The sequence below is a fragment of the Peribacillus glennii genome (genome assembly GCF_003429105.1).
In the GTDB taxonomy this organism is placed as follows: Bacteria; Bacillota; Bacilli; order Bacillales; family DSM-1321; genus Peribacillus; species Peribacillus glennii.
The window spans coordinates 57,672-173,014 of the sequence record NZ_QVTD01000010.1; the positions used below are offsets into that span (position 1 = coordinate 57,672).

At 43.6% G+C, this 115,343-nt stretch carries 111 protein-coding genes, 3 pseudogenes and 1 riboswitch (2 of these 115 cut by a window edge); of the genes and pseudogenes, 46 read left to right on the forward strand and 68 right to left on the reverse strand.

The features are described 5' to 3' along the window. The 5 genes from D0466_RS14405 to D0466_RS14425 all read right to left on the reverse strand — a co-directional run. Positions 1–104: the beginning of a YwhD family protein gene (locus D0466_RS14405; protein WP_117323264.1), read on the reverse strand. 418 nt of this gene lie to the left of the window's left edge; only the first 104 of its 522 coding nucleotides appear in the window; its start codon is at positions 102–104; its stop codon lies beyond the left edge, outside the window. A gap of 33 nt (positions 105–137) precedes the next feature. Beyond that, complete coding sequence (locus tag D0466_RS14410; protein WP_117323265.1) at positions 138–800, reverse strand: site-2 protease family protein; 663 nt, start codon at positions 798–800, stop codon at positions 138–140. A gap of 248 nt (positions 801–1,048) precedes the next feature. Then, positions 1,049–1,576, reverse strand: a complete 528-nt coding sequence (locus tag D0466_RS14415) for a YwgA family protein (protein ID WP_117323266.1) — start codon at positions 1,574–1,576, stop codon at positions 1,049–1,051. Positions 1,577–1,634: 58 nt separating this feature from the next. Then, positions 1,635–2,939 carry an HD domain-containing protein gene (locus D0466_RS14420; RefSeq protein WP_117323267.1) on the reverse strand — a complete coding sequence of 435 codons (1,305 nt, stop codon included), beginning with the start codon at positions 2,937–2,939 and terminating at the stop codon, positions 1,635–1,637. 258 nt (positions 2,940–3,197) lie between these two features. Next, positions 3,198–3,419 (reverse strand): DUF1450 domain-containing protein, encoded by a 222-nt coding sequence (locus D0466_RS14425; RefSeq protein WP_117323268.1) that lies wholly within the window; start codon positions 3,417–3,419, stop codon positions 3,198–3,200. Between the two features lie 340 nt (positions 3,420–3,759). Here D0466_RS14425 and D0466_RS14430 point away from each other — a divergent pair, with 340 nt between their 5' ends. Then, the gene (locus D0466_RS14430; RefSeq protein ID WP_117323269.1) at positions 3,760–4,527 is read left to right on the forward strand and encodes an RsfA family transcriptional regulator; all 768 of its coding nucleotides are present in this window, start codon (positions 3,760–3,762) and stop codon (positions 4,525–4,527) included. Positions 4,528–4,856: 329 nt separating this feature from the next. Here the strand turns inward: D0466_RS14430 and D0466_RS14435 are convergent, their stop codons facing one another. Further along, complete coding sequence (locus D0466_RS14435) at positions 4,857–5,693, reverse strand: lipoate--protein ligase family protein (protein WP_117323270.1); 837 nt, start codon at positions 5,691–5,693, stop codon at positions 4,857–4,859. Between the two features lie 47 nt (positions 5,694–5,740). On the opposite strand from D0466_RS14435, the gene D0466_RS21915 reads away from it, so the two are divergent. Beyond that, entirely contained in the window at positions 5,741–5,944 is a 204-nt protein-coding gene (locus tag D0466_RS21915; RefSeq protein WP_158555910.1) for a hypothetical protein, read from the forward strand. A 22-nt stretch (positions 5,945–5,966) separates the two neighbouring features. Here the strand turns inward: D0466_RS21915 and pta are convergent, their stop codons facing one another. Continuing rightward, positions 5,967–6,944 carry a phosphate acetyltransferase gene (pta, locus tag D0466_RS14440; protein WP_117323271.1) on the reverse strand — a complete coding sequence of 326 codons (978 nt, stop codon included), beginning with the start codon at positions 6,942–6,944 and terminating at the stop codon, positions 5,967–5,969. 404 nt (positions 6,945–7,348) lie between these two features. Between pta and hemQ the strand changes: the two genes are divergently transcribed. Next, positions 7,349–8,092 carry a hydrogen peroxide-dependent heme synthase gene (gene hemQ / locus D0466_RS14445; protein ID WP_117323272.1) on the forward strand — a complete coding sequence of 248 codons (744 nt, stop codon included), beginning with the start codon at positions 7,349–7,351 and terminating at the stop codon, positions 8,090–8,092. Between the two features lie 307 nt (positions 8,093–8,399). Further along, the gene (gene gerQ / locus D0466_RS14450) at positions 8,400–8,918 is read left to right on the forward strand and encodes a spore coat protein GerQ (RefSeq protein WP_117323273.1); all 519 of its coding nucleotides are present in this window, start codon (positions 8,400–8,402) and stop codon (positions 8,916–8,918) included. Between the two features lie 82 nt (positions 8,919–9,000). On the opposite strand, the gene D0466_RS14455 is transcribed toward gerQ, so the two are convergent. The 3 genes from D0466_RS14455 to D0466_RS14470 all read right to left on the reverse strand — a co-directional run bounded on the left by D0466_RS14455 (position 9,001) and on the right by D0466_RS14470 (position 10,818). Then, positions 9,001–9,369 (reverse strand): DUF423 domain-containing protein, encoded by a 369-nt coding sequence (locus D0466_RS14455; protein ID WP_117323274.1) that lies wholly within the window; start codon positions 9,367–9,369, stop codon positions 9,001–9,003. Between the two features lie 68 nt (positions 9,370–9,437). Then, on the reverse strand, positions 9,438–9,752 hold the full coding sequence (locus D0466_RS14460; protein WP_117323275.1) for a YwdI family protein: 315 nt from the start codon (positions 9,750–9,752) through the stop codon (positions 9,438–9,440). A gap of 385 nt (positions 9,753–10,137) precedes the next feature. Beyond that, the gene (locus D0466_RS14470) at positions 10,138–10,818 is read right to left on the reverse strand and encodes a uracil-DNA glycosylase (protein WP_117323276.1); all 681 of its coding nucleotides are present in this window, start codon (positions 10,816–10,818) and stop codon (positions 10,138–10,140) included. 222 nt (positions 10,819–11,040) lie between these two features. Here D0466_RS14470 and D0466_RS14475 point away from each other — a divergent pair, with 222 nt between their 5' ends. Both D0466_RS14475 and D0466_RS14480 read left to right on the forward strand, forming a co-directional pair. Then, positions 11,041–12,486: a phospholipase D family protein gene (locus D0466_RS14475; protein WP_117323277.1), complete on the forward strand. Its 1,446-nt coding sequence runs from the start codon at positions 11,041–11,043 to the stop codon at positions 12,484–12,486. 138 nt (positions 12,487–12,624) lie between these two features. Then, positions 12,625–12,960 carry a general stress protein gene (locus D0466_RS14480; RefSeq protein WP_117323278.1) on the forward strand — a complete coding sequence of 112 codons (336 nt, stop codon included), beginning with the start codon at positions 12,625–12,627 and terminating at the stop codon, positions 12,958–12,960. 269 nt (positions 12,961–13,229) lie between these two features. On the opposite strand, the gene D0466_RS14485 is transcribed toward D0466_RS14480, so the two are convergent. The 4 genes from D0466_RS14485 to mobA all read right to left on the reverse strand — a co-directional run bounded on the left by D0466_RS14485 (position 13,230) and on the right by mobA (position 15,667). Beyond that, positions 13,230–14,249 (reverse strand): MoeB/ThiF family adenylyltransferase, encoded by a 1,020-nt coding sequence (locus D0466_RS14485; RefSeq protein WP_117323279.1) that lies wholly within the window; start codon positions 14,247–14,249, stop codon positions 13,230–13,232. A gap of 28 nt (positions 14,250–14,277) precedes the next feature. Beyond that, complete coding sequence (gene moaD / locus D0466_RS14490) at positions 14,278–14,511, reverse strand: molybdopterin converting factor subunit 1 (RefSeq protein WP_117323280.1); 234 nt, start codon at positions 14,509–14,511, stop codon at positions 14,278–14,280. Next, entirely contained in the window at positions 14,504–14,968 is a 465-nt protein-coding gene (locus tag D0466_RS14495) for a molybdenum cofactor biosynthesis protein MoaE (RefSeq protein WP_117323281.1), read from the reverse strand. The genes moaD and D0466_RS14495 overlap by 8 nt, the downstream gene beginning before the upstream one ends. Before the next feature lie 84 nt (positions 14,969–15,052). After that, the gene (mobA, locus tag D0466_RS14500; RefSeq protein ID WP_158555911.1) at positions 15,053–15,667 is read right to left on the reverse strand and encodes a molybdenum cofactor guanylyltransferase; all 615 of its coding nucleotides are present in this window, start codon (positions 15,665–15,667) and stop codon (positions 15,053–15,055) included. A gap of 232 nt (positions 15,668–15,899) precedes the next feature. Between mobA and pdxK the strand changes: the two genes are divergently transcribed. Continuing rightward, the gene (gene pdxK / locus D0466_RS14505) at positions 15,900–16,742 is read left to right on the forward strand and encodes a pyridoxine/pyridoxal/pyridoxamine kinase (RefSeq protein WP_199484565.1); all 843 of its coding nucleotides are present in this window, start codon (positions 15,900–15,902) and stop codon (positions 16,740–16,742) included. A gap of 67 nt (positions 16,743–16,809) precedes the next feature. On the opposite strand, the gene D0466_RS23345 is transcribed toward pdxK, so the two are convergent. Further along, positions 16,810–16,938, reverse strand: coding sequence for a hypothetical protein (locus tag D0466_RS23345; protein ID WP_267897393.1), 129 nt, complete (start codon positions 16,936–16,938; stop codon positions 16,810–16,812). Positions 16,939–17,055: 117 nt separating this feature from the next. On the opposite strand from D0466_RS23345, the gene D0466_RS14510 reads away from it, so the two are divergent. Next, positions 17,056–17,403 carry a YojF family protein gene (locus D0466_RS14510; RefSeq protein ID WP_117323283.1) on the forward strand — a complete coding sequence of 116 codons (348 nt, stop codon included), beginning with the start codon at positions 17,056–17,058 and terminating at the stop codon, positions 17,401–17,403. Positions 17,404–17,420: 17 nt separating this feature from the next. Continuing rightward, positions 17,421–18,095 carry a bacillithiol biosynthesis deacetylase BshB2 gene (gene bshB2 / locus D0466_RS14515; RefSeq protein ID WP_117323284.1) on the forward strand — a complete coding sequence of 225 codons (675 nt, stop codon included), beginning with the start codon at positions 17,421–17,423 and terminating at the stop codon, positions 18,093–18,095. A 425-nt stretch (positions 18,096–18,520) separates the two neighbouring features. Here bshB2 and D0466_RS14520 read toward each other — a convergent pair whose 3' ends face one another. Together D0466_RS14520 and D0466_RS14525 are read right to left on the reverse strand one after the other, a co-directional pair. After that, positions 18,521–19,606 carry a PQQ-dependent sugar dehydrogenase gene (locus tag D0466_RS14520; protein ID WP_117323417.1) on the reverse strand — a complete coding sequence of 362 codons (1,086 nt, stop codon included), beginning with the start codon at positions 19,604–19,606 and terminating at the stop codon, positions 18,521–18,523. Positions 19,607–19,675: 69 nt separating this feature from the next. Next, positions 19,676–20,548, reverse strand: coding sequence for a Cof-type HAD-IIB family hydrolase (locus D0466_RS14525; protein ID WP_117323285.1), 873 nt, complete (start codon positions 20,546–20,548; stop codon positions 19,676–19,678). A 275-nt stretch (positions 20,549–20,823) separates the two neighbouring features. Between D0466_RS14525 and D0466_RS14530 the strand changes: the two genes are divergently transcribed. Further along, on the forward strand, positions 20,824–21,801 hold the full coding sequence (locus D0466_RS14530) for an aldo/keto reductase (RefSeq protein ID WP_117323286.1): 978 nt from the start codon (positions 20,824–20,826) through the stop codon (positions 21,799–21,801). A gap of 45 nt (positions 21,802–21,846) precedes the next feature. Here the strand turns inward: D0466_RS14530 and D0466_RS14535 are convergent, their stop codons facing one another. From D0466_RS14535 to D0466_RS14600, 14 genes are all read right to left on the reverse strand, one after another. Beyond that, positions 21,847–22,950, reverse strand: coding sequence for a PRK06851 family protein (locus D0466_RS14535; RefSeq protein WP_117323287.1), 1,104 nt, complete (start codon positions 22,948–22,950; stop codon positions 21,847–21,849). A 147-nt stretch (positions 22,951–23,097) separates the two neighbouring features. Next, on the reverse strand, positions 23,098–23,577 hold the full coding sequence (gene ybaK / locus D0466_RS14540) for a Cys-tRNA(Pro) deacylase (RefSeq protein ID WP_117323288.1): 480 nt from the start codon (positions 23,575–23,577) through the stop codon (positions 23,098–23,100). A gap of 65 nt (positions 23,578–23,642) precedes the next feature. Then, a complete protein-coding gene (locus D0466_RS14545) occupies positions 23,643–24,341 on the reverse strand; it encodes an ATP-binding protein (protein ID WP_117323289.1) in 699 nt (232 codons plus the stop codon). Next, the gene (locus D0466_RS14550) at positions 24,338–24,832 is read right to left on the reverse strand and encodes an ECF transporter S component (RefSeq protein ID WP_117323290.1); all 495 of its coding nucleotides are present in this window, start codon (positions 24,830–24,832) and stop codon (positions 24,338–24,340) included. The genes D0466_RS14545 and D0466_RS14550 overlap by 4 nt, the downstream gene beginning before the upstream one ends. 3 nt (positions 24,833–24,835) lie before the next feature. Further along, a complete protein-coding gene (locus D0466_RS14555; protein ID WP_117323291.1) occupies positions 24,836–25,417 on the reverse strand; it encodes a cob(I)yrinic acid a,c-diamide adenosyltransferase in 582 nt (193 codons plus the stop codon). 12 nt (positions 25,418–25,429) lie between these two features. Then, a complete protein-coding gene (locus D0466_RS14560) occupies positions 25,430–25,870 on the reverse strand; it encodes a bifunctional adenosylcobinamide kinase/adenosylcobinamide-phosphate guanylyltransferase (RefSeq protein WP_117323292.1) in 441 nt (146 codons plus the stop codon). Then, entirely contained in the window at positions 25,822–26,439 is a 618-nt protein-coding gene (locus tag D0466_RS14565) for a histidine phosphatase family protein (protein WP_117323293.1), read from the reverse strand. Before D0466_RS14565 ends, D0466_RS14560 begins: the two co-directional genes overlap by 49 nt. After that, positions 26,397–27,182, reverse strand: coding sequence for an adenosylcobinamide-GDP ribazoletransferase (gene cobS / locus D0466_RS14570; RefSeq protein ID WP_117323294.1), 786 nt, complete (start codon positions 27,180–27,182; stop codon positions 26,397–26,399). The genes D0466_RS14565 and cobS overlap by 43 nt, the downstream gene beginning before the upstream one ends. After that, positions 27,179–28,693 (reverse strand): cobyric acid synthase, encoded by a 1,515-nt coding sequence (locus D0466_RS14575; protein ID WP_117323295.1) that lies wholly within the window; start codon positions 28,691–28,693, stop codon positions 27,179–27,181. Before D0466_RS14575 ends, cobS begins: the two co-directional genes overlap by 4 nt. Further along, positions 28,690–29,274, reverse strand: a complete 585-nt coding sequence (locus D0466_RS14580) for a bifunctional adenosylcobinamide kinase/adenosylcobinamide-phosphate guanylyltransferase (RefSeq protein ID WP_117323296.1) — start codon at positions 29,272–29,274, stop codon at positions 28,690–28,692. The genes D0466_RS14575 and D0466_RS14580 overlap by 4 nt, the downstream gene beginning before the upstream one ends. 145 nt (positions 29,275–29,419) lie before the next feature. Further along, entirely contained in the window at positions 29,420–30,391 is a 972-nt protein-coding gene (cbiB, locus tag D0466_RS14585) for an adenosylcobinamide-phosphate synthase CbiB (RefSeq protein WP_117323418.1), read from the reverse strand. After that, entirely contained in the window at positions 30,391–31,869 is a 1,479-nt protein-coding gene (locus D0466_RS14590) for an adenosylcobinamide amidohydrolase (protein WP_117323297.1), read from the reverse strand. The genes cbiB and D0466_RS14590 overlap by 1 nt, the downstream gene beginning before the upstream one ends. Further along, positions 31,866–32,924, reverse strand: a complete 1,059-nt coding sequence (locus D0466_RS14595) for a FecCD family ABC transporter permease (RefSeq protein WP_117323298.1) — start codon at positions 32,922–32,924, stop codon at positions 31,866–31,868. The genes D0466_RS14590 and D0466_RS14595 overlap by 4 nt, the downstream gene beginning before the upstream one ends. After that, a complete protein-coding gene (locus tag D0466_RS14600; protein ID WP_117323299.1) occupies positions 32,887–33,855 on the reverse strand; it encodes an ABC transporter substrate-binding protein in 969 nt (322 codons plus the stop codon). The genes D0466_RS14595 and D0466_RS14600 overlap by 38 nt, the downstream gene beginning before the upstream one ends. A 178-nt stretch (positions 33,856–34,033) precedes the next feature. Continuing rightward, positions 34,034–34,217: riboswitch (cobalamin riboswitch) on the reverse strand. Between the two features lie 308 nt (positions 34,218–34,525). On the opposite strand from D0466_RS14600, the gene D0466_RS14605 reads away from it, so the two are divergent. Then, entirely contained in the window at positions 34,526–34,849 is a 324-nt protein-coding gene (locus D0466_RS14605) for an ArsR/SmtB family transcription factor (protein ID WP_117323300.1), read from the forward strand. 3 nt (positions 34,850–34,852) lie between these two features. After that, on the forward strand, positions 34,853–35,341 hold the full coding sequence (locus D0466_RS14610; RefSeq protein WP_117323301.1) for an SRPBCC family protein: 489 nt from the start codon (positions 34,853–34,855) through the stop codon (positions 35,339–35,341). A 112-nt stretch (positions 35,342–35,453) separates the two neighbouring features. Here D0466_RS14610 and D0466_RS14615 read toward each other — a convergent pair whose 3' ends face one another. Next, positions 35,454–37,649, reverse strand: coding sequence for a DNA topoisomerase III (locus tag D0466_RS14615; RefSeq protein WP_117323302.1), 2,196 nt, complete (start codon positions 37,647–37,649; stop codon positions 35,454–35,456). Between the two features lie 385 nt (positions 37,650–38,034). Between D0466_RS14615 and D0466_RS14620 the strand changes: the two genes are divergently transcribed. Then, the gene (locus D0466_RS14620; RefSeq protein WP_117323303.1) at positions 38,035–39,591 is read left to right on the forward strand and encodes an ABC-F family ATP-binding cassette domain-containing protein; all 1,557 of its coding nucleotides are present in this window, start codon (positions 38,035–38,037) and stop codon (positions 39,589–39,591) included. Between the two features lie 290 nt (positions 39,592–39,881). Here the strand turns inward: D0466_RS14620 and D0466_RS14625 are convergent, their stop codons facing one another. Continuing rightward, positions 39,882–41,075 carry a class I SAM-dependent methyltransferase gene (locus D0466_RS14625; RefSeq protein ID WP_233522659.1) on the reverse strand — a complete coding sequence of 398 codons (1,194 nt, stop codon included), beginning with the start codon at positions 41,073–41,075 and terminating at the stop codon, positions 39,882–39,884. A gap of 184 nt (positions 41,076–41,259) precedes the next feature. Between D0466_RS14625 and D0466_RS14630 the strand changes: the two genes are divergently transcribed. Together D0466_RS14630 and D0466_RS14635 are read left to right on the forward strand one after the other, a co-directional pair. Next, positions 41,260–41,709 carry a MarR family winged helix-turn-helix transcriptional regulator gene (locus D0466_RS14630; protein WP_117323304.1) on the forward strand — a complete coding sequence of 150 codons (450 nt, stop codon included), beginning with the start codon at positions 41,260–41,262 and terminating at the stop codon, positions 41,707–41,709. 155 nt (positions 41,710–41,864) lie between these two features. Continuing rightward, positions 41,865–42,905: a serine hydrolase domain-containing protein gene (locus D0466_RS14635; RefSeq protein ID WP_117323305.1), complete on the forward strand. Its 1,041-nt coding sequence runs from the start codon at positions 41,865–41,867 to the stop codon at positions 42,903–42,905. 65 nt (positions 42,906–42,970) lie between these two features. Here the strand turns inward: D0466_RS14635 and D0466_RS14640 are convergent, their stop codons facing one another. The 8 genes from D0466_RS14640 to D0466_RS14680 form a co-directional block, all read right to left on the reverse strand. Beyond that, positions 42,971–43,603 (reverse strand): response regulator transcription factor, encoded by a 633-nt coding sequence (locus tag D0466_RS14640; protein ID WP_117323306.1) that lies wholly within the window; start codon positions 43,601–43,603, stop codon positions 42,971–42,973. Then, a complete protein-coding gene (locus D0466_RS14645) occupies positions 43,596–44,639 on the reverse strand; it encodes a sensor histidine kinase (protein WP_117323307.1) in 1,044 nt (347 codons plus the stop codon). Before D0466_RS14645 ends, D0466_RS14640 begins: the two co-directional genes overlap by 8 nt. Beyond that, the gene (gene liaF / locus D0466_RS14650) at positions 44,636–45,379 is read right to left on the reverse strand and encodes a cell wall-active antibiotics response protein LiaF (RefSeq protein ID WP_117323308.1); all 744 of its coding nucleotides are present in this window, start codon (positions 45,377–45,379) and stop codon (positions 44,636–44,638) included. The genes D0466_RS14645 and liaF overlap by 4 nt, the downstream gene beginning before the upstream one ends. A 210-nt stretch (positions 45,380–45,589) precedes the next feature. After that, positions 45,590–46,240, reverse strand: a complete 651-nt coding sequence (locus tag D0466_RS14655) for a PspA/IM30 family protein (protein ID WP_117323309.1) — start codon at positions 46,238–46,240, stop codon at positions 45,590–45,592. A gap of 21 nt (positions 46,241–46,261) precedes the next feature. Next, the gene (locus D0466_RS14660; RefSeq protein ID WP_117323310.1) at positions 46,262–46,606 is read right to left on the reverse strand and encodes a lmo0954 family membrane protein; all 345 of its coding nucleotides are present in this window, start codon (positions 46,604–46,606) and stop codon (positions 46,262–46,264) included. Positions 46,607–46,866: 260 nt separating this feature from the next. Beyond that, positions 46,867–48,438, reverse strand: a complete 1,572-nt coding sequence (locus tag D0466_RS14665) for a DEAD/DEAH box helicase (RefSeq protein WP_117323311.1) — start codon at positions 48,436–48,438, stop codon at positions 46,867–46,869. Between the two features lie 803 nt (positions 48,439–49,241). Continuing rightward, a complete protein-coding gene (locus tag D0466_RS14675) occupies positions 49,242–49,829 on the reverse strand; it encodes a hypothetical protein (protein ID WP_117323313.1) in 588 nt (195 codons plus the stop codon). A gap of 8 nt (positions 49,830–49,837) precedes the next feature. Next, positions 49,838–51,037 carry a ParM/StbA family protein gene (locus D0466_RS14680; RefSeq protein ID WP_117323314.1) on the reverse strand — a complete coding sequence of 400 codons (1,200 nt, stop codon included), beginning with the start codon at positions 51,035–51,037 and terminating at the stop codon, positions 49,838–49,840. Between the two features lie 504 nt (positions 51,038–51,541). Here D0466_RS14680 and D0466_RS14685 point away from each other — a divergent pair. The 10 genes from D0466_RS14685 (at position 51,542) to D0466_RS14730 (ending at position 63,580) form a co-directional block, all read left to right on the forward strand. After that, positions 51,542–53,080 carry an FAD-dependent oxidoreductase gene (locus D0466_RS14685; protein ID WP_117323315.1) on the forward strand — a complete coding sequence of 513 codons (1,539 nt, stop codon included), beginning with the start codon at positions 51,542–51,544 and terminating at the stop codon, positions 53,078–53,080. Between the two features lie 397 nt (positions 53,081–53,477). Next, the gene (locus D0466_RS14690) at positions 53,478–54,155 is read left to right on the forward strand and encodes an SIMPL domain-containing protein (RefSeq protein WP_117323316.1); all 678 of its coding nucleotides are present in this window, start codon (positions 53,478–53,480) and stop codon (positions 54,153–54,155) included. A gap of 187 nt (positions 54,156–54,342) precedes the next feature. After that, complete coding sequence (locus D0466_RS14695; RefSeq protein WP_199484566.1) at positions 54,343–55,116, forward strand: transporter substrate-binding domain-containing protein; 774 nt, start codon at positions 54,343–54,345, stop codon at positions 55,114–55,116. Positions 55,117–55,145: 29 nt separating this feature from the next. Next, positions 55,146–55,811, forward strand: a complete 666-nt coding sequence (locus tag D0466_RS14700) for an amino acid ABC transporter permease (protein WP_117323318.1) — start codon at positions 55,146–55,148, stop codon at positions 55,809–55,811. Positions 55,812–55,841: 30 nt separating this feature from the next. After that, positions 55,842–56,570, forward strand: a complete 729-nt coding sequence (locus D0466_RS14705) for an amino acid ABC transporter ATP-binding protein (RefSeq protein ID WP_117323420.1) — start codon at positions 55,842–55,844, stop codon at positions 56,568–56,570. A gap of 170 nt (positions 56,571–56,740) precedes the next feature. Next, complete coding sequence (locus D0466_RS14710; protein WP_117323319.1) at positions 56,741–57,004, forward strand: zinc ribbon domain-containing protein; 264 nt, start codon at positions 56,741–56,743, stop codon at positions 57,002–57,004. A gap of 188 nt (positions 57,005–57,192) precedes the next feature. Further along, positions 57,193–58,848, forward strand: coding sequence for a glutamine--tRNA ligase/YqeY domain fusion protein (locus tag D0466_RS14715; RefSeq protein ID WP_117323320.1), 1,656 nt, complete (start codon positions 57,193–57,195; stop codon positions 58,846–58,848). 270 nt (positions 58,849–59,118) lie between these two features. After that, a complete protein-coding gene (locus tag D0466_RS14720; protein WP_117323321.1) occupies positions 59,119–60,900 on the forward strand; it encodes a sensor histidine kinase in 1,782 nt (593 codons plus the stop codon). After that, positions 60,878–61,621, forward strand: coding sequence for a LytR/AlgR family response regulator transcription factor (locus D0466_RS14725; protein ID WP_117323322.1), 744 nt, complete (start codon positions 60,878–60,880; stop codon positions 61,619–61,621). Before D0466_RS14720 ends, D0466_RS14725 begins: the two co-directional genes overlap by 23 nt. 156 nt (positions 61,622–61,777) lie before the next feature. Further along, positions 61,778–63,580: a carbon starvation CstA family protein gene (locus tag D0466_RS14730; RefSeq protein WP_117323323.1), complete on the forward strand. Its 1,803-nt coding sequence runs from the start codon at positions 61,778–61,780 to the stop codon at positions 63,578–63,580. Positions 63,581–63,622: 42 nt separating this feature from the next. Here D0466_RS14730 and D0466_RS14735 read toward each other — a convergent pair whose 3' ends face one another. Continuing rightward, positions 63,623–64,057: an Lrp/AsnC family transcriptional regulator gene (locus D0466_RS14735; RefSeq protein ID WP_117323324.1), complete on the reverse strand. Its 435-nt coding sequence runs from the start codon at positions 64,055–64,057 to the stop codon at positions 63,623–63,625. Between the two features lie 360 nt (positions 64,058–64,417). Here D0466_RS14735 and D0466_RS23485 point away from each other — a divergent pair, with 360 nt between their 5' ends. Both D0466_RS23485 and D0466_RS14745 read left to right on the forward strand, forming a co-directional pair. Then, positions 64,418–64,588 (forward strand): hypothetical protein, encoded by a 171-nt coding sequence (locus D0466_RS23485; RefSeq protein WP_325048731.1) that lies wholly within the window; start codon positions 64,418–64,420, stop codon positions 64,586–64,588. Then, positions 64,585–65,148, forward strand: a complete 564-nt coding sequence (locus D0466_RS14745) for a cysteine hydrolase family protein (RefSeq protein WP_117323325.1) — start codon at positions 64,585–64,587, stop codon at positions 65,146–65,148. The genes D0466_RS23485 and D0466_RS14745 overlap by 4 nt, the downstream gene beginning before the upstream one ends. 35 nt (positions 65,149–65,183) lie before the next feature. Here D0466_RS14745 and msrB read toward each other — a convergent pair whose 3' ends face one another. The 3 genes from msrB to gnd all read right to left on the reverse strand — a co-directional run bounded on the left by msrB (position 65,184) and on the right by gnd (position 68,545). Next, the gene (msrB, locus tag D0466_RS14750; RefSeq protein WP_267897397.1) at positions 65,184–66,143 is read right to left on the reverse strand and encodes a peptide-methionine (R)-S-oxide reductase MsrB; all 960 of its coding nucleotides are present in this window, start codon (positions 66,141–66,143) and stop codon (positions 65,184–65,186) included. 62 nt (positions 66,144–66,205) lie between these two features. Continuing rightward, positions 66,206–67,387 (reverse strand): NupC/NupG family nucleoside CNT transporter, encoded by a 1,182-nt coding sequence (locus D0466_RS14755; RefSeq protein ID WP_117323326.1) that lies wholly within the window; start codon positions 67,385–67,387, stop codon positions 66,206–66,208. 264 nt (positions 67,388–67,651) lie between these two features. Continuing rightward, on the reverse strand, positions 67,652–68,545 hold the full coding sequence (gene gnd, locus D0466_RS14760; protein ID WP_117323327.1) for a phosphogluconate dehydrogenase (NAD(+)-dependent, decarboxylating): 894 nt from the start codon (positions 68,543–68,545) through the stop codon (positions 67,652–67,654). Between the two features lie 142 nt (positions 68,546–68,687). Between gnd and D0466_RS14765 the strand changes: the two genes are divergently transcribed. After that, positions 68,688–69,533: a MurR/RpiR family transcriptional regulator gene (locus tag D0466_RS14765; protein ID WP_117323328.1), complete on the forward strand. Its 846-nt coding sequence runs from the start codon at positions 68,688–68,690 to the stop codon at positions 69,531–69,533. Between the two features lie 263 nt (positions 69,534–69,796). Here the strand turns inward: D0466_RS14765 and D0466_RS14770 are convergent, their stop codons facing one another. The 3 genes from D0466_RS14770 to D0466_RS14780 form a co-directional block, all read right to left on the reverse strand. Next, the gene (locus tag D0466_RS14770) at positions 69,797–70,525 is read right to left on the reverse strand and encodes an amino acid ABC transporter ATP-binding protein (protein ID WP_117323329.1); all 729 of its coding nucleotides are present in this window, start codon (positions 70,523–70,525) and stop codon (positions 69,797–69,799) included. Beyond that, entirely contained in the window at positions 70,522–71,166 is a 645-nt protein-coding gene (locus D0466_RS14775; protein WP_117323330.1) for an amino acid ABC transporter permease, read from the reverse strand. Before D0466_RS14775 ends, D0466_RS14770 begins: the two co-directional genes overlap by 4 nt. Positions 71,167–71,227: 61 nt before the next feature. Further along, entirely contained in the window at positions 71,228–72,010 is a 783-nt protein-coding gene (locus D0466_RS14780) for a transporter substrate-binding domain-containing protein (protein WP_199484567.1), read from the reverse strand. Between the two features lie 326 nt (positions 72,011–72,336). Between D0466_RS14780 and D0466_RS14785 the strand changes: the two genes are divergently transcribed. Then, complete coding sequence (locus tag D0466_RS14785; RefSeq protein WP_117323423.1) at positions 72,337–72,669, forward strand: DUF485 domain-containing protein; 333 nt, start codon at positions 72,337–72,339, stop codon at positions 72,667–72,669. A gap of 13 nt (positions 72,670–72,682) precedes the next feature. Continuing rightward, a complete protein-coding gene (locus D0466_RS14790) occupies positions 72,683–74,224 on the forward strand; it encodes a solute symporter family protein (RefSeq protein WP_117323331.1) in 1,542 nt (513 codons plus the stop codon). A gap of 84 nt (positions 74,225–74,308) precedes the next feature. Here the strand turns inward: D0466_RS14790 and D0466_RS14795 are convergent, their stop codons facing one another. From D0466_RS14795 to D0466_RS22250, 7 genes are all read right to left on the reverse strand, one after another. Beyond that, positions 74,309–75,355, reverse strand: a complete 1,047-nt coding sequence (locus tag D0466_RS14795; RefSeq protein WP_117323332.1) for a class I SAM-dependent methyltransferase — start codon at positions 75,353–75,355, stop codon at positions 74,309–74,311. Between the two features lie 210 nt (positions 75,356–75,565). Then, positions 75,566–75,997, reverse strand: coding sequence for a threonine/serine exporter family protein (locus D0466_RS14800; protein WP_117323333.1), 432 nt, complete (start codon positions 75,995–75,997; stop codon positions 75,566–75,568). Positions 75,998–76,016: 19 nt separating this feature from the next. After that, positions 76,017–76,766 carry a threonine/serine exporter family protein gene (locus tag D0466_RS14805; protein WP_117323334.1) on the reverse strand — a complete coding sequence of 250 codons (750 nt, stop codon included), beginning with the start codon at positions 76,764–76,766 and terminating at the stop codon, positions 76,017–76,019. Positions 76,767–77,000: 234 nt separating this feature from the next. Further along, positions 77,001–78,200, reverse strand: a complete 1,200-nt coding sequence (locus tag D0466_RS14810; RefSeq protein WP_117323335.1) for a class I SAM-dependent rRNA methyltransferase — start codon at positions 78,198–78,200, stop codon at positions 77,001–77,003. Positions 78,201–78,351: 151 nt separating this feature from the next. After that, on the reverse strand, positions 78,352–79,371 hold the full coding sequence (locus D0466_RS14815) for a PTS transporter subunit IIC (protein WP_117323336.1): 1,020 nt from the start codon (positions 79,369–79,371) through the stop codon (positions 78,352–78,354). Positions 79,372–79,925: 554 nt separating this feature from the next. Beyond that, positions 79,926–80,126 carry a hypothetical protein gene (locus D0466_RS21925; RefSeq protein ID WP_142919936.1) on the reverse strand — a complete coding sequence of 67 codons (201 nt, stop codon included), beginning with the start codon at positions 80,124–80,126 and terminating at the stop codon, positions 79,926–79,928. Beyond that, positions 80,123–80,263: a hypothetical protein gene (locus D0466_RS22250; protein WP_158555912.1), complete on the reverse strand. Its 141-nt coding sequence runs from the start codon at positions 80,261–80,263 to the stop codon at positions 80,123–80,125. Before D0466_RS22250 ends, D0466_RS21925 begins: the two co-directional genes overlap by 4 nt. Positions 80,264–80,428: 165 nt before the next feature. On the opposite strand from D0466_RS22250, the gene D0466_RS14825 reads away from it, so the two are divergent. Together D0466_RS14825 and D0466_RS14830 are read left to right on the forward strand one after the other, a co-directional pair. Then, a complete protein-coding gene (locus D0466_RS14825) occupies positions 80,429–80,890 on the forward strand; it encodes a DUF3052 domain-containing protein (protein WP_117323338.1) in 462 nt (153 codons plus the stop codon). A 62-nt stretch (positions 80,891–80,952) separates the two neighbouring features. Beyond that, positions 80,953–81,615 carry an NAD-dependent epimerase/dehydratase family protein gene (locus D0466_RS14830; RefSeq protein WP_117323339.1) on the forward strand — a complete coding sequence of 221 codons (663 nt, stop codon included), beginning with the start codon at positions 80,953–80,955 and terminating at the stop codon, positions 81,613–81,615. Positions 81,616–81,671: 56 nt separating this feature from the next. Here D0466_RS14830 and D0466_RS14835 read toward each other — a convergent pair whose 3' ends face one another. The 4 genes from D0466_RS14835 to D0466_RS14850 all read right to left on the reverse strand — a co-directional run bounded on the left by D0466_RS14835 (position 81,672) and on the right by D0466_RS14850 (position 85,482). Next, entirely contained in the window at positions 81,672–83,888 is a 2,217-nt protein-coding gene (locus D0466_RS14835) for a sensor histidine kinase (protein ID WP_117323340.1), read from the reverse strand. Continuing rightward, positions 83,866–84,558, reverse strand: coding sequence for a response regulator transcription factor (locus D0466_RS14840; RefSeq protein WP_117323341.1), 693 nt, complete (start codon positions 84,556–84,558; stop codon positions 83,866–83,868). Before D0466_RS14840 ends, D0466_RS14835 begins: the two co-directional genes overlap by 23 nt. 175 nt (positions 84,559–84,733) lie before the next feature. Then, positions 84,734–85,066, reverse strand: a complete 333-nt coding sequence (locus D0466_RS14845) for an ArsR/SmtB family transcription factor (RefSeq protein WP_117323342.1) — start codon at positions 85,064–85,066, stop codon at positions 84,734–84,736. Continuing rightward, the gene (locus D0466_RS14850; protein WP_117323343.1) at positions 85,066–85,482 is read right to left on the reverse strand and encodes an SRPBCC family protein; all 417 of its coding nucleotides are present in this window, start codon (positions 85,480–85,482) and stop codon (positions 85,066–85,068) included. Before D0466_RS14850 ends, D0466_RS14845 begins: the two co-directional genes overlap by 1 nt. Positions 85,483–85,942: 460 nt before the next feature. Here D0466_RS14850 and D0466_RS14855 point away from each other — a divergent pair, with 460 nt between their 5' ends. The 5 genes and pseudogenes from D0466_RS14855 (at position 85,943) to D0466_RS14870 (ending at position 91,668) form a co-directional block, all read left to right on the forward strand. After that, the gene (locus tag D0466_RS14855; protein WP_117323344.1) at positions 85,943–86,857 is read left to right on the forward strand and encodes a DMT family transporter; all 915 of its coding nucleotides are present in this window, start codon (positions 85,943–85,945) and stop codon (positions 86,855–86,857) included. Between the two features lie 387 nt (positions 86,858–87,244). Further along, a pseudogene (locus tag D0466_RS22255) lies at positions 87,245–87,427 on the forward strand (hypothetical protein); the annotation flags it as partial. Between the two features lie 265 nt (positions 87,428–87,692). Continuing rightward, positions 87,693–88,814 carry a 5-methyltetrahydropteroyltriglutamate--homocysteine S-methyltransferase gene (locus D0466_RS14860; RefSeq protein ID WP_117323345.1) on the forward strand — a complete coding sequence of 374 codons (1,122 nt, stop codon included), beginning with the start codon at positions 87,693–87,695 and terminating at the stop codon, positions 88,812–88,814. A 146-nt stretch (positions 88,815–88,960) separates the two neighbouring features. Next, positions 88,961–89,896, forward strand: a complete 936-nt coding sequence (locus D0466_RS14865) for an aldo/keto reductase (RefSeq protein WP_117323346.1) — start codon at positions 88,961–88,963, stop codon at positions 89,894–89,896. Positions 89,897–90,063: 167 nt separating this feature from the next. Beyond that, positions 90,064–91,668, forward strand: coding sequence for a PhoX family protein (locus tag D0466_RS14870; RefSeq protein WP_117323347.1), 1,605 nt, complete (start codon positions 90,064–90,066; stop codon positions 91,666–91,668). Positions 91,669–91,732: 64 nt separating this feature from the next. Here the strand turns inward: D0466_RS14870 and D0466_RS14875 are convergent, their stop codons facing one another. Further along, positions 91,733–92,464 carry a class I SAM-dependent methyltransferase gene (locus tag D0466_RS14875; RefSeq protein ID WP_117323348.1) on the reverse strand — a complete coding sequence of 244 codons (732 nt, stop codon included), beginning with the start codon at positions 92,462–92,464 and terminating at the stop codon, positions 91,733–91,735. Positions 92,465–92,654: 190 nt separating this feature from the next. On the opposite strand from D0466_RS14875, the gene D0466_RS14880 reads away from it, so the two are divergent. Further along, on the forward strand, positions 92,655–92,921 hold the full coding sequence (locus tag D0466_RS14880) for a hypothetical protein (protein ID WP_233522660.1): 267 nt from the start codon (positions 92,655–92,657) through the stop codon (positions 92,919–92,921). Between the two features lie 42 nt (positions 92,922–92,963). Here the strand turns inward: D0466_RS14880 and D0466_RS14885 are convergent, their stop codons facing one another. The 4 genes from D0466_RS14885 to D0466_RS14900 all read right to left on the reverse strand — a co-directional run bounded on the left by D0466_RS14885 (position 92,964) and on the right by D0466_RS14900 (position 100,479). Further along, positions 92,964–93,305 (reverse strand): MGMT family protein, encoded by a 342-nt coding sequence (locus tag D0466_RS14885; RefSeq protein WP_117323425.1) that lies wholly within the window; start codon positions 93,303–93,305, stop codon positions 92,964–92,966. A 148-nt stretch (positions 93,306–93,453) separates the two neighbouring features. Next, positions 93,454–95,151: a triple tyrosine motif-containing protein gene (locus D0466_RS14890; RefSeq protein ID WP_117323349.1), complete on the reverse strand. Its 1,698-nt coding sequence runs from the start codon at positions 95,149–95,151 to the stop codon at positions 93,454–93,456. 198 nt (positions 95,152–95,349) lie between these two features. Next, a complete protein-coding gene (locus D0466_RS14895; RefSeq protein ID WP_117323350.1) occupies positions 95,350–99,294 on the reverse strand; it encodes a 5'-nucleotidase C-terminal domain-containing protein in 3,945 nt (1,314 codons plus the stop codon). A 282-nt stretch (positions 99,295–99,576) separates the two neighbouring features. Further along, positions 99,577–100,479, reverse strand: a complete 903-nt coding sequence (locus D0466_RS14900; protein ID WP_117323351.1) for a LysR family transcriptional regulator — start codon at positions 100,477–100,479, stop codon at positions 99,577–99,579. Positions 100,480–100,673: 194 nt separating this feature from the next. Here D0466_RS14900 and gdhA point away from each other — a divergent pair, with 194 nt between their 5' ends. Then, the gene (gdhA, locus tag D0466_RS14905; protein WP_117323352.1) at positions 100,674–102,056 is read left to right on the forward strand and encodes an NADP-specific glutamate dehydrogenase; all 1,383 of its coding nucleotides are present in this window, start codon (positions 100,674–100,676) and stop codon (positions 102,054–102,056) included. Positions 102,057–102,356: 300 nt separating this feature from the next. On the opposite strand, the gene D0466_RS14910 is transcribed toward gdhA, so the two are convergent. After that, on the reverse strand, positions 102,357–104,405 hold the full coding sequence (locus D0466_RS14910; RefSeq protein ID WP_117323353.1) for a catalase: 2,049 nt from the start codon (positions 104,403–104,405) through the stop codon (positions 102,357–102,359). A 369-nt stretch (positions 104,406–104,774) separates the two neighbouring features. On the opposite strand from D0466_RS14910, the pseudogene D0466_RS23350 reads away from it, so the two are divergent. Next, a pseudogene (locus tag D0466_RS23350) lies at positions 104,775–104,828 on the forward strand (twin-arginine translocation signal domain-containing protein); the annotation flags it as partial. Positions 104,829–104,910: 82 nt separating this feature from the next. After that, positions 104,911–105,021 (forward strand): hypothetical protein, encoded by a 111-nt coding sequence (locus D0466_RS23010; protein ID WP_233522664.1) that lies wholly within the window; start codon positions 104,911–104,913, stop codon positions 105,019–105,021. Between the two features lie 84 nt (positions 105,022–105,105). On the opposite strand, the gene htpG is transcribed toward D0466_RS23010, so the two are convergent. Further along, on the reverse strand, positions 105,106–106,986 hold the full coding sequence (htpG, locus tag D0466_RS14920; protein WP_117323355.1) for a molecular chaperone HtpG: 1,881 nt from the start codon (positions 106,984–106,986) through the stop codon (positions 105,106–105,108). Positions 106,987–107,263: 277 nt separating this feature from the next. Here htpG and D0466_RS14925 point away from each other — a divergent pair, with 277 nt between their 5' ends. Next, positions 107,264–107,668: a MarR family winged helix-turn-helix transcriptional regulator gene (locus D0466_RS14925; protein WP_117323426.1), complete on the forward strand. Its 405-nt coding sequence runs from the start codon at positions 107,264–107,266 to the stop codon at positions 107,666–107,668. Further along, positions 107,661–108,872: an MFS transporter gene (locus D0466_RS14930; RefSeq protein ID WP_117323356.1), complete on the forward strand. Its 1,212-nt coding sequence runs from the start codon at positions 107,661–107,663 to the stop codon at positions 108,870–108,872. The genes D0466_RS14925 and D0466_RS14930 overlap by 8 nt, the downstream gene beginning before the upstream one ends. Before the next feature lie 278 nt (positions 108,873–109,150). On the opposite strand, the pseudogene D0466_RS14935 reads toward D0466_RS14930, so the two are convergent. Further along, positions 109,151–110,555: pseudogene (locus D0466_RS14935) on the reverse strand (polysaccharide pyruvyl transferase family protein). Between the two features lie 716 nt (positions 110,556–111,271). Here D0466_RS14935 and D0466_RS14945 point away from each other — a divergent pair. From D0466_RS14945 to D0466_RS14955, 3 genes are read left to right on the forward strand one after another with little or no spacing between them, the layout of a single operon-like run. After that, the gene (locus D0466_RS14945; RefSeq protein WP_117323358.1) at positions 111,272–112,003 is read left to right on the forward strand and encodes a GntR family transcriptional regulator; all 732 of its coding nucleotides are present in this window, start codon (positions 111,272–111,274) and stop codon (positions 112,001–112,003) included. Further along, positions 111,996–113,540 (forward strand): gluconokinase, encoded by a 1,545-nt coding sequence (gntK, locus tag D0466_RS14950; RefSeq protein WP_117323359.1) that lies wholly within the window; start codon positions 111,996–111,998, stop codon positions 113,538–113,540. The genes D0466_RS14945 and gntK overlap by 8 nt, the downstream gene beginning before the upstream one ends. A gap of 18 nt (positions 113,541–113,558) precedes the next feature. Then, entirely contained in the window at positions 113,559–114,905 is a 1,347-nt protein-coding gene (locus D0466_RS14955; protein WP_117323360.1) for a GntP family permease, read from the forward strand. Between the two features lie 223 nt (positions 114,906–115,128). On the opposite strand, the gene D0466_RS14960 is transcribed toward D0466_RS14955, so the two are convergent. Next, positions 115,129–115,343, reverse strand: partial view of a (2Fe-2S)-binding protein gene (locus tag D0466_RS14960; RefSeq protein WP_117323427.1) — the 3' portion only. It continues 262 nt past the right edge of the window; 215 of the gene's 477 nt are visible here — the last part of the coding sequence; the start codon falls outside the window, past its right edge; it ends in the stop codon at positions 115,129–115,131.

Sequence of the window (115,343 nt, forward strand, 5' to 3'; positions counted from 1 at the left end):
ATATTGTCGAGTGTCAGTACACCCGCACCAAAACCGCCGTGCCCTTCTGTCGGATCATTTTTTATAATATTGAAGCCCAGTTTTTGTTTAGGCTTATCTTCCATCTCGTTTTCCTCCTTTATTTTCAAAGGGTAACCTTACCTGAATAACCCGGCAAAAAAATCATTCATCCCATGTATGACCGTTGGCAGGATAACCTGAAATATCGGCTGGATTGTATACTGGTCCAACGGTGTAATCACCAGTATCAAAAAGATCAGCGCCCCGTAAGCTTCAAATTGAATCATTTTTGCCCGGATATTTGTCGGTGCCAAGTCCTGCAGGATGTGATATCCATCCAGCGGAGGCAAAGGCAGCAAATTAAAAACAAAGAGTACAATGTTGATTTGGATCAACATATTGAAAAAGGTGTATGCAGGTCCGGAGGCATCCTGCCCGGCCCCAACGAGGCTGTACCAAATGATAAACCCTATGGCTGCGATAAGCAAATTGCTAAGGGGGCCTGCGAAAGAAACTAGGATGCCGGCAAGCCTGGGCCTTTTGAAATTAAATCGATTTACCGGTACCGGCCTTGCCCATCCAAAACCAGCAATCAGCAACAGCAAGGTTCCAAGCGGGTCTATATGGCTGACCGGGTTTAATGTGACCCGTCCCTGCTCCTTTGCGGTCGGGTCGCCGAATTTATAGGCAACATAGGCATGGGAAAATTCGTGTATCGTGAAAGCAATCAGTAACACCGCTACAACATATGGTATTTCTTCCAATTCATATGCTAAAAATTGATCAAAAAAGTTCTCCACTTTCCTTCTCCCCAATCTCTTGTTACCAATAGTATACAGGAAAACCTAACAGAAGTTAAAACAGATGATATTTCTTATCTGGATCCCCGTCACCTTCTGCTAGTCACATATCTTCTCTAAAAGAATCATCATGCCGAGGCCGGGAAACGTTGGAGTGACAAATAAGCGCGGCGGCAATAATGCAAACATCGATTAGTTACCGATAAGTACGAAAAACGCTTGGAAATGTTATGTTCCAAGCGTTTTTTCTATCCTTGAATATTCGGTTGATCAGCCGCAGCTTTCTCCCTTAGCTGCCTGATATACTCATAGGCTTCATCTATTTCTTCATGTGTGTATTTTTGTTTGCTTTTTAATGTGAAAATCTTTTCCGCTACTTCTTCTTTTTCCAGCGTATCAAAATAAAGGACTGTCGATACGAGCTCCAAAAAACGCGCATTTTGCCCATTCATATCCAGGAGGCAGTTTTTTAACGCGGGCATGTCCAAATCATGCATGGATAGAAAGTCTTCTCCGGGGCCGGTAATAGAATAGCAATACTGGTAATAGCCCGCCTTTTTCTCCTTGACTTCATTCAGGTACCCCATATTGCACAGTTCTTCGATCCGAAGCGTCAACTCTTCGGAATATGGCCCATAAAAATGGAAGGTGAACTTTTCCTGGAAAGGGAATGATAGCTTCTTGGCGATATAAATAATCTTCTGCAGTTTTTTCCTCCCCGCTATTTCGCCAGCAGCCGAAATGGCATTGATAATCTTTGCATGATCCTTGAACAAAGCATTTCACTCCTCACCCAATTTCATCCTTTTTTGCCTGTTAATAAAATTTTCTTCATTATTCAAGCTCTAACAGCTTGCGTATCTGTCTTTTGATATTTCTTTTCGATGGGCCCTCACGCAGCAGGTCTTCGGGAAAGTATAGCTTGTGGTCCGTTCTTCTTTTGCCGGATATCGCATCGACGATTTCTGATTCCCGTGACAATTCACGGATATCCCCGTTGTTCTTAAGCAAGTGGATTGGAAGCCGTTCTTCTTCTTCACCCGGTCGGTAAAAATCATATGGCAAGTCTGATGAGGAATCCACCACCAGATAATATTCCGGATCGATTCCGGCCTTTTTAAAGAGACTGTTCAGTTCCATTAATTTATTCATCTGGTCATTGGAAGGATGAAATTCCGTATATTTGAACAGCTTACGGTTTACGAAACGATCACAAAGGTCGCTCAGGATTGGATCGCTCTCTTCTTCCCACATCTGAAAGTAATAGAGCATCATCGATTCATCCATTTTCAAGTAATCCTCTAAGCTTACATCCCCCGCAAAAAGCGAATAAAAATGTCGCGGCTCATGTTTAAATTGATATCCGGATTCATATAAACGCTTGGCGCGATGCAATATTTTCGTAAGGATGACTTCCGCGCTGCGGGTTACCGGATGAAAATAAACCTGCCAGTACATTTGATAGCGGCTCATTATGTAGTCCTCTACTGCATGCATCCCGCTATGTTTAATGACCACCTGGTCCTCGCGCGGCCTCATGACCCGCAAGATCCGTTCCATATCAAAATGACCATAGCTAACTCCCGTAAAATAGGCATCCCTTTGCAAATAGTCCATCCGGTCTGCATCGATCTGGCTTGAAATCAAGCTGACCACCAGTTTGTTTTCATAGGTTTTAGCGATCACTTCAGCAACCATTTTCGGGAAAAGTGTGTCTACCTTGCTAAGGACACGGTTGACTTCCGTATCCCCCAAAATGATCTGCCGGGTAAAATGCTCATGGTCCAAATCGAAAACCTTTTCGAAAGAATGTGAGAATGGGCCGTGCCCTAAATCATGCAGCAGGGCCGCGCATAAGGAAAGAAGCCGCTCCTGTCCGTCCCATTCGGGCCTTCCGGCAAAAAAATCGTCGATGATGCGGCGGACAATTTCATAAACACCGAGCGAGTGGTTCAGCCTGCTGTGTTCCGCGCCATGGAAGGTCAAAAAAGTGGTCCCCAGCTGGCGGATACGGCGCAAACGCTGAAATTCCCTGGTCCCTATTAAATCCCATATCACCCTGTCCCGCACATGGACGTATCGGTGGACCGGGTCTTTAAATACTTTTTCTTCACTAAGCTTTTCAGCGGAATATCCCATGCACTACCCTCTTTTATAAAATGGTCAACTCGTAATCTGTATATTTTTGGTTCGTACATTGACGTCTATATAGATTCTATTATAGCTCGTTTCCCGAAAAAATTCATATTTTGCGGAAGGTGTTTTCAGAGCGAAACATGAAAAAATTAAGTGTAATCAACAAGAAACGACGGATTTTGACAATAAAAAAATATTTTTGCCCAGGTGGATGAAAATAAAAATCACCGCTGCATATTGGATGGATGCCGGTGATTACATTTATTTAATCTTTTTATCAATCTTTTCAATTAATTCATCTTCCGTCGGAGCGGCAACTGGACGGTTATTCACAAACGCGAAAGATTTCTTCCGGCCGGGGCCGCAATATGATTGGCAGCCAATATCTATTACCGCGTCCGGATCGAGCTTTTCCAAACGGGGGATAAGTGTCTTGATATTCGTTGCCTGGCAGTCGTCACATACCCTGAATTCATTTGACATTCAGAGAGTCACCAACCTTTCTTTTCTTTATGATGAACGATGGATCCATCGCCTGACTCTAAAGCACTAAAGCGTATTTTACATTTTCGGGCAGCGGATTTCAAGAGCGGATCCATGGCAAAATCAACGGCAAATCGTCCTATCTGTATCTCTTAGAAAAAAACTATTATCCTTTTAACTTTTTTGTATAAAAAGGCGGCAACCTGTCCAAGATGTAACTAGAACACTTAGTTTAACCACACATTTGCCACCAGTTATGGCCGGCAATGGGATTTCTGAAGCAATATCCACTTACTAAGCTATGAATTTTTACTAAATGAAAGGAAAGGGAGTAGGTATGATGAAAGTCCGTCAAGACGCTTGGACAGAGGAAGATGATTTACTTTTGGCAGAGACTGTACTGCGGCATGTCCGTGAAGGCAGCACACAATTAAACGCGTTTGAGGAGGTTGGGGACAAGCTCAACCGAACATCGGCAGCATGCGGCTTCCGCTGGAATGCGGTCGTACGCCATAATTATGAGAAAGCTCTCCAACTGGCCAAAAAACAACGAAAACAGCGCCAAAGAATTTTAGGGAAGGACCAGGGAGGCAAGAAAAAACTGCTTTACACCCCTCCATCCCCGACCATTCAGGATATTGTTGTTACGCCTCAGGAAATAGTCGAGCCAGATCCTGTAATAGATACTGAATTTGCAACTGAGTATGATAATAATGAAACTGCGATTATCCATGTGCCTGAACCCCTTGAATTTGCCGCATTGCCGGAACCGGCAATCATAGCCGCAAACCCGGCAGGAAACCTGACACTAGAGATGGTGATAAGCTATCTTCAATCTATGAATAATAGTTCCCTTCATGCCGAAGTGCTAAAATCCGAGAACGAAAGATTGAAGCTGGAAATCGCGGACCTGAGAAAGCGCAACTCGGAGCTTGAGAAAAAGGTTTCCTATTTGGAAGAGAATACAGGCATGATCCAGGAAGATTACGAGACATTGATGAAAATCATGAATAGAGCAAGAAAATTGGTCCTGTTGGAGGATGATGAGCGCCCGGCTACTAAATTTAAAATGGACCGCAATGGAAATTTGGAGAAGTTAGCCGAATAGCGGGATCATAAGTTAGCACAGCTTCTCCCCTTGTTAGAAAACGCACCGATTGGTAAACCTTGAATAAGTAAGGCAGAGGCGCAGCCGGACCTACCGCACAAGGAAGGCTTCGGCAGCTTTACATCACACGAAACAAAGCGGTAGCTTTTGTGAGGATGTGGGTCATGCAGGCGAACATAAGGATATGGCGCGCATAGACTCGTGTTCTGACTTATGCAGATTGAAAGTCATATATTTTCTTTTCGCCAAAAAAATCTGTTTAACCCGGACTCCGGATTTAACAGATTTTTTTCTGTTTCGCGCATTACCTTCTTGTGAATCTTTTTTATTTAAAGGCCGGCCTTTTCGTTCCTCGCCACTACCCTTGCGTAATAAGACTCATAGAGAGGGAGCTCCTGCGGCGACAGTTGGCCGGACGTTATGTTGCCGCTCACCTTTTTAAGGGTCTGTAAAAAGCGGAGCATGGCATCCTGGACCGTAAGCGGTTTATTCAGCAGTTCCGACAAAGAAGCCATTACCTCCGGCTGTATGTCGGGATACGAAAATTTACTCTTAACCTGCCCTATGGCTTCTCCGTAAAATTCTTTTACGAGTGCCGCCCTCTGCGGTCCGCTTCCGGTCACACACAGATATATTTGGACCGCTACCCCGCCGCGGATCCTCCTCTGCGAAATTCCGGCGAATTTTTTTCCGCCAATGCTCAGATCATAGCTTCCAGGGCAATAAGATCCGATAATTTCCCTGGCATCGATTTCAACAGGAAAATCGGCAAACATCAGCTTGACCAATTCCCACATCGAATCATAGCCTCGGTTTATATCGATTTTTCCCGCCGTTTCCGGGAAGACCAGCGACAGATTTAACACCCCTTCGTCAAGGACAACCGCAAGGCCGCCTGAATTTCTCACAATCACCTGGTACCCTTTATCCTCCAGAAATGAAATCCCCTTATCCAACAGGGGAAGTTTGCTGTCCTGGATCCCGAGCACCACTGTACGGTGATGAACCCACGCCCTGCCGGCGGCCGGGGAATCTCCAGCTCCGACTGAAGCGCAAAGCGTATCATCCATCGCAAAAGACTGCAAGGCATGAAACCGGGGACCTAACGTTGTTTGATCGATAATGCGCCATTCGGGCTGCATTAATAAAGAATCTATATCGTGCATATATTCTCGTCCTTTTTAACAAAATCAATAACTTGATTATAACATATATGCATGCTGGAAATCCCGGGCAGAGGCAGGATTGCCTGGTTATAAGCGGTTCGCCCCTGCATCTGGATGCATTACAGCCGTTAGATCATCTTCCCGTTGGCGGTCGTGTTCATTTTAGCGACATAAGCCATAAGACCAAGTGTGAGCCAAAACGAAGGCTTCGCGAGCATTCAATTGCCCAGAAAAAAACTGCCCCGGCTTAAGCAGCGGGGCAGTTTGGTGTTCTTATTGTTGAAGTGCCTGGGCAGCAGTGATCAATGCCAGTTTATACACATCTTCGGCATTGCAGCCCCGGGAAAGATCATTGACCGGACGCTTTAAGCCCTGCAGGATTGGTCCTACAGCTTCAAAGTTCCCCAGGCGCTGTGCAATTTTGTAGCCAATATTGCCGGCTTCAAGGCTTGGGAAAACAAAGACATTTGCATCTCCCTGGATCAGCGCTCCCGGTGCTTTTTTCTCGGCTACGGAAGGAACAAATGCGGCATCAAACTGGAACTCTCCGTCCAAAATCAGCATTGGATCCATTTTCCTTGCTTCTTCCACAGCCTGTGTAACCCGTTCGGTTTCCGGCGATTTAGCGGAACCTTTCGTAGAGAAGCTCAGCATGGCGACGCGAGGTTCAATATCGAACATTTGCGCAGTTCGTGCACTTTCCACCGCAATTTCGGCAAGGTCTGTGCTATTCGGTGCGATATTGATTGCACAATCAGCAAAAACATACTTTTCATCCTCGCGAACCATGATGAAAACACCGGATGTTTTGCGTACGCCTTCCTTTGTTTTAATGATCTGAAGGGCGGGACGAACCGTATCAGCCGTAGAGTGGGCGGCGCCGCTTACGAGGCCGTTCGCTTTGTTGGTGTGCACAAGCATCGTGCCAAAGTAATTTTCATCCAGCAGGATCCTTCTTGCCTCTTCTTCGGTAGCCTTCCCCTTGCGCCGTTCCACGAATGATGCCACAAGCTCGTCCATCATGAGATAATTATTAGGGTCATAGATTTCCGCGCCTTCAAGGGAAACGCCTAAAGAGTTTGCCTTTTCCTGCACTTGTTCAATATTGCCGATCAAAATTGGCACCAAAAGCCCATCCTCCGCCAGCCTGCCCGCCGCTGTGAGGATACGCTCATCCAATCCCTCTGGAAAAACAATCCGCAAATTGTTGCCATTAATTTTCACTTTTAACGATTCAAATAAATCACTCATGTAATATCCTCCTTCATGATTCGTAACATCCATTCACAACTTCATGGCAAAACCGAAATAAACATGCTCTTATCATTGATTTCCTTATTAGGATACCTGTTCAACCTAAAGTTTTCTATTGATGAGGAAATTGTCACCGTTTTCAACACCGATGTTTTTTTATTCTGAAAATAATAACACCCTGTGATTCTTTTACATGTTTTCCTTTTAGCCGTTTCGGTAAACCCATAATTTAGTATGGCGGTCAACCTCACGCCTTATGTTTAAATTTTCACTTCCGGGATATGATGGGAAAATATGAACATTTATTGAACAAATGGTATATGGAATCGCCAGGAAATATCCTTTATAAAAAACTATGGTATAGTTATGGGTGAACGTAACGACATTTAGGAGTGATCGCAATGAGTGAAGCAGCACAAACACTTGATGGCTGGTATTGCCTCCACGATTTCCGCCTGATTGATTGGACAGCCTGGAAAACACTGTCAAGCGATGAGCGCCAGGCGGCTATCTCGGAGTTTAACGGTTTATTGGACAAATGGAATACGATACAAAGCCAAAAAGAAGGCAGCCATGCCCTTTATTCAATCGTCGGGCAAAAGGCTGATTTCATGCTGATGTTTGTCCGCCCTACAATGGAAGAACTAAACGAAATTGAAATGGAATTCAATAAATCGAAGCTTGCGGAATACTTGGTTCCGGCCCATTCCTATGTTTCAGTGGTTGAATTGAGCAATTACCTGCCGGCTGGTGAGGATCCGTACCAAAATCCACAAATCCAGGCCCGGCTGTACCCAATTCTTCCGACAGCAAAGCACGTCTGCTTCTATCCAATGGACAAGCGCCGCCAGGGCGATGACAACTGGTACATGCTGCCTATGGAAGACCGCCGCAGCATGATGCGTTCACACGGTATGATCGGACGCCAATATGCCGGAAAGGTAAAGCAAATCATCACCGGCTCTGTCGGCTTTGACGATTATGAATGGGGCGTTACATTGTTTGCGGACGATGTGCTCCAATTCAAGAAGCTTGTATATGAAATGCGCTTTGACGAAGTCAGTGCACGCTATGGAGAATTCGGCTCCTTCTTCGTTGGAAATATATTGCCCCAGGAGCGCATCTCTTCATATTTTCACGTATAAAACGGAAGCTCCCGCCCAGGGGGCTTTTTTTTCGGACAATACAATTAAGACTAAATCCGCCACACCCTTATGTCTTCACAAATGAGTTTCAAATCTTAGAACTCACTTTACCCCTTACTTTACCTTTTCAAAGATTCGCTAATCGGATTATATTCTAGGGCCGTTACGGTGTGCCCTGTTTCCTTCCAACTGTTTGGCATAAATCAGAACAATCAACCATACATATGAAATAGTGCTAAGAAGCGTTTTATCCCAAACTGGCAGGAGGGTTCCTGCTACTTACTACTAATGAGTTGGAGGGAGATTGATGAGTCAGCAAAACAAACAGAATTCCTACGGAGGTTACGGGTACAATGCACCCTATTATCCTTATGCAAATGTAAATCCTGCACTGCGTAACGATCGACAGCAGTACGCTCAGTATCCTGCAGGTTATCCCGGGACCACCGCAGGTTACCAGCAGGGCCAAGGCCCGCAAACCGGCCAGCCGGCACCCGGACAGCAAGCCGCAGCGCCAGGTGCTCAACCCGGAGCCGGAATGCTTCCAGCCGAAGAATCTTACATTGAAAATATCCTCCGCCTAAATAGAGGGAAGCTTGCAACCGTTTATGCAACGTTTGAAGGAAGCCGGGAATGGAATTCCAAGGTATTCAAGGGCATCATTGAAGCCGCGGGGCGGGACCATCTGATCCTTAGCGACCCGCAAACCGGCATGCGTTATCTGCTCACTATGGTTTCTGTTGATTATGTGACATTTGATGAAGAAATCGAATATGAATATCCATACGCCGGCGGAGGCGGGCTGGCCGCTTATCCCCCAAGATAGGCAGCAACAATGGCAGGTCACGGCCCGATAAAAAAGAGGATGGCTTAGGGAAACGGAACAATCCCTGAAAGCCATCGTCTTTTTACAAATGCTTATTTACGGCTATTATCAGCAAAACCCATGCCGCCAGGAAGGATACTCCCCCTAAAGGAGTTATCGCACCCAACACCTTGATTTGGGTGACGCTCAATACATAAAGGCTTCCTGAGAATAATAGGATGCCAATGAGCATCAACCAGCCTGACCATGACAAAAGTGATCCTGCCATTTTAGCTGCTAGAATGCCAACCACCAGCAAACCGGTTGCATGGAACATTTGATAGGTAACCCCCGTTTTCCATGTTTCCAAATATTTATCCGGGATGCGCCCCTCCAGGCCATGTGCTCCGAATGCACCTAAAGCAACCGCGACGAAAGCGTTTATTGCCCCCAAAATAATGAACAGCTTCAAATCAGATACTCCTCTCTGTATATGTATTTCGATGAATGGCCGGCAAGAGGCAGCCATAAAACAACTAATTAAAAGTCAAATAAAGAATCACCATTCGCGTCGTCCATCTTCACAGGTTTTGATTGCGGTACCGATGAAATCACAGGCTGCACGGGAACGGTTGACTGGTTAAAGGCCGGCTGGCTGTATGCAGGAGACTGAACGTTCGTGGACAAGCTGCCCGCTGAATAAGTCTCGGCTGTACCTGTTTCTTCAAGCAAAATATCACATAATGCCTGGATTGCTGTAACATATCCCCGCAACTTTTCATGCGATTCCGTGTTTTTAGCCTTATGCAACAATTCATCCATTTTATCTATTACTTTTTCCGACGAAATATCCACTCTCACACCTCACTAGAGTTTTTGCTTTAACAAAAAAACTCCCTTTTACTAGCTTATCAAAAAAATGCCTGTGAAACAAAATGCAGCTAAAAGAAGTTTATATCGATGGTAAAAAACGAATCAGATGCCTCACGGTTTTCGTAAAGCCTTTTCCTCATACTTCATGCATTGCTGTCCGGATGAACGGTACACGTCCTGTGAAGGGAGAATGGCTGTTTTAAAATTGAACGCCTTGCAGCCCTTAGGAAAATTTTTATCCCAGGTAACGAAAAAGTATTTACACTTCATGCAATTTATTTTCTTTTCCACCTTGATGATCCCCGCTCATTTCATAATATGTCATTCTTAATTGTTTCATGTGGAACATTGTCGATGTTTTGGAATCTTAAATATCGGAAATCTGCCAATCGATCTCCTTTTCTCCCCAAGCCTTCAAGCAAGAATTTATTTGTGAAAAAGGCCTGCTCCCAAAGAAGCCCCTCCGCGCCGAAAGAGGGCTGGGATGGACAGAGGCAATGATATGGTGCCGACTTGTATCTATCAATGGAATTTTATTTTGTGCAGGCTTTCCCCACAATACAAACACCATCGGCTTCTCCCTTTCACTTAAACGAGTGATGATTTTATCCGTAAATGTTTCCCACCCTTTTCCGCGGTGTGAATTGGCTTCCCCCGCACGCACTGTCAATACCGTATTAAGCAGCAGCACTCCCTGCTCGGCCCATTCCACTAAAAAACCATTATTCGGCAATCTATATCCAAGGTCGTCATGAAGTTCTTTGAATATATTTTTCAATGATGGCGGCAAAACTACGCCAGGTTTAACGGAAAAGCTCAGGCCATGTGCCTGGTTTGACCCGTGATACGGATCTTGTCCCAATATCACGGCCTTCACCTTGCCATAAGGTGTATAGTGCAGTGCATTAAAGATATCATCGGAAGCCGGATAGATTGTATGCTTGCTGTACTCTTCTTTCAGGAAGCCGCGAAGCTCTTTATAATATTCCTTTGAAAATTCATCAGCCAGCAATGGCTTCCAGTCATTATTCAAAATCTCCCTGTCCATGATACAGTCCTCCTCCCAATTGTGCTCTGTACACAATTATACGAAAAATACACTTTATCTGATATTGGTTTATACCTCTCCTCTCTTCCCTTTACACAAATTTTATCTAAAAAGGATAAGTGTGCCTCCACTTGAAAATGATTGCTGGCTTGCAAGGTTTCTTGCTCCCGCAATTTTGGATATATAAAAAGGGAAGGCCCATTCCAGTTTAGGAGGTTTACGATGAAAAAAGATAACAAGAAATGGAATGCAAGAAAACTCATATATATAACGGCCCTGCTTTTCATAATAGTCTCGCTCGTAATTGTCTATAACCAATATAAACCGTTGCCTGGGGGTGTTTCTTATGAAGGAAAGGTGTATCGGGCCAACGATATCCAATTCTTATATGACCTTTCCTATAAAGATGAAAAAGGGAAGATGGTGCATGAACGGAAGATCTTTAACCAGATTTACAAAGCAATAGAGGAGGCAGAACAATTTGTAGTCGTCGATATGTTTCTTTTTAATGGCTACTATGATGAAAAAAGACGGTACCCGCATATCAGTGAAACCTTGACCAATAAACTAATAGCCCGGAAGAAAAAGGATCCGGACATACAAGTCATTTTTATCACAGATGAAATCAATACGTCATACAACTCGTATAAGTCTAAGGAAATCGAAAAACTAAAGAAACACGGAATCCAAGTCGTTATCACGGACCTGGACCGGCTTCGTGATTCCAATCCGTTGTACTCAGGTTTGTACCGCACGTTTTTCCAATGGTTTGGTGAAGGCGGCTATGGCTGGATCCGCAACCCTATGGCGGAAAATGCACCAAAAGTTACCCTTCGATCCTATCTGCGCCTTTTCAATGTGAAAGCAAATCATCGAAAAGTCCTGGCCACTGAGAAAACAGCACTCATATCATCAGCCAATCCCCACGATGCGAGCGGTTATCACTCCAATATCGCCTTTCAGACGGATGGCAATTTTATTGGAGATTTAGTGGAGGCTGAAGAGGCTGTCGGCAAATTTTCCAAAGGGCCGGACAAGTTTCCGGGATATAAAGAAAAAGCTGAACCAAAAGGACCTGTAACAGTCCAGCTCGTGACCGAAGGCAAGATATATAAACATATCCTAAAAACCATCCGTGAGACAAAAACAGGAGATCACATCTGGCTTGGCATGTTTTATATTGCAGACCGCACAGTCGTGGAGGAGCTAACGCGGGCTGCCCGGCGCGGAGTGAAAATCAACATGGTGCTCGACCCAAACCAAAACGCATTTGGAGCGGACAAAATAGGGCTTCCGAATTTGCCTGTTGCTGCCGAGCTACAGGAATTGGGCGAAGAAAACATAGAAATCCGCTGGTACAAAACCGAAAAAGAACAATTCCATACAAAACTGATGCTCGTTCAAAAACCCGAAAAGAGCATTATCATAGGCGGCTCGGCCAATTATACGGAGCGTAATCTGGACGATTATAACCTCGAAGCTAACATTGAAATCCATGCTCCCCGCACCACAAAGATTTCCAAGGACGTAGAAGCTTATTTTACCCGCATTTGGACGAACAAGGATGGAACATTTACGGCTGATTACCAAGAATACCAGGACAAGCTTCCCGCCATGAAATATGCACTGTACCGTTTACAAAAAACCTTCCGGTTTACAACCTATTAACGAGTGTCATACCAATGATTTACAGGCACGGTAAAAAAAATGATGTTTTACTGCCGTTGATACAGGTTAAATAACAAATATAGCTGTCCCATCATCCCAACAACTTGAGTGAACCAATTATTTTAAGGAGGAATCAGTATGTATCAAGTTCATGTAGTTCAAAATGGAGTTCAAGCCAAGGAGAAAATCGATCATTTAATGTCATCCGGGTTTGACCAAAATGATATTTATTTATTTGCCCATGACAAAGACCGCTCAGAGCATCTGACAGAAAATACTGATACAGGAGAAGTTGGATTGAAGGAACAAGGGTTGCTCGATGCAATGGGAAATATGTTTAAATCCCGCGGTGATGAACTCCGTTCAAAAATGAGTTCCCTGGGATTGACTGACTCAGAAGCCGAACAATATGAAAAGGAACTGGATAATGGAAAAGTCGTGCTGGTGGCAAGCAATGAAACAAAAGTAAATTAAACTTTACATTGTCCTTACTGGACCATTATATGAGTAATATGCGTTATGCATTTTAGCATCCTGTTTAACAAACATAGCAAAAGAGGCTGTCCCCATAAGGGGTCTGACCCACAGAGACAACTATATTTAGAACTTGATTAAGGTTCAGTTCTAGATATAGTGTCGTGGGACCTGACCCCTTTGCTTGGGACAGCCTCTCTTTTTACAATCGCCGCCGGTGGCATTTACATAGCTCGAGCTGCGGTTTATGTGATGTAATTCCCTTCATTTCAGCCTAAAATCCGCTGGTACATTGCTTTGGCGTGGGACATATCCTTCGTACCATGAATGAGTGCACGCCCATCCTGGAAAATGACCATCCTCTCGCCTTCTTTCTCAACGGATAAAAGAAAGGGATTCGATTTCACGACATAGCCGCTTCCGTTAAGGTCATTCCCCAGTTTATCCAACTGCAGCCTCCTGGGCTTAGGCGGCCGTACCTGGACAGTATCCCTTCCGCACAGAACGGTTGTTTTCGTTGCATTTTCCGGTGTCAAAAACGGGTACGTCGGGGCATCGCCGCAGGATAGGCAGTCTGGTTTCTTTGCTTTTCCCACTTTCATGCTCTGGTATTGGTTCCTCCAAAGATCGAATGTCGTGAATCCCTGGCGAACGGCATCAAAATCCTCGACCAGGATTTTTAAGGCCTCAGCTGCTTGATGGGCAACGACCACCTGCACTGCCGGGGAAATGATCCCGCCCGTATCGCAGGTCATCCCCTGGATCGGGATGGATCTTAGCAGGCAATTCAGGCAGGGAGTCACTCCCGGAATGATGGTAAAGGTCATTCCGACACTGCCGACGCAAGCCCCATAAATCCATGGAATCCTGTGCTTTTGCGATAGGTCATTAATGACCATCCTCGTCTCGAAATTGTCTGTCGCGTCAATAATCAAGGAAACCCCTTCCAAAAGCGGCTCAAGCGACTGGGCTGTGCCGTCCATGATTAGTGCTTCGATTTCCACTTCCCTGTTGATATCGTTGCAATGCATTTTGGCGGCTTCAGCTTTCGGAAGCTTATCACGGACGTCTTTTTCCGTATATAATTGCTGCCGCTGCAAATTGCTTTCTTCCACATAATCGCGATCCACAACCGTAAGCTTCCCGATTCCTGCTCTCGTCAAAAATTCCGCATTGGCAGAGCCAAGTGCACCAGCACCTATTAACAGGACATGCTTGCTGCGGATTTTTTCTTGTCCGCGGTCGCCAATAGGATGAAACAGGGTTTGCCGCGAATAACGTTCATTCATGATCATCTCTCCAATCCGATTGCTATGGTCACCCACCGCTGACAGGCGGAATAAACGCAACCGTATCTCCTTCTGAGACAATTGTTTCGTCATTGGCAAATTCTTCATTCACGGCCGTCATGACGGAATCCAATGTCGCTATTCCTAAGTCAGCCGCAATCTTATCTTTCACCTGAGCAACGGTGAATCCGTTCCCTTCTATTGAGATCTCTTCTTGGCCTGCTTCATCCTTCAAGTGTGCAAAAAAGAGTACTTTAACCATTTAAATCCTCCTCTTCAGGCTTTCCGGTTGGATAGCCCACCGTTTCGAGCTGATTGCCTATCCACTTTTCCCCGTCTTCCCAATGCTCCTTCTTCCAAATTGGCACGATTTCCTTGATTCTTTCAATAGCATAGCGATTGGCTTCATACGCATCATTTCGATGCGGCGTACTAACCGCGATGACCACTGCGACATCGGTGATACCCAGCTTGCCGACTCTATGGGTAATGGCAATTTTTGTGTCCGGCCAGCGTTCTTCTATTTCTTTGCCGATTTGTTCAAGCTTTTTTACGGCCATCGACTCATAAGCTTCATATATAAGGAAAAGCGTCTTTTTTCCTTTCGTAAATTCCCTCACAGTGCCGATAAATGTCGTAATGGCACCTGCTTCCCTCGCCACAACCTTATCGATAACAGCCTGGACTTGGATGGGATCCTTTGATAGTTCAAAATTCATGGTTTCACCCTTTCTGGGGGACAGTCCCCCGCTACGGTAACGCTTTAAACCAACGGGGGACTGACCCCCACAATACATATCCTATCATATTTGAGGATTGAAATGAGATTCGATCTTCTTGGCCTCTTCGTATTCTTGGGGATTATTCATGTTATAGAATAGATAAGAAAAGAGCTTGTGATTTTTCGTATATAACTGAAATTCTGTATGCTTCATTATTTTAGCGTTCAATTTTTCGAGAAAATGGACCATTTTCAGCTCTCTTGCTTCCAAACAGCTTGTCAGAATCGGTAAACATGTTTTTCGATAAATGGCAAAAAGAGGATGGAGCTGTCCGTCTATTTCGGGAACGAGTGCATCATAATTTTCCAGATTGCCTAGCATTTCTTCCATTACTGCCGCTTTAATAAATGGCATATCACACGCAGAAACGAAGACAGTATCCGTTTTGGAAGCAGTAAGTCCGGCATGCAGCCCTCCAAGCGGGCCCATTCCGTGATATTGGTCCGGTACCATCGGGAGTCCCAAAAATGAATATTCATCAGGTGAGTTTGAAATTAACAGCACATGTCCGGCAATCTTATTTAACTCTGTGGCTATGTTTTCAATGCTCGCTTTTTGAAACATCGGCAGCATGGCTTTATTCGTGCCCATCCTGCTGGATTTCCCTCCTGCGAGAAGCAAAGCCGTTACATCCATTCCAGTCACCTTCTCTATTTTTATTATACACTGGTTTTCACATTGTTTTTTTACTGTACACATTACCATTCTTCTTCGCAAGAAAACCCTATTAATTTATCGTTAAACACCTTATCTGGCCGCAATCTGTTCGGTTTTACATCAAAAGGATAGTGTTATATGATTAATACGGTTCAATTTAGTGAAAATAATAAATAGTCAAAAAATTCTTTTTTCCTTAGGAGGTTATTCTATGATAATGAAAAAAGCATTGAGTCTTGCCGGATCTGACTCCAGCGGCGGAGCAGGCATTCAAGCTGACCTTAAAACCTTCCAGGAGCTTGGCGTATACGGAATGACGGCGCTGACGACCATTGTGTCAATGGATCCAAAAGACGGCTGGTCCCACCATGTATACCCCCAATCCATTGATACAGTAAAAGCCCAATTGGAAACCATTCTTTCTGTCGGCATCGATGCCATGAAGACTGGCATGCTTGGTTCCGTTGAGATCATTGAACTTGCAGCCAGAAAAATTGACGAACTCGGTCTCCAGAATGTCGTGATCGATCCGGTAATGGTTTGTAAAGGTGAGGACGAGGTTCTGCATCCTGAAACTGCTGTTGCCCTTCGCGATGTTCTTGTTCCCCGCGCTGCCGTTGTGACACCGAATCTCTTTGAGGCGTGGCAGCTGTCGGGAATCGGCCCGATCCGCAATGTTGAAGATATGAAAGAAGCCGCTGTAAAGATTCATGAATCCGGTGCAAAATATGTCTTGGTCAAAGGCGGAAGCAAGCTTGAGCATGATCAGGCAATCGACCTTTTATATGATGGGGAAACGTTTGAGATTCTTGAATCAGAACGGATTGAAACCACCTATACACATGGCGCGGGCTGCACATATTCCGCAGCAATCACGGCGGAATTGGCTAAGGGCAAGCCTGTCCGTGAAGCCATTTATACAGCAAAGGATTTCATCACAGAAGCGATCCGCCATTCCTGGAAATTGAATGAATATGTTGGCCCGACCATGCACGGGGCATACCGAAAGTTCGGGGCAGGCAGGCTGGAAGCTGCTGAACAAACATCCAAATAAACATTAGTTGCGTGTCGAATGGCCAGCCTTTGTAAAGATAAAGCCGTAGGCATGGTCTGTAATCGAGCTATCTAACTAAAAGCTGACCTTCAAATAGAATTGCAGTACCCGGAATTTGGGCATCTTTATAAGGCAGGCCATTTGCCCAAACCGACCGGGATCCCGCATTCTGTTTTTGAAGGCAGCTTTTTTTCATGTGCATGTCCCGCCAACGAAATGCTGGATTCCAATCCAACTCTTCGCTTTTTGGCTGGCTTTTTAGTAAGATATTATATAGATTGTGTGATCGTCCGTTTGAGAGGAGGAAGTTTTGATGAAACCAATTGACCGTGTTGAGGTCCAGCAGAAAATTGATGCGCTTGCCGGAAGTGATGTGTATTTGCATTTGGAAACGACAAATGGTGCTTATGCCACCCACAATGATGAATCGTTCTTCTCAGCAGGTGCGTATATCCGAAATGCCATGATCCGTTATGAACATGGCAAGATCGTTGGTGACGGCCCCTACCGAGCCGGCTTGAAGCTTGAAATCGGCTGGGTGTATGGAGAAGGCCTGACCCACTTTGAAATAGATGACCAAGGCAGACTATTGATGGCTGGATTGGATTTTAACGGAAAACTCGCGGTGGCCATGCAAATCAGCGCGAGCCCTTTTGAATAGGAAGGAGCAAAGCCGGTATGGAAAAAGAACGTCATGTATTAGTGATTTTCCCTCATCCCGATGATGAGGCTTTTGGAGTTTCAGGTACGATTGCATCCTATGTAGAAAACGGGACACCCGTAACCTATGCTTGTTTGACACTGGGCGAAATGGGCCGGAATTTAGGAAACCCACCGTTTGCAACCAGGGAATCCCTGCCGAAAATACGCAGGCAAGAGCTGGTAGATGCAGCCAACATTATGGGCATACAGGATTTAAGAATGCTCGGATTTCGTGATAAAACCGTGGAATTTGAAGACGACGAAGAGCTGACAAAGAAGATGTCGTCTTTTATTGAAGAGTTAAATCCTTCTCTTATCATCACGTTCTACCCAGGCTATAGCGTTCACCCTGACCATGAAGCGACAGGCAGGGCAGTAGTCCGTGCTGTCGGGCGAATCGCCCCGGATGCCCGCCCTAAGTTGCATTGTGTTGCGTTTTCCAATAACAGCCTCGAAGAGCTGGGCGAGCCGGACATTATCAATGATATATCGGCAGTAAAGGATAAAAAAATTGCAACGATAAGGGCGCATCGATCACAAACGGAATCGATGATGGCTTCCTGGTCGGAAAATGCGCAAAACACGGATCCAGCCATCCTGCGTTGGATTGAAAAGGAGCGCTTCTGGTCTTATAAATGGCCAAAGCAATAATTCTACTCGCCTATTGGCGAGTTTTCTTTTTTTCCAAAAAACACCTTGCAATTTCAAGGTGAACGTCATGTTTGTTTCTTATCCATAATCCTAGCACACCTTAAATCAATCCAATCCAGAGATAATTCGGCCGAATTGTGCCGATAATTCAACCGAACTAAATTGTGACCCAGATGGGATTTGATCATTCAACCCAAGCAAATCATTATTCAACCAAATATCAAAATAATCAGCCACACCTACCGGAAATCCAGCCGGACTCGAAGGTATTCAAGCCGACATCCATGTAACCCAACCCAAAAAGTATAAAAAAATCCGCCTGCGGGAAGCAAGCGGATAAAAGGGGGATTACTATGGAAAAATCATCATGGTTATAGTATGGCCCGTAACTTTTTTTATATACATCTTTTTAAAAATATTTTTTATTATTGTGCAGGCAGCGGAAGCCTGTAAAGTTTATCATCGTCTTGATCCGGGTTTCCCCGGCCGTCGGTGTTGTTGCTGACAAAATACAGATAGCCCCCATCAATCAGGACATCCCTTATTCTGCCTGCACCGGTAAACACATCAAATTCTTCTCTTTTACCCAGATCAAACCCTTTGACCGCTTCCCCTCTAAGGGCTGCCGCATAAATGATTCCCTTCTCGAAAGCAATCCCCGATGGCGCCCATGTATTGGTTCCGGAGTGGAACAATGGTCTTTCCATTCCGTTCTTCTTTTCATCACCAATGATCAAAGGCCAGCCATAATTATGTCCGGTGATGATTTTATTGAGTTCATCATGGCCTGAGGGTCCATGTTCACTGCTGTATAATTGCCCCTTTTCATCCCATGCAAGTCCTTGAGGATTGCGGTGGCCAAGGGAATACACATAAGAGTTGGGGAATGGATTATCCCCGGGAATACTGCCGTCCAGGTTCAGCCGCAGTATTTTTCCGCCCAATGAGCTTTTGTCCTGGGCGATTTCGTCTTGATGGGCATCCCCGGCTGTGGCATATAATTTGCCGTCAGGCCCGATCTTTAGCCTTCCTCCATGATGGTATTGGCCGCTCGGGATTCCATCGAGCAGGACCTTTTCCTCTGTCCATTGATCATCCTTATACCCGAGAAGCACAATCCTGTTCAGTGACTCGCCGTTTTCATCGTATGTATAGTAAGCAAAGGCTTGATTTGTTGTTTTAAAATCCCGAGCCAAAACAAATCCAAGCAAGCCTGCCTCCGGGTTTGCCGAGAGTTTTTTCTTCAGGTTCACTTTTTCCCTTGCCATCTTGCCTTTGTCCCATTTTACAATGTTCCCGGTCCTTTCAGACAAATAAATGGTTTCCCCGGTTTTTTGAATCGACCATGAAACTTTCAGCTTGGTCAACAGTACCTCTGCCTGTTCCTGCTTAGCGGGTTGACCAGATGTTTCAGCTGGCTGGGGACTGGTTTTCTCCTGATCCTTGTTTATATTTACGGAACATCCGCTGGCGATGATCATAGCAAATGACAGAATCAAATATCGCTTGATCACAAAAACTCACTCCCTTTTAGGTGGAAGCGGTATGTGGCTAGATCTTATAGAAGTTGAACAGCCGCCTCATTTTTTCAGATTTTCATTCAGCGCTTCAATGATGGCCTTGGCCACGCCATTTTCATCGTTCGTATCCGTGATGAAATCGCATATTCCCTTAATTTCTGAAGGTGCATTGCCCATCGCGACCGACCGTCCTACACGTTCAAGCATCGAAACATCATTGAAATTGTCCCCCATCGCCATCGTCTCGCTTAATGAGCCGCCTCTGGCTTGTACGTACTTTTCGAGAGCAATTCCTTTTTGTGCATCCTGGCTTGTCACTTCAAGGTTTTCACGGGCCGAAGCACTAACGGCAAGCGGAGTGTTCTCCTTTAAGAAACTTGCGATTTGGCCGAGTTTATCATATTGATTGCTAAAAACCAAAAACTTATAAAATTCGAGTTCCGCCTTGGCAAAAAGCGCGTCATAGTTATCTATTGATTTAATATTGCTGACTTTGATCCGCTCCTTAGCTTGCTCGGTCACTTTCAGAGGGTCCAAGTCAGGATTTGCCGTCAAGAGAATATCAATGATAGATGCCAGGGATTTAGCATAATTTTTTGTGTAAGTACCATCGTTTGTATAAATTTCAAAATAAATGTCTGTTTCTTCTAAATACTTTATGACTGATTTTACCGTTTCAGATGCTATTGGATTCGATGTGGCAACTGCTCCGTCTGTTGTATATACCACTGCACCGTTGACACAAATCACCGGGCATTCTATTGCAGCTTCATCCAGGGCGAACCGCGCCTCCTGATACGACCTGCCGGTGGCAATGATTACTTCCACCCCTTCAGACTGGGCGCGTGCAATTGCCTCCTTATTTTCCTGGCTTACCTTTTGGTCTTTGTTTAACAATGTCCCATCCATATCACTCGCAATAAATTTAACCAACCATAGCACCTCTTATTTCTTCGTTTCCAGTTCCATAAGAAAACAATAGTTCTGTACTTACATATTTTAACCTAACCGGATATAAGGCTAAACCTGCCATTCCTGGATCCCTTCTATAGAAAAATGAACACAGCCTTGGCATTCAGGCAGCCATAAATATTATTTTAGTATTATACTCGTGAAAAAAACAATTTTTTGGCACTTTGGTATAATACCTTTGATAAAGCAAAAATTGTAGTAATCGCATTAAAAAATAACGGAAGAGGGTATAAGCTATGCGTATAATGCCTTTAGAAAAACGGGATATCACTTCCAGCCGGTTAGTATTGGGCTGCATGGGATTTGGAGGAAATTGGGATAAGAGCCCGGTAACCAAAGAACAGGTATTAGCTGCTGAACAAGCAATAGAGGCGGCCCTTGCTTCAGGAATCACCATGTTTGACCATGCCGATATATACAAAAGAGGAAAAGCCGAAGAAGTCTTTGGCACCATAGTAAAAGACCGTCCAAGCTTGAGGGAGAATATGGTCATCCAGAGTAAATGTGGAATTCGTTTTGCTGATGAACATGGACCGGGCAGATATGATTTTTCAAAAGAACATATCTTGCACTCTGTTGATGGAATTTTACAAAGGTTGGCTACGGATTACTTGGATATTCTTTTATTGCACCGCCCAGACCCTTTGATGGATCCTGAGGAAGTTGCGGAAGCCTTTGATGTGCTGGTCCGTTCAGGAAAAGTAAGGCAGTTTGGCGTTTCAAATATGGATAAGGGGCAAATTACGCTTTTGCAAGCATATAGTGATGTTCCCATTATTGTGAATCAGCTGGAAATGAGCCTCCACAAGCTTGATTGGGTTGATCAAGGCGTATTAGTCAATCAACCGGCAGGAAATGCCAGTCATTTTGCAGATGGATTACTGGAGTATAGCATGATAAACGATATACAAATTCAGGCATGGTCGCCTTTGGCCAAAGGGATCTTTACAGGACAAGAGCTTGATCATGCTACAGAGGCTGAAGTGAAAACAAAAGAGTTAGTAGAAAATATGGCCTGCGAAAAAGAAACCACGAAAGAAGCAATCGTGCTAGGCTGGTTAATGCGCCACCCGGCAAAGATACAGCCGGTGATCGGTACGACAAATGCGGAACGGATTAAGAACTGCGAGGATGCCATTCGCCAGTCCGAACTGATGACCAGGGAAGAGTGGTATTCCCTTTATGTAAGTTCACGAGGAAATAAATTACCATAATGAAAGAAGAGCCGGCCAACTGTATAACAGGTTGCCGGCCTACTCTTACTTCGAAGAAACTCCTGCCAATTGTTCAATGACTGCCATGATTTCTGCCTGAATTTGTTCGACTTTTTCAAAATCCATTGCTTTGATGTAGATGGCCTCAAGCTCGTCATGCAAGCTTTTAGCCTGGGCCAGGTGTGATGTAGCCTCATTCATTTTCATTCTGTATCTGCTGGAAATATCTTTTATTTCCAAAGCATATTTCTCATCCGTACCAGGTGTAATGGCTGCTTTATACATATCAATGATTTCATCGCCTTCACGGCTTGGGAAATATTCATGAGGGGCTGTGCTGTCAAAGATGGCCAGGCCAATCTCCCGGACAATCACCATGTCGAGGCTGTTCGGGTCGAAACCACAGTGATAGATTTCCACATCAAAGCCCCGTTGTTCAGCAGCAGCGGCCAATTTTTTTAACATCGTCGATTTTCCAGACCCCGGCCGCCCCTTAATAAAATAGCGTTTCGCTAAATCCTCGGTAAGATTTGGAACGAAATCTACAGCCCCATTTGGTGTGGCTGCACCAAGGAAACGATGATGTATATTGGCGGTTTTATTAAGGAACATATCGCCAAAAAATGCTTCCTTTAACTTTTCAGTCAGCTGGTTCACTTTATTGAAATCCATGTTTTCGATATAAATCTTTTCCCATTCATCATGAATCACAAGTGCTTCCGCAAATGTAGAGTAGGCTGTTTGAAAGGCACTGCTGATTTCTTTCGTAAGTTTGACTATAGCTTCTTTTTCCCCTGCCAGAACACCTGAGTCCCACGCCTCTCCTAAGTTTACATACTCTTCAATAGCGCCCGGTGCTTTTGGTTCAATGACATGGGGTGCCGTGCCATCGACAATACCGATTTTAAACTTCGGGATAATCACCCCGTCTATGGATTGATTATCAGATGAACAATGAAGCAATTCAATGTCAAAGCCCTTGTCTGCCCACTCCTGGGCGACCTTTTTCATTAGAGTCGATTTTCCTGTACCAGGACCGCCTTTTAAGATAAACAATTTATCAAGTCCCTGAAGATTCGATTCATATAAGCTATGGAAACCGTGCGCAGTATTTCCGCCTGCATAATAATTTTTGATTTTCCCCTTCAAGTTGCCCACACTCCCTTTGCATGGTAAGTATCCCTTCATCGAATAATGTATGCTGATGCCCCTTTATGGGTGAATGCCTAATGGAATAATACTCCGGTAGACTGCTTGTAATATCCAAAAAAAAGAGCCTTTCAAGGAGGCCCAAAATCATTTCGTTATCTCTAAAACAACCGCTTCAGTTGCTACTATCAACGCGTCCAGTTTCAACTCTATCTGAATGCCAATCTTGCCGCCGCTGACAATAATTGTATCGGCCGTCCTGGCACTGTGATCTATGAAGGTGGGATATAGTTTTTTCATCCCTATCGGCGAACAACCGCCGCGAATATAGCCTGTCCATTTTTGCAGGTCCTTGACTGGCAGCATTTCCACCTTTTTCTCACCTGCTGCTTTTGCGGCTTTTTTTAAATCAAGCTCCGCTTCCACAGGTATGACGAAAACATAGACGCTTGCAGCCTGTGTTCCGTGCGCCACCAGCGTTTTAAAAACCGTTTCCGGTGCTCTGCCGATTTTCGCTGCCACCGAAGCCCCATCAATTTTCCCATCTTTATTATCATAGCTCATCATGCTGTATTCAATTTTCCTTGCATCAAGAATCCTCATCGCATTTGTTTTTCCGGCTGCCATGGCTATTAATCCTCCAGCGGTTTTGTTCCATTTTACCATATCGGTCGAATGGAAAAGCCGGTTCCTTACCAATATACCCCGTGAAATAAGGGCCCGGTCAATTCTTGGATCATCACTTCCTTAGCTGCCGGATAAGAGATGATAAAACATGTCGACGGGCCGGAAGATTTGTGGACATCTAAATCTGCCGCGAAGCATTTTGATTTGATGCCTGGAACCAATTGCCCGAGTTCATAGGCAATCCCTTTTGAACCAACTGGAAGGACCGTGATTCCGCCTAGTTCGCATAGCCGTTTGTACACGGAAAGGGGAGCGATTGATTCCGGTTGTTCACCTACCTCCTGGCCAACCAGAGGTTTTCCGATCACCGCAAACTTCATTCCTTCAGGATTGATCTGTCGAAATTCAGGCATTTGGCTGCTGACCCCTATTACATTCAATCCCAGGGCGGATTGGAGGAGATCCATGTTGCTTTCCGTACTTCCTGAAACAGGGAGATCCATTTTCAATTCCTTTAACCCTTGCTGTACGCCTTGGATTAATCCGGTCCATGCCTCTTCCCCGGAAAAGTTCTGCAGGACGACAGAAACCGGCACAGCACCCGTCGCCATACATTCCATTATCGCGACACGAAATGCATAATAGCCGACAACATCATAGGGAACTTTCACTGCATCATGTTCCTTCAAGCCGAATCCGCCGCTATTGTCACTGGCAACCACGAGATACTGATTGTTGAGTGGAATAATCAACGGGTCTCTCATCGATTTACCTGCTTATAGGGAAAATACTTTGCCATAATTGGAGAAAGCCTTGGCGTCAGCATAAAAGCCAACACTACATTAATGAGCGTACCCGCTAGAATAGCCGGGAGCAAGGCCATATAAAATTCCAGGCTGATTAACACGGCAAACGGGAGGGGTGCAATTACCGCGTTTCCTGCAAAGAAAAATAAGGATGCCCCCAATCGGTTGCCCGCCACATAAAGTTTGCCATATCCCCAGGCTAACACTGCCATTTCAAACAGGATTAAGAAATGAAAAGATCCAAGCGGCATTCCCCCAATCATGGCTGAAATGATATGACCCGTTCCGGCTATAGTTGCACCAGCCACCGGGCCCAATAACACCGCCCCAAGCAGCGCAGGAAAGCTGTCCAATGCAATACTGCCCACGATTGCCGGGATTTTAATACATGCTCCTACTGCCGAAAGAGCGATGAACAGCGCACTCCAGCTGAGCCTTACTACAGACATGCCTTAATCCCCTTTTCTCTTTCCATCTCGAAATACTTTCGCGCTTCTCACATATTCAACATCCTTGACGCCCAGCCGGAAATTGACCACCCGCGCCAATGCAAAGAAATAATCGGATAACCGGTTCAAATATTGAAGGGCTACAGGCGAAACGGTTTCATCCGCTTTCATAAGTGACACTGCCAAACGTTCTGCCCGCCGTGTTACAGTGCGCGCAATGTGGATGGAGGCTGCCGGTTTCGTCCCTCCCGGCAAAATAAACCTTTCGAGCTCAGGCGCCTCCTCTATAAAAGCATCTATCCGGCTTTCCAATTGAGAGACGGCATCTTCAGCCAGCTTAAGAGGGCGCTTTTCAGAAACGGAAGCGAGGTCGCCTCCACAATCGAACAGTTCATGCTGGATGCGTTCCAAATCTTCCAATACATCCTCAAACAAAGTTGAATCAAGCTCAAGCATGGCCTGGCCGACAAAGCAATTGATTTCATCAACGGTTCCATAGGCCTCGACCCGGACGTCATCCTTATCGACCCTGCCCCCGATAATGCTGGTTTTTCCTTTATCCCCTGTACGCGTATAAATTCTCATTCCAAATCCTCCTCATTTGATTTGCTTGTTTAAACCGTACCAAATTACATCAACTCTGTCTGCTTTTGAAGAGATATCTTGATAAATCCAACCAGTTATATCGCGCCATATTCTTTCCTCTTTCTCCATCGGAACAATGCCTTTCGTTATGTCGGTACCGATAATGACCAATAAGCGCTGCTGTTCGTCGTTTTCCCAGGCCAGCCAATCCTCTATCAGGCTGTTCAATACCCGCCTGCATGTGCCAGTATCTCTATGCAAGCAATTCACCTTAATGAATTGCTCCATTCCTTCTATTACAATGGCATTGCAATGCGGAAAATTGCTATCCTTGGGAAGGCCATCAGGATGATAGGCGGAAATCCATTGATCAAAACCTATATCTTTTGCTTTATAGTGTTCTCTTACCCACCTGGATTTGCCGTTATAAGCGCCTCCTGTAACAAAGTGCAACGCCTTCCCCTCCTCAAGTCCTCCGCTTTGAAAGTCAGCTTCCAGCCCCCGCCATGAGGGGTATTCCATTCCCAAAATACTTTTTCAACCGGGGCATATTTCATTAATAAATATCTGATCACGCCGCCATGTGTCACGATGGCAGAATGCCTGATCCCATTTGAAAACATATCCCCTTTCATATGTTCCCACGCGCTTTCTATCCGTCCGGCAAACTCCTTAAAGCTTTCACCGCCCGGCGGAGTCTCTATAAACGGGGCATTAAGCCAGCTTTTGTAATGGCTATCATCCTTCAGGTCCTCATACGTCTTCCCTTCCCAGTTGCCAAAGTGTAGTTCCCTGAACTCCGTATTTTCAACTGCTGGCCTGTCTGGAAATAACAATGCCGCTGTTTCCGTACATCTTTTTAAATCACTCGAATAAAGACGTTCAGGTTTAATGGCTGCCGGGGCCAGCTGTTTTCTGGCATTTGGTGTCAATGGTGAATCGGACCAGCCCAGATAAGCCTTTCTCTCATTGGCTTCCGTCAAACCGTGACGAAATAATGCAATAACCAGACCGTCATCCACAGCATCAATTCAACTCCTTCAACAGAGGCCCCGGCCACATCGCCTGTAATGCCCCCAAACCATTTCACCATTTTTCTTTTTAAAAACAACACGGAAACAATGACCATGATAACTAACACTGCATATAAGTAAAAGTGTTTTAGAAAAACAAAGGCAAGCGCACCCAAAACCAGATAAACATAATAAATAAAGGTACTGTCCTTCCCGGCCGCAGCCTGAAAAAACGCAGCCAGCCCTTCATTTTTCGCCAAACGTACTTGCATTAACAGAAAACCCATTGCCGTTTTCCCTAAAAACGGGACAAAGGCAACCAGACTGTATGACCAGGGAGTAATGTTTTCGACAATTTCATAGAGAAAAAACATCCGGCAGGACAGGAGCACAATCACAGATATGACGCCAAACGCACCGGTCCTTGGATCCTGCATAATTTCCAGCCGCTTGTGGATGTCCCTGTAGGAGAAATAAGCATCGCTTGCATCGATCCAGCCATCAAGGTGCAGACCGCCTGTTATCATAATCGTCAGCAGCCAGAGGAAAAATGCTCCGGCCAGCGGGGATAAAGAGGTCCATTCCACCATAATATATAAAGTTGTTGTGTATAATGCGCCTTGCAGGAAACCAAGGATTGGGATGGTCTGAATAGCCTTCTTGATATACGCTTTTTCCATCGGCAGCTGTTTTTTAATGGGAACGATCGTAAAAAACTGAAGGTTGATGAGAAATCCGGTCCATATTTTCATGGTTTCCGGCTCCAATCAGCCATGATTTCTTTTACTTTGTCCCATTTTAAAAATGGGCGAATCTGTTCCACAACGTCATCGAATTTTTTGAGTTTCATTGTATTCATAACGGTAGTTTCAAACAGTGGCAAATCCTTCTCCTTACGCAAACGGTTCAACCACATGGTCCTCCACTCATCGTTATGAAAGAGGTGATGCATATAAGTGCCGATTAGCCTTCCATTCTCGGCATAATACCCTTCCTCTTCTCCTGTATCGAGGATCAAAAAGGGCAGCTTTTTATTTTTCTCATCCCAGATGGAATGTCCTAAATGGATTTCATATCCTTCAAACTGTGCAGTTTCTTTTAAATCAGTTAATGGATGCGGAGCTCCTTTTGTACGGATTGTCTTTTTTTTCGTTGAAAATACCGTTTTTGCAGGTAACAGGCCTAATCCTTTTTCTTTGGTGCCTTTCTTGCCTGTGTCTGTACCTTCCGGGTCTATTAATTCTTCAGAAAGCATCTGAAATCCTCCGCAAATTCCGATAAGCGTCCCGCCGCTTTGAAAATAGTCTTGTACCTTTTCTGCCAAACCGATTTTCTTCAAATATCGTAAATCGGAAATGGTGCTTTTCGTGCCGGGAATGATGAGGGCATCCGGATTGCCCAGGGATGAGGCATCTTCCACCCAGCGTACCGAAACGTCTTGTTCGTATAAAAATGGTTCCATATCCGTATAGTTTGATAGTAAGGGCAGCTTCACTACAGCAAGGTCGATGGAGGCTTTTTTATCAGCTGAGAACCGGTCTGCCAATGAAAGGGAGTCTTCTCCTTCAATCATATGTCCGCTGACATAGGGAATCACCCCTAATACGGGAATTCCTGTCTTCTCTTCTATCCAGGAAACACCGTCCTTAAACAGCCTGATATCTCCCCTGAATTTGTTGACAATGATGCCTTTGACGCGGTTCCTTTCAGAGGGTTCGAGCAGTTCCAGCGTTCCTATGATACTGGCAAAAATGCCTCCCCGTTCGATATCGGCTACGAGAATGACCGGCACATCCGCAACCTCGGCTACCTTCATATTGACAAGCTCCCGGTCTTTTAAGTTGATTTCCACCGGCGATCCGGCCCCCTCCATGACAAGGGCTTCATAGATTTCTCCAAGCTTGGCAAGCGAAAGCTTAATAGCCTCTAAACCTTCTTCATAAAAACTCTCCCTATAAGACATACCTGAAAGTGTGCGGTTTGGCTTTCCGAACAAGACAATCTCCGAGGATTGGTCCGATCTCGGTTTTAATAGAATCGGGTTCATCCATACGGATGCCTCTGTATTAGCCGCTTCAGCCTGGATGCCCTGTGCCCTGCCGATTTCAAATCCATCCACGGTGACATATGAATTATTGGACATATTCTGGGACTTGAAGGGGGCGACTTTCACTCCTTCATTCGCCAGAAGCCTGCAAAAAACGGTCGTTATAAAGCTTTTTCCGGCATCCGAAGAAGTACCCTGGACCATAATTCCTTTCATTCCGCTCCCCCCTTCATGGGTAATGCACAGCCCGCCTCCAGTAAATACGCGCTGTCTGACATGGCCACAATTTCCTGATGAAGGCTTCCAATCATTTTTGCATAAGCCCTTGTTGCCCCATCGTCCAGCATTGGAGCATGAAGCACCTCGTTGCTGACAATGATGACGCATGCGGCCTGCTTCCTAATTTTACTGATTCCACTCATGATCGATTCCTTTACAGATTCCAGGAAATCTGCGCGCTTCCATTCATCGAATCCTCCCATCGGGGGAAACATTTCATTATTCAGCAAGGTTGTAAGGCAATCCAGCAAGACGATGCTGTTCGGGCTTATGGATGGCACAGCCCTCTCTATGGCGACAGGGTACTCCAAAGTGAACCAGTGATAATTGCTGTTTTCCCTGTCTGTTTTATGACGGGCTATCCTCTCGTTCATTTCCCGGTCTCCTGAAATCCCGCAGGCAATATACACGAGAGGATCCCCATTTTTATTTGATAGAGTAATAGCAAGCTCCTCAGCAAAGCTGCTTTTCCCGCTCCTTACTCCTCCTGATACAAAAATAAGGGATGAGTGCGCCATTGTGGCAGTACCTCCATCAATTTTTCATGAAATGGCCCAATTCGGGGGGCCAGTCCTCACCACTTTAGCGCTTTACCATACCGGGGGTCAGACCCCCACCACTTTAACGCTTTATCGTATCGGGGGACTGACCCCCGTTGACAAATTATTTAATAGAGAATGGAACCAATAAAGCAATGGGGATTCCACTTACCCATAACAGCAGCAGAAAACTTAGAGATGAACGCTGCATTAACGAGATTGACTGTATTATGTGTTTGGATGTTAGTGGTGATAGAGGCTCTCCCATCTTCGCCCTGTCAGAAATGAGTCCTTTATAATAATTTATGCCTCCGAGCTGGATGCCTAGAATCGCTGCTGTGGCAGCTTCACACCAGCCGCTGTTCGGGCTTGGATGCTTAGGTGCGTCACGCAGGGTGATTTGCCAAATGGTTTTCAAGCTGCTTTCCCTTGCTTTCATGCTGATCAGCATCATCAATGCGGTAAGCCTGCTCGGTATCCAATTCACCAAATCATCCAGCCTGGCAGAGGCCCAGCCAAAATCCCGGTACTTTTCGTTCCGGTATCCGACCATAGAGTCACATGTGTTGATTGCCCTGTAGGCTAGGGCAAAGGAAGCTCCCCCAATTGCGCCCCAGAAAAGAGGAGCGGTAATGCCATCACTTGTATTTTCCGCGACGGTTTCAACCGTGCCGCGTACGATTTCAGCTTCGCCAAGTTGATCCGTGTCACGCCCGACTATATACGAAAGCCTTAAGCGGGCTTCACCTAAATCACCTTTACTTAACGGTTCGTACACCTCTATCGCCGCTTCTTTTAAGCTTTTCTGGGCAAGGGCGGACGCTATCAAAATGGCTTCCCATATCACACCGGCAACGGGGTGCAGAGAATAAGCCCCATACACCGTGACAGCCGTAATAAGGGCTGCGGTCAATACCACGGTGCCTGTCATGACCATGCCCTTCAGTTTTTGATGGCTTCCGTTATTCCACCTTCTATCAAAAGCTGCAATCATTGCACCCATCCATCTGACCGGATGAGGCCAGCTTTTAGGGTCTCCCACCAGCAAATCCAATACATACGCTAAGGTTACAGCTGCTAAATGATAGAGCAGGATCATACTTGATACCTGCGCTTATATTTTTCAAGACTTTTGGTTACACATTCGTAAATCCCTTTGCTTATAAGATTCCCAAGCGGCGTGATGGGCCCTGCATACTGAATGCTTTTGCCCCTTTGGGAAGCAGCGATCAATAAACTATCAGTCGATGTACCTGTCGCCAATGTGGCGGTAACCGGATCCTTGACTCCCAAGTCGAACAAGGCCTTTACTTTCGCTTCGGTTGCAGTTATCATGCTTTGGACGAAAGCCGTTTCGGACAACAGGCCTCCTGCAAATACCCAAGCATTAATCGTGCCTGGAGTTGGTTTATAGCTGGTTCTTCTGCTGCTCGTCGCATCGACGGCATTTCCGGTGCCTGCGGTCACTACAATGAAGGCCTCAATACCATCTTCTTCATAAAACCGGTAGGCGGCATCCTGCAAGTTCACAGCTGTCATCATCCCTACCGTCTCTTCAGGAGTAAACCCATTGGCCTTAAGATATTCCTTCATTTCAGAGGCATGGTCGGTACAGTCATAGCTGTGGTCCACATGCCTGTTAATGAACGTATGGTGCCAGCCAAATCCTGATCCCGTCACCCCTGAGGATAACGTTTTTAAGAGGATCGGCGTTTGCAGCTTGATGAATTGGCCGGTAACTTTTAGATTTTGTTCATTAATCTGTATGTTTTTTTCACTTCGCGGCAGCTCTTCCGGCAACAGCACCATTTGCGGTTTCGGAACGGTAGGATGGGCCAGCTTTTCAATGCTGGTATGAAACACCGATTCAATCCTTTCTTGCTTCAGGACTTCAATCGGGGTCCCGATCCGATTAATTCGGCCATTCTCAAGCAGCAATAAGCGATCGCAAAAAAGCCCGGCCAGATTTAAGTCATGAAAAATAGAAACAACAGTTAATTGCCGTTCCCGAGACCACTGCTTCAATTGGTCAAGCAGTTCCTTTTGGAAGGACAGGTCGAGGTGGTTGGTCGGTTCATCAAGCAGCAAAATTTGCGGCTCCTGTGCGAGAGCTTGTGCCAGGAATACACGCTGCCTTTCACCGCCGGAAAGCTCATGTAAATGATGGTCTTCAAAAGAAGAAATACCGGTTTGCTCCATGGCCGTTTTTACCATTTCTTCATCCCTGGGGCTAAAGCTTTGCAGCCAGCCTCTTTGGTGGGCATAGCGGCCAAGGGAAACGGTTTCCTTCACCGTGTAGGAAAAAGCCTGGGCAGAATGCTGGGGAAGCACCGCTATCGACTTTGCCAATTCCTTAGCTGTATATTTGTTAATGTCCTTCCCTTTGATCATAATTTCTCCCTGTTCAAAAGGCATGACACCGCTGATCATCTTCAACAAGGTGGTTTTCCCGCTCCCATTTGGCCCTAACACGCCGAAAAGCTCACCCTTTTGCACTTCAAAGGAAATCCCATCCAATACATTTTCCTCTTTATAGCCGCCGGCAACATTTGTGATTTTCAAAAGTTCGGTCATCTCCGTCCACCTCTTTTTCGAACTAAAATCGCAGCAAACACCGGAGCGCCGATAAGTGCGGTAATCACTCCGATCGGCAATTCAGTGGGTGATATCACGGTCCTTGCCACAAGGTCCGCCAGGATCAAAAAGCCTGCTCCCGTCAATATGGACAGGGGAAGAAGGTGTTTATGGTCGGGCCCCCACACCAATCTTGCCAGGTGGGGAATCACTAATCCAACAAAGCCGATGGTGCCTGAAACGGCAACTGCGGCACCTGTGAGAATCGATGCTGAAGCTATAACCAACAACTTTCTTTTTTGGACGTTCACACCCAAATGCTGGGCCTGTTCTTCGCCAAATGACATCGCATTCAATTCACGGGCACTGAATAACAGAAGCAAGGATCCAAGGATAAAAAATGGCAGCATGATTTTGATATATTCCCAGCCTCTCATCGAGACGCTTCCAAGAAGCCATCCGATAATCTGACGTAATTCATCACCTGTCAATGCAATCATCAAGGAAATGAAAGCACCTAAAAAAGAGCTGAAAATAATCCCGGTTAAAATAATGGTTTCCACTTTCATGGAACGGTCTACTTTTCTTGCAAAAAGAAGCACTAAAAGTATGGTAGCGAATGCAGATGTTATGCTAAATAGGGGCAAAGTATACAGCCCAATGCCGGGCAAGGATAGTTGAAAGAACAACGTAACCACTGCCCCGACAGACGCTCCTGAAGAAACGCCAAGGGTATACGGATCTGCGAGCGGATTCCGCAATAAACCTTGAAAGGCTGCTCCCGCAATCGCTAATGACGCTCCTATGAGGCCAGCCAGGATCACCCTGGGCAAACGGATGTTCATGACAATGTTGGTGTACATGGGGTCAATTTCTTCCCCAATCGGGAAATGTAATATTTCCACACAAATCACCCTGAATATAAAGGAAATCGGAACAGAAACTGTTCCGACCGAGATGCCGATTACCATGGCACAAATAAGGAAAACCGCTGCCAATAAATAGGCAAGCCATTTATTATTTTTTAAATGTGTCAGGGTATATTGCTCTTGCAAATTCTTCTACTCCTTCGGCAAGCCGTGGACCTGAGCGGCTTACAATATCGGTGTTTACTTCATACACCTGCTTATTCTTCACGGCGGCTACTTGTTCCCAGCCTTTTCGCCCTAGAATTTGATCAGTGGAATCTGGTCCGTATAACGAAATGATCACGTCAGGATTCGTCTTAATGACCGCTTCCTGGTCGATCTTCACCCAGCCCTCCTGGTCTCCGGCAGCATTCTTTGCATTGATTATCTTAAGCATTTCATCCATGAATGTATTCTTTCCGGTTGTATAAATCTCAGGAGCAGGTGATACTTCGATATAGGCAGTTTTTGTGTCAGCCTCTGGAATTTTTGCGGCTTCTGCTTTAATGGCTTCCATTTTTTCCTTCATATCTGATATTACTTTATCAGCATCCTCTGACTTTCCGGTCGCCTTGCCGATCATTTGGATGGACTCATATACCTGTTCAAAGTTTTGGGCATTATTGACAACAAGCACCTTTATGCCTGCATCTGTTAATTGCTGAAGCCCTTCTTTTGTGGCATCTGAGCTCGAGCGATGCGCCAGAACCAGTTCAGGATCCAATGAGATGACTTTTTCCACATTGAATTCAAGGCCGCCGACTTTTTCTTTTTTCGCGGCAGCTTCCGGATAATTATCGAAATCCGATACACCGACAATTTCTTTATCCAGCCCTAAGCTAAAAGCGATTTCCGTGTTGCTTGGAATAACGGAAACGATTTTTTCAGGCTTCTTTTCTATTGTGACCTCTTCACCTGCAGCATCTTTGATCGTTACAGGGAAAGCAGCTTTTTCAGTTTGTTCTGTTTTCGGCTTTTCCTCTTTATTTGTGCCTTGTTCCTGGTTATCGCTGCCACATCCGGCTAAAATGCCTATTGTAAGCAACAATAAAACCCATAATAAATTCCACTTTTTCATCAAAAATATCCCCCAGATTCATAATTTGACTCTTGTAAGAGCGTTAACATTAAAATTTCATAACAGAAACCAGTCTATTAAAACAAAAAATCTCCAATTTTCATTGGAGATTTTCGTATGGCAAGTCCATCCTTCATATTACACACTAGCCACACACCTCCCCATCCTCGTAGGTTTTACTGGTGTACGGATACAGGCAGGTCTCCTGGCTTATGGTCATTGTGTTCGGCACCTTCCCGTATAAAACATATACAGTGGTATTTCGCCGATTACTCCCATTTTACAGTGGCGGGACCGCGTTGGAATTACACCAACTTCCCTTTTAAGTCTTTTAGTAAGACACCCAGTTCCGTTTTCTATGTATGAAATTTTTTCCGTTATGGATAATTATACACTAATTAAAAATGATGTTAATATATTTTTCGACTTTTTCTTAAATTTGTTGTTGACAACCAGTATGGACTGATTTTCTTACCAGCCTTGTATCACCTAATTTATTTCAATTAGGTACTTGGCGTACAGGCTTACATTAATAAATCATGAATGCTGGAATATGGAAAGCCAACAATTACAAAATAAATTATGAAGGAGATATATAACTTTCACTTTATATAACTGATTGGTAATATAACTATACGGTAATACAATATTCAATAGGATCGTGTTCATCATGCAAAATGAAAAAAAGCACTCTAATCTATTCGAGGTTATAGCTGAAGCAAATCGGAGACACATAATAGAAATGCTCCGGGTTCGGCCCAGATCTGTCGGGGAACTGGTGAAACGGTCCAGTTTAAGTCAACCGGGAGTATCAAAACACCTTCGGATCTTGCGTGACGCTGGCTTGGTCACAACCAGCAGGGAATCCCAGAAGCATATTTACCATTTGCGGGCCGAACCGCTAAGAGAAATTGATAATTGGCTGGAGCCCTACCGCCAGTATTGGTCAGACAGGCTTGATGCGCTTGAACAATTTTTAGATGAGGAGGAGTAATAAATGTTAGCAGTAATAGAAAAAGCCGATAACGGGGGCTATTTCGCCCGGTTTGAACGTCCATTAAAACATTCCGTCGAAAAAGTGTGGGCTGCTTTGACCGAGAATGATAAGCTTGAAAAATGGATGCCTAACCTACAAGTAGATGATCTCCGAAAAGGAGGAACCATAAAATTTGATATGAAGGACGGTTCGGGGACATTTATTGATATGAAGATTTTAGATTTCGAAGAATATTCCGTGCTGGAATATGAATGGGGCAATGACCGTGTCCGCTTTGAGTTATACCCTCAACCTGACGGCTGCCTGTTGGTATTGAAAGAGTACATTAACACTTTAACGGATCACACATCAAAAGATTTAGCAGGATGGCATGTTTGCCTCGATGCATTTTCCGCTCTCCTGGAAGGCCGCTTTATGGACTTTCCAAAAGCTGAATGGGAAAAGTGGCATGATAAGTATGCCGCATCTGTCAAACAGATGCCACAGTAACCAATAGTAAAAAATTTAAAAAAGAACTTTAGGAAAAAACGGAAAGCCCACGGAGAAACAATCTTTCTCACCGTGGACTTTTCATTTATAAAACTCTTTGTTTTAGAGATCCTTATTTATCCAGTTTCAACTTGGCAAGGGCATCTGCCAACGCTGTATTGATTGGTTCTTCTTTATTTTGCTGCTTTAAATAGGAATTGACATCCCTTTTTGAAGCTTTTTGGTTTTTATCCTTGCTCCTTCTCTGGTTAAAAGAAGACAGTTTTTCACGGTGGCCGCATGTAGAACAAACGAAAATTTGCCCTTCTCCTTCACCGCGCAATTCGAGCTTTTTATGGCATTGTGGGCATCTCGCATTCGTTACTTTGGAAATTCCTTTCCGGTAGCCGCATTCTCTGTCCTGGCAGACTAGCATTTTGCCTTTTTTGCCGTTCACTTCGAGCATGAGTTTGCCGCACTCCGGACATTTTTTTCCAGTCACGTTGTCATGCTTGAATTTCTTGCCGCTGTTTTTGATATCGGAAACAATTTGCTTTGTATAATCCTTCATTTCCTGGATAAATACTTGTTTCTTGAGCTTCCCTTTTGAAATGGCCGTCAGCTTTTGTTCCCACTGTCCCGTTAGTGCAGGGGAACGTAATTCCTCTGGGGCCAGGTCCAGAAGCTGCTTACCTTTTGACGTCACAAATAGGCCATTCCCTTTTTTCTCGATAAGGAAGGTATTAAATAATTTTTCAATGATATCAGCCCGGGTTGCCACCGTACCGATCCCGCCTGTTTCCCCAAGGGTCTTGATCAAATCTTTACTTTCCCCGCTCATAAACCGGGCCGGGTTTTCCATGGCAGAAAGAAGTGTCCCTTCGTTGAATGGTTCAGGCGGTTTTGTTTCCCCATTTGTAACTGTGACGGAAGAGATGTTCAAGTCATCGCCCTTTTGGAGTGCCGGGAGTACCTGCTCGGACAGGCCATCTCCTGCTTCCTCCTCATCATGCTGGTGGTCATAGACTTCTTTCCACCCAGCCTTAAGGATCACCTTTCCTTTGGCCACAAATATCTCGCTGCCCATTTTCACCTTAATGGTTGTCTGTTCATACTCAAACGGAGGCATGAGTACAGCAAGAAATCTCTTAACAACCAGATCATATATTTTACTTTCCTTGTCGCTCAGCTTGCCCGGGAGCGGCGTTTGTTCTGTCGGGATGATGGCATGGTGGTCGGATACCTTGCTGTCATCGACAAACGACTTGTTCACTTTGATTGGATTCCGCAATATTTTCGAAGCAAACAAGGAATAGGGCTTAATGCTTACAGCCTGGAGCCTTTCTTTCAAAGTATCCACGATATCGGATGATAAATAACGGGAGTCTGTGCGCGGATACGTCAATACTTTATGGCTTTCATATAAGCGCTGCATGATCGATAACGTTTCTTTCGCGGAGTACCCAAAGCGTTTATTGGCTTCTCTTTGCAATTCCGTTAAATCATAAAGCTGAGGTGCAAAGCTTTTTTTATGCTTTTTGTCTATCTCGATCACTTCGGCTTTTTGTCCGGACGCAGCAGAAACGATTTTATCCGCTTTTTCTTTATCAAAAGTCCGGATATCCTTCGATTTGCTGTCCTGCCAGACTAGACGGAGTTTGCCGCTTGCAAGTGCCGTTACTCCATAATAAGGTTTCGGCTGAAAACTTTTGATTTCTTCTTCGCGTTTGGCAATCATCGCCAGTGTCGGCGTCTGGACTCGGCCGCATGATAATTGGGCATTATATTTTGTTGTCAGCGCTCTGGTCGCATTCATGCCCACGATCCAGTCAGCCTCAGCCCTGGCGACTGCGGAAGCATATAGATTTTCATATTCCTTTCCATCTCGAAGCTTATGAAAGCCGTCTTTAATCGCCTTATCGGTAACCGATGAAATCCAAAGCCGTTTGATCGGTTTCTTAACATTTGCCTTCTCAATGATCCAACGTGCGACAAGCTCCCCTTCACGGCCGGCATCAGTCGCAATGACGATATCCTTGACATCATTGCGGTTAAGCTGGGATTTAACAGCCTGGTATTGCTTGCCGGACTGTTTAATTACCACCAGCTTGAGTGATGGTGGAAGCATTGGCAGGTCTTCCAGTTTCCATGACTTGTATTTATCGTCATATGCTTCCGGGTCTGCATGGGTAACAAGGTGGCCCAGCGCCCAGGTAACGATATATTTATCGCCTTCAAAAAAGCCATTCCCTTTTTTGTGGCAGTTCAAAACCTTTGCTATATCCCTTCCGACCGAGGGCTTCTCGGCCAGTACAACTGTTTTGCTCATCGTAACATCCTTTCAATTTTCGGTGTTTCTAAAGTAAAAGAAAATTGCTTTTTCCATTATCTCATAAAATCACATGGAAGGCATATTCAGGGTTTTGTTTAAATGAAAGGGCCTTTCGTTTAAATATTAATTTTTTCGATTGATTCAAAGGGTTTTTTCGCTTAATAACTGATATTTTGGCTTAATAGTGTTAAGTTTTCGCTTAATCCAAGAAAACCCTGACACTCATTTCAAAAAATTTCCCAAGAAATGTGTCGAAATTTTTGCTGATTATTCCAAGCCGATTTCCACTCAGTTTCTCCTCGGAAGGATAGCAATCTATCAAAGATTTTAGTATGATGGAACAAGATGTTTTTTAAATATAAGTGGAGGTTCAGAGAATAAAATGAGCTTACTTTCAATAGATAAATTAAGCCACACCTTTGGTGACCGCACCCTTTTTAGAGATGTTTCGTTCCGCCTGATGGCCGGCGAGCATGTTGGATTGGTCGGTGCGAATGGTGTCGGGAAATCTACATTAATGAATATTATCACAGGACAGTTGATATACGATACAGGGCGTGTGGAGTGGACGCCAGGTGTGACATATGGCTATCTTGACCAGCATACGGTCCTTACCAAAGGCAAAACCATCCGCGATGTTCTGCGGGATGCGTTCCTCCCTTTATTCGAACAGGAAAAAGCGCTGAATGAAGTGACGGAAAAAATGGCAACCGCCACTCCAGAGGAATTAGAAGAATTGCTTGACCAAATGGGAAAAATACAGGATGAATTGGAAGCAGGAGGCTTCTATAACCTCGATATCAAAGTGGAAGAGGCAGCCCGCGGGCTTGGCCTTGACGCTATCGGCCTAGATCGGGATGTTTCCGCCCTCTCCGGCGGCCAGCGCACGAAGGTTTTGCTTGCAAAATTATTGTTGGAGCAGCCAGAAGTCCTTCTTTTGGACGAGCCGACCAACTATCTTGATGTGGAGCATATCCGCTGGTTAAGCAGTTACCTGAAGGAATATCCACACGCCTTCCTTCTCATTTCGCATGATACAGAATTCATGAATGGTGTAGTGGACGTAATTTTCCACCTGGAATTCTCCAAGCTGACCCGTTATACGGCAACTTATGAAAAATTCCTGGAACTAGCGGAAATCAATAAGAACCAGCATATAAATGCTTATGAAAAACAGCAGGAATTCATTAAGAAGCAGGAAGATTTCATCTCTAAGAATAAAGCCCGTTACTCTACTACCGGACGTGCGAAAAGCCGTCAAAAGCAACTTGACCGCATGGAACGGATAGACCGGCCGGAAACAGCGATGAAGCCGACATTTGACTTTAAGGAATCACGTGGAAGCAGCCGCTATGTATTTGAAGGCAAGGATTTGGAAATCGGTTATGACCGCCCGCTTCTTCCTAAACTCACAATGAACATTGAACGCGGCGAGAAAATTGCCATCGTCGGATGCAATGGCGTCGGAAAATCCACCTTGCTTAAAACGATTCTTGGCAAAATCAAGCCTTTAAACGGTTCTGTCGTTCTGGGTGACTTTCTATACCCTTCTTATTTCGAACAGGAAGTGAAAGCCGCCGGCATAACACCAATCGATGATGTATGGAATGCCTTCCCGCATCTCGACCAACCGCAAGTCCGCGGGATTCTTGCCCGAGTCGGTTTGAAAAACGAGCATATTTCCCGCCCGCTTAATCAATTAAGCGGTGGCGAGCAAGCAAAAGTCCGCCTCTGCAAGCTAATGCTTAATGAAAGCAACTGGCTCCTGTTCGATGAGCCAACAAACCATCTGGACGTCGTCGCGAAAGAAGAGTTGAAGCGTGCGATGAAAGCATATAAAGGCACCATTGTCCTGGTCTGCCATGAGCCCGATTTTTATGAGGATTGGGTCACAAAAGTATGGGATGTAGAGGAATGGAGCAACCAGGTCCAATCCTAAATCAAAAGGCCATCCTTCGATGTATCGGGGATGGCCTTTTCAACATAATTGCCTGGTATTGCCATAGTTTTTTCAGTGAAATTTGATATGCCTTCAACTTTTCCATGGCCATTTCAGAGAATTTCATAGTTATATCAACAGATTGATTATTTTTTCAACAATTCGATGGCCTATCAAGAAAACTCCCTCTTTATTTCAATAAAATTGAAGAGTGATAGCAATTATTCCACTAGTAACATCAGCAAATTTGAGATAGATCAATAATTCGCCTGTTATTTGCAAAATGGTTTTCATTCAAAGCTTTTCTCCGCCACAAGCGTATATGTCTTTGGCAAGCCGATATCGTGCATCTTATGGTTCGGCTCTTCTTCCAATACCTTTATGACAAGGCCTGACTGGCCGACTGAAGTAACCAGCTCCCCCAGTGTCCACTTTCTTTGGACAACCTTCGAAAGCTTGTTTTGCTCTTCACCCGGCATATGTTTCGAAAAAGCCACTGTATGGCTTTCGATTTCCGGGTCAAAATAATTGCCGGTAACCTTGTGCTTTTTTCCTGTTGAAGTGATCAGCTTTGTGGAAACTGGATGGAATTCATGCAAAACAAATCTTCCTCCGGGCTTTAACAGCTGTTTTACCACGTCTAATAATGGATGCAAATCAATTAAATAGTGCAGGACCCCAAGCTCCATTAAAACGATATCCGCTTCTCCGTTTACATGCTCTTTCGGAAGAGACAGTACGTCCGATACTACATATTCGACAGATACCCCCGCTGCAGCTGCCAGCTCCGATGCAAAAGCAGCATTTTCCTGTGAAAAATCGATAACTTTAACTTGTGCACCTAATAAAGCAAGTGCCGTTCCTTTTACCCCGTTGGATCCCATTAAATGGACCACTTTTTTTCCCGGCACATCTCCCAGGTATTTATTAAACGGATGCAGTCTCCATATAGGATTTTGTTTAATTTTCTCCGAAATTTCTTCAGGCCTGCCATACCGATTTATAAGCGCCTGATAATTATTCTGGTTCCATGCACGTTCATTGTGTTCTTTAAATTCGGTTTGCTTATGTATCAAATGGGCATGAATTTCCGTGCGATATGCCGCCATTTCCCCGCCGTACAAAAAAGTGTAAAGGGATTGGCACCAAAGCTCCTCTTCTTCCAAATGCACAGAAATTCGGTAAGGGTCTGTTTTAATGGTTGTATTAAATAGACAGCTAACAGTGATAGGCACACCCTCTGCCTCAAAGTGAAACGACGCACGCTCCGCACTTTTTTCAGGATCTGAAGGAGTATAGGCGGAAAAAAGGGCAAATGCATCCTGGAACAAATCCCATTGAACGGAAACTGTTACCTGATTAAGATTTTTTATTGCTACACCCTGGATGAAAAGAGCAGCCGCCCCGGTGAATTGATAAGGAATGCCGCCCTCTTCCAACGCCGGGCCAACAGTCAGGATTGCCTTTCGAAATTCTGTGTTCATGAAACCCTCCGAGAAATCATTTTTTTATTTTTATTATAGAGGAATTGCCTCCTTATGGAGTAACTGTATAACTCATCCTCCAATTTCAACCAATTTTTCAATAAATATTCATATTTAAGTTAACTTAACAGTTAAATTTGCTTTATAATTAAGAATATAGATATAACATGAAAGGAGAGTTCATATGGACCGCATCACAGAAATAAGCCTCAAAATCAAGGAATATTCGGATTTGCTGGGATCAATCATGCTTGAGGACTATAAACAGCACTTAGATGAGGATACATCCAATTTAACCGCTAAACAAGAAGTAATCCTTGAGTTGTTAAAGAATGCTCCTAAAACAATCGGTGAAATCGCTGAAAGCTTTTCGATGACAGCGAGTGCAGCCAGCCAGATTATTTCAAAGCTTGAAAAAGAAGGATATGTTGGGCGGGAAATCAATGCATCGAACCGCCGGGAGATTATTGTGTCCTTAAGCAAGAAAGGGAAGGATTACCATGAAAAGCGTGCCAAACTGGAACACTACCTTATTCAGAAATATTTTGCGAAACTAGACCTTCCCGACTTAGAGAACTTATTGGTTTTATATGAAAAACTATATGCAATTGCCGTAAAGGTCCAGGAGGAATAAAATATTACCCTTTGGGGGGTCAGTCCCCCACCCTAGTAAAGTGGTAACTCAGCGGGGGACTGACCCCCAGTATGGTAACGCGTTAAAGCAGTGGGGGACTGACCCCAATTTTTAAGTCTGATTAATAATTAATTATATTTAAAGGTGGGATAGGGATGGGTTATGTGAATGAAATACAAAATCTTGCTGCCAAAGGGTTGTATCCAAGGAAAGACAATTTGGTGTACGTAGGGATTACACGGAACGGGAACAGGGAGTTCCATGCCTTTGGGAAATTTCCCGAAATGGTACATCCATCCGAAGCATTATTTGAAATCGGTTCCATCACTAAAGTTTTTACAGGGATTCTACTGGCCCGCCTTGTATTCGAGGGCAAGGTGTCCCTGGATGATCCAATAGAGAAATTCAAACCTGAGTATAAGCAAGCGATAAACGTTAACGGACAGTCCATGACGTTACGGCACTTGGCCACACATACCGCTGGGCTTCCAAGAGAAGATAAGGCATTGAGAAAGAAGATAAAGGACAAGAAAAATCCGTATAAATATTACTTGGTAGAAGATCTTGATGCGTTTTTCCGGGAGTACCAGCTGAAGAAGGCTGGAAAATGGAACTATTCCAACATCGGGGTGGCACTTCTGGCGAGAATAATGGAGGATTTGCTGGAAATGCCCCTTGAGGTAGCTATTGAGGAATATGTCTGCCGGCCGCTCGGGTTGAAAGACACGGTCATGTCATTAAGTGAAGATCGAGAGCAGAGGAGAGTAAAGGCTTTTACAAAAAAACAGGAGGAGATACCTTTACTCGAAATTCACGGTATTAAAGGAGCCGGGGGACTTTTATCCACCATGCAGGACATGATGAGGTTTACAGAAGCGAACTTAGGAATTTTTAATACTGACCTGTCCCCTGTCTTGGAATTCTCGCATAAAAAACAGGCAAACGTGAAAAAGAATTTTGAAATGGGCCTTTGCTGGTTTATCGAGCATACCAAAGACCTCATGCATCCTATCATCTGGACCGGCGGGACTACTATCGGCTATCATACCTATGCAGGCCTTATCAAAGAAGAAAATACAGGGGTAGTCGTATTGTCGACTTATCACTTGAAGTTCACCGAAATCTTAAAAGTATTGGCAGGCAAGGGTCCTGTAGTTACGGATCGAATAGGGAGAGCAGTGTTTAAGTCTATCTGACAGAATATCAATGTGTATCAGGCAAAACAGAGTTCCCTCCAGACGATAGTCAAAAAGGAACCTGTTTATTTTACCAATGCATGCTTAAACGCATAAATGACTGCCTGGGTCCTGTCCTGCACCTCAAGTTTGCTAAGGATATTGCTTACATGGACCTTGGCCGTTTTCAGGGCGATAAACAGTTCATCCGCTATTTCCTGGTTCGTTTTCCCTTCAGCCATCAATAGCAGGATTTCCATCTCACGGTTTGTCAATAGCTCATGGGGCATTTGTGTATGCTGGTTACGCATTTTGGCCATCATTTTTCCGGTTACTTCCGGTTCTAGGATCGATTGCCCGTGATAAGTCGAACGGACGGCGTCGGCGATATCACTAGCCTTTGAGGTTTTCAGCATATAACTCATTGCTCCCGCTTCAAGGGCGGGATACACTTTTTCGTCATCAAGGAAGCTTGTGACAATGATGATTTTCGCTTCCGGCCATTTTTCGATAATCGAGCGGGTCGCTTCAATACCGTCCATTTCCTTCATCACCAAATCCATGAGGATGATATCAGGGCGCAGGTTTAGCGCGAGCTCGACAGCCTTCCCTCCATCATCAGCCTCTCCGATTACCTCAATATCCGGCTGTAACGATAGATAAGAAGACACACCGATCCGGACCATTTCGTGGTCATCGACAAATAATACTTTAATCATTCTTTCCACCTCCTGCCGGCACCGGTACTTTTACTTCCAGCCTTGTGCCTTTATTGGGAACACTGACAATCTTCATCGTCCCGCCGATTTCCACAGCGCGTTCATGCATATTTTGCAAACCGTATGATCCTGTTTTTGAATTGTCCATGTTAAAACCGAGACCATCATCCACAATCCGCATGATAATCAAATCATCCCGCCCGATCAACAAAACCTCAAGCGTAGTTGCCTTTGCATGCCTCAATGTATTGGAGACAGATTCTTGCAGGATGCGAAACAGATGATCCTCTATTCCACGATCCAATGGAATCGGCTCAACTTTCCAGGTAATGTTCATCGGTACCTTTTGGGATAATTCGGCCAAAAGCTCCTGAATTCCTTCCTGTAGCGACTTATCACGCAACGGGACCGGACGGAGATGCAATAACAAGGCTCTCATTTCAAGCTGCGATTGATGGATCATCTCTTCCACCATTTTCATCTGTTTTGCTTCCGCACTTTCAGGATCGGGCTTCGATTCCGTAATAGCTGACATCAGCATCGATGCGGCGAAAAGCTGCTGGCTAACTGAATCATGAAGCTCTCTGGCCAGACGATTTCGTTCCTGCGAGACGATTTCTTCAATGATTTTTTCTTGGTCTGCCACTTTTTCACTCGTTAATTTTTGCGAGATTTTCGCCTGTTCTGATAGATGATTGTGCACTTTCTTAATTCTGGCTGATATCGCAGCCATTTCCTGGATGGAATCGGGTTCTGTCTGAGTCGGGGCATTTCCCTGTTCAAGCTGGTATAATGCATCCCCTATCCCGTGAAGCTGCCTTCTCCAAAACAGTCCGGAGCTTAGCCCGGACACGAGACCAACCGCCAAGCTTAAAGACGGAACAAAAAAAACGAAAGGCATGCCCATGATTTCCTTATGCCAAAGCATGCGCCAGTCTTCCGGAGGGAACACAAAGAAAACAACTGCCGGCAGCGATAGAGAAAGGATAAAAGCGATGGCCATTCCGCTTACGATTTGCCTGGTTAAAATACTCATATCCTGCTCACCTCTAAATCTCCCGTTATCTGAGAGGTGATTATTTTTACTTTTTGGCCTGCCTTTTCATAACCGGCAGTCTGGTAAGAGATAATTTGATTAAAAGCCATTTTCTCTTGATGCCGAAAAATATCAGCCTTTCCGGCAAATACCGAATGGTGAATGCTTACCTCAATATCATAGGGAACCAGGATTTGAATTTTACCTATAAAACTTCTAATGGAAATGACAGCTTCGCCTTTAGGGAGGATCGTATTGCTTAAATCAACGACCGTATCGCCTATTCCTCCCTGAATGTTTATATCATTCCACTCATAGATGTACTCAGGTGTTTTTTGCCTGCCGAATAATCTATTCTCAAAAATGTGATCTTTTTTAAGCATAGGTTCATTTTCGGGGTTTCCAGCCTGAATCTCAGGCTCAACCAACTCGGGCTTGATTATTCCAGGATTTTTTTTAGATTGGAAAAAAGTGAGAATCACATATACGAGAATAGCTAACAGGAAGAACTTAAAAATCATCATATGGAGGACGGTTATGGCTGTAGTAAATAACCCTGCCCAGAACATGATTTTTCCCCGTTTTCGGGAGTAAGATTTCCTGCCAAAATAAGTGAGCCCAATTGTAAACGCAAGGGAGAATAATAAACCCCCGTCAAAAAACGATATTTCCAGAAGCAGCAGTACAATTCCTATCAATACGATCCAGCTGAAATAATCTGTTTTCAGTTGTTTGAACATGGGGTACCTCCCTTCGCTAACTCTTTGTTGTGTTTTTATCCACAGTTGTCATTTGTTGGTATAATCTTACAACTATTGATAAAAAACCTCAGCTTGTTGATATAATCCGAGATTTGATGATTTATCCCAAACTGTTTAAATAAAATGAAATTTGTTGTAAATCCTAAAAAAGGCGCAGAAACCTACGCCTTTTTTTAGGATACCATGACTTCATTCAGAAATAGAATGTGTTTCTTTATTTTTCATATCTTTTTCAAGCTGGGCGATCCGGGCATCAATGGTATTCCGGTGATAAGCTGAATTCACCTGGTGTTCGAGCCTGTCGAGATAAGACTCCATTTCTTCGAATCGAGCGAATGATTTGGTCGAATATGTTTCGGATTCTAACACCTGGTTCATCCGGTAGCTTGCGCGAGCCATATTCTCACGGCTCATCAATTCCATGCGTTTAATGTTCATATCCTTGAGCTTATGATTCATTTCTTCGTATTTGCGCTCTAGCTCTTCAAGCTGCCTTTCCGCCTTACGAAGTGCTTCTTTTAATTTTTGGGCGCGTTCCTCATAATGGACACTCTCCTGGACCGCAAATGACTGCAATTCTGTTTCTCCCGCTTGGGCGGCAATTTCCGCCTGGTGCCGGCGTTTGTCCGCAAGGGTTGCAGCCTGGCGATATTCCCGGGTGAATCCTTCTTTCAGGAGGTATTGGCGTTCCACCAATTTGCGGACCTTTTCCGTTTCCTGCTCACACTGGCGGAGATATTGGTTCAACAGGGCAATCGGATTTTTTTGTTCCCTTTCATCAAGCATTTCGTTGAAATCTGCTGCAATCGCATTTTTAATTCTCGTAAATAAATTATTCATTTTCATTCTCTCCTTTATTGGTTATCGTTTTAATTCAGCCCATTGCTTTTCAAAATTGACAAAGGGATCTTGTTCATCGTTCTTAGTGCTTTTTTTGGTTCCATTCCACTTTTTGTAGACCAGGTAAAGTACATATGCTGCAGCAAGGCCAATCAATGATGGCACATTGGCCAGCGATGCCGATAGGGCTGCCAGGCCGATAAGTCCCCAGATGATTTTCCCGGATGTGGATTCTGATTTCATAAATTGTTTAAACACGAAGTAAAGGATCACCAGGCAGATAGCCAGGCCGGCCAGTGGCCCAACATTTGCGAGAAGGACACATGCCGCGATTCCTCCCGCAAGTAATAACCCGAATTTTTTCATTTTTGACTTCCTCCTTTCATGTTTCTAGCTTATCTGTTTTTCTTTTTTTCCATAATGAACCAGGGCTATATTTTCATATAAGCCTGGAGGCTTAGTGGCTTCGGGCAAAGAGAACCTTGGTTGCGAAACATGTAATTGAGAAACAGGGCGAAATCACCCTGCAGATAGGAAATATAAAAACCTTCCTGTCCATAAAAATAAAAAAACCCGGCTCATTGCCGGGTTTCCTGCTTAAATCAGGCTTGATATTACTCTCTTATTTATCGCGGCCTTTTACCACGGGAACTCGTTTTGCGATTATTATTTCGTTTTGCTGTTTCTTGACCGGCAGCGGTTCGCCCTTTTCTATCATCACTTACAAGGAAGTCCTTTTTATTTTTTCTGCCTGCTGGCCCCTTTTTATCTCGTTCCCTTTTGGGGTCATTGCGGTTTTCTTGTGAGCTGCGCTGTTCTTTTTTATCTCGCTCCTTTTTAAGATTATTGCGGTTTTCCGGTGCCCTAACCTTGCCTTTTCTATCTTGTTGCCTTTCCGGGGCATTGTGGTTTTCTTGTGAGCTGCGCCAATCTTTTTTATCTTGTTCCTTTTTAAGGGCATTGCGGTTTTCCGATGTCCTGAACTTGCCTTTTCTATCTTGTTGCTCGTCGGGGGAATTCCGCTTTTCTGACGACCTGCGCTGCCCTTTTTGCGTCCGGCCGGGCTCGGAGTCAGGATTGGCCTTAACTCCCTCAATCACCTTCCGTTCCACCGTTAATTGGATGCCTTTTTCAATTGCGGCCAAAAGCTGCCGGTCCTTTGGGGCAATGAACGTGATCGCCATGCCTTGTCCGCCTGCCCTGCCCGTCCTGCCGATACGGTGAATATAGCTTTCCGCATCTTCAGGAACATCATAATTAAATACATGGGTGACACCTTCGACGTCCAGCCCCCGCGCTGCCACATCCGTTGCAACCAATAGGTGGATGGCCGCGTCCCGGAAGCGTTTCATCACTTGTTCCCGTTTCGATTGTGATAAATCCCCGTGAAGTTCATCTGAATTGAAACCGGCATTCTTTAGGGCTTCATTCAGTTTACTGACCCGCCGTTTAGTCCTGCAGAAGATGATTGCCATAAACGGCTGTTCTTCTTTAATCACTTTAAATAAAGTCGCTTGTTTCGTTCTGTCAGTTGTCTCAATAACCGTCTGACTGATTTGTTCAACTGTAACGTTTTTACTTTTGACCGAAATGGTGACTGGGGATTTCATAAAACGTTTCGCAATCGACCGTACCTGCTCAGGCATGGTAGCAGAGAAAAGCAGCATTTGTTTTTCGGTTGGGGCCATTCCAATGATAGCTTCGACTTCCGGCAAAAACCCGATATGGAGCATTTGATCCGCTTCGTCTAAAACAAGTGTGGAAATATTACTCAAATCTATCGTTCCGCGCCGGACGTGATCCAGAAGCCTTCCGGGAGTTGCAACGACTATTGCAGGATTTTCCCCAAGCACCCTCATTTGTCTGTCGACATCCTGCCCCCCATAAATCGCGGCCGCATGTACCCCATCTACAGCATTTTCCAATTTGGCCAATTCCGTGCTAATTTGAAGGGCAAGCTCCCTTGTAGGGGACAAAATAAGCGCCTGTACCTGCTTTAGCTCTGGTCTTACCTTTTCCAAAATCGGGAGCAGAAAAGCAAGTGTTTTTCCTGTGCCAGTCTGTGCCCGGGCAATAACATCCCTTCCCGCCGCTATTTCACGAATGGACTTCTCCTGGATGGCTGTTGGTGTTTCAATACCACTTTCTTTAAGTATCTTTTGAAGTTCGGAACGTATTCCGAGCTGTGTAAACTCCATGTTTCCACCTGCTTCTATATATGTCTGCGCCTAGTATACCATTAAGTTTGCATAGTCATTTATTTATTGAAAGGCGACCGATTTCAATTTTTAGATTATTTTAACCATTCTTGATTTATTGTATCCCGCTTATTATTAGTACAGGGATTGGAATTTCTTATACCCTTCATTGGGCTAAGGCTGTCGGGCTTCGCGGCTGATTATCCAACGATTCTCGTATTACTCGGCATTTCCAAAGATCCAAAAGTGGCTCTTACATTAATCGGCATTGTGATTACCATTACGGCTATTATGACCATTAATCTCCATGGAGCCCTATTCATAGAATGATTATTACCGGGGCAATAGCATACATCATGGGGCAACTCCATTTTACAAAGGGCATAGTGGCTGCCCCTCATCTACTCGAGGGTTTATTTGTTTTCAACCCGATTAGTTCCATCAATGATGTGATACAATACAGGCCTGTATTGGGTCGTTTTCTCTTTCCTCCTGGTCTAGCTATTCGATACGACGGGTGCTTTGCTCGGGATAGTCAGACAGGCTGATTTATTAAACAACGGCAAGCTCGAGCGGGCGGGCAGCGCCTTTTTTGCCGACTCTGTAGGAACTACAGTGGGGGCCATGTTCGGTCAAGCCCACCCGCTGCTTCCATGCAGTCATCAGCAGGTGTCGGCGTAGGGGGTAAAACTTGATGTATTGTAAATAAGACGTTTTTCCTCCTCAATTTTAGGAGTTGCAACTCATGCTGGTTTTTAACTCTGTTAAAATAAAGATGCCTGCAGCCGCAGACATCCTTGTTTTCATTTATTCATTTGTGCCAGGAAATCCCCCAGAAGGTCATCCAGGCTTTCTTCTTTAACCGGTTCCTGATCCTTATCCTCTCCGGGATCTATAGCTTTTGCCTGGCTCCAGTCAAAGTCATCCAAATCATTATCTTCCACGATATTCTCACTTTGTTTGTTTGGAATGTCCTTATTTTCACTTAGAATTTCAGGCAATTCATTCGCTTCTTCCTGTAAATAAAGTGCCTCATCAATTTCTGAAGCATTGCTGTTTAATGATGCCAGGAGGGCGGTTGCCCTTAACGGATCTGAGAGAAGCTGATAAACAATGCTTCCAATGAGAGCTTCGGAATGTGCATACTTCAGCCAATCCCGCTGCGTCTTGCTTAATGCCTGAGGCAATGGTATTGTAATCATTTCCCTTTCCTGGATGGAACTATTCCCTGCCCCTTCTATTACGAATTCAGCTATTTTGCTTGAAAAGTTCCTTTTTTCAGTTTCTTTAAGCTTTTGAAGCTGCCTTATAATATGGTCAGGGGTATCAGAGGGGAGGCGGAAAGTGATCGCCTGCCCTCTTTGTATTCCTGTCCCGGTCGATTTTTTCATTTAATCACCTATTTAGTTGTGCCGGCTTTTTGTTCGTCCTTCTTGTTTTCGGATTTAACCGGTGCTTGTTTAGCATTTCTTCTGATGAAGTCCGAAACTAATTTATAATAAGCATTGGCCATCATCCAGATGCTTTCCTTTTCGTCTTCAAAGAAATCGATATTATAGCCATCCAGGTTATTATTGAGCGTTTTTAAGTAATCCTTTAGCACGATGGCTCCGCCACCGATAAAATAACAGATTTCTGATTGGGAATTCTTCTGCCAAATATTGCGTAAGTGGCGATATTGCTTCTTAGCCAGTTCTCCTAAAATCCGGTCCGTAATATCGTGCACACTCGTACGGCTTCCCCGCACCATAATGTGGTTTCTGTCATTTTTCTTGGTAATGATTTCAACGACATCCCGCCTGCTGTCAAGTTCCACGCCATGCTTCTTGCGGATTTCCTCCCTAATGGCTTCGAGTGCTTCAGCCACGCCAAGATTAAATCCCTGTGATTTGTCGTCGTCCACTTTGCGGTTTTTGATAACAGCAATATCTGTGGATAAACCGCCGATATCCTGGATTAGGATTCGCTTATCAATTAAATCCCGATTAATAATGTTTAAATCATTATCCATCACTAGGTTGATATATGCTGCAAAGCCCTCGGGATACACTTTCACTTCATCAAATTTTATATTGACCTTCAACCCCTGGTATCTTGGAGTAACCAAGAATTCCACCTGGTGGACTGACCCAAGCAGCCTGGAGCGGTAGCCTACATCCTTGCCTTCTTTTACTTCACGGAGTGGAAGGCCCGTCCCTAAAGTATAGCTGGCATCCACTACGTTATTTGCTTTTTCGAATGTTTTGGAGTTTTCTTCTTTTACTGCGTCCAAGGCCAATGCTGCAAACAACATGACCAATGTCTGGTCCTCTTCTGACTTGCTGCTTCCCGGATCCAATTCTGATGGATTATCACTTTTTGTTGCCAGGTTTCCGACACGGTAGATTGCATTGTTGTCTTGAAGGGCAGGTGAGTGGACTCTTATGTGCAGGCCATCAATCGGGTCCTGTTCATTTAAATCCTCGATTCCGATAACAGGCCTGTCCTCTATATCTCTTGCAATTACGTTAGGTATGTATAGTTCAGAATCCAATTTTCCGAACAGCGCTTTGATGGCATCATTTCCAACATCGACAGCCGCGATTCTAGATTTACTCATAAAACCATTCCTTCCTATTTTTAGAGATCAAACAAAAAATGTGAAAGCCACATTTATTTAAGAATATGAAAGTTTCATAAAATGGTCAATACACCTTTTGGAGGATAATGGTTTTGTAATTTTGTACACACTTTCGTAAACAATACTAACAAAAGTGTATACATCCTTATATATCAACGTGTGTACAATATTGTAAACTTGTATACGTTCCATGTATACATTGTGTACTTTTTTGTTTACATGTATACAAAAATTGTATACATGACTTCCTGAACTAAATTCCATCTGAAATATTCTTCCTCAACTTAAATCTTCCCTCCTCTTTTAATGGAAAAATACGCGTGTATAACCGACTATTCTGGGTATGGTAATAAATGGACTGGAATATTAAAGTATTGAAAACTCAAACGGGGAGCCCTGACAAAAGACAGACCGTAATCAAGTAGTCTCTTCAGGAAAAGTGATTACTTACCTAATAGGGCAAGATAAAAGGAGGTATTATGTATGTCTGACCAAACTGAGAAAACCCAATTGCCACAATATCCTGAGCCATATTGGAGGGACTTCGTCGCGTTTCCCACTTTTCCAAAGCTCGACCATGATATCGAAACAGACGTAGCAATAGTTGGCGGTGGAATAACAGGGATAACGACTGCCTATCTTCTTTCCAAAGAAGGCATCAATGTCGTTTTGATAGATGCAGGAGAAATACTGAACGGCACTACCGGCCATACCACGGCGAAAGTGACTGCCCAACACGACTTGATTTATGACCAGCTGATAAAAGATATCGGCGAAGAAAAAGCAAAGCTGTATTATGAAGCAAATCACGGGGCAATGGAGTTTGTCGTAAATACAGTCAAAGAGTTAAATATAAATTGTGACTTAACCTACGAAGATGCGTATGTATACGCAGGGACCGAAGAGTACGTGAGCAAAATCCAGGACGAATTGAAAGCATACCAAAGGCTTGGCATCCCTGGCGAATATGTCGAAACAATCCCCTTCCCTATTCCATGCAAGGCAGCCCTTATGATGAAAAAGCAGGTACAGTTTCATCCACTAAAATATTTGACAGGTTTGATTCCTGAAATCACAAATGCAGGCGGAAAAATATTTGAACATACGACGGCAACAAAAATTGAGGATGGCGAATCACCAACAATCCATACAAGAAATGGCAAGACGATTATTTGTAATTATGTGATTTCCGCCTCCCACTTCCCTTTTAATGATGAAATGGGCTTTTATTTTGCAAGAATGCATGTGGAGAGATCTTATGCCCTTGGTATAAAGGCAAAAACTGATTTTCCGGGCGGCATGTATATCAGTGCTGACAGCCCGACACGCTCGCTGCGTTATACAGACATGGATGGCGAAAAACTGATCATAGTCGGCGGTGAAAGGCATAAAACCGGACAGGGCATTTCCATGTTCCAACATTATGAAGCACTTCAGGAATTCAGCGAGCAGGTTTTTGGTATTAAAGAGATTTTGTACCGCTGGTCAGCCCAAGATTTAAACACCGCAGACAAAATTCCCTATATTGGACAAGCCACTAAAAACCATCCGAACGTTTTTGTGGCGACCGGTTACAGAAAATGGGGAATGACCAATGGTACTGCAGCCGCCAACTTGCTGAAGGACCTTATCTTGAAAAAGAAAAACCCGTATGAGGAGTTATATTCACCTTCCCGGTTTTATGCTAAGCCAGGTATGAAAAATATTGTGAAAGATAATATCGATGTAGCTAAACAACTCATTCAAGGCAAGTTTTCAATGGTGCAAAAAAATCCTGAGGATTTAGGAAATGATGAAGCAGCGATCGTAAAAATTAATGGCAATAAAGCCGGCTGTTACCGGGATGAGGACGGAAAGCTCCATATTGTTGATTCAACCTGTACCCACATGGGCTGTGAGGTTGAATGGAACAGCGGTGAAAGGACTTGGGACTGCCCATGCCACGGCTCCCGTTTCTCCATTAATGGTGAGGTTTTGGAAGGTCCGGCAGTGGAACCTTTAAAGAAGGTTGATCAAGATTAACCCCCATGTTTGGGGGTTTTTTGATGGAGGCGAGGGAGTATTCATGCAACCTTCCTGAGTACCTGGAGTTTAGTTTTCCACCAGGCAATTCACACACCAAGACACGGCGAATTAAGCCCACTAGCCTCCTCAGTTGTGACATTCAACGCAGTAGGTGTTATCCAGCCGATATAGCAGGCAATTCACCAATTTCTGCCCTTCATCCAGCAAATCCCCTCAAATAATACACAAATATACATCCCTATTCAGCAAGTCCACCCTGCAGAATTTTACAAATGTACCTAAAATCAACCTGGGCGCCAGGTATATAATAGTTCGTTTGAATAATCTGTAATTTTCCGTCTGTATTTCCCGTACATTGTTTAGTAAGCATTTTTTATGGAAAGCTGGTGGAAAAATGAACAATTACCGTTATCCTCCCTTTTCTTCAGCACCTGTTTCCCTTGATCGCAATAAAACAAACAGCTTGACCGTTTCAGGAGAGGAAACCGTTCAGGCAGCCCCAGATCAGGCAATTATCACTCTAGGCGCGACTACAGAGAATAAAGACCCTGCTGCTGCCCAACAGGATAATGCCGCTATTATCTTAAGAGTCATCAACTCGATAAAAGCCCTGGGCATTCCCGAAAACCAAATTAAAACGGTAGAATACCGCATCGACCCCCAGTATGACTATCAAGAAGGAACACAAATCTTTAGGGGCTATAAGGTCACCCACCTGATTCGGATTACTGCTTCAAATATAAAACAGGTTGGGGAAATTGTTGATACGGCTGTAAAGAATGGTGCAAATACTGTATCAAGCGTACGATTTACCGTATCAAACCAGGAAGTACATTATAACCGTGCCTTGTCACTGGCTCTTGAGAACGCAAGGCAAAAGGCCATATCGATGGCAAAGACACTAGGCGTCACATTGAATGATACACCTGAACAGGTTCAGGAAACCAGTATCGGCCAACCGCTGCCTTTCCAAATGGACGCCTATTCGAAAATTGCCGCAGCCGCCACACCGATACAGCCAGGTGAACTTAACATTTCTGCAGCCGTGAAAGTAGAATACTCTTATTTTTAACCAAAAGGGATCCAGCTTATTGAAGCAGATCCCTTTTTATTTCCGCCCCTGTACGCAACATACCTTTATGCCCCCTCGAATTCTGCAAGTTTCCTAACAAAAAGGTTACAAGACTGTAAATAAGGGTAACTAGGTAAGTAGATTAATATTTTTTGATTTCGAAGGGGGAAAATGACCAGGCATGAACATGAAGATCAAGCTGGCCTTCTCATCCATTTTTCTGCTCATGTCTCTCTCTGGCTGTGCAGAAAAAGAACAACTGGATGATGGCTCTAAGCTCATAGATAAAGACTCCTTTGTATACGCAGCATCCGGCGAATTCAAACCGTTCAGTTATGTGGAAAATGATATGACCCTGACAGGCTTTGATATAGAAGTAGGACGGGCAGTTGCCAAGGAACTAGGCTTGAAGCCCGCCCCGAAGCGGATTAAATTCAAGGGTATTGTCGAGGGAGTAAAGACAGGACGCGCTGATGCAGCCGTTGCCTCTCACACTATTAATCCCCTGCGCAGCAAGCATGTTGCTTTTTCGACCCCTTATTACTACTCAGGTCCGCAAATTTTTGTAAGGCCGGACAGCAAAATCAAAACGGCAGAGGATTTAAAAGGAAAAGAAGTGGCCGCAGCAAAAGGTTCTACCTACGCATCGACAGCGGAAAAATATACAGACAAGATCAAGATGTACGATAGCGATATAACCGCCTTGAAAGCTTTGAGCGGTGGCCGGCATGATGCTGTGATTACGGATTTTGTTACCGGGAAAACCGCTGCCAAGGAAGGCTTCCAAATTGAAGGGCGCCAGCTGATAGAACGAAGCGAGCAGGCCATAGTCCTGCCGCAGGATAACCCCCAGCTATTAAAGCGGGTTAATGAAGCATTGGAAAACCTGAGGAACGATGGGACGCTTTCCAAGATAAGCGAGAAATATTTCGGTGAAGATATCACGAAAAAACCTGAATAATATCAGTAAGCAGAAAGGATGTTGTTCCCTTGCCTAGCTTTGCACATTTTTTTGAGACATTTACGGGCTCGACTAACGTTTTTATCGATGCCATGCTCCTCACTCTGGAGCTTACTGCTGTATCTATCCTGGTTGGGATTGTTATTGGTCTTTTCTTTGCACTTTTAAAAATATCGAATATTAAAATCCTAGGGCTTATAGCAGATATTTATATTTATCTTGTACGCGGTACACCGCTTATCGTGCAGATTTTCATTTTATATTTTGGGATCAGCGGCATCTTTCTCCTTCCTGATTTCTGGGCTGCCGCTCTTGCGCTTGCCTTCCATAATGGGGCCTATATTGCAGAAATTTTCCGCGGAACCATCCAATCGATCGATAAGGGCCAAATGGAAGCCGCCCGTTCCCTTGGCATGACCAAATCACTTGCATTGCGCAGAATCATTTTGCCGCAGGCCTTCCGCCGTGCCCTGCCCCCATTGGGAAACCAATTCATTATCGGTTTGAAGGATTCATCACTCGCAGCGTTCATTTCGATGAATGAATTATTTAACGTAGCGACTACCCTGGGATCCAACAATTTTGATGAAATGACGTACCTGCTGATTGTTGCAGTCTATTATTTAATTCTGGTAGCCATCCTGACCATCATTGTGAACATGATTGAAAGGAAACTTGCAGTAAGTGACCGATAGGAGGTTTCATAAGTGGAAGAAAAAAGAACCATGATCAGAATCAAAAACTTAAATAAATCCTTTGGGGACCTTCACGTCCTTAAAGACATAGATATGAAAGTTTTAGAGAGTGATGTCGTGTGCTTGATCGGTTCGAGCGGATCCGGAAAGAGCACCCTGCTCCGCTGCCTTAATTTCCTTGAGAAAAAGGATAGCGGCCAGATTATCATTGAAGGCGAAGAAATCAATCCTGAAACCCAGAATATGAACAAAGTCCGGGAAAAAGTAGGAATGGTGTTCCAGCATTTTCAACTTTTCCCGCATATGACAGTGCTTGAAAATATTATAGAAGCACCGGTACACGTAAAGAAGGTTCCGAAGAATGAGGCCATTCAAGAAGCCAGGGATTTGTTGGCTAAAGTAGGCCTTGAGGATAAAGCGGATGTGTACCCAAGCAAGCTTTCAGGAGGCCAGAAACAACGGGTGGCCATCGCCCGGGCCATGGCCATGCAGCCGGATATCCTGTTGTTTGATGAACCGACCTCAGCGCTCGATCCCGAGCTCGTCGGCGAGGTACTAACCACAATGAAAGAACTTGCCGAAGAAGGCATGACCATGGTTGTTGTGACCCACGAGATGGGCTTTGCCCGTGAAGTTGGCGACTGGATTGTCTTTATGCACGAAGGCAGAATTATCGAAAGCGCCTCTTCAGAAACCTTCTTCAACAATCCGAAAGAACAACGCACCAAGGAGTTCCTCAAAACTACAGCTTTAAAATAAACTTGAAACTTTGGGGTCAGTCCCCCATCGCGCTGAAGCTTTAACGCGCTGGGGGACTGACCCCAAAAATGACCATGCCCCTTTCTCGTTCTCCCCTCTCCCCCATTAGTTGATTCTAAAGCATTATTCATATTACAATGGCACTAATTACATCATTGGAGAATTTACCTTTGAAAAAATATAAAAGCTGCCAGAGCTGCGGCATGCCGCTTGCAAAAGACGAAAAGGGCGGCGGAACGGAAAAAGATGGACAAATAAGCTTGAAGTATTGCAGCCATTGCTATGTAAATGGTGAATTTGTGCTCCCTGAGTTAACCGTTTCGGAAATGAAAATGCGCGTTGAACATAAAATCAGGGAGATTGGAATCCCTGGATTCCTTGCACGGTTTTTTACCCGAAATATCCATAAGCTAGAGCGCTGGAACAAAGCCTGACTATCCTCGAGTCTGGCTCTTTTTATATCCATGAAAATCTTTGGGCGGTACATTGAAGTTGCATTGACCAATTTAATCTGATATCCCCATGCGGCACCTGCCCTCCGAACATGGAAAAATGTCTGTATTTATGATATATATACAGGTAAACTTAAATGAATAGAAACGATGAAAGAGGTTGAACACAGTTGGAAAATAACTCACCGAATTTTATTCGACATATCATAAAAGAGGACCTTGCGACTGGAAAGCATGATCATATCATCACACGTTTTCCACCTGAACCGAACGGATACCTCCATATCGGCCATGCGAAGTCCATTATCCTGAACTTTGGCGTTGCCGACGAGTTTGACGGGAAGACCAACCTTCGCTTCGATGATACGAACCCGCTGAAAGAGGATGTGGAATATGTCAATTCCATCAAAGAGGATGTGAAATGGCTGGGTTACGATTGGGATAATCTTTTCTTCGCTTCCAATTACTTTGATGAAATGTATAATCGCGCAGCTCTGTTGATTAAAAAAGGCCTCGCCTACGTGGATGACCTTTCTGCAGATGAAATCCGCGAATATCGAGGAACATTAACCGAACCAGGCAAGGACAGCCCTTACCGTAATCGCTCTGTCGAAGAAAACCTGGACTTATTTGAACGGATGCGTAACGGTGAATTCGGAAACGGTGAAAAAGTGCTCCGCGCAAAGATCGATATGTCATCTCCTAATATCAATTTGCGTGACCCTGTAATATACCGCATAGCACACACTACCCACCATAATACGGGTGATAAATGGTGTATCTACCCAATGTATGCCTTCGCACACCCGCTTGAGGATGCAATTGAAGGTGTCACTCATTCCCTGTGTACGCTTGAATTTGAGGATCAACGCCCGCTTTATGATTGGGTAGTTGCAAACTGCGAAATGGAAAGCACTCCACGCCAATACGAATTTGGAAGGTTGAACCTGTCCAACACCGTGATGAGCAAGCGAAAGCTGAAGCAATTGGTTGATGAAGGCTTTGTCGATGGCTGGGATGACCCGAGGATACCTACGATTTCCGGACTAAGAAGGCGAGGATATACCCCCGAGGCAATCAGGGCCTTCTGCCATGAAATCGGTGTGTCAAAAGCGGACGGCACTGTTGATTCCCAGATGCTGGAGCATTTTGTCCGCGAGGACTTAAAACTAAAAGTACCTCGGACAATGGCAGTTATCAGGCCTCTTAAGGTTGTGATCACCAACTATCCTGAAGGGCAGGTCGAAATGCTGGAGGCCGAAATCAACCCGGAAAATCCAGAGATGGGTACTAGGCAAATTCCATTTTCACGGGAGATTTATATCGAACAGGATGACTTTATGGAGAATCCTCCGAAAAAATACTTCCGACTTTTCCCGGGGAATGAAGTCCGGTTGAAACATGCTTACTTCATCAAATGTGAAGAAGTCATAAAAGACGAGAATGGCAATGTGGTCGAGCTTCGCTGTACGTATGATCCTGAGACGAAAAGCGGAACAGGCTTTACTGGCCGCAAGGTAAAAGGAACACTCCATTGGGTGGAAGCGAGCAATGCCGTACCTGCAGAAATCCGGTTATACCAGCCGCTTATCATGGACGAGGAAGAGAATGAAGAGAACACCGAAAAAACCTTCCTTGAACGTGTCAATCCAAATTCATTGGAGATCCTCCAGGGCTTTGTGGAACCGAATATGAAAGATGTGAAACCGCAGGATAAATTCCAGTTCTTCAGGCACGGCTATTTTAACGCTGATCCAAAGCATACAAATGAAAGCCATATTGTATTTAATCAGATCGTCGAACTGAAAAGTTCCTTTAAGCTGTAATAGTTACAAGCCTGGTGTCCTTAGGGTTCCAGGCTTTTTTTGAGCAAAATGAAAGTAGAACCTTTCCCTTCTGTATAAAGCAGAACACAGGCTAAGTGCGCCGCATCCTCACAAAGTGTGCTTTGTTTCGTGAAGCCCTCTTGTCCTGTGAACCGGGGCTGCGCCTGATTTTTGCGTTTAAAAAAGGCTTGCCATTCGGCGAGTTTTGCTAAAATGCAGAAAATAACTGGTACAACACCTTATTATTTTTTCCTTAAAGGATGAAGCAAAATGATTCACTTGTTGCCATTAATGCTGGAAAGGGTAGGCGTTATTTTGATAGCCGCTTTCCTGCTCTCCCAAATCAAATCGTTCAGGCGCATTATTCATATCAATGAACAGCGGTTTACCGAAAAGGCATTGTTGATAGCGGTCTTCGGTATGATTGGCATAATCAGCAATTATACAGGAGTTGAAATACGCCAAAATGAAGTCGCGGAAAATGCCTGGCTCATTCATATTGAACCTGACAGCGCAATAGCCAATACAAGGATTATGGGCATTGCCATTGGCTCGATACTCGGCGGTCCTTTCGTAGGTCTGGGAATTGGCCTTATTGCCGGGGCGCACCGATACATGCTGGGAGGATTTACTGCAGCAGCATGTGCAATCTCTGCAGTTTTGGCAGGATTTGCTGCTGGCTATTTTGGAAAGCGAAGGCAGGTAAAGTTACCTATTTCTCCCGGTTTTGCAGTGCTGATCGGTGTTCTGATGGAAATGGTCCAGATGGCCATGATCCTTTTAGTAACCAAGCCTTTTCCGCTCGCATGGGACCTTGTTAAGGTGATCGGCCTTCCGATGGTTTTCATAAACGGCTTTGGAACACTCTTATTTATGTTGATCATTCAGTCCATACTTAGAGAAGAAGAACGTACAAGGGCGCTGCAGACCAATTTGGCATTTCATATTGCCGACCGGACACTCCCCTATTTTCGCCAAGGATTGAATCCCGAGTCTTGCAAAAAAGTCGCTGAAATCATCCTGACACTTACGCATGCCGACGCCATTGCCATTACAGACGAACATAGGGTGTTAGCCCACGTAGGTTCAGCGTCCGATCATCATGTTCCGCTGCAGGGCTTTGCAACTGGTTTAACGAAAAAAGTCTTGCAGCAAGGACGGGTCATTACCGCCAAAAGCAAAGAGGAAATCTTTTGTTACCATGCATCCTGCCCTCTCCGTGCAGCAGTCGTTCTGCCCTTGAAAGTCCACCAGAACACAGTCGGTACTTTAAAGCTTTATTTTGAAAAGCCTGACCAATTGAATGAAGTGGAAAAAGAGCTGGCCGAAGGATTGGCGAAGCTTTTTTCCGCGCAGCTTGAACTTGCCCTGGCAGAGAACCAAAGCAAGTTATTGAAAGATGCGGAGATTAAAGCCCTGCAAGCCCAGGTTCACCCCCATTTTTTATTTAATGCAATAAACACAATCTCTGCTCTATGCCGGACCGATGCTGAAAAAGCAAGAAAGCTGTTGTTAGAGCTTAGCCATTTTTTTCGCAGCAATCTGCAGGGTGCACGCCATACACTGATCCCTCTTGAAAAAGAACTGGAGCATGTAAAGGCTTATTTATCGTTGGAACAAGCCCGGTTTCCGGATAAATACCAAATCACTATCGAAATCCAACCTAGCCTTGAAGGAACACTGCTGCCACCCTTTACGCTGCAGCCACTGGTTGAGAATGCCATTCACCATGGCTTTCCCCGTGTCCATAGCAAGGGTGACGTTAAAATTGCCGTCCGCCGGGTAGACCAGCATATGCATATTTCCGTCAAGGACAATGGCAAAGGCATTCCCCCGGATAAATTTGAATTGCTCGGGAAACAACCAGTGCATTCAAAACATGGTACCGGGACCGCACTCGTAAATATCTGGGAGCGGCTGGAAGGAATCTATAATGAAAATGCCTCATTTGAAATTAAAAGTACGGAAGGTTGCGGGACAGAAATTACAGTCAGCATTCCTATAGACAGAAAAGGAGTTAATGAGGAACATGTTACAGGCGTTTTTAGTTGATGATGAGCCACTGGCGCGTGATGAATTAAAATATTTATTGCTGCGGACTAAAGAAGTGGAGGTAATCGGAGAAGCAAGCAGTATGGACGAAGCGATGGCCCAAATCCCATCCCTTGGCCCTGATCTTGTTTTTCTTGATATCAAGCTTGCTGAAGACAGCGGGCTTCAGCTCGCGGAACAGCTGCGCAAATTGGATCCGGCGCCGGCTGTGATATTTGCCACTGCATACGATGAATATGCTCTCGAGGCTTTTGAGTTGCATGCAGTCGATTACATCCTGAAACCATTTGATGAAACCCGCCTTCAAAACACATTGGACAAGATTGCCGCACTGCGGGCCATAGGGGGCCGGGAAACATTTCCGGCACCTGAAACAAAAGCTGCCAAGGAACACACCGGTAAACTGCCCGTAATGGCAGAAGAACGGATTATTCTGGTGGATATATCCTCCATTGTTTTCATTGGGTCGACAGAAGGAAAAACCCTCATCAAAACTACTGGGGAGGAGTATAAAATATCTGACCCGCTTGTCACCCTTGAAAAAAAATTGCCACCTGGTTCTTTTGCGCGCGTGCACCGCGGTTTTCTTGTCAATATTCATGCGATTGCGGAAATAGAGCCATGGTTTAATTCGACTTATAATTTACTGATGAGAGACGGTTCTAAGGTACCTGTCAGCCGAACCTATGTGAAAGACCTGAAGCAGCTTCTCGGATTTTAAACCTCTTAAAATGCAAGTCACGGACAACACCTGCATTTCAGCATTCTATTTTTGCATTTCATGTCGAAAATTCTGTCAATTGTATTGAAAACGCTCACATCCCCCTTTTCATAGGGTATATTCATCTATGAACAAAGGGTATGGGAGGTATTAGGAATGAATGCGATTACAATGGTAATTGGTTCTATTTGTATATTAATGATTGCTTACCGTTTATACGGCACGTTTATGGCCGCTAAAGTAATGAAACTAAAAGCTTTAGATGAGGCCCAAAAAACGCCGGCCCATTCTAGGGAGGACGGCAAAGATTATGTTCCAACGAATAAATGGGTGGCGTTCGGGCACCATTTTGCAGCGATTGCCGCAGCCGGCCCGCTTGTCGGCCCAATTTTGGCAGCACAATTCGGTTATCTTCCGGGATTGTTGTGGTTGTTGATCGGTGCAGTTATCGGCGGTGCAGTTCATGATGCAGTCGTATTATTCGCATCAATGCGCCAGAACGGTGAATCTGTAGCTGAAATCGCCAAAAGGGAATTAGGCCCGGTAGCAGGATTTTGTACGGGTTTAGCAATGTTATTCATCATCACGATAACGATGGCCGGTTTATCCATGGTTGTACTGCATGCTTTAGAGCATAACCCATGGGGAACCTTTGCTGTAGGCAGCACCATTCCGATTGCAATGGGAGTAGGTTTATACCATAGAAAGACTGGAAACCTAAAAGGGGCTACCATTGTCGGATTTGCTCTTATCATGGCGGCTGTATTCGTTGGTCCTTATATCCAAGGTACATTCTTAGGTGATTTGCTAAGTTTTGATGTCAAGGAATTATCTATAATTCTACCTATCTATGCTTTCTTTGCTGCAGCGTTGCCGGTATGGTTATTGCTTGCACCGCGCGATTACTTAAGCAGCTTTATGAAAATTGGCGTGTTCGTTGCATTGATTGCAGGGGTTTTCGTTGTGAATCCCGACATTCAGTTCCCTGCTTTAACAGAATTCATCCACGGCGGCGGCCCGATTATTGCTGGACCAGTGTGGCCGTTTATCTCGATCACCATCGCTTGCGGCGCGATATCCGGATTCCACGCCTTTGTAGGCTCTGGTACAACGCCAAAAATGCTGGACCGCTGGCAAGACATTAAGGTTGTCGGTTTTGGCGCAATGCTGGTAGAATGTGTGGTAGCGATTATGGCACTTGTTGCGGCGACAGCCCTTCAACCTGCCGATTATTTTGCGATTAACTCCACTCCGGAAGTATTCAAAACACTGGGCATGGAGACTGTAAACCTTGCTCAGCTTAGCCAAGCAATCGGATTGGACCTGGAAGGACGGACAGGCGGCGCTGTTACTCTTGCTGTCGGAATGACATATATTTTTACAGAAATTCCTTGGTTCAGTAATCTTGCCTCTTTCTTCTTCCAATTTGTTATCATGTTTGAGGCATTATTCATCCTGACTGCCATTGATTCCGGCACTCGTGTAGCACGTTACTTGATTCAAGACTTTGGCGGTACTTTCTATAAACCGCTTAAACGGGTAGATTGGGTCCCGGGAAATATCTTCGCAAGTGCTTTAGCCTGCTTCCTTTGGGGATACCTGCTTTTCTCAGGAGACATTGGTTCCGTTTGGGCGCTGTTCGGTGTATCCAACCAGCTGATGGCTTCAATCGGTTTGATAGTCGGGGCAACCATTATTTTGAAGGTAGCCGACAAACGGCGTTATATGTTAACTTGCCTGATTCCACTTTCCTATCTTTATGTAACGGTAAACTATGCTGGTTACTGGATGGTGAAAAACGTTTATCTGAACACAGCAGCTGCTGGTTATAGCGTCCTGAATGCCATTCTGTCCATTATCATGCTGGCATTGGGCTTAGTGATTATCATTACTGCCGTGAAAAACTGGATGAAAAACTGGAACCGTCCGGCGATCAAATTAAATAACAAAACAGCGTAATTTCCTAAAGGGATTGAACATATCATGTTCGATCCCTTTTTCTTATAGAGCCGGATTTGAAGTCTCGATACGTGACAAAACGATGTGTGTTACAGTAGAGGCGTACGGAATGGTATCGTTAATGAACTCCTCCACCTTCTCAATGCTTTCGGTATGGATTTTAATAATATAACAGGCCTGGCCGGCAATCCGGTAGCAAAAATCCACACAGAGCAGCCCGGCAATATATTTCTTGAACCTGTCATACTCCCCATTTTTTATCGTGGCTTCCACAATGCATTCAATCGGATAGCCCAATTTCTTTAGGTCCGTTTCGATACTGTATCCCTTTATCACCCCAAACGACTCCATTTGCCGAACCCGTTCCGTTACAGCCGGGGATGACATGTGAACCTTCTTTCCCAGCTCCCTCATTGACAGCCTGCTGTCTTTTGCCAATTCCTTTAGGATCATTCGGTCGATATCGTCTATTTTCATTTGTAAACCCTCCTTCCATAATAATATTACAATTTTAAATAAATAAAACGGTTCCTTTTACAGATTAAATTAAATTCCCTTGCATTCTTCTGTACGATTATTCTAAAGGGGGAATTTTGATGGCAAGGATTAAAAAATCAGGGCTGGGATCCAGTCCCTTCCAGGGGTTATTCCATTCGCAAGCCATTCTTGATAAATGGAATTCGCTATCGGACACTTGATGGAACATTATCCAGCGAATTAAAGGAGCAAGTAAGAAGGGCGCTCGCATCTGGAAATGGGTGCGAATATTGACAGGCAAAGGGAAAGCCGGAACTGTCCGTAGATGTAAAAACGAGCTGTGCAGTTGGTTTTTCAGAGATGTTTCTTTTACAACGGGAAAATGTTGAGGAGAAGTTTATCAATGAGTTGAAGGACGTTTTTACTGATGAGGAAATTTCGGAACTGGCTGCATTTATTTGTTTCACATCAGCCCAGCAGTTTTTCGGCGCCCTACTTGATCTAAAAACGGAACGGAGGGAAGTTCAATGAATCAATCAAATCATGATACGGCCCTGCTCTTGATCGACTTTCAAAAAGCTTTTTATCACCCAGATTGGGGAAACCGGAACAACCCGTTTGCTGAACGGGAGGCGGAAAAATTGCTGCAAAAATTCCGGCATAATGATTGGCCGGTGATCCATAGCCAGCATATTTCCGACAAACCGGGCAGTTTATTTTATAAGTGTGGACCGTCCGCCGCATTTATGGACCGGTTAGTGCCTGAACAAGATGAAAAGATTATCAGAAAATATGTAAACAGTGCGTTCATAGGAACGGGGCTTGAGCAGCATCTGCGCAAGTGTGGAATCAAACGGCTGGTAATGGCGGGATTAACGACGGACCATTGTGTTTCGACAACGGGGCGAATGGGCAGCAACCTTGGATTTGAAATAATTGTGGCAGCGGATGCGGCCGCTGCTTTTCACAAGGAAAAATTTGATGGCGGTGGAATGCTGACAGCCGATATGATTCATAATGTTCATTTGAGCAGCCTCCATAATGAGTTTGCTTCAGTAAAACTAACGAATAATATCTTAAGGTCTCTTTGAGACAGAAAAAACGAGCGACTTTTGCTTATCGCTCGTTATTTTATTGCAAACAATAAAAGTAAATCCCCGTATCCCTGCTTTTCCATATCATCCCTTGGGATAAAACGCAGGGCAGCAGAGTTGATGCAGTAGCGCAATCCCTTAGGTCCAGGTCCATCCGGGAATACATGGCCAAGGTGCGAATCGGCTTCCCTGCTTCTTACCTCGGTACGCGTCATCCGGTGGCGTACATCAACCTTCTCTTTGACGCTTGCCGACATAATCGGCTTGGTGAAGCTTGGCCAGCCACAGCTGCTGTCATATTTGTCACGTGAGCTGAAAAGCGGTTCCCCTGAGACAATATCAACATAGATGCCTTCTCTTTCATTGTCATAATATTGATTTTCAAAAGGAGGTTCTGTCCCATTTTCCTGGGTAACGAAAAATTGCATATCCGTAAGTTTTTCCTTTAGGTGTGAGTTGTCTTTTGGCCAATGCTCCTTCAGAAAGGAATCGCGTCCTGATCCACGCCGATAAAGTTCATAGCGAAATGCATGCTTTTTATAGAAATTCTGATGATATTGCTCAGCACGGTAAAACTTCCCGGCGGGAACTATTTCTGTGACGATTGTTTTTGAGAAACGCCCGCTTTGCTCTATTTCTTTTTTAGACGCCAGGGCGGCTGATTTCTGCTGGTCATTTTGATAAAAGATGGCCGTCCGGTACGACTTTCCCCTGTCCGAAAACTGCCCGCCTTCGTCGGTTGGATCTATTTGCTGCCAATACAGGTGCAGCAGCTCTTCATAAGGCACAATCTTAGCATCAAAAGTAATTTCAACCGCTTCATAATGGCCGGTGGTTTCTGAACAAACTTCCTTATATGTTGGGTTTTCTTTATGGCCGCCGGTGTATCCGGAAACGACTTCGATTATTCCGTCCATCTCATCAAAGGGCGAAACCATGCACCAAAAGCATCCACCGGCAAAGATGGCTTTCTCATATGTTTGTGCCACCAGATACCACCTCTTTTTTTGGGGTCAGTCCCAACCCGCTTTAAAGCAAGTGGGGACTGACCCAATTATAATACAAAGCTTACAATGATTCCCGAAAGGACACTGACCAATGTGGCACCGTATAGCAGCTTCAAACCGAAGCGCGCAACCGTGTTTCCTTGTTTTTCATTCAGCCCTTTGACAGCTCCGGCAATGATACCGATAGAGGAAAAGTTTGCGAAGGAAACCAGGAATACGGAAATGATGCCAAGCGTCCTTGCACTCATTTCTGAAGCTACCTCCCCTAAATTCATCATCGCCACAAATTCATTCGTCACGAGCTTTGTCGCCATAATTCCGCCGGCAACGACGGATTCACCTGCAGGAACTCCCATCAGTATGGCAACAGGAGCGAAAAGATACCCGATGAGTTCCTGGAAGCTCCTTCCGAATGCCAGATCAAATAAATTGTTGATCATTGCAATTAATGCGACGAAACCGATCAACATTGCACCTACAATCACGGCTACCTTGAAGCCATCCATGATATATTCCCCGATCATCTCGAAAAATGATTGTTTCGCTTCTTCCTGTACGCGAAGGATATCTTCTTTTTCATCCACTGAGTAAGGGTTAATGATGGAGGCGATGATGAATCCCCCAAATAGGTTAAGTACGATGGCCGTCACTACATATCTCGGTTCAATCATGGTCATATAGGCACCAACAATGGACATTGATACCGTAGACATTGCGGATGCACATAAAGTGTAGAGGCGGTGCTCCGGCAGATGGCCGAGCTGTTTTTTAACGGTAATAAAGACTTCCGATTGTCCGACTATGGCCGAAGCTACTGCATTATAGGATTCCAATTTCCCCATTCCATTTATCTTGTGGAGCAGGACCCCGATTCCTCTCATAATGAAAGGAAGGATCCTAAAATGCTGCAGGATTCCAATCAACACGGAAATGAACACAATTGGAAGGAGAACCGACAGAAAGAAAGGAGCTTGTCCTTCATTGGCAAGTCCGCCAAAAACGAAGTTGATACCCTCGGACGCATATTCTAGAAGCTTTCCAAAACCCGTTGCGACTGCTTCAATAATGACAAGGCCGAATCTTGTATTCAACAAAAGAAAAGCCAGGATTAGTTGGATGATAACCATCAGGATAACAGGTCTTATTTTAACGTGTTTGCGATCACTGCTTGCAAGCATTGCTAAAATAAAAACAACAATCAGGGCGATTATAGCGATAATATATTTCATCGTTTGCCTCCACTTGGTGTATAGTTTTGTTTAATAAAATTGGCTTGCAAATGACCCTTTTCCTTTTGAAAATAGGATCCAAGAACCGCTCTTTTACCTCTTTATTGTTAGTAAAGCCTAGTATTTTATGACTGATATTACCCGCCCCTTAAATGATTAGAAGCTGCATCGCCCTAAAAACGCAAAAAGAAGCCGGAGTGACCGGCCCTACCGTTTTATTTATTTGATTTTAGTGGATTCCAAAGAATTTTGGTAAAATGCTTCTTATTTTTTTACGACACTATGCCCTCCGAATTCGTTTCTAAGTGCAGCTACCACTTTTCCTGAGAATGTATCCTCATCCAGAGAACGATAGCGCATCATTAACGACATCGCGATTACCGGGGTTGCAGCCTGGAGGTCAAGTGCTGTTTCGACCGTCCACTTCCCTTCACCAGATGACTGCATAATACCTTTAATTCCATCAAGGCGCGCATCCTTCGAAAATGCATGTTCCGTTAGCTCCATTAGCCAAGAGCGAATGACAGAGCCATTGTTCCAAACACGCGCAACCTTTTCGTAATCAAATTCGAAAGAGCTTTTCTCAAGCACTTCAAATCCTTCTGCAATGGCTTGCATCATGCCATATTCAACCCCGTTATGTACCATTTTCAAGAAGTGGCCGCTTCCAATCTCCCCAGCATATAAATACCCATTTTCAACAGAAATATCACGGAAAAGCTCTTCTACGGAATCAAATGCTTCTTTGTCTCCGCCAATCATTGTACAGACGCCATTTCGGGCACCTTCTGTACCTCCGCTGGTACCAACATCAAGGAAATGGATGCCCTGCTCTTTTAACTCGGCACCGCGTCGGATTGAATCCTTGTAATTCGAGTTTCCGCCGTCGATTACGATATCCCCTGCCGTTAACAGACCTTTCAGTTCACTAAGCACTTTTTCTGTAATAGGCCCGGCAGGCACCATAAGCCACACAACACGGGGGCTTTCAAGTGTTTCCGAGAGTTCGGCAAGGGAATGCACCCCTGTTCCTCCTTCTGCAGATAATTTTTCAACATTGGATGCATCTACATCAAAAGCCACTACTTCATGTTTATTCATTACATTTAAAGAAAGGTTATAACCCATTTTTCCAAGACCGACTATTCCAACTTTCATATCTATCACCTATTTCGAAATTTTTTCATCAACTGTTTTATTATATGAAATTTTTTTCTGTAATTAAACCTTTAGAAGAAAAATTTTTTCACAACCGCTTTATGATATAATTTTTTCAGCTAAAACGAAAGGAATCTTTTTAATGACACAAAACTGCCTAGGAAAAATTCGTTCTTATTATGCCCGGTTTAGTGAAAAAGAAAAGAAGATTGCTGATTATATACTTAAGAACCCGGAAGCAATTATCCACAGCACCATTAATGAAGTTGCAGAAGACTTGCATGTAGCGGATGCCACTGTTTTTCGCTTTTGTAAACGCATTGGGTTTAAAGGCTATCAGGCCATGAAAATCGCACTGGCCTCGGAGATCATGACGCCGATCCAGCAAATCCATGAACAAATTACGGAACAGGATAGTGAGAAAACAGTTGCTGAAAAAATCTTCAAATCAAACAGCCGATCATTGGAAAACACCCTGGAAATCCTTGATCCTGAAGCGCTAAAAAAAGCGGTGTCCATGCTCATATATGCAAAGAGGGTAGAATTCTATGGCACTGGCGGATCCTCGGTGATTGCAATGGATGCTTATCATAAATTCTTACGGACAGGAATCCAGACATTTGCATTCATAGATTCCCATTTTCAGCTAATGGCCGCTTCCCAGCTTACACCGGGTGATGTCGCTGTTGTGATTTCACACTCAGGCACGAATAAGGATACAATGCGGATTCTGAACCAGGCCAGTGAAACCGGTGCCAAAACAATTGGAATCACAAGCTTTCCCAAATCCCCGCTGAGCCAAAAAGTGGATGTTGCCCTGATTACAAGCTCCGAGGAAACGGAATACCGCTCTGAAGCCTTGGCATCGAGGATAAGCCAATTAAGCCTGATTGATGCCCTCTATGTAAATGTCATGATCAAAAATAAAGAAAATGGCAATCATTCTCTGGAAAAGATCAGGGATGCCATCTCGGAAACAAGAATATAGCCATTTCCATGTAACAAGGCGGACTTTTGGTTAAATCCGCCTTGTCCAGTTAAAACGAAAATTTTATATTACTGTATGAAATGCATCGGCTGCACCCATCGCCAGAATTAATAACATGGCAAGTATGATCCCAGTTTTTATAGGCAGCCTCTTGATGTGTAATATTGTTTTTTGATTAAAGGATCTTTATCCCTGCTTAGACTACGATAAATAAAAAAGGAACAAAAGGAGCGACCCGAAAAATGGAGTCACCCCTTTTGTCCCTATAAAACCTTGCTCAAAAACAACTTTGTCCGTTCATTCTGTGGATTTCCGAATAGCGCATTCGGTTCATTTTCCTCAACGATGTAGCCGCCGTCCATAAAAATGACCCTATCCCCTACTTCGCGGGCAAATCCCATTTCGTGCGTGACGACTACCATGGTCATCCCCTCTTTGGCCAGCTGCTTCATAACTTCAAGCACATCGCCGACCATTTCTGGATCCAAGGCCGAGGTTGGTTCGTCAAACAGCATGATCTTTGGGTTCATGGCAAGTGCCCTAGCAATGGCAACCCGCTGTTTTTGCCCTCCGGAAAGCTCTCCCGGATAGCTTTCTGCTTTTTCACTCAGGCCCACCTTTTTCAAAAGCTCATGTGCCTTTTCCCGCGCTTCTTCTTTTGAAGCGGAGCGGACTTTTATCGGCGCCAATGTGATGTTTTCCAATACTGTTTTATGCGGAAAAAGGTTGAATTGCTGAAACACCATGCCGACTTCTTGCCTTACTTCATTTATATTGATCTTCGGATCGGTTATATCCTTCCCGTCAATCATCACATGGCCGCCTGTAATTTCCTCCAGGCGGTTTAAGCATCTTAAAAAAGTACTTTTTCCTGAGCCTGAAGGCCCAATGACGCAAACAACCTCGCGCTCTTTTATTTCGGCATTAATGTTCTTAAGCACTTCGTTGCTTCCAAACGATTTTTTTAAATTTTTCACTGATATAATACTCATCGAAGTACAAATCTCCTTTCAAGGACATTCGCAAGGAGCGTGAGCAAATAGATAATAATAAAATAAATAATCCCCACGATTAGCCAAATTTTAAAGGCTTCAAAGGTTGCGGATGCCTGGATTTCCCCCTGCTGCGTAAGGTCGGCAATCCCAATGACTGACAAAAGCGATGTATCCTTTAAGCTAATGATCGATTGGTTTGTGATCGTAGGCAGCATCCTGCGGAAAGCCTGGGGCAATACAATATAGTACATATTTTGGAAACCGGTCAATCCCAGAGACCTGGCCGCTTCCGTCTGTCCCTTATCAATGGACTGGATCCCTGCGCGGATAATTTCGGCAAAGTAGGCTCCCGCATTGATTGCAACTGTTACAATACCTGCGGTTGTACTGTTTAAAGAGATAAACGGCAGGGAATTAAGGCCGAAATAAATAAAGAACAATTGCACAAGAAATGGTGTGCCGCGAATGGCATCAATGAATGCAATCGCTATCCAATTTAACGGTTTTATCGGAGCGAGCCTCAATAAAGCAACTACCAACCCTATTAAAAACCCAAGAATGATTGCAATAACAAAAATATATAATGTAACTTTAAGCCCTTCCAACAGATAAGGCAGGGCTGCGCTTATTACATCCACCTGAATTCTCTCCTTTCAAAAAGAAGGTACGCTGCCAAAGCGCACCCTCTGGGAAAAGCTATTATTCACCTAAATATGTTTTAAGAATTTCATCATACTTGCCGCTATCCTTCAATTCTTTTAACCCTTTGTTGATCTTTTCAAGAAGGTCCTGGTTTTCACCTTTTAAGACAGCGATCCCATATTGGTCCCCGTTCAAACGGTCGCCTGCAATCTCCAGTCCAAGGTCCTTTTGCGCAATCGCATATGCGATAACCGGATAATCCTCAAGAAGCACATCGGCATTTCCATTCGCAACTTCCTGGAACATGGCTGGGCTGTCATTGAACTGGACGACTTTATACCCTTTATCAGCAGCATTTTCCGTTGCAAATTTCGCGCCCGTTGTGCCCTTTTTTACCGCAACCTTCTTGCCCTTCAAATCATCCAGGCTCTTAATATCAGTTGTTCCTTTTTTTACTACCAGTGTAAGCCCGGCATCGAAATATGGATCTGAGAAGTCAACCACTTTTTTCCGTTCATCAGTAATGCTCATCCCAGCAATTGCAACATCCAGCTCCTTAGCCTGCATGGCAGGGATGATGCCCCCGAAATCCATCGGGTTCAACTCGATCTTAAACCCCTGGCTTTTTGCGATTTCGTTGATGATGTCAATATCGATCCCTTTATATTCCCCGCTTTCTTCAAATTCGAATGGCGGGTAGGTTGTATCGATCCCCACTTTATAAACTTTTTCTTTATTATCATCCCCGCCTGCCTTTTCTTCTGAACTGCCGCAGCCGGCTAAAGCCGCTAAAGAAAGAAGCAGAATGAAAAACAAACTAAAATAGCGCAGTTTTTTCATAGATAAACCCCCATTTTTTTAATATGTATATTCTAAATAATTATACAATTGTAGCCCACTTTAGTAAATCCCTGTCTATTCTGCTCTCCGGCTCCGTACAGTTGCTTGGATACCCTATTCAAGCTAAGTGTTTATACCCAGCCTGATGATGGTTTAAACCTGTTCTTTTGCTATTGGGTGGTGCATATCTCTCATGTTGAATCGTGCCACTATTTCTGAATTTACTTTTTTTTCTGAAAATAATATAATGTAGGTTGTATGGAACGGTTGTCTTAAACCATAGGGCATTCGTCCAAAAAAAAACAAAAGGGGGAATTATATTGGCATTGCATGAAACAGCAGCAAAGAACAAATCGGAAGCCTCAGCTGTAGATTACGACAAGGTTGTCCAGTCATCATCCTTTAAAGAACTGATGCAGCAAAAAAAGAACTTTATTATTCCTATGTCCATCTTCTTTATGGTATTTTATTTCACTCTTCCCGTCATGACAGCCTACACCACCGTCCTTAACCAACCTGCTATCGGGGCGATAAGTTGGGCCTGGATTTTCGCATTTGCCCAGTTTGTAATGACCGTATCTTTATGTATGATTTATACCCGAAAAGCCAGAAAATTTGATGAAATCGTAGATCGAATTACGAAAGAAGCCGGAAGGTAAGGGGGACCACCAGATGAATATGTTAGCATTTTCTTTATTTGTCGCAATTGTGGCAATAACACTCATCATTACATATTTCGCTTCAAAACGCACCAAAACAGCAAGCGATTTCTATACGGCCGATGGAAGCCTGACCGGCTGGCAAAATGGCCTTGCCATCGCGGGTGATTATATGTCCGCCGCGTCCTTTTTAGGCATCGCCGGTATGGTAGCGCTTTCAGGATTCGATGGTTTTTTCTACAGCATCGGCTTTCTGGTAGCATACCTTGTCGTTTTATTTATCGTAGCAGAGCCATTGAGGAATTTAGGGAAGTATACACTGGCTGATATGATTGCCGCCCGTTTCGATGAGAAAAAAGTTCGCGGGGTCGCAGCATTAAACACAATAACGATTTCCACTTTCTATATGATTGCGCAACTCGTAGGTGCAGGTGCACTCATTAAATTATTATTAGGGATTGATTATGTTTATTCCGTATTAATCGTAGGAGTCTTGATGACATTATATGTAGTTTTCGGAGGCATGATGGCCACGAGCTGGGTCCAGATTGTCAAAGCCGTCCTGCTTATGGGCGGGACATTCATCATATCAATCATCGTATTTTCGAAATTCGATTTCAGCGTCACCCAGATGTTCAATGAAATGAAAACCGCAACGCCTTTGGGCGGGGATTTCCTGAATCCCGGCAATAAATTCAAGGATCCGCTTGATACAATATCCCTTAACCTTGCGCTGGTCCTGGGAACAGCAGGGCTTCCGCATATCCTGATCCGTTTCTTTACCGTTAAGGACGCGATCACAGCCCGAAAATCTGTTGTTTATGCAACTTGGATTCTTGCCTTTTTCTATATCATGACCATCTTTTTAGGCTTTGGGGCAGCCGCATTTGTAGGATATGACAAAATAGTCGAAGCAAACGCTGCCGGTAATATGGCCGCACCATTGCTAGCCCAGGCACTTGGCGGGGATTTCCTGTTTGCCTTTGTCTCTGCAGTCGCCTTCGCAACAATCCTTGCAGTGGTTGCAGGACTTGTTCTTTCAGCCGCATCCGCGTTTGCGCATGATTTTTACAGCCATATTTTACGCCGTGGACAGGCAACGGAAAAAGAGCAGGTTGTCGCTGCGAGATGGGCTTCAATTGGCGTTTCGGTCCTTTCCATCATCCTGGCGTTATTTGCACAAACCATGAACGTTGCCTTCCTGGTGGCCCTTGCGTTTGCCGTAGCAGCCAGTGCCAACCTGCCAATCATCATGCTGACGATATTTTGGAAACGTTTTAATACGACAGGAGCCATCTCCGGAATGCTGGTCGGCCTTTTCAGCGCCCTATTTCTTGTAGCAATCAGTCCTAACGTATGGAATCCGGAAAAGGGAGTTGCCATTTTAGTCGGCGATCCACTCATTTCACTGACAAACCCAGGTATCATCTCGATACCGCTCGGTTTCCTCGCAGCTATTGTGGGTACTTTGGTTTCGAGCAAGAAAGCAGATGCCAAGAAATTCGATGAAATCCTTGTTAAGGCTAATACCGGAATAAAGGGACCTGTAAGCTAATAAATCGGATGATAGAAAATCCGGAAAGTGACCGCAGCCTTTAATGGGAGGCTGCGGCCTTTTCTTTTTACTCCAAATCCTGCTTCACCGGGGTTGGGCCACAATGCCGTTATGAACCTTGATGTATCCATGCCGGAGAATATCAAATCCTCCTTCATATACATAAAGCCCCATTTGCCTTACGTCCATTAGTTCCCTGTACGTATGGTTCATTACATCTGCCATGATCATATAAAACAGTTTTGATTTCAGCTGCAGGCGCGGCGTCGTCATGATCGCATAGCCGCCCGGCTTTAAAAACTTGCGATGCCAATTCATTGCTTCCTGCTTGAAATCATCCGGAAAATGCTCCAGCAAACCCACACTCAGCACAATGTCAAACTCTTTGCCAAATGGCAGGTTGCGAATGTCATCCACCACATAATGGACGTTCATTTCGTTCTTATGCCAAACCTTTGGGTGGCCCGAAACCGGATTCACACCAAGGAAGGGATAGCTGTCTGGAAAGTGGCCGAAACGGTCCGTACGGCAAAAATCGTCATAGTCCACCATCACGATTTCTCCCTCCGGATACATGGCATACAGCTGCATCGCTTCATAGCCTTCAGCCGCACCCAGGAAAAGAATGCGCGGCTTCCTTACATCCAGCCCTTCAAACAGCGCCCTCTTTCCGCGAGGGTCCCAAATGCCATCTTCCACCCGATGTGCGTAATTCCATAAAGAAAGACGAACTGTTTCCCCAAGCGCCTTTTTTACGTCGCTAATTTTAAATCGTGCAAGATATCCTTTTAATTCTTGTTTAGCCTTGGAAAGCTCTTCCGGGACATCTTTTATAAACCATTCATGAAACGATTTGTTAAAAAACTCCCAGGAGGTTTTTACAGACATCTCCCCATGGTCCCTCTCCCAGTCAAGCTTTGACTTTGCGACTGTTTTCACTTCATAAGGCTTTCCAACCTCCTTCCACGTTAATTGCGACCAATCTGATACCAGGTTCGCACTGATGAACTGATCCAGGTGCTCGTTAGTCGGGTTTCTCAAATCAATTCGATAGCTCGGAGCCAGTTCCGTGGTTTCAAAGTCAGAGTCAGTATAAAACGGACCGTTTATCTTTAGTTCAGGTAAACTCAAAAACAATGCCCTCCTTACAGAAAACGCTTACATTAATATTAACACAATATTCAGATAACTACTGTTTTTTTATAGTTATTATAGTGAAAAAGATGATTTTTAAGGAAACCTCTGACCTTTGAAAGGACAAAAAAGAGATTAGTAATTGCACTTTTACAAATAGGATGATGTTTTTCTATAAACAAAAAAGGCTGGAAATACTCCCCGCCCTCATTTAATCTTGCCATATTTCTTGGATATTTGATTCATGACTTCTGAAAAAATCAATCCCATAGCAATAGCTCCTGATAGCATTAATGCCTTTGCGGCCAGCTCGACGGCCATACTGTAATCATTGCTTACAAATCGTCTCATCGCGTCGTACGCCAATCCACCAGGTACCAGTGGGATGATGCCTGATACGCTAAAAATGATAATCGGCGTTTTATACATTTTCGCAAACAATTGGCTGATTAAAGCCACCAGGAATGCGGCAGCAAGGGTGGCAATAATGCTGTCAACCGATTGCCAAACGAACCAACAATATAACAGCCAGCCGGCCATTCCAACAAATCCGCACTGAACTAAAGACTGTTTAGGAACATTAAAGAGAATTCCAAATGCTGCTGATGCAATAAAACTAGTAAAAAGCTGTGCGATCATTTCCTACCTCGCTGTATGATTAAAATGAAAAAACCACGGCAATCCCCGTTCCAATGGCAAATGCTGTAAGGAATGCTTCCGCCCCTTTCGATATTCCCGAGACAAGATGTCCTGCTATTAAATCGCGCACTGCGTTCGTAATCAAAAGGCCAGGCACAAGCGGCATTACTGCCCCAATGATTATTTTATCTATTTCGTAGCCTATCCCGATGTTAACAAACAGCATAGCGGCCAAACCAATCAGCAAGGAAGAAAGAAACTCCGCAAAAAACTTTATTTCCAACAGCTGATGTAAATAAAGGAGACAAGAAAAACCCAGTCCACCCGCTACGCAAGCCGGAATAAAGTCGTGCCACTGCCCCTGGAACATAATCAAAAAACAGCCGCTGGAGATGAAGGCAGCAAAGATCTGCAGCCATATCGGGTAAGCGACAGATTCTTTCTCTATCTTCCTTAATTCAAGAAGGGCATCCTTGACCGTTAAATCACCGCTGCTTATTTTCCGCGAAATGCTGTTTACTTCCGTTACTTTTTTCAAATCCGTCGATCGTTTAGATATCCGGTAAAGCTTACTCGGGTCATCCCCGTCAATGGAAAAAATAATCCCTGTCGGGGTAACGAAACTATGAGAGTTATGGATCCCAAAGGAAGAAGCAATACGGGACATCGTATCTTCAACCCGGTACGTTTCCGCGCCGCTTTCCATCATGATTTTACCCGCAAGCATACAAACCTCTATCACATCATACGTTTTCGGTGCATTATCCATCTACATCTCTCCATACACTCACATGTTCCCTATTAATAAAACAAATAGATCTGGTTTCTTTAAGATTAGAGTATTATGATTTCTCTTATGTGTCCACTGAAGTACAAAGTACATGTCAATCATGAAGTACAACGGAATTAACTAATTAAATGAAAACTAATTTGGGTTATTTTTACAAAAGGAAAACATTCTGTTCCACGTGAAACGATACGTTTTTCACTTTTTGAAGGGGAGTTATCCCTTTAACTTCCTGATGAAGACTACTTTTAAATAGTCTCCTTCTAGAAAATCCTTACTGGTCTTGAAGTCCATCGGAAGGGAAAATTCCTCTAAAATTTTGTATTTCTCACCGCTTTCTTTAAACGCCGCCTCGATGAAACCTTTGAATTTTTTCATGTCAAAAGAACTGCTATTCGTGGAAGCTACTATGACGCCATTGTCTTCCGTGATAGCGATGCTGTCTATCAATAAATTTTTATAATCCTTCGCCGCACTGAAAGTGAATTTCTTTGACTTCGCAAAACTAGGAGGGTCGAGTATCACCAGATCAAAGGTTAATTGCTTTTTCACTGCATATTTAAAGTACTTAAAGACATCCTCGACAATAATATCCTGAGCTTCGGGATTTAATCCATTAATACGGAATTGCTCCTCCGTTTTTGGGCGGCTGCGGTTGGCAAGATCCACACTTGTCGTTTTCTCGGCCCCCCCTAATGCGGCAAAAACTGAAAATGCCCCGGTGTAGGAGAACATATTTAACACTCTCTTTCCTTTCGCATACCGGTCCCGTATTGCCTTCCTGACCTCCCGCTGGTCAAGAAACACGCCGACCATTGCCCCTTCGTTCAAATACACAGCGAAATTTACGCCATTCTCTTTCACAATAAGCGGAAAGGCCGGCTCTTGTCCCAACACAAAATCATCTTCCTCGATGTACTGTCCCTTCATATCAAAGCGTTTCTTTTGGTAAACGGCTTTTGCCTCTACAGTGTTTAGCAATGCAGCTATGATATAATTCTTCAATTCATATATACCCTTGCTATACCAGCTAATTACATAATATCCGTCATAATAATCAATAATCAGGCCACCGATCCCGTCCCCTTCCCCATTAAAAAAACGGAAAGCAGTCGTATCCTGATCATGGAAAAAGTTCTGCCTGTAAGTATATGCGCTCTTCATTTTCCGATTAAAAAATTCCTGGTCGATTCGCTCGTTTTCTTTACGCGTCAACACCCAGCCGAAGCCTTTGTTTTGCCTTCCATAATAGCCTTTGGCAATAAAACGGTTCTTCTCGTCTACAAGCTTGATGATGGAACCTTCCTCTGGGAGTTGATTTTCATTCAGTAAGATTTCCTTGCTGATTAGTGGAAAACCCTTATTTATTTTCCCTGCATGTTTTTGTTTTATTTTTACATTTATTTCGTTATCCATGATTTACTTCCTATCCGCCAGATACTATCTGCCTCTTATTCGTTTACGTGTTGTTACCATTATAACCATGTTCAACAGCAACACAAAAGTTAACAGCCAAGGCAAAAAAAAGAAAGAGCACAACCGGTAAGATGTGCTCTTTCGTCTCTATCTATTGTACTTCCATGTGGAGGTCGCCTGTTTTAGCCCAGCCTACCATTTTAATAACCTGGTAAAGTCCCAGCGTGATTGCAATCGGAAGGATAACTCCCACCGCAATATAAAGCAAGAATCCAGTTATGCCTTGTGTCCCCAAGATGCTAATAGGGGCAATGAAGGAATTCAAACCAAGCCCAGCCAGTTCATATGATACCTGGAAGTCAAACCCGACCGTCGCAATCGGGGCACAGATGATGGCCGCCACAAACGGAGGGATAACCAGTCGTGGATTTTTTACCAGGTTCGGGAACTGAACCTTTGGTGTAATCGCAACCTGGGCCAGGAAACCTCCCAGATCATTCTGCCGAAGCGACATCGCTGTAAAACCCACAAATTGGACGGTACATCCTATTAGCGCAGCCCCGCTTGAAACAGGGTCCATTTGTAAAGCAATGGCAAGTGCTGCAGATGATGCGGGACTCATCAAAAGGATGCTCCAAACCAATGCGATAACCATGGAAGCAATTACAGGAGAACCTTGTACGGACGAAGTGATTTGTCCACTCAACCATTGAAGCAAAGGTGTCGTTACAGCCGCTAAGCCAATTCCTGCAACTCCCCCTGCCAATATGGCACCGAAGGGAATCGCCATCATATCAAGAATTGTTTTTCCAGTGATCCGCTTTCCTACATATGTTGCAACAGCGGCAGCGAGCACCGCACTGATTGGCTGTCCAGGTACAATCGTAAACAATCCCTCGGCTGTCGGATGAATCGCTGCACCTCCAACTGCCGCGGAAGCCATTGCACTAAAGATGACCAAGGTATTTCCACCCAGCTGATAGGCAATACCTGCCCCAATTGCTGGAGCCAACAATACCTTTGCCGCTGACCCAATTCCAATGAAAGCTTCCCATCCGATAAATTTTCCAATAGTCTCAAACAAAATCCCAAGTCCCAATGTAACCAAAACGGCATTTGCAATTCCTGTTGATGCTTTATGCATTCGATCGACAACATATTCTTTTTTCATGTTCGTTTACACCTCTCTGTAAGTCACAGTTGTTTTTTTTACTGCAAATAAAAAACCCTTCCTTAACGGATGGGCGCTGCATTTGTTTGAGCGCCGTTTTTATAAAAAACGAATTGGACTCAAACATTACCTCTCAATGGATGGTATGTTCCAGTCCTTTACGTGTTAATAATAGTAATAATGCCTGCTTGTACACCCGCTGTTTTTACCATTTTCAGTGCCCCATTCTTTCTTTTTTTGTTATCCTATCACAAATTTTCTGAATATGTAAATAACTTTTTCTATTCTGAAAAAATAAAAACGCTTACATAACGAATAGCTTTAAGCTATGTTGCTATATTTAGCGTCTTAACAAAATTATTCTAAAATTAATCAAACCATGCTTTTTTCAAAAGCTGTATCCCTTCATCGATTTCTTTTTCCTTCCAACCCCCAAACCCCTGCTTGATAGACAGAAGAAGAACGGCCGTCTTTATTCAGCCAGTACTTTGATGTTTGGTACACCTTTACTCCGAATCTATATGCCCTTTCTGCTAAATCTGTATTTCCTGACTTTAAGCGAAGTAACAGATGGCTTGCTGGGTTCCGCCACATATCTCAATCTGGCCGGGAGAGCACGAAACCCCTCTTGCCTGAAATAAGTAAAGAGCTAATTCAGTACGCAGGTCGATATCTTCCTGTGAATCCCCATACATTAACAGTCTTGGATAGGGCCCCTCCAGCGAATCCAACAGGCACCTTTTCCGGCTCTTCATCGGGAAATGATGATAATCGCTATCCCCGTATCTGAAATCACAGGGGTGACTGGTTTTCTGAACAGGTGAATGGGCTCCACTTCAGCAGCTGTACTTTTATGCAGCAAAGACTCCAGCGGCTGTTCCATAAGCAGCACCTTAAAGCGGCTCCTCGGCTAGCTTTGGGCATACCCTTCCGCCACTAAGTGCTAAGTGCATGGGAAAGAGGTTTGACACTACTTGCAGCCTTTCATATAGTTAAAACAAACAGAAAGCGCTTTTCTATTAAATCGGAAAAATTGACAAAGAGGGGACCCTTTTAAATGTCTGAAATCTTACCTGTTATCAGAAAGCTCCAAATCAAAGACCAAGGCCAGCCCGTTCTAATCCTGAATGCCCCAAAAGCCTATGAGGAAGTAATCGCTTGCTTCACCGGAGAAGTACATAAAGAGAAAAAAAATGAAGCATACGATTTTGTACAGGTTTTTGGAACATCAAATGAAAAGCTGCAAGCTTTCGCGCGTGAAGGCGCAAAAGCGCTAGTGGATGATGGTTTGTTGTGGCTCTGCTACCCAAAGAAATCTTCAAAGGCCTATAAAGGTTCTGACTGCAGCCGGGAAACTGTTGCCCGCTTACTCGCGGAGGAAGGCTACGAGCCGGTCAGGCAGGTTGCCATCGATGAAGATTGGTCGGCTTTACGCTTTCGTAAGCCGGAAAAAATCAAAAAAATGGTGCGGGATTTTTCTGTAACGGAAGCCGGTAAAGAACGGACCCAGCAAAAATAGAGCCCTATGTGCCAGTGTGGCCAAGATCCCTATTATCCGGCTAAAAGAAGGGGAGTCATGAATTGAAAGAAAAATCAGCCTTAATCGTCGGAGCCAGCGGCCTTGTTGGTTCAGAGCTGCTTCAAATTCTCCTGAATGAAGGGGCTTATCGGAAAATAACTGCCATTGTGCGCAAGCCACTGGGCATCCAGCATCCAAAATTGGAGGAAAAGACCGTCGATTTTAATCACCTTGATCATTACAGCGAGTATTTTATCGCTGATGATGTATTCTGTTGTTTAGGCACTACCATTAAAAAAGCCGGGACAAAAGAAGAAATGACAAAGGTTGATGTAGGTTATCCCTTGGCGGCCGCTAAACTGTCCTTTGAAAACGGGGCCAGCAAATTCCTGGTCATTAGTTCAATGGGTGCTGATCCAGACGCTTTGGTTGCTTATTCAAGAATGAAAGGTATGCTGGAGCAAGAATTAAGTAAAGTTGGTTTCCAATCCCTGCATATTTTCAGGCCATCCCTTCTGTTAGGAAACAGAAAGGAATTCCGTGCGGGAGAATCGGCAGCAGGATTCCTTTTTCCCCTTCTGTCCTTTTTGTTGGTAGGCCCCTTGAAAAAGTACAAAGCGATTCAGGCCGCGACTGTTGCTTTGGCCATGTATCGGGCGGCACAGAGCGGCAAAAAAGGGAAAACAATTTATTTATCAGATGAGATTCAGGATATCGCACAATGATGCCGTATACAGTGATAAGATGGCCCATATTTTTAGCGGGGCCATCTTTTTTACGGTTACATTGATTCCAATTCAACGGTCACTTTAAACAGATCCCCATCCACTTCCACATCCATGTTTCCTTCATGAAGGTCTACAATCGATTTGGCAATTGCAAGCCCGAGCCCTGAACCATCCGTATGCCGGGATGTGTCCCCCCGTTTAAAGCGTTCCATCAGCTCGTCAATATTTCCGCCGAGCTCATACTTGGTCACATTTTTAAACGTGATTTTCACATAGCGGTTTTCATGCTCCAGATTAATATAAACCCTTGTATATTCCATCGAATATTTAAGTATGTTGCCGATGAGGTTGTCAAAAACCCTCCATACCTTTTGCCCGTCCACGAATGAGTACACAGGCTTATCGGGAGTGGAAACCCTGAATTGAAGCGTGGATTCTTTGATTGTTTCGTCGTATTCAGCCAAAGCTTGCTGCAGAAGCTGGACGATATCCGATTTTGTTTTCGAAAGCTCAACATTGCCGCTCGCCATTTTGGAAGCTTCAAATAAATCCTCAATTAATATCTTCAACCGCTTTGATTTTCGATCAATGATCTGGACATAGGCATCCCGGTCTTCCTCTGTTAAATCAGGCGTTTTTAACAGTTCTGTGTATGAGATGATTGATGTTAATGGTGTTCTAAGGTCATGGCTGACATTGGTGATCAGCTCCGTTTTCAAGCGCTCGCTTTTAGCCTGGGCTTTTTGGGAGGATTTTACCCCGTGCTTGATCTTGTTGATGTTGCCCGCAAGCCTGGCAAACACAGAACTCCCTTTCACAGGAAGGTCAGGCTCGAAATTCCCCTGAGCCAGTTCGCTGGAATTATGGATGATCGTATTAAAATACGCCAGGCGGTTAATCAGGAAAAAAAGACAAGGAACGGTGACGACCACAAACAGAATCATATAGACAACGATTAAATGCTCATTATAAACGAGAAACCCGACACCAAATCCAGAAGCAAAAATGACAATCAATAGAATGCACATTTGCACGGCAACACTTTTATTTAAAAAGGATTGGGCAAAGACACGGTAGGTTTTATAAACGAGGCTGCCCCGCAGCTCTTCTTTCGACAGCCCGCCGGTTTTAAATACTGGAAACAGCAAGGTTCCCTGTATAATAGTCGCGGTCAATAGGACGCTTGCCAATAATAATGCGAAAAATATATCGATAAATGAATTCGTGGATTCATAATAGGAAACATTGGATATAAAACCCAATGATAGTGATGTGAATATCAAGCCTAGTATAAAGGCAACGATTCTCACGTCTAAGGGAATCCGCCCGTAATGCCCTCCCCAATTTAAGGATGAGACCAAACGGAATGGCTGTGTTTTTCTATACATCAATAAACTTGCCAATAAAGCAAGGACGCCAACACATGAGAATACATAGGAAAATTTTTTTCTCTTTTCATAGTCCTGGAATCGGAACATAATCTGTTTTTCATTGGACAATGATTTTGGCACAGCGATGGTCCCTTCAAATGTCTGTCCACCGCTAAAGTTTAATTGTTGGACAACATCATCAGGTAGCCTCATATACGGGTAACGCCCTTGAGTTGAAAGATAACCTTGAGATTGGGAGTATTTTTTAATGAATAGCATTTCTTTATTATTCATTACCTTGTTTGCTGACTCTGCATCCACACCATTCAGATTAGTAAATTCTTCCCCTGTTTTCGTATTTTGCAGATAATATTTGAATGACGCCTTATATCCCTCAAACTCGGCATTGTATTTATCCCTTTCCCGGAAAAATTCATCAATATTCTTTTTCTTCTCTTCAATCACTTTTTTGCGTACATGCTCATCATTTTTAAAGTTATTCGTGATATCTTCAATTTTTTTATCTCTTTCTTCTTTATATAGATTAGCCACTTCTTTATTTCCTGCCGTGAGCGCATCCTGGATCATCGATTCATATTGTCCATCAATGTTCGCAACTTGCTCAGCCAGGCTTCCATAACGGTTGCGGTGCTCCTCAATTTCTTCCTGTGATACTGTAATGCCTTCCCTGAGCTCTTGCTTTGTCAGATCATGCAGTTCATAAAGGCTTAGAAGGTCAATGAACTGGTTCATTTCTACATCAAACTCATCCGACTGAAAAAAATCCTTGCCTATAAATTGGCTGCCCTGCGAGAGAAGGGTCAGCAAACCGCAAATTCCTGCCGTAAATAAAACAACCCAAACAGCCCCTATGATTCTACTTTTCCATTTTGTATCCAATTCCCCATACCACCTTTAAATACCTTGGATTTTTCGGGTCGATTTCGATTTTTTCCCGGATTTTACGGATATGGACAGCCACCGTATTTTCCGCGTTATAGCAAGGTTCCTTCCAAACCCGTTCATAAATTTCACTGATTGAGAATACTCTTCCTGCATGCGACATAAGCAGTTCGACAATTTTATACTCAATGGGGGTCAGCTTGACAGCCTCTCCATGGATCGCCACTTCCTTGGCTTCTTTGTCGAGGGTTAGGCCGTTTAGGTTAATTTGTGTGTTCTTGCCTTCATATGTACCGAGTGTCACATAACGCCTGAGCTGTGATTTTACCCGGGCAATCAGCTCTAAGGGGTTGAACGGCTTTGTAACATAATCATCCGCACCGACCTGGAGGCCAAGAATCTTATCCGTGTCTTCACTTTTTGCGCTTAAAATGATGATCGGGATATTTTTTTGTTCGCGAATTTTAAATGTCGCCGAAATCCCGTCCAGCCTTGGCATCATCACATCCAGTATGATCAGGTGCACCGTATTTTCTCCCAGTTTTTCCAGGGCTTCGATGCCGTCACATGCTTTAATGACGGTAATGCCTTCATTCTTCAAATATATTTCAATCGCGTCGCGGATCTCCTTTTCATCATCCACGACCAGCACATTAAATGGGCCCATATTCTCACTCTCCTTTCGAAATTATATCATGTGCCTAAATTTGGGATTAGCTTTATTCTAGCCTGAAAATCTTAACATTCCCTGGGGTAAATTCTTAATAGTTTCTTAAGAAAAGCTGAACCATTTTTTGGCCACAAGAAAAACCGCCCCCTAATGGGGGCGGCAGACCTTTTTTCTATTTATCGCTTGTTCCTTCATTTTCCACTAAATGTTTAAGCATCGAAATCTTGTTATCCCAAAATTGTTCGAAATAGGAAAGCCAATCCTTCAGTTCCAAGAGCGTTTCCGGATGAAGCTTATAGCGCTTCTCCCTCCCCACTTTGTCCACGCTGACAAGTTGGGATTCCGAAAGAATGCGCAGATGCTTGGAAATGGCAGTCCTGCTTATCGGGAATTGGCTGCTTATCATGGTAACTGGCATTTGCTTTTCAGCAAGAAGCTTGAGGATTTGACGCCTTGTAGGATCGGCAACCGCCTGAAAAACATCATGCTTTGGCGCAGCCGACATTACCCCTCAACCACTTTACGCAGTTTATCATTAACAAGCGGCCCCCAGCCATTATCCATGATGCCGCGCACCACTGAATGTTTTTGCTGCGATTGAGGAATGACCTCGTCAGGCTCTCCCCAGCCCGAATGGATCATCGTAAATTCAGTTTCACCATTTACCTCTTTCAGGTTAAATGATACGACCCATCCAAAATCTCCCCAGGAAAATACCAGGCGGTTTGGCGGTTCAAGTTCCAACACCTTACATGGAGTAGGTCCAAAAGGTGATTGTATTGTAAATTCATGGCCAAGTTCTTGTTCGAAATCGTTTGGCATAAACCATGCAGCAATTCCTTCCGCTGTAGCCACTGCTTCCCACACTTTGTGAATTGGTGCATGAAATACTGTTGTTTTTTGTATATCCTGGACTGGCATGTAGCATTCCTCCACTATGAATTTTTATATGTAACCATTTGGTTTCCTTTTTGTATTATATGAAACCTTATGGTTTCCTGTCAACCTGCTCTTCTGCTATATAAGTGAACTGATACGTATGATAAATAATATTGTAGATGTTTTGCTCATTTATTCCCAACTACATAGGACGAATAGAAATCGAGCTTTCTCTCTAGCCTATGCAATTGGATTCATCCTTTTATGAAAGATATGTGAAATCCAAATTCATATGAATGAGCCAAAAGATATTTGTCAAATGCTGAGATTGATCAAAAAACTTATATAGTATTGCTTGCCGTTAATATAGATGCAGGCTCTTAGTTTTTGTTACATATTTAAGTCTTTGGTCAGTTTGCCAACATTTTACCTGTTTGGTATATTGAGTGAATACATTATATTAAGAATATTTTCAGATAATTAAAGAGAGGCGCACGTCGACATGAAAAAATATTATGTGCTGACATTCCTTATCCTGGCTAATCTTTTCTGGGCAGGCAATTATGTTTTTGGAAAGTTTGTGGTCGCAGAAATGGCCCCTCTGCAAATGACATTTTTGCGGTGGCTGATTGCCATCTTCCTTTTGTTCCCTATCGCCCATATAATTGAACGGCCTAATTGGAAGATAGTATGGAAGCAGTGGAAGACTCTTTCCGTCATGGCGGTATTGGGGATTGCCGGGTACAATTTTCTTTTATACGAAGCCCTGCGCTTTACTACTCCCATGAATGCATCACTTGTGAATTCTATCAATCCGGCCATCATTGTCCTCTTTTCGTCCTTGCTCCTGAAAGAAAGGATTTCACTAAAGAATGGTGCAGGCCTTCTCATTTCCCTACTGGGTGTTCTTCTTGTCTTGACGCATGGACATCTTGAACAGATCTTCCACCTGCATTTTAACCGGGGGGATCTGCTGATGCTTCTGGCAATATTAGTGTGGACTTTTTATTCCATCATAGGCAGGACCATTAAGGAGGCACCGCCAATTTCTGCGACTGCAGTTTCCGTAATGCTTGGGTTATTGATGCTGCTTCCTTTTGTCCTTTCTTCGGGTCTGGAATTTCCTGAGAGCAGGCAGGCTATAGCCGGAATGTTATATATCGGGATTTTTCCATCAGTCGGTTCCTTTGTTTTCTGGAATGTGGCATTACGCCAAATCGGTCCCAGCCGGGCGGGGATTTTCCTTAATTTAATCGCGGTATTTACCGCAATCCTCAGCCTGCTATTAGGAAATAGTATTACACTTGTACAGATTCTTGGCGGCATTTTGGTTTTTATCGGTGTTTACCTGACCAGCCAATTAAAGAAAAAAGAAACTTTGCATATTTCTCCCGGGAGTAAGGAGATAAGCCCTTAAACCGGCAAACTCCCGGTGTGAGATGCCAGGTACTATCCTGGCTCTCCTGTTTTTGCTAGTAATATCTCCCCTTCCAATCTTCAAAAACAGCATTCGCTGAAGCCCGTAATTTGGACTCAATCACATTATTTATCTAATGGCTATGAGTAAATTATTTCAATCCCTCCGCCCTTATTGAGCCTCCCACATTTCATTAATGCTCCATTTACTGATTCTGTATTTCCTATTCCCAATAGGGAACAGAAAAGAAATCTCCCATTATAGATAAAATTACCCATTTTTAGAATCCTTGATTAAAATGAATCCAAATCCTTTCACAATGTTTAGGAGTTTTAATAAAAGCAAATGGGTAAAAGTGTAAAATTATGAATAAAACCATCATAGAAGAATGTATATAATTTGGCAGCCATCTCCATTCTTGAGGAAATGGAATTACTATTTCAGGATATTGTCTATCAATTAGGTTCCCAAAAGGCACAGGCAATCGAAGAGCTTTGTGAAGTGTCCAGGAAAGTACTCGAAAACATAGTGATAGTGGATAATCAAGTCGGCCGCGGGATGATTAATTAAACAGAACCAACTTTATGATACCGTTTTTTAATCGGTATTTTTTATAGAAATTACCGATTTGTAAACCATTCTTGCTTAAAGACAATTTACTTCTGTGCAAATTTTTGTTAAGATTCTAAATATTTAAGTTAGAAATCTCGCCAATAAGCGAGCCTTACTAATATAAGGCGAAGAAATAGACGCAGTTCACATAGCCAGTGTTCTGCTTGCATTCAGAAAGGGAAGTTTGATACTTTCCTATTAGCCAAACAGAGGAGAATTCATCATGGAAAAGAACATTCTTGATTCATTACAAAGAAAAACAGCACCATTTCGGGCTGACCAGGTAGGCAGCCTATTACGGACAGACCGGATCAAACAGGCACGCTTGCAGAAGGCTTCCGGACAAATTACAGCCGAGCAGCTGCGGCAGATTGAAGACGAAGAAATTACCCGCATTGTGGAAAAGCAAAAAGAAACAGGGCTTCAGGTCGTTACGGACGGAGAATTCCGCCGCGGCTGGTGGCATTTTGATTTCCTGGAGGATCTTGATGGCGTAGAACGCTATGAAGCAGACCAAGGGATCCAATTCCATCAGAAGCAAACGAAATCCCGTGGCATAAAGGTAACAGGAAAGCTGGATTTTACTGACCACCCTATGCTTCGCGATTATGAATTCCTGCACGGCATCGCGGGAAGCCATACAGCCAAGATGACAATTCCAAGTCCAAGCATGCTGCATTTCCGGGGAGAAATAGAGAAAAGTGCCTATAGTGACCAAGAAGAATTTTTCCATGACCTTGCAGGGGCCTATAAGAAGGCGATTAAAGCCTTCTATGATTCAGGGTGCCGTTATCTGCAAATGGATGACACTTCATGGGCTTACCTTTGCTCGGAAGAACAGAAAGAACAAATTAGGGCAAAAGGACTTGATCCGGAAAAATTGAGCACTTTATATGCCAAAACAATAAATGAGGCAGTTGCAGGCCGTCCGGATGACATGAAAATCACTATGCATATCTGCCGCGGAAATTTCCGCTCCACATGGATTTCATCCGGCGGGTATGAGCCGGTTGCGGAGGTTCTTTTCGATAACCTTAATATCGATGGGTTTTTCCTCGAATATGACAGTGAACGTGCAGGCGGCTTCGAACCGCTTCGTTTCGTGAAAAGGCCTGATCTTCAAATCGTCCTCGGATTGGTCACATCGAAATTCGGGGAATTGGAGAATCCTGATGATATCAAACGCCGCATCGAGGAAGCATCCCGTTATGTGGATCTGGAACAACTATGCCTGAGCCCGCAGTGCGGCTTCGCTTCAACAGAAGAAGGCAACCTGCTCACCGAAGAACAACAATGGGCCAAACTCGCACATGTCGTAAACATCGCAAACGATGTATGGAAATAAAAAGGGGTCAGTCCCCCGCTGCTTTAACGTATCACCGTGCCGGGGGTCAGTCCCCCGGCGCTTTTAAGTATTAAAGCTAACTATTTTCATCCTCCTCTCTGGTTTTGTTATGATAGAACCAGGTTGAATAAAGGAGATGATGTAAAATGGCCGATAAGAAACGTCTCGGCAAGACGGATTTGTATGTTAATCCAATCGGGCTTGGCACGAATGCTGTCGGCGGGCACAATATTTACCCGAACCTGATTGAAGAAACAGGGAAAGATGTAGTCCGCACAGCAATTGACAATGGCATCAACTTTTTGGATACTGCTTACATTTATGGACCTGAGCGCTCAGAGGAGCTAATCGGGGAAGTCATCAAAGAAAAAGGCAACCGTTCAGAAATCGTGATTGCTACAAAGGGTGCACATAAATTTGTGGGCGGAAAGATTGTCCTTGATAATTCACCGGCCTTTTTAAGAGAGGCAGTAGAAAACAGCTTAAAACGATTGCAAACCGACTATATCGATTTGTTCTACATTCATTTCCCTGATGAAGGGACACCGAAGGCTGAAGCAGTGGGAGCCTTAAAAGAATTAAAGGATGCCGGGAAAATAAAAGCGATCGGCGTATCCAATTTTTCCATCGAACAATTAAAAGAAGCAAATAAAGACGGCTATGTAGATGTATTGCAATCGGAATATAATCTTTTCAACCGTGAAGTAGAAAAGGAAATTTTGCCGTATACGAAAGATCATAACATTTCATTCGTGCCATATTATCCCCTTGCGGCCGGATTATTAGGCGGAAGGTATACAAAGGAAACCACATTCAATGACGGACGTGCCAAAAATCCGCTCTTCCAGGGCGAGGCTTTTGTCCGTAACCTGGAAAAGGTGGAGCAAGTGCGTGAAATTGCCAATGCTAAAAATGCCGAAGTAGCGCATGTGGTCCTTGCCTGGTACTTGACCCGCGACTCGGTCGACGCGTTAATCCCGGGTGCCAAACGGCCAGAACAGGTCACCAATAATCTAAAAACGCTAGAAATCCAATTAACGAATGAAGAGATTGAAAAAATCAGCCGTATTTTCCAGGAATAAGCCATATGAGAGGATAAAAGCTTCCCCAAGCTTTTATCCTTTTTTAATTTCGGGAACTTACATTTGCAGATTCCCTTGTTCTCCCCAACATTCATACCATATTAACTTATGTACAAATTAATTTCCTATTGTTAGCTCATATACTGATAAAGGTGTTATGAAAAAATATGAAGGAAGTGATTGTCATGAACTGGAGTTACCCGCCGGATAAAAATTGTTTATATCCTCCAGCAAATCCATATAACCAGCTTAATTACTACCCAACCCAATACCCTCCATATATGTACCGTACCCCTCAGCAGCAAAATCCTGGATTCCATCAATTCAAACCCATCAAACCTTCCTCTCAGGATCAGCTGATTGTGCCCAGGGGCTATCAATACGATATTGTCGCAACGTGGGGAGAAGACCTGGGCACTGGAGAAAGGTTTGGATTTAATAATGATTTCACTTGTTATTTTGGCAATAACCCAAATGAGGGAATTCTCTGGGTGAATCATGAGTATATCGGCAATTTAGCCATATATGTTTCCGGGTATAGAGGAGAGGGCCCGCGTACCCCTGAACAGATCCGCATTGAAAAATATAATGTCGGAGGTTCTGTCATCCATATCAAAAAAGATTCCAAAGGCAAATGGGGCATCGTAAAAGGTTCCCAATATAACCGCCGGATTACAGCCAATACACCTATTGCCTTGACAGGCCCTGCCAGAGGAAATGCTGCTGTTGGCGGTGCCACGCAGGTTACCGGTACTTTAGCCAACTGCTCGGGAGGAAAAACATTATGGAATACAGCAATGAGCGGTGAAGAAAACTACATGGATATGGTCGAAGATTGGTCGACAGCTGAAAACAAGCTGAATCCTGCCCATTATGGATGGATTGTTGAAATTGACCCGCTTGATCCCAAATCAACTCCAAAAAAACATACATCACTAGGCCGTTTCAGCCATGAAAATGCCGTGATGACAGTAGGAAAAAGCGGTAGGCTGGTTGTCTATTCCGGCGATGACGCAAACGACCAATGTGTATATAAATTCATCAGTGATGGCGTTTTCCGCCGGGACGCAGGGAAACAAAACAGCAGGCTGCTTGAAAAGGGAACCCTGTACGTAGTCGATTTAGGCAATTTAAAATGGGTTCCGCTCGACAGGGATAAAACACCGGCATTGACAGAAAAATTTAAAACACAGGCAGATGTGCTTGTCAACACGAGAGATGCTGCCAAGCTCGCCAATGGAACTCCGTTAGACAGGCCGGAGGATATTGAAATCCATCCAAAAGACGGCTCTGTTTATATAGCCCTTACAAATAATTTAGACCATGGAAATTATTACGGGCAGATTGTCAGGTTGGTCGAGGATGACAATAACTCTGAAAGTACGTCCTTTGAATATGAAGTTTTTGCGGCAGGCGGGCCTCAAAGCGGCTTCGCATGCCCGGATAATATGGCGTTTGATTCACAGGGGAATTTATGGGTAACAACCGATATATCCTCTTCCAAGTTGAATGAAGGCCCTTACAAGTATTTTGGCAACAATGGATTCTTTATGTTTCCTACACAAGGTTCCAATAGGGGAAAAGCCTTTCAGTTTGCATCGGCACCAGTGGAAGCAGAACTGACTGGCCCATGGTTTGGCCCTGGTGAACAAACCTTATTTCTATCAGTTCAGCATCCTGGCGAAGAAACCAAGGACCCTAACAACCCGACCAGCCGCTGGCCAACCGGAAACATACCAAGGCCATCAGTCGTCGCAATCTCAAGGAAATAAAGCAGAATAAAGCAGGGGCAGTCCCTCGTCGTTATACTGCGGTACAGCGCTGGGAGCTGCCCTATCACTTATTTGCCCTGAAAACGCGGTATCCTAATTTTTCGCCATAGGTGAGCAGCAGTTGGTGGTGGGTTTGGAAAACAGTATCTATCTCGGGATCGTTATCGTACATGGGCGGCATTTCCTCAGACATCTCATTCTCCTCAAACATCAATTCTTCTAATTCTTCCATAACTGAATTAGCTTTCAGGACATCCACCGCTTCAAACCCTGCATGGTCGAAAGCATCAATCCATTCATCCTCAGTCCATACGTCCTTCATTTCATAAAATGCGATGATTTCAGCTTTTTCTTCGCTTTTCAATTCTTGTTCCACTGCCATGTCTATGTTAAGCAATACTCCCCCAGGCTTAAGAACCCGAAAATATTCCTGTATGGAATTAGTGATATCGGTAAAAGCCGTCGAAGACTCCGCAATGATATAGTCAAATGTATCCTCAGGAAAAGGAAGTTCTTCTATACTGCCTTCTGAAATGGTTACCGGAATATTTTCTTCAGTAAATCTCACTGCTGCCGCCTTGATCATTTCAGGATGAACATCGATGGCATAAACTTTGCAGCCAAAGGTTTTTGCCAAATATGCCGATGTTTGGCCAGTCCCGCACCCCGCATCCAGGATTTTTGTCTGGCAATCGATATCCTCCCTTTCCAGGATCAATTTAGTCAGAGCAAATCCGCCTGGATGCGCACCTTGTATTCTATAAAACGCCAAAGCATCTTGGTATGAGAATTTCACAGTATCTACTCCCCGGATTAGAATCGAGATGGTCTATTTTATGACAGGGACCCGTTAAGTGCTATTGATGAATACATAAATACCTGTATTCCATACTTTTTTCCACGTTCGCCTTGTGTATCTATCCATTCAAAAAGCACCGGTTGGACATAACCTATTTATTGAAAGAAAAATAGGAGGTGTAGATAAATTGTCTAATTCAAGCATTTATGATATGTGCCATCGAGGTGTAGGAAGATGTGTGCGGTTAACTATGAAAGACGGCAGTGTTCACAGAGGAATCATTGACCGGGTCACTCCAAACAGAGTGTATCTCCGGCCTATAGGCGGAGGGCGGAACTTTGGAGGCCATGGTTTCGGATGGGGCTGGGGCTGGGGCTGGGGTGCAGGTGCCGCAGCAGCCGGATTTGCTATCGGGGCCATTGCTGCTTTGGCGTTTATTCCATTTTTCTGGTAAAAAATCAGCAGGCTGCCGGAGTTCAGGCAGCCTAAATTCCTCTCAAATCAGGTAATCAGGATTCTCATCCATGTAAAAACTATCTGGATGATATTGATATAAAGCTAAATCGATGCCATCTCCCTTAACTTCGACACCCTCTTCCTCAAGTAAAAGCTTTTGCAAAGAATTCGATTCATCATCCTTAATGACAATCTGCCCTTTTGAATTAATGATTCTATGCCATGGAAGCTTATAATTATCACTCATGGAATGAAGGATACGAACGACCTGCCTCGCCCCGCGGGGACTGCCGGCAAGCCGCGCAACCTGCCCGTAGGTCATCACTTTTCCTTCAGGCACTGACTGTATGATTTCAATTGCTCTGGCTGTAAATGGTTTCAACATGGCTCCCCGGTTTTCACTCCTCCCGCTCCTTAGAAAAGGAACTTTTTAATCAACCCTTTTATTATCTATCAACAATTCAATGAATAAAACATTATATAACTAAAAAAACGGGCAGCCTAAGCTCCCCGAAAGTAATCTCATCTATTTATTGTGCTTGTGCGATAGGTTCTTCAACTACTGGATCCGCAGGCTGTTCAACAGCCGGTACAATTTCATAGTCGATTTCTTTCACAGCATTGACCAGCTTGGAAAGCTTGTGTTTAGCTTCGACCTTAATTTTGTAGTTGCCAGGAGCATCCGGGGTCCATGAATAAGTGTACGTTTTTGAAAACAGCTGTACTACTGTCCATTTTCCGTCCTTTAAGATGGAAAACCGGTATTCGTAATCCTTGTTTTCTTTAGACGCAGCTGAGACACTAATTGCCGTATTCACCGGCTGCGGGCCTTCTTTATCGAATGTAACCGTTGGAGTGGCTGCCGGCTGGTATACTGTATAATTAAGTGTCTTTTCATGGTCGTATGCTTTCTTGGACCATTTGTGCTTCACTTGGACCTTGATTGTATAATTGCCCGGTGTTTTTGGCGTCCAATTGAATTTAGAAGCTGCTGAAAACTTCGATGAATGAACCGTTTTCTTATCCTTGATTATTAATAACCGGAACACATGATCACTGTTCTTAGTGGATGCAGCCGTAATGGCAATGTCCGTATTTACAGGTTGTGGGCCTTTCTTATTTGTTGAAATGGATTTCAACACTGCTGACTCAAAAACATTATAAGAAATAGATTTTTCATGGTCATATGCTTTCTTGGACCATTTGTGTTTAGCCTGGACCTTGATTTTGTATTGGCCCGTTTTTGCAGGCTTCCAATTTACCTTTGTAGCTGTCGAGTAGTTTTTAATTGTTGTCCACTTCTTCGTATTGCCGTCATACACTAAATACCTGAACCGGTTGTTAGCATTATTATTCGAAGCTGCCGACACGGCAATGTTGGAACCTTTTAGCTGCGGGCTGGCTTTATCGGTTTTTACTGATTTCAATGAAGCCGACTCAAAAATATTGTAGCTGATTACTTTTTCCTGGTCTGCCGTCTTCCTGGAATACTTGCTCTTCACCGAAACCTTTAATTTATAAGCACCTGGCCTTGTTGGCTTCCAGTTCACAGATTTACTAGATGAATAGTTTTTTATGGTTGTCCATTTTTTTCCATAGTAGACTGAAAACTTATAAGCCGGCTGGTAGCCTTGAGAGGTACTCGCCGAAAGCTTGACGGTTGTATTTTTCAACTGTGGGCTTTTCTTGCTTGCAGTGAAGCTTTTAATCTTGCTTTCTACCACATATCCATCCGAGACAGCTATCGATTCGAAGCTTTTTGATGTATGTGTAATGATCACCGGCGTATACGTTTTCACCTGGTCATAAAGCCAGCGTACATCACTATCATACATCCTGATACAGCCGGAGCTTGCATAAGTTCCTATTGAACTAGGCTTATTATTGCCGTGTATGGCATAGGTTGTCCCGTATGTACCCCTTGCATCCAAGCCTAGCCATCTGTCACCCAAAGGGTTATTCGGATGGCCCCCTGGGATGCCTCCGCTATAATAAGGACGGTTTTTTATTTTTTTAACGATTGGAAATTTCCCTTCCGGGGTGTAGGATCTTTGTCTGCCTGTGGCGACTTTGAAGGTCTTCACTAATTTGCCTCCATCAAAAAAGGCAAGTCTATTAGTCGCTTTGTTCACGATGATCAACTGTCCGGTACTGGTTGCATGTGCTTCCGGAACGGTAAAGAAAATGAAACTTACCAGTAGAATAAGTACTGTTGCAAATTTTTTCATAGAAATCTCCCCAATGCTTTATTTCTATTATTACAATATCATTACAATATCATAAAAATCCTGGTTATTTTGTAAAAACATGGGGTTTTTGTCAAAAAAAATTCGACTTTTTTTATAATGCTAGATTTACTGAGGCTCACACTGTTTTTTTACATAAAAAAGGCCCACCTGTTTTTCCCAGGAGGGCCCTTATTACTATTATCTTTTGGATTCTGTCCTGTGCTCTGTAATATAGTCTATCATTTCCGTTATCTCATTCTTATCTTCTGCGCTCATGAGTTGTTTTGGATAATGCTTAATGCGCTTACTTAGCTTTTCGAGAGATTTATAAGCTATATCTTCGGTTATTTTATGCGTCTTTTCTCTTTCAAGTGTGCGGTCCGCAATCTGTAATTGGACTATAATTGACTTTTTTACGCCATTAACCGCGTCTGCAGCTGCTACCAATTTTTCCGTGTTTTCTAGAGTTGCAGATTTCACATTGACTTCGACTGCCTTAGTTTTCGACACATTATGGACCTTGTCAAAGGCACGGTATAGAATCTTGCTCTTCCCGTCTTGATTTACGGCAATGCCATCTGTATAACGTGTCCAAGTTACACCGTTATCGAGGCTATATTCAATATGGGAAACCCCAATGCCAGAATCAGTTGCATTTACAGTAATCTTCATTTCATGCAAGTAAGAACCGTCCCTGAAGCTCGGCTCCGGTAAAACTGCTTCATTTAGGACAGGTGCCTCAATGTCTTCTGAGATTCTTCCTTCCGCCACATAATGAATCGGCTCTTTGAAGCTCTTTACAAAATTCACTGTTGCCGCCAAGTCTTCCGGACCCTGGACCGGATTTTCACCGTATTGGCGAATTTTATATTTATCAGAAGAATGCTCATACATATAGTTGTTGACTGTAAGGGTATATGTTCTATCCGGGTCAACCGGTGTTCCATCCGGAAGATAGATATTTACGACCTTATTTGTTTTACTATCCCATGTATAAGTAAAACCGCCGATTGATACGTCCGGACCATAAGATGAAAATTGTGCATTCAGGATTGGCTCAAGCTCTGCCCCTGTAATGGTTACCGTGATCAATGTATTGTTAAATGGCTGGATATTGAATAATTCCTCCCAAGTAATGTCCCCGTCATTTAGGATGTCACGGATTCCCCCGCCGTTCATTAACGCAAAATCGGATTTCATCTCATAATTCATGCCGTCTGCAATCAGGTTTCCAAGTGCATTGTCTCCGATCATGCCTTTTTTGGCATAGCCTCCCTGCATTGGAACTGCAGCCGTTCCCACTACCTGATTCAAAGTTGGTCCGACCATTTCTGTATATTTAGCTAAAATTGCACTTACCTCTGGATCAGGAGTTATCCCTTGTTGTACTACGTCCACGACATCAGCTGTTTTTTTGATAACATCACCGGTTGCAGGATCGATTTCCAAATCGATGTCCCCGAAGCTCTTCCCATATTCCCAGGCTTGCACAATTAATTTATTATCAACCACGGCATCCACCTTTACATGGTTGTGGGCAGCAATAATCACATCAACCTCATCATCTACTCCAGTTGCCAGCCCGGCGATTTCACCTGAAGCGGCTTCACCGCTTTGATTTCCAGGTACATGGGCTAACACAACAATCGCTTTGATACCTTGTGCTTTTAATTCTGCCGTATATTTATTCACTGCAGTTTGTTCATCAGTGAAGCGGATGTCTTGAATGCCTGAGGCCATTACCATATTTGGCGTATCTACCGTCGCCACTCCAATGAAACCGATTTTCTCTCCGGCAATCTCTTTTATTGCGTAAGGTTGTAAAACCAGTTCGCCAGTATTCTTGTATTCTACGTTTGCTGCGACAGTTGGAAAATTGATGCCATCGTAGCCTTTTGTCCCGTTTGGATGGTCGCCGCCTTTCACCATACGGACAAGTTCTTTGGTACCTTCATCAAATTCATGATTTCCGACGGTCCCAACATCAAATCCGATTGATTCCATAATCTCCACAGTAGGTTCATCCTGGACTAGTGCAGAAACTGGTGAGCTGCCGCCAATCATGTCTCCGGAATGGACGATCAACGTGTTAGGGTTGGTTGCTTCACGCGCCCTTAAATATGCCGCTAAATAATCCGCACGGCCGTACTGGACATTATTAGCCGTTCCCGTAACATCAATTTTCCCGTGTAAATCGTTTACTGAAAGCAACTGCACCAGGACACTGTCGTAGGTTGCACCGGCTTTTTTATACCCATTGCTTTCTGCTTCTTGGTCACTTGCAAAGAAAACTCGTTTTTCAACCGGCACCTCTTCCCATTTTTCAGGAGAGACATATGTTTTCGTTGAATAATCACCTACATAACGGGCGAATCCTTTTCCTTGCTCCCTGGCACGGAAGGCAAACGGAAGCTCCTCCAGCGGATTAGCAGGATCCCAGATTCCACGTCCATTGTCTTTTGCTTCTTTTACAGCTGTCTGGAATTTTTCGTAATCAGCCGCAGCGCCAATCGGCCAAATAAAGTAGGTGGATGCATACCCCTGGCGCACCATTTCGAGGTTTGTATTTACATGATCCGACTTACGCACGATTTGGGCTAGCAACCTTCCATAATCATCCTTTGCTTCATCACCAACGATCACCTTCACCTCGTCACCGGCTTTTAGAAGACTGTTCAAATAAGCCTTCGCTGCTTCCCCATGTTCTTTTTGGCTGCGGTCCGCTTCAGTTACGACCTTATGATAGGTTTCCGGTGTATCGATATTTACAAAACGCACTTTTGTTGATCCCAGTACCGGCGATGTTAAATGAACAGTATCCCCGTCTACTACACTAGCAATAGTAGATTCAAACTCTCCTGATAATTTAGGGGCTTCCGGTTGCGGATCAGCCAATTTCAAATCAGCGGCCTTACGCGGGATAAGCTGATAGTCATTATATTGGCTTAAAATAGCCGTAGCTTCATACCACTTTCCTGCTTGGAGTTGATTTACATCAATTGAACCTTCAATTACACGCAAAATAGCAGAATGGTAGTTTTCATCAATAAAACTAATATTGTAGCCGCCGCCTGAAGGAGTTGAAGGAATGCTTTCAATAAAGCCCGTAACTTTTACAAGCTGCCCTTCGTTCGGTTCTGCTTTTGAGCTGTCTTGAAAATCTGCCAGAGTCATAGCTTTTGGCTGAGGCAGCTCTGCATTTTGAGATAAAACTTCAATACTTGATGGTTTAATTTCAATCAAGCTTCTATAAGATGTAATAGAACCTGTAATTTTTACTTTATTTCCTTCTTTAAGATGAGGAAATCCTTCACTACTGTTATCAAAAACGTTGATACCTGCTGTGTCATCCTGGATATAGGTTGATAGCTTTCCGCCCCCTATAGTGGAATTGTCAGCCGTTACAACACCTTCGATGGTAACGGTTTGTCCGTTTTTGGATTTAGCAGCAGCGATGGATAAAACACCTGCGACAGGATCCGGCTGCGGGTCTGGATCTGTGCCTGGATCTGTGCCTGGCTGGCCGTTGAAGGTGTGTTTTCCTAGGTCACCCGTATAATCTTTAGGATTTGAGTTCCATTCCAATGAAGGGTCAAACGCATCACCTGCAACTTTATCCCCTCTGATTACGGCTTCTTTCCTGACCAAGGTATGGTCAACAGTCGTATAATCACCAGTTCCCCAGCTGGAACCAGGGTCAGCACCTACTTGTCCGAACACATCAATAATCGTCTCATTCTTCTTTAAAACAATTGCGTCATTGCCATTAAAATTAGAAACTGCTGCAGTTTTGTCCGCTTGTGCTTTAATAAATTCATTGGCACTGCCATTTGCAACAATATAAACATCCTGATTTAAAAGCGTTCCTGATAAAGACAGCTTGCTAGTTGCAGTAGCTGCACCATTAGAGTACAGTTCTAGACTATACTGGGACAAATCAACATCATTTCCAGTTCCATTGAAGATTTCAATAGCTTTATTGTTGGAGCTGCCCTCCATATATTCTGATATAAATAAATCCTCCGCCAATACCGGGGGTTCTTCCGCCTGTACTCCAGCAGAAAAAATACCGGAGAAATTTGAAAGGAACAGAGCGACAATCACCAGGAAACTAAGAAACTTCTTAGAACATGTATTTCCCATGTAAACTCTCCTTTACTATTTAGTACTATCCAGATAATCATAAACGGAAAATTTATCCGGTATATTAAAAAAATGTAAATTAAAGTAAAATGATGATTATTACCCAGTTATACAGGTAAGGAAATGGACCTGTTTGTTATGTGGAAGCTTCAAAAAAAAGAGCCAGTCCCCCACCGCTTTAAAGCGTTGGGGAACTGGCTCCGCTACCGTATGATGGTAAATATTGATGAAGATATGGTATCTATTCCTGATTATTCTTCCGATTTCATAAGGTGCTATTTATTATTGAAATCTGTTCAATCTCCCAAAAAACTCTTTTAGAAATTCATAAAACAGCTTTTCTGTTGGAAGGAGCTGGCGTTCACCGGGGATAATCACACCAACCGAACGGGAAACCTCCGGCTCGCTTACGGGTATCTTTACTGTTGAACGCGGCAAGCTGTCAATCAAGGTGATTTCAGGTATAAGTGTTACGCCAAGGCCTGCCGAAATCAAACCCTTAATGGCATCAATATCCTCCCCCTCAAATGACACATTGGGCTGAAAACCAACCTGCTCACATGCAGTAACAATTACATCCCGTAAAATAAACCCTTTCGGAAACAAGACAAATGAATCTTCCCGCAAATCACTTAATTTTAAGCAAGCCTTATCCGCGAGAGGGTGGCCTACCGGCAATAAGGCCACAATTCTTTCAGTGAATAAAATATCACCTGTAACCCTTGTTTCCTTCTGAGGCACAGGTCCAAGAAGTGCCATATCAATTTCACCCTTCACTACTCCATCAATTAAATGACGGTAGGAGCTTTGCTTCAGCATAAATTTAACTAGAGGATATTGTTCACGGAAAGCAGATATGGCACTAGGAAGCGTATAGGCAGCCAGGCTGCTGGGAAATCCTATTCGAATGGTGCCTTTCCCGGGGTCTATATATTCCTCGACCTCCCGTCTAGCATTTTCAATTACCTTAACTGCTTGCTGCATATGTGCCAGAAACCTTTTGCCAATTGGGGTCAATCTGACATTACGTCCGTCCCGGATAAACAGATTCACACCCAGATCAGCTTCCAGATTAAAAATCTGCCGGCTGACGGCCGATTGAGCCACATGTAAAGCAAGGGCAGCCTCTGTTACATGCTCACGCTCGGCCACTTCAATAAAATATTGGATCTGTCTTAAGTCCAATGCATCCACCTCTATTTTCCAATCATCACATTTCGGCATCATTTATATCGATTATTCATATTGTTTCGATTATTAATTCATTATAAAATATTATGAGGTAAATTATAACGCTAATATAAAAACAAAACCTTTTTCATTATTGATTTAGCTTTATGAATGTGAGATTTCATCGAAAAGGAGACAGTGTAGACAATATGGCAACTGTAACAAAAATTCAAACACCAGAAACACAAGCTGCAAGAGAATATGTTAATAAAGTTTACGAAGATGTAAAGAAGCGGAATCCTCATGAAAGTGAGTTCCATCAGGCTGTGAAAGAAATTTTTGATTCTCTTGTGCCCATTTTGGCAAAAGAGCCTAAATACATTGAACACGCCATTCTTGAAAGAATGGTTGAGCCTGAAAGAGTCATTACCTTTAGGGTCCCATGGGTCGATAATCAAGGCAAAGTACAAGTGAACCGTGGATTCCGTGTACAATTCAACAGCGCTATCGGGCCTTATAAAGGCGGCTTGCGCTTCCATCCTTCTGTAAATGCCAGCATCATCAAATTCTTGGGATTTGAACAAATCTTCAAGAATTCCTTGACCGGCCAGCCAATCGGTGGTGGAAAAGGCGGATCCGACTTCGATCCTAAAGGTAAATCAGACATGGAGATCATGCGTTTTACTCAGAGCTTCATGACTGAGCTGAGCAAATATATCGGACCGGATACGGATGTACCTGCCGGTGATATCGGTGTTGGCGCAAGGGAAATCGGATTTATGTTTGGCCAATATAAAAAACTCCGCGGTGCCAATGAAGCAGGCGTTTTAACAGGTAAAGGCCTGGGCTATGGCGGAAGCTTAACGCGTACAGAAGCAACAGGCTATGGAACGGTTTACTTTGTGGATGAAATGTTAAAAGACAAAGGCCTTAGCTTCCAGGGAAGCACGGTAGTCGTGTCAGGATCAGGAAATGTATCCATTTATGCGATTGAAAAAGCCCACCAATTAGGCGCAAAAGTCGTAGCCTGCAGTGATTCCAACGGCTATATCGTTGATAAAAACGGCATTAACCTTGATACCGTGAAAAGAATAAAAGAAGTAGAAAGACGAAGAATCAGTGCTTATGTAGAAGTACATCCTGAAGCACAATACTTCGAAGGATGTAATGGTATCTGGTCCATTCCATGTGATATTGCTTTGCCGTGCGCAACACAAAATGAAATCGATGAAGCATCCGCTAATACTCTTGTCGCTAATGGAGTAAAAGCGATCGGTGAAGGTGCGAATATGCCATCCACCCTCGAGGCTATCGATGTATTCCTTAAGAACAATGTGCTTTTTGGACCGGCAAAAGCCGCTAATGCAGGCGGAGTAGCCGTTTCCGCATTGGAAATGGCCCAAAACAGCATGAGATTGTCCTGGACATTTGAAGAAGTCGATTCAAAATTAAAGGAGATCATGACAAACATTTACCGAAACAGCGTAAATGCTGCCGATGATTATGGCTATCCAGGCAATCTGGTCGTAGGGGCCAATATTGCAGGTTTTGTTAAAGTAGCCGATGCGATGATCGCACAAGGAGTCATTTAAAAATGTAACGAGGTCAGTCCCCCACCGCTTTAAAGCAGTGGGGGACTGACCCCTTTTTTTATTGAACTTTTGAATGCGGGCTTCCGATTTGTATTAAAACCGTTTTGGCAATGTTTTTACATAGGTTGCAGTTGCTTGCAGGTCTTCAGGTCCAAATGCCGAAATCGACAGAAAGTTCTTCAATGCCATACTGGGCATCTCCATACATATAATTATTTATAACAAGCTGTATCACTCAATTTCATAGTTTCAAATTATAAAAAAAAGAGAGGATAATATCCCCTCTGTACAACCAATATTTTAAACCACTTGGCGTTCCCAATGGCGGTGGGCGGAAATCGCTTCAACGAATGTTGACAGAAATTCGTTTATGTCTTCTCCTTGCACTACACCCGCACTTCCTACGATGCCGCTAACTTCCAAGTATTTCACACCTTCATGGGTTGCACCGATTGGCTTGAAGTGCGAAAAAGCTTCCTTTATAAAATAGATTGTGTCATTATGGAACTTCTTGCTTTCGGAAGCTCCACCGATAATATATAAAGCATCAAAGAGAACAGGGTCGGCCGTTAAAAATGTATGGTCAACAGCAAGCTCAGTACCATCGGAACCTTTAACCGCCCCTAACATATCACTCACAATTTCAGGCTGAACACCTTCCGCCTGTATCCCAGCCAATATGGACATAACCTCCGCGCCGTTAAATTCATGGCCGATTATGACACCGACTTTCCGTGTATTCGGCATTTTGATGGTGTTTTCCTGGCTTAAAGCCGGTGAGGTTTTCGTTACACTCGAACCACCCTCTTTAGGCGGGGTTGCACCGATTTGTACAGCAAACGCAGCTGCAAGCTCTACATTGACATGAGCAAACATGTCCACTATTTCCTGCCTCACAGACAGGCTTTTCACTTTCCCCAATTCAAAGCTGAATGCCTGGATAATGTGTTCTTTTTCAACCTGGCTCATGCTATTCCAAAACAGGGCAGCTTGAGAGAAGTGGTCTTTAAAGCTCTCACTTCTGCTGCGTATTTTTCTTCCCTCCACCTTTTCCTGGTAATGCACATATCCGCCCTCTGCCTCAGTTGCAGGCGCAGGTGCATTACCAGCCAGTGAATTCTTATGGTAACTAACCTGCCCCACATTAATCGTCTGGCGGCCATAACCATCCCGCTGATTGTTGTGGAACGGGCAAACCGGCCGGTTGATCGGCAGCTCATGGAAATTTGGGCCGCCAAGGCGTATTAGCTGAGTATCTGTATAGGAAAATAAACGGCCCTGCAGCAAGGGATCATTGGAAAAATCAATTCCAGGAACGACATGCCCCGGATGGAAGGCCACTTGTTCCGTTTCAGCAAACACGTTATCCACGTTACGGTTTAACGTCATTTTTCCAATGATTTTTACCGGTATATCTTCTTCCGGCCAGATTTTCGTAGGATCCAGAATATCAAAGTCAAAATTGAATTCATCTTCTTCAGCAAGCAGCTGAACCCCTAATTCGTACTCTGGGAAGTTCCCCATTTCAATCGACTCCCATAAATCCCGCCGCAAGAAATCAGGGTCCTTTCCAGAAATTTTTTGCGCTTCATCCCATACAAGGGAATGGACACCCAATACAGGCTTCCAGTGGAATTTGACAAAATGCGCTTTTCCTTGGTCATTGACAAACCGGAACGTATGGACGCCAAACCCTTCCATCATGCGGAAACTGCGTGGTATAGCCCTGTCCGACAAATGCCACATGATCATATGGGCAGATTCCTGATTGTTGGCTACAAAATCCCAAAACGTATCGTGCGCCGATGCAGCCTGCGGCATTTCATTATGCGGCTCGGGCTTTACCGCATGAATTAAATCCGGAAATTTAATTGCATCTTGAATGAAAAAGACCGGAATATTATTGCCGACTAAATCATAGTTCCCTTCCTCCGTATAAAATTTTGTCGCAAACCCGCGGACATCCCGGACGGTCTCCGCTGAACCCCTGGAACCGGCTACAGTGGAAAACCGAACGAATACAGGCGTTTTCACGGATGGATCCTGTAAAAATTTCGCTTTCGTGTACTCTTTCATAGAATCATAGACTTGAAATTCACCATGTGCTGCAAATCCACGGGCATGTACCACCCGTTCAGGGATTCGTTCATGGTCAAAATGAGTCATTTTTTCCCGAAAGTGAAAATCCTCCATCAATGTGGGGCCTCGTTCACCCGCTTTTAAGGAAAACTCATCCTCGGAAACCTTCAAACCTTGATTGGTCGTCATTTTCTGTCCTTGATCATTGACACGAAACTGCTCCAGCTGCTCATTCTTATTATTTGAATCAACTTTTCTTTCTTCGGCCATTCGCTGTCCCTCCTGTTTAAATATGTAAAGACAATCCATTGCTTTTGTACCCATCAATAAGGAAAGACAAACAAACCTGTTTCACTTTTCTAGCTAATCAGATAAAATTTTTATTGAAAATTTTGGAGTTTATGATATATATTTACACCTTTTGTTCACTGATTTTAACTGCATTCCCTTCATAAATAATGCCTCCAAAACAGTTTCCCAGCTCCAATCCATAATAGTTTAAAACCATTTTAGCCATTTCATGGAATACTAATAAATTCTAAAGAATGTCTTTATTTTTTTCTGCTACCGCAAATGATAGATTTACTTCAAGACTGGCCATCCTCACAAATGTTTAGGAGGAATGTATAAGTGGATAATATGAACCGGCGGAACTTTTTAAAAGTAGGCGGAATGAGCACAGTTGCATTGGCGCTTAGTGCTACAGGTGCACTGAATATCGACGGGGAATGTATACTTAACAGAAGATGTAAGCCCCAGCTTTCTTTATCGGTTCATTCCGAATGGCCGGGGCAGGAAGCCAGGCGCCCTGCAAAAAGGCAGCACACTGCAGGCAGCGGCGATTGAAGAAATATCATCGGATTCAGCCAGCAGTTTTTATACGTAATTATGGGGTCAGTCCCCCGCTACGCTATCGCGTTAAAGCACCGGGGGACTGACCCCATTCGTCATATTTTCTGATATTCGTTTGTTATACCATCACTTTACAAATATCATTCGTAAACTCGACCGGATCGTTGATCGGCAGTCCTTCAATCAGAAGAGCCTGATTGTAAAGCAGGTTTGTATATAAATTCAATTTCTGTTTATCTTTTTCGAACGCATCTTTCAGTGACTGGAATACCTCATGATTTGTATTGATTTCCAGCACTTTTTCCGCTTGCACATTTTGGTTATTAGGCATTGCTTTCAGGATTTTTTCCATTTCGATCGTCACTTCACCATCGGTAGAGAAACAAACAGGATGGCTCCTTAAGCGTTTTGAAGCCCTAACGTCCTTTACTTTTCCTGATAAAGTCTCTTTCATGTAGTCAAAGAGGTCTTTGTTCTCAGTGTCTTCTGGGCTCGAGTTATTTTCACTTTCCTCTGCCTCAATGCCTAAATCGGCACTTGAAACTGATTTGAATTCTTTCTCTTTGTATGTCATCAACATTCTGATGGCAAACTCATCGACCTCATCAGTGAAATATAAGATTTCATACCCTTTTTCCGCAACTAATTCCGTCTGCGGCAGCTTATCGATTCGTTCATTGGATTCTCCGGAAGCGTAATAAATGTATTTTTGATCTTCCGGCATTCTTTCTACATATTCATCCAAGGTTACCAGTTTCTTTTCTTTGGAAGAATAGAACATCAATAAATCCTGCAATACCTCCTTGTGGGTTCCAAAGTCATTATAAATCCCGAATTTCAGCTGCCGTCCAAAGGATTGATAAAACTCTTCATACTTTTCCCGTTCATTTTTTAACAGGATTTGCAGTTCGCTTTTGATTTTTTTATTGATATTTTTTGCAATCAGCTTCAATTGTCGGTCATGCTGTAAAATCTCCCTTGAAATATTAAGGGATAAATCTTCGGAATCGACCATTCCTTTCACAAAGCTGAAATAGTCAGGAAGCAGGTCCGCGCATTTATCCATGATTAAAACGCCATTTGAATATAGCTCCAGCCCCTTTTCAAATTCCTTTGAATAATAGTCAAAAGGAATTTTTTCCGGAATGAATAAAATGGCATTATATCTGATTGTCCCATCGACGCTGATATGGATATGCTTAAGCGGCTTGTCAAAACCGTAATGCTTCTCTTTATAAAAATTCTCATAATCCTCTGGAGCCAGCTCGCTCTTATTCTTTCTCCAAATCGGAACCATGCTGTTGATGATCTGTTCTTCCTCGTAATCCTCGTATTCGTTTTCGCTGCCTTCTTTAAGCCTGCTTGCGGTCACATCCATTTTGATTGGGTAGCGGATGAAGTCAGAGTATTTCTTAATGATCGATTTCAATCGGTACTCTTCTACATACTCGTCGTAATTTTCCTCTTCGGTATTCTCTTTGATCTTCAAAATAATTTCAGTACCTACAGTATCCTTTTCATAAGGCTCAATTGTATACCCTTCTGTACCGGTGGACTCCCATTTATAAGCAGTCTCGCTCCCAACAGCCTTACTGATGACCGTAACAACGTCAGCTACCATAAAAGCTGAATAAAAACCAACACCAAACTGTCCGATGATATCATGCCCATCCTTCAATTCGTTTTCATTTTTAAAAGCCAAAGAACCGCTCTTCGCGATGATTCCAAGATTGTTTTCAAGGTCTTCCTTCGTCATCCCAATTCCGGTATCCGTAATCTTCAACGTCCGGTTTTCCTTGTCAGCAGCCACTTTTATGTAGTAACTATCTTTGTCAAAACGTAAAGCCTCATCGGTCAATGCTTTGTAATAGATTTTATCGATTGCATCACTGGCATTGGAAATTAACTCCCTTAAAAAGATTTCTTTTTGAGAATAGATGGAATTAATCATCATCTCCAATAGCCGCTTTGATTCTGCTTGGAATTGCTTCTTTTCCATAAAAACTCTCCTCCCGTAAAAACTGATTGAAAAATATACTAAGCTATGCTGCTATTTCAGATTTGCCCAATTTTAGCACTCTATCCACTCGAGTGCTAACCATTATTTAAATATCATACACTCAAGGGTGATGTCAATAGTAATATTGTGGCGTGTATACCTGATGGAATTTATGCTATAGTAATAGTTACCTACGCTAACTATTTCTTAGGATAACTTTTTAAAATTAGAGGTGTTTACGATCAAGACGTTCCAAAAATTCTTCCATCAATTTTTGATGTTATATCGGCCGTTTGAAAACAGGCTCAATTTGGAGCTAAGCAAGCACAATCTATACCGGGCGCAATGGTCTATTCTGTACTACTTAGCCAATTACGGTTCTGCAACGCTTGTGGAGATTTCCAATTATTTGGGTGTGGAGAAACCAACCGTTACCAGGACGGTTACCCGTTTGGAAGAACTGGGGTATGTTGAGCATGTTCCCGGAAAAGACAGGCGTGAAAAAAGAATGCAGCTTACAGAGCCCGGGAGCAAAATCTATCAAGATGTCCGAGTGACCATTGACCAGTTTGAACAGGACATATTAAAAGGAATTTCTGAGGAGGAACAACTGCAGGCTATCCGAATCATGAAAGAAATCAGGAACAATATTCTACAGAAAGGAGATAACAAAAATGACTGAATTACGGTCTAAATTATGGACGAAGGATTTTATCATTGTTTCATCGGTAAATTTTTTCTTAACATTAGTGTTTTATTTATTAGTAGTGACCCTTGCTGTTTATGCAGTCGATGAATTTGATGCCTCAACCAGCCAGGCCGGGCTTGTAACAGGGATTTTCATTATCGGTGCTTTAATTGGGAGGCTGTTTACCGGACGCATCATTGATTCAGTCAGCAGAAAAAGAATGTTGTTTATTGGCTTGCTCTTTTTTACCTTGTCGACATTTTTCTACTTTGTAAACTACGGCATTACATTTCTGCTCATTAACCGATTAATACACGGCATTGCGCTTGGAATGGCAGGAACGGCTACAGGGACGATTGTCGCCCGGATTATCCCGCCAACGCGCAGAGGGGAAGGAATCGGCTATTACAGTATGAGTGCGACACTGGCAACAGCAATCGGTCCGTTTATTGGACTATATATGAGCCAGCACACAAGCTTTCAAATGATATTTAGTTTCTGTCTTGCTTTAGGAATCATCAGTTTGATAACAGCATTCTTTCTGAGTGTACCGGTATTGGACAATGCAAAAAAAACACCTGGAGTAAAAGGGTTCAAGCTTTCCGGCTTTGTTGAACCAAAGGCACTGCCAATCGCCTTCATTACTCTCGCTGTAGCCTTCTGTTACTCCAGCGTCCTTTCTTTCATTAGTTTTTATGCCATTGAAGCCGGACTGGTCCATGCAGTAAGCTTTTTCTTTATCGTGTATGCAGGAGCAGTATTGGTATCACGTCCCTTCACCGGCCGGCTGATGGACAAAAAAGGGGCCAACATGATCATGTATCCCGCCTTTATCATCCTTGGTGCCGGAATGCTGATCTTAAGCTCAGCAAGCCATGGATTCTCTTTGCTTTTAGCAGGCTTCCTTATCGGCCTTGGATTCGGCAATATGCAGTCGATCACCCAGGCAGTCGCCGTAAAATTGACTCCGCCTCACCGCATGGGTTTGGCGACATCTACCTTCTTTATATTTCTTGATGCAGGGCTGGGATTCGGTCCGTATTTGCTTGGATTCATAATTCCCATGACCGGTTACAGTACCCTGTATGTAATTATGGGCGTTGTGGTCCTAGCAACCTCTGTGCTTTACTATTTTCTTCATGGCAAGAAAGAAAAAGCTTCATGGGCGGCTATTAATGGATCCAGTTCGGTTTTATAAAACAAGCCAGTGTAGTTCGGAACAATACCGAAACACACTGGCTGATTAGTTTTATATCATTATACAGAGGAACCCCTATAACATTATTTATAAAGTGACCGTTTAAGCAACATATAAAAAATAGCTTATCTAAGCTATTGCAGACATATTGAAACTATTTCCCAGAGCCGAAATAAGAACGTCATTTTCACATAAAAAAAGCACATCTTTTCAGATTATCTTTTCAATTATTTGAAAAAGAAGTCTGAAAAAATATGCTCGTATTACGGATTTTTATTTTACTTACGCGCCAACATGTTTGCAGTTTTCAAGGCCAACCTTACAGATTTTCTGTTTAATGTACCTTGAAGTTTCTTTATTGTTTTATCCTTTTGAGCCAATTTATCTTGCAGCTCTTTAATGGTTTTATCTTTACCTTTTGGATTTTTCAGTGCTTTACCATTTTTTGCTTCTTCTAACGGATAATATGTTTCCCATCTTTGCACCATTTCCTCTAAAGTACAGCCACTGATTGGAGTTATAGGAGGAAGAAGCTCAATTTTCGATAACTTCTCTTCTAAAGGTACGTTAGCTGGTGTCATAGTATCTTTATAAATGTGATCCAAGTTATTTTTATTCAAGAAGCTAATAAATTTATCAAAATTCTCTGCTTGTCTTTTCGCAGGCGATTGGAAATCAACTTTTTCAATCAAATCTGACAGTCTGGTTTCATCTGTAATATCATGTGCCATAATATGTGTCAATTGATGATATTCTGCCAGTTCTCTCATCCGGGCATCTTTAGGAATCAAGATGCTTGGTGTTCCAGCAATTGTCGCTGTAATATTACCATGCAGCCTTGCTCCAAAGCTCAAATCTGCTTGTCGTAAGAAATCCAGCCAAGTCGGCACATTTAAGAAGAAACGTACTCGATTATTCATATATGTGGGATCTGACATTTTAACCGGGTAATTGTCAGCAGATTCCGCGATAGCAGGAGATCCTGCGTAAACCAGCTTCATCTCTTTCAGCCATTGCGGAATGAAATAGTGATTTGGATACTCTTCCATGCCTCTTGTAATAAAATCCAAAACATTCTTAGGAGACAGACGCGATGAGTTTACAGAAACGATAGAATCTTTTGTTATGTTTGTTTCCCGGATATTTAATTCCCTCCCAAACGCGTACATTGAAGGGCATCCAATTACAGTATGGTCAATGCCTTCGCGGAAGCCTAATCTAGTTAGATATTTAGATGTGATTTCACCACGGAGACCTATCGTACTTGATTTCTCTAAAACAGCGCTGACGAATGCTTTTACGTCTTCATCAAACTCGAAACCTTCATTTAACTTGGGTTCGAATGGAGCACGCAAGCCTACGCCAATCACATAAACAGGAATTTTTAGTTTTTTTGATTAATTTAGTGTATTTACGTAAGGACGGAACAAACTCTTTTCGGAAAGCATCAGCCAATGGTATGATGTAAGCATCATACTTCTCATTAATTTCATCGGCTCTTTCAGGCTCATAATTATAATAATCCGGAGTTATAGTTGTTCCTTCCGTCATTAATGTACGAAAAACGCTGTATTGATAAACAAGATTCCCTACGTTTCCCCCAATTGAATTGTTTAAGAGAATGTGGGATGCATCAAATGTATCAAGCGGTGACATACCAGCTCTTATCAGAATATTTTTCATATAAGAAGACTTGCCCCTTTCACGGTATAAAATTTATATGAAGTGTTGCATGTTAGATTAAAAAGCCATACTTATTAGGATAAATTAAACAAACCTCAAAGTCAATTTCCAATTTCTTTAGGTATAACCTTACCTTGTTTATAATTTTCAGCTTTACTTTAGATAAAGCAGGAAAAATTAAATTTCTAACTGTTTACATACTTCTTTCTTCTATATCGTTTTACCTCACTTGATAATCATTTAGTATATTAATCAACTTAATCTCCTTCTTCATATTTTTTACAATAATTCTGCCCATTAGTATCTCGCTAAACAATAGTCTAAACGAACGAAGTTTCTTTTGAATCATGTTCAATACAATTGGTTGGCTTAACAGGTTTCGAAAGTGATAATAAATAGCTTTTTCTATGTGCATAATTTTACAAAATCCCTATACTTGGTAATTATTGTACCGATTGATCCAAATTATCATACTCTCCAAATTAATTTCGGCCGACTTGATATAGGTGCAACTACTCCCCATTTTTCAATGCATATAGAAACCTAATTATTATCGTTTGCCTCGTATTAATTGTCAGTCCCCATAAAGATACAGTTGACCGGCCTGTCTATTTTGAAATTTTTTAATACGCTTTCATAAAGCGCTTGCATAATGAAAAATCTTAGATATAATACTTGTATACAAGTATACTTGGTTGAGTGAAGAAGGTGAATGTATGCCCGAATCTAGTGAATTTCTATATCCCGTAAAATGGCTTTCAAAAGCTTCCGCTGGGGATCGTGTAACGTGCGAGCTCAGAATGCGTATTATTTGCGGACTGATTGGAAGCGGTACCATTTTATCAGAAAATAAATTAGCTGCTGATTTTTCAGTAAGTCGTTCACCCATTCGTGAAGCATTAAAAACACTGGCATCCGAAAATATCATCCGATTAGAAAGAATGGGCGCTGTTGTAGTTGGTTTAACAGAGAAAGAAATAGAAGAAATTTATGATGTACGTTTACTCATCGAGTCGTTTGTATTTGAACGGCTTGTAAGAATGGACATTAATGAGCTGGTGATGGAGCTTAGTAAAATACTCGAAATGATGAAAATTGCAATCAAATACAATGATGCTGATGAGTTTTCAAATCAAGATATCCTGTTTCATGAATCGATAATTCGTGCAGTTAATCATTCATACATCCTAATGATCTGGAATAATTTAAGACCCGTTATGGAAAGCTTGATTCTTTTATCGATGCGCCTGCGTTTCAAGGAAAAATACGATGACTTTACACGGATTATCAAAAATCATGAACTGTATATTGAAGCAATAAAAACGAAAGATAGAGCGCTCATGATTAAGTCCTTACACCAAAACTTCGATGATGTTCAAGGGAAAGTGGAAGACTTGTGGAAGTCACAACAAATGCTAGCTAAAGGAGTAGAGCAACAAGATGACTGACTATATGTTAGGTATAGATATCGGTACAACAAGTACAAAAGCAGTATTATTTAGTGAAAAAGGCGAAGTCGTCCAACAAGAAAATATCGGGTACCCGCTTTACACACCAGATATCTCCACAGCTGAGCAAGATCCGGAAGAAATTTTTCAAGCTGTCCTGCAAGCAATATCGAATATAATGAAACATCATTCTCATAAAAAGCTATCGTTTGTTTCATTTAGCAGTGCCATGCATAGTGTGATTGCAATGGATGAAAATGACCTACCGCTGACGCCATGCATCACTTGGGCTGATAATCGAAGTGAGGCATGGGCTCATAAAATAAAAGATGAGTGGAATGGGCATGAAATCTATAAAAGAACAGGAACACCCATTCACCCCATGTCCCCTTTAAGTAAAATTGCTTGGATTGTGAATGAACTTCCTGAAATCGCTATCAAGACGAAAAAATATATTGGGATTAAAGAATATGTCTTTAAAAAGTTCTTTGATCAATATGTTGTCGATCATTCCTTGGCTTCAGCCATGGGAGTGATGAACCTTAAAAATTTGGACTGGGATGAAGAAGCCTTAAAAATTGCCGGGGTTAAAACAGATCAATTATCTGAACTGGTATCCACAACCAAGATATTTACCAACTGTGATTCAGATTTGGCGAAACACATTGGTATCGATCCGCAAACGCCCTTTGTCATTGGCGCAAGTGATGGAGTTCTTTCCAATTTAGGTGTAAATGCGATTAGAAAAGGCGAGATTGCGGTCACCATTGGGACAAGCGGTGCCATTCGGACGATTATTGATAAGCCTCAAACAGATGCAAAGGGACGAATTTTTTGCTATGCATTAACGGAAAAGCATTGGGTTATTGGCGGGCCGGTAAACAATGGCGGGATGGTCCTGCGCTGGATCAGGGATGAATTTGCCTCTTCAGAAATAGAAACAGCGAAAAGACTGGGAATTGATCCATATGAAGTATTAACCAAAATTGCTGAACGGGTAAGACCGGGTGCTGATGGATTGTTATTCCATCCATACCTGGCCGGTGAACGGGCTCCCTTATGGAATCCGGACGTGCGGGGTTCATTTTTCGGTCTAACGATGTCGCATAAGAAAGAACATATGATTCGGGCAGCCCTGGAAGGGGTGATATACAATTTATACACAGTGTTTTTAGCCCTAACTGAATGCATGGAAGGTCCTGTGACTCGAATCCAGGCAACCGGAGGCTTTGCGAGGTCGGATGTTTGGCGTCAAATGATGTCTGATATATTCGAATCTGAAGTAGCAGTTCCAGAAAGCTATGAAAGTTCCTGCCTGGGTGCTTGTATTTTAGGCCTATATGCCACAGGGAAAATTGAATCATTTGAAGTGGCTTCTGAAATGATTGGCAGCACCTATAAACACACGCCAAATGAATCTTCAGTAAAAGAATATAGGGAATTGCTGCCGATTTTTATCGACTTATCCAGAGTATTAGAAGCCGATTATAGACGAATCGCAAATTATCAAAGAAGCTTAATCAACACAGCCAAATAACTACCAGGAGGATTTAAGATGCCATTAATCATTGTTGCAGTTGGAATTATAGCATTATTACTATTAATTATGGGCTTAAAATTAAACACTTTCATTTCACTAATTATCGTATCGTTCGGCGTTGCTTTGGCACTTGGAATGCCACTTGAAAATATTGTAAAAACCATTGAAGCGGGGTTAGGCGGCACACTCGGCCACTTAGCGTTAATCTTTGGTCTTGGAGCAATGTTAGGTAAATTGATCGCTGATTCAGGGGGCGCACAACGAATAGCGATGACCCTCGTGAACAAATTCGGTGAAAAGAATATTCAATGGGCAGTTGTAGCTGCTTCATTTATTATCGGTGTCGCGTTATTCTTTGAAGTAGGATTAGTATTATTAATTCCAATCGTATTCGCAATTTCTAGAGAATTAAGAATTTCCATCTTATATCTTGGTATTCCGATGACTGCAGCTTTATCCGTGACACACGGATTCCTGCCGCCACACCCGGGACCAACTGTTATTGCTGGTGAATATGGTGCAAACATTGGAGAAGTTTTGCTTTATGGTTTTATTATCGCAATTCCAACGGTTATTTTAGCTGGACCTGTATTTACCAAAATTGCTAAAAAGCTAGTACCTCAATCATTCACAAAAACCGGTAATATCGCCTCTTTAGGTGAACAGAAAGAATTCAAACTTGAAGACACGCCTGGTTTTGGAATCAGTGTTTTCACAGCCTTACTTCCTGTTATTTTAATGTCTATCGCGACCATTATTACTTTAGTTCAAAAAACGATGGGCTTTGAAGATAATAGTTTCCTAGCTGCAATCCGTTTTATTGGTGAAGCTGGTACTTCGATGTTGATTTCTCTATTAGTCGCAGTCTATACAATGGGAATTGCAAGAAAAATTCCTATCAAAAGCGTGATGGAATCCTGTACAACAGCCATTTCCCATATTGGGATGATGCTCTTGATCATCGGGGGCGGAGGTGCTTTCAAACAAGTATTGATTGATGGCGGTGTTGGCGACTATGTAGCTGAATTGTTCAAAGGGACTTCTTTATCACCTATCCTGCTGGCGTGGGTAATTGCAGCCATCTTACGTATTTCCTTGGGATCTGCTACTGTAGCTGCATTAACAACGGCTGGATTAGTAATTCCATTGTTGGGCCAAACTGACGTTAACCTCGCTCTAGTCGTTCTGGCAACAGGCGCTGGTAGTTTAATAGCATCCCATGTTAATGATGCTGGTTTTTGGATGTTCAAAGAGTATTTTGGTCTCAGCATGAAAGAAACATTTGCTACATGGACTTTACTTGAGACAATCATATCGGTAGCTGGACTTGGATTTATCCTGTTACTAAGCTTATTTGTATAATACGTTTCTGTTTAAGTGTAAGTGTATGACATATAGTCGTCTCCGGGCAGTAAATTCCCGCTTATTCTCTTAGTCGTTTTCTAAGTTTTGAAGCGAGGTTCACTGCCTCTTTATTTTAGATAATGGAGGATGTTATAAAGGGATTACCCTTTTCTCCGGGGAAGCCGCAACGTTCCGGGAGAATATTTATATGAACATGGTTAATTACGTACACGGCGGTTCATCATTCATTCTTTTTCAATTTATGTAAAACTGATATAACAGCTTCTCTGATTTCTTTATACCCTGTACACCGACAAATATTAGACTCCAGCCAATCCTTTATAACCGTTTCATCTGCATCTTTTTCTGTGTGGACTAATGCATGACAATTCATGATAAAGCCCGGTGTGCAGTAGCCGCACTGAAAGGCAAAATGTTTAACAAAGGCCTTTTGTA

Bases quoted from the DNA above. Each gene is read 5' to 3' on its own strand.
- D0466_RS14545 (WP_117323289.1), bottom strand. From the start codon at position 24,341: ATGAGAGACCCGTTGATTATTCCACTCAACAATCAGTATCTCGTGGTT.
- D0466_RS14815 (WP_117323336.1), bottom strand. From the start codon at position 79,371: ATGAAAAAAGAATATGTTGTCGATCGAATGCATAAAGCATCAACAGGA.
- D0466_RS14810 (WP_117323335.1), bottom strand. From the start codon at position 78,200: ATGGATAACGAAATAAATGTAAAAATAAAACAAAAACATGCAGGGAAA.
- D0466_RS14910 (WP_117323353.1), bottom strand. From the start codon at position 104,405: ATGGCCGAAGAAAGAAAAGTTGATTCAAATAATAAGAATGAGCAGCTG.
- D0466_RS14660 (WP_117323310.1), bottom strand. From the start codon at position 46,606: ATGAAAAAATTCGGGTTATTACTTGCGGGAGGAATCGCGGCATGTGTC.
- pta (WP_117323271.1), bottom strand. From the start codon at position 6,944: ATGAGTGATTTATTTGAATCGTTAAAAGTGAAAATTAATGGCAACAAT.
- D0466_RS14720 (WP_117323321.1), top strand. From the start codon at position 59,119: ATGATTCACTTGTTGCCATTAATGCTGGAAAGGGTAGGCGTTATTTTG.
- D0466_RS23345 (WP_267897393.1), bottom strand. From the start codon at position 16,938: ATGAAAAAAAGCTGCCTTCAAAAACAGAATGCGGGATCCCGGTCGGTT.
- D0466_RS14800 (WP_117323333.1), bottom strand. From the start codon at position 75,997: ATGATCGCACAGCTTTTTACTAGTTTTATTGCATCAGCAGCATTTGGA.
- D0466_RS14690 (WP_117323316.1), top strand. From the start codon at position 53,478: ATGAACAATTACCGTTATCCTCCCTTTTCTTCAGCACCTGTTTCCCTT.
- D0466_RS14475 (WP_117323277.1), top strand. From the start codon at position 11,041: ATGAAAAAAGATAACAAGAAATGGAATGCAAGAAAACTCATATATATA.
- D0466_RS14510 (WP_117323283.1), top strand. From the start codon at position 17,056: ATGAAACCAATTGACCGTGTTGAGGTCCAGCAGAAAATTGATGCGCTT.
- D0466_RS14485 (WP_117323279.1), bottom strand. From the start codon at position 14,249: ATGAATGAACGTTATTCGCGGCAAACCCTGTTTCATCCTATTGGCGAC.
- D0466_RS21915 (WP_158555910.1), top strand. From the start codon at position 5,741: ATGCATGCTGGAAATCCCGGGCAGAGGCAGGATTGCCTGGTTATAAGC.
- ybaK (WP_117323288.1), bottom strand. From the start codon at position 23,577: ATGGCAGCCGGAAAAACAAATGCGATGAGGATTCTTGATGCAAGGAAA.
- cobS (WP_117323294.1), bottom strand. From the start codon at position 27,182: ATGAAAATATGGACCGGATTTCTCATCAACCTTCAGTTTTTTACGATC.
- D0466_RS14600 (WP_117323299.1), bottom strand. From the start codon at position 33,855: ATGAAAAAGTGGAATTTATTATGGGTTTTATTGTTGCTTACAATAGGC.
- gntK (WP_117323359.1), top strand. From the start codon at position 111,996: ATGACTGACTATATGTTAGGTATAGATATCGGTACAACAAGTACAAAA.
- D0466_RS14890 (WP_117323349.1), bottom strand. From the start codon at position 95,151: ATGAAAAAATTTGCAACAGTACTTATTCTACTGGTAAGTTTCATTTTC.
- D0466_RS14575 (WP_117323295.1), bottom strand. From the start codon at position 28,693: ATGAAAGGAATTATGGTCCAGGGTACTTCTTCGGATGCCGGAAAAAGC.
- D0466_RS14655 (WP_117323309.1), bottom strand. From the start codon at position 46,240: ATGAATAATTTATTTACGAGAATTAAAAATGCGATTGCAGCAGATTTC.
- D0466_RS14620 (WP_117323303.1), top strand. From the start codon at position 38,035: ATGAGCTTACTTTCAATAGATAAATTAAGCCACACCTTTGGTGACCGC.
- D0466_RS14630 (WP_117323304.1), top strand. From the start codon at position 41,260: ATGGACCGCATCACAGAAATAAGCCTCAAAATCAAGGAATATTCGGAT.
- D0466_RS14725 (WP_117323322.1), top strand. From the start codon at position 60,878: ATGTTACAGGCGTTTTTAGTTGATGATGAGCCACTGGCGCGTGATGAA.
- D0466_RS14845 (WP_117323342.1), bottom strand. From the start codon at position 85,066: ATGTCGGCTGCGCCAAAGCATGATGTTTTTCAGGCGGTTGCCGATCCT.
- D0466_RS14550 (WP_117323290.1), bottom strand. From the start codon at position 24,832: ATGTCTGTAGTAAGGCTCAGCTGGAGTGCGCTGTTCATCGCTCTTTCG.
- D0466_RS14755 (WP_117323326.1), bottom strand. From the start codon at position 67,387: ATGAAATATATTATCGCTATAATCGCCCTGATTGTTGTTTTTATTTTA.
- hemQ (WP_117323272.1), top strand. From the start codon at position 7,349: ATGAGTGAAGCAGCACAAACACTTGATGGCTGGTATTGCCTCCACGAT.
- D0466_RS14825 (WP_117323338.1), top strand. From the start codon at position 80,429: ATGTCTGAAATCTTACCTGTTATCAGAAAGCTCCAAATCAAAGACCAA.
- D0466_RS14685 (WP_117323315.1), top strand. From the start codon at position 51,542: ATGTCTGACCAAACTGAGAAAACCCAATTGCCACAATATCCTGAGCCA.
- D0466_RS14955 (WP_117323360.1), top strand. From the start codon at position 113,559: ATGCCATTAATCATTGTTGCAGTTGGAATTATAGCATTATTACTATTA.
- D0466_RS14870 (WP_117323347.1), top strand. From the start codon at position 90,064: ATGAAGGAAGTGATTGTCATGAACTGGAGTTACCCGCCGGATAAAAAT.
- D0466_RS14695 (WP_199484566.1), top strand. From the start codon at position 54,343: ATGAAGATCAAGCTGGCCTTCTCATCCATTTTTCTGCTCATGTCTCTC.
- moaD (WP_117323280.1), bottom strand. From the start codon at position 14,511: ATGGTTAAAGTACTCTTTTTTGCACACTTGAAGGATGAAGCAGGCCAA.
- D0466_RS14745 (WP_117323325.1), top strand. From the start codon at position 64,585: ATGAATCAATCAAATCATGATACGGCCCTGCTCTTGATCGACTTTCAA.
- D0466_RS14925 (WP_117323426.1), top strand. From the start codon at position 107,264: ATGTTATATCGGCCGTTTGAAAACAGGCTCAATTTGGAGCTAAGCAAG.
- D0466_RS14615 (WP_117323302.1), bottom strand. From the start codon at position 37,649: ATGAGCAAAACAGTTGTACTGGCCGAGAAGCCCTCGGTCGGAAGGGAT.
- D0466_RS14705 (WP_117323420.1), top strand. From the start codon at position 55,842: ATGATCAGAATCAAAAACTTAAATAAATCCTTTGGGGACCTTCACGTC.
- mobA (WP_158555911.1), bottom strand. From the start codon at position 15,667: ATGGATGTAACGGCTTTGCTTCTCGCAGGAGGGAAATCCAGCAGGATG.
- D0466_RS14765 (WP_117323328.1), top strand. From the start codon at position 68,688: ATGACACAAAACTGCCTAGGAAAAATTCGTTCTTATTATGCCCGGTTT.
- D0466_RS14780 (WP_199484567.1), bottom strand. From the start codon at position 72,010: ATGAAAAAACTGCGCTATTTTAGTTTGTTTTTCATTCTGCTTCTTTCT.
- D0466_RS14865 (WP_117323346.1), top strand. From the start codon at position 88,961: ATGGCCGATAAGAAACGTCTCGGCAAGACGGATTTGTATGTTAATCCA.
- gerQ (WP_117323273.1), top strand. From the start codon at position 8,400: ATGAGTCAGCAAAACAAACAGAATTCCTACGGAGGTTACGGGTACAAT.
- D0466_RS14735 (WP_117323324.1), bottom strand. From the start codon at position 64,057: ATGAAAATAGACGATATCGACCGAATGATCCTAAAGGAATTGGCAAAA.
- D0466_RS14675 (WP_117323313.1), bottom strand. From the start codon at position 49,829: ATGAAAAAATCGACCGGGACAGGAATACAAAGAGGGCAGGCGATCACT.
- D0466_RS14635 (WP_117323305.1), top strand. From the start codon at position 41,865: ATGGGTTATGTGAATGAAATACAAAATCTTGCTGCCAAAGGGTTGTAT.
- gnd (WP_117323327.1), bottom strand. From the start codon at position 68,545: ATGAAAGTTGGAATAGTCGGTCTTGGAAAAATGGGTTATAACCTTTCT.
- htpG (WP_117323355.1), bottom strand. From the start codon at position 106,986: ATGGAAAAGAAGCAATTCCAAGCAGAATCAAAGCGGCTATTGGAGATG.
- D0466_RS14640 (WP_117323306.1), bottom strand. From the start codon at position 43,603: ATGATTAAAGTATTATTTGTCGATGACCACGAAATGGTCCGGATCGGT.
- D0466_RS14850 (WP_117323343.1), bottom strand. From the start codon at position 85,482: ATGCCAGTCCAGGATATACAAAAAACAACAGTATTTCATGCACCAATT.
- D0466_RS14680 (WP_117323314.1), bottom strand. From the start codon at position 51,037: ATGAGTAAATCTAGAATCGCGGCTGTCGATGTTGGAAATGATGCCATC.
- D0466_RS14945 (WP_117323358.1), top strand. From the start codon at position 111,272: ATGCCCGAATCTAGTGAATTTCTATATCCCGTAAAATGGCTTTCAAAA.
- D0466_RS14480 (WP_117323278.1), top strand. From the start codon at position 12,625: ATGTATCAAGTTCATGTAGTTCAAAATGGAGTTCAAGCCAAGGAGAAA.
- D0466_RS14730 (WP_117323323.1), top strand. From the start codon at position 61,778: ATGAATGCGATTACAATGGTAATTGGTTCTATTTGTATATTAATGATT.
- D0466_RS14930 (WP_117323356.1), top strand. From the start codon at position 107,661: ATGACTGAATTACGGTCTAAATTATGGACGAAGGATTTTATCATTGTT.
- D0466_RS14580 (WP_117323296.1), bottom strand. From the start codon at position 29,274: ATGGCGCACTCATCCCTTATTTTTGTATCAGGAGGAGTAAGGAGCGGG.
- D0466_RS14840 (WP_117323341.1), bottom strand. From the start codon at position 84,558: ATGGGCCCATTTAATGTGCTGGTCGTGGATGATGAAAAGGAGATCCGC.
- D0466_RS14895 (WP_117323350.1), bottom strand. From the start codon at position 99,294: ATGGGAAATACATGTTCTAAGAAGTTTCTTAGTTTCCTGGTGATTGTC.
- D0466_RS14590 (WP_117323297.1), bottom strand. From the start codon at position 31,869: ATGACCGAACTTTTGAAAATCACAAATGTTGCCGGCGGCTATAAAGAG.
- D0466_RS14790 (WP_117323331.1), top strand. From the start codon at position 72,683: ATGAATATGTTAGCATTTTCTTTATTTGTCGCAATTGTGGCAATAACA.
- D0466_RS14430 (WP_117323269.1), top strand. From the start codon at position 3,760: ATGAAAGTCCGTCAAGACGCTTGGACAGAGGAAGATGATTTACTTTTG.
- D0466_RS14495 (WP_117323281.1), bottom strand. From the start codon at position 14,968: ATGAATTTTGAACTATCAAAGGATCCCATCCAAGTCCAGGCTGTTATC.
- D0466_RS21925 (WP_142919936.1), bottom strand. From the start codon at position 80,126: ATGAAGAGCCGGAAAAGGTGCCTGTTGGATTCGCTGGAGGGGCCCTAT.
- D0466_RS14610 (WP_117323301.1), top strand. From the start codon at position 34,853: ATGTTAGCAGTAATAGAAAAAGCCGATAACGGGGGCTATTTCGCCCGG.
- D0466_RS14470 (WP_117323276.1), bottom strand. From the start codon at position 10,818: ATGGACAGGGAGATTTTGAATAATGACTGGAAGCCATTGCTGGCTGAT.
- pdxK (WP_199484565.1), top strand. From the start codon at position 15,900: ATGATAATGAAAAAAGCATTGAGTCTTGCCGGATCTGACTCCAGCGGC.
- D0466_RS14425 (WP_117323268.1), bottom strand. From the start codon at position 3,419: ATGTCAAATGAATTCAGGGTATGTGACGACTGCCAGGCAACGAATATC.
- D0466_RS14860 (WP_117323345.1), top strand. From the start codon at position 87,693: ATGGAAAAGAACATTCTTGATTCATTACAAAGAAAAACAGCACCATTT.
- D0466_RS14435 (WP_117323270.1), bottom strand. From the start codon at position 5,693: ATGCACGATATAGATTCTTTATTAATGCAGCCCGAATGGCGCATTATC.
- D0466_RS14555 (WP_117323291.1), bottom strand. From the start codon at position 25,417: ATGAGAATTTATACGCGTACAGGGGATAAAGGAAAAACCAGCATTATC.
- D0466_RS14605 (WP_117323300.1), top strand. From the start codon at position 34,526: ATGCAAAATGAAAAAAAGCACTCTAATCTATTCGAGGTTATAGCTGAA.
- D0466_RS14805 (WP_117323334.1), bottom strand. From the start codon at position 76,766: ATGGATAATGCACCGAAAACGTATGATGTGATAGAGGTTTGTATGCTT.
- D0466_RS14645 (WP_117323307.1), bottom strand. From the start codon at position 44,639: ATGAGTATTTTAACCAGGCAAATCGTAAGCGGAATGGCCATCGCTTTT.
- gdhA (WP_117323352.1), top strand. From the start codon at position 100,674: ATGGCAACTGTAACAAAAATTCAAACACCAGAAACACAAGCTGCAAGA.
- D0466_RS14770 (WP_117323329.1), bottom strand. From the start codon at position 70,525: ATGAGTATTATATCAGTGAAAAATTTAAAAAAATCGTTTGGAAGCAAC.
- D0466_RS14420 (WP_117323267.1), bottom strand. From the start codon at position 2,939: ATGGGATATTCCGCTGAAAAGCTTAGTGAAGAAAAAGTATTTAAAGAC.
- D0466_RS14530 (WP_117323286.1), top strand. From the start codon at position 20,824: ATGCGTATAATGCCTTTAGAAAAACGGGATATCACTTCCAGCCGGTTA.
- D0466_RS14665 (WP_117323311.1), bottom strand. From the start codon at position 48,438: ATGGAGTTTACACAGCTCGGAATACGTTCCGAACTTCAAAAGATACTT.
- D0466_RS14855 (WP_117323344.1), top strand. From the start codon at position 85,943: ATGAAAAAATATTATGTGCTGACATTCCTTATCCTGGCTAATCTTTTC.
- D0466_RS14625 (WP_233522659.1), bottom strand. From the start codon at position 41,075: ATGAACACAGAATTTCGAAAGGCAATCCTGACTGTTGGCCCGGCGTTG.
- D0466_RS23485 (WP_325048731.1), top strand. From the start codon at position 64,418: ATGTTTCTTTTACAACGGGAAAATGTTGAGGAGAAGTTTATCAATGAG.
- liaF (WP_117323308.1), bottom strand. From the start codon at position 45,379: ATGTTCAAACAACTGAAAACAGATTATTTCAGCTGGATCGTATTGATA.
- bshB2 (WP_117323284.1), top strand. From the start codon at position 17,421: ATGGAAAAAGAACGTCATGTATTAGTGATTTTCCCTCATCCCGATGAT.